A 115,343-nucleotide genomic window follows, 5' to 3' on the forward strand; every position below is an offset into this window, starting at 1 on the left:
CGTCCAGCTCAGGCGGGCGGCATTGCTGAACCAGGCCGGGTTGGAGTTGCAGATGATGTCCACTTCGCTGCGCTCCACCGCCGGCTCCACGCGGTTGCGCGACAGCAGATGGAAGCTGGCGCCGGCGCCCAGCGCTGTCGCCAGCGCCCGCCCCAGGTCGTAGCTGAGGCTGGGTGCCAGCTGGTGACGGGCATCCAGCACCACGATGGGCGGCGCATCCGACTCGGCCACACCAACGCGCAGCTCCTCCGCCTGGGAAATGCCGGCGCTCAGAACCGCGACAAGCGACAGCGTGATCATTAGCTTCGGCATATGCGGCTCCCGGTACCTTTTATACTGTATTGTTCTAAGAAATGCGCTTATCCTGCTGTTTCGCAATGATAAGATGAAACACTTTTTGTCTACGTAGTTTTACCTATAAAAGCCGCTTTTGCCATGTCCACACTCGCCAACCACCCCGTTTTCGACCTGCTCTCGCGCCGCATCCTGATTCTGGATGGCGGTATGGGCACCATGATTCAGCGTCACAAGCTGGAAGAAGCCGACTACCGGGGCGAGCGTTTCAAGGACTGGCCGCGCGACGTGAAAGGCAACAACGACCTGCTGGTGCTGACCCAGCCGCAAGTCATTGCCGGCATCCACCAGGCCTATCTCGATGCCGGTGCCGACATCATCGAGACCAACAGCTTCAACGCCACCGCCATCGCCATGGCCGACTACGGCATGGAAGCGCTGGTATGGGAGCTGAACCACGCTGCCGCCAGGCTGGTGAAAGAGTTGTGCGTGGCCGCCACTGCGGCCAACCCGGACAAGCCGCGCTTCTGCGCCGGCGTACTCGGCCCCACCAGCCGTACCTGCAGCATCAGCCCGGACGTGAACGACCCGGGCTACCGCAATGTGACCTTCGACGAGCTGGTGGACACCTATAGCGAAGCCATCGACGGCCTGGTGCAGGGCGGCGCCGACTTCCTGCTGGTGGAAACCATCTTCGATACGCTGAACGCCAAGGCGGCAGTGTTCGCCATCCACAAGTATTTCGACGAACGCCCGGATGTGCCGCGGCTGCCGACCATGATCTCCGGCACCATCACCGACCAGTCCGGCCGCACCCTGACCGGCCAGACCACCGAGGCGTTCTACAACTCGCTGTCGCACGCCGACGCCATGAGCTTCGGCCTGAACTGTGCGCTGGGCCCGGACCTGCTGCGCCCCTACGTGGAAGAAATGTCGCGCATTGCGTCCACCTTCGTCTCGGTGCACGCCAACGCCGGCCTGCCCAACCCGCTGGCGCCCACCGGCTACGACCTGACGCCGGAAGTCATGGCGCCGCAGGTGCGCGAGTGGGCCGAAGCCGGGCTGGTGAACATCATCGGCGGCTGCTGCGGCACCACGCCGGAACACATCGCCGCCATCTACCAGGCGGTGAAGGACCTGCCGCCGCGCCCGCTGCCGCAGATCGAGCCCAAGTGCCGGCTGTCCGGCCTGGAGCCGTTCAATATCGGCGACCACGACCTGTTCGTGAACGTGGGCGAGCGCACCAACGTGACCGGCTCCAAGGCGTTTGCCAAGCTGATCCTCAACGGCGACTACGCCACCGCGCTGGACGTGGCGCGCCAGCAGGTGGAAAACGGCGCGCAGGTGATCGACATCAATATGGACGAGGGCATGCTGGACGCCCACGCCGCCATGGTGCGCTTCCTCAACCTGATCGCCGCCGAGCCGGACATCAGCCGCGTGCCCATCATGATCGACTCCTCCAAGTGGGACGTGATCGAGGCCGGCCTGAAGTGCATCCAGGGCAAGGGCATCGTCAACTCCATCTCGCTGAAGGAAGGCCGCGACAAGTTCGTGGAGCAGGCGCGCCTGGTGCGCCGCTACGGCGCGGCGGTGATCGTGATGGCCTTCGACGAGGCCGGCCAGGCCGACACCTTCGCCCGCAAGATCGAAATCTGCGAAAAGAGCTACCGCATCCTGGTGGACGAGGTGGGCTTCCCGCCGGAAGACATCATCTTCGACCCGAATATCTTCGCGGTGGCCACCGGTATCGAGGAACACGCCCGCTACGGCCTGGACTTCATCGAAGCCACCGGCTGGATCAGGAACAAGCTGCCGCACGCCAAGATTTCCGGCGGCGTGTCCAACGTGTCGTTCTCCTTCCGCGGCAACAACAAGGTGCGCGAGGCGATTCACGCCGTATTCCTGTACCACGCCATCAAGCGCGGCATGACCATGGGCATCGTCAACGCCGGCGCGCTGGAGGTGTACGACGAAGTCGACGCCGAGCTGCGCGAGCGTATCGAGGACGTGGTGCTGATGCGGCCAACCTCCGACGGCTCCGATGCCACCGAGAACCTGATCGCGCTGGCGGAAAAGTTCAAGGGCGACGCCGTGGCCGGCAAGCAGGGCGAGGACCTGTCCTGGCGCGAGCTGCCGGTGGCCAAGCGGCTGGAACACGCGCTGGTGAAGGGCATCACCACCTTCATCGAGCAGGATACCGAGGAAGTGCGCGCGGGTAGCGAGCGCCCGATCCACGTGATCGAAGGCCCGCTGATGGACGGCATGAACGTGGTGGGCGACCTGTTCGGCGAGGGCAAGATGTTCCTGCCGCAGGTGGTGAAATCCGCGCGCGTGATGAAGGCGGCGGTGGCCTACCTGGAGCCCTACATCGAGGAGGAGAAAATCCGCCTCGGCCTGCAGGACGCGCCGGCCAAGGGCACCATCATCATGGCCACGGTGAAGGGCGATGTGCACGACATCGGCAAGAACATCGTCGGCGTGGTGCTGCGCTGCAACAACTACAAGGTGATCGACCTGGGCGTGATGGTGCCGTGCCAGAAGATTCTGGATGCCGCCATCGAGCACAAGGCCGACATCATCGGCCTGTCCGGCCTGATCACCCCCAGCCTGGAAGAAATGAGCCACGTGGCCAAGGAAATGCAGCGCCAGGGCTTCGACATCCCGCTGCTGATCGGCGGCGCCACCACCAGCCGCGTGCACACCGCGGTGAAGATCGCGCCGCACTATCAGGGCCCGGTGATCTACGTGCCGGACGCCAGCCGCGCGGTGGGGGTGTGCTCCAACCTGCTGTCCGACACCCTGCGCGACCCGTTCGTGCAGGAGGTGGCCGACGACTACGCCAAGGCGCGCGCCATCTTCGAAGGCCGCGGCGACGCCAAGCTGCTGCCGCTGGCCGAAGCGCGCGAACAGCGCCACCGCATCGACTGGGCCGGCTACACCCCGCCCAAGCCGGCGTGGCTGGGCGTGCGCCGCTTCGAGCAATACCCGCTGGCCGAGATCGCCCGCTGCATCGACTGGACGCCGTTCTTCCAGAGCTGGGAGCTGGCCGGCCGCTTCCCGGCGATCCTGGACGACGCGATCGTCGGCGAATCGGCGCGCAGCCTGTTTGCCGACGCGCAGGCCATGCTGCGGCAGATCATCGACGAACAATGGCTGAGCGCCAATGCGGTGATCGGCCTGTTCCCGGCGCGCAGCGTGGATTGCGACGATATCGAGATCCTGGACCCGGAAACCCGCGCACCGCTGATGACCTGGGTGGGCCTGCGCCAGCAGCTGGTGAAAACCGACAAGGATGGCAACAAGAACCCGGACTGGGCGCTGGCCGACTTCGTTGCCCCGGCTGACAGCGGCGTGGAAGACTACATCGGCGCCTTCGCGGTTACCGGCGGCCTGGGCATCGACCCGCACGTGGCGCGCTTCGAAGCCGCCAACGACGACTACTCGGCGATTCTGCTCAAGGCGCTGGCCGACCGTTTTGCCGAGGCCTTCGCCGAGCTGATGCACCAGCGCGTGCGCACCGAGTTCTGGGGCTACGCCGCCGGCGAGACGCTGGACAACGAGGCGCTGATCGACGAGCAGTACGTGGGCATCCGCCCGGCGCCGGGCTACCCGGCCTGCCCGGACCACACCGTGAAGCGCGAGCTGTTCGAACTGCTCGACGCCCCGGCCATCGGCATGACGCTGACCGAAGGCTATGCGATGCTGCCCACCGCGGCGGTATCCGGCTTCTACTTCAGCCATCCGGACAGCCGTTACTTCGGCGTGGGCAAGGTAAGCCGCGACCAGGTGGAAAGCTACGCCCGGCGCCGCGGCGTGAGCATGGCCCAGGCCGAGCGCGACCTGGCGCCCAACCTGGGCTACAACGCCTGATCGCAGCTTGCGGCCAACGTTGGCCGCATAGCAACAGCAAGGGCGGGCCAACGGCCCGCCCTTGTGCTTTACCCCCAGCCACTTTGTAAGGCGGAATCCCGGGGCTACCGGGCGTTCTGCCGCCCAACCCCTCTTATCCGTACCAAGGTTGGCCGCATGGTGGCGGAACGCCCGCAGTGCGGGCTTCCGCCCTACCTTTCACACCAGCAAGCCGTAGCCCGGATAAGCGCAGCGCATCCGGGACGCATCGTGTCACATCAACAGGCAACTACGGTCGCGCCCGGCATCCTTGGACAGGTACAGCGCCTTGTCCGCCATCTGCAGCATGGTCTGGCTGTCGGCGGTGGATGGCTGCAGCGCCGATACGCCGATGCTGACGGTAAGGCCGATATCGCGCCCCTCCTCGCTGCCAATTTTCAGCGCACGCACCGACTCGCACAGGCGGCCCGCCAGGATGCAGGCACCCTCGGCATCGGTTTCCGGCAGCACGATGGCAAACTCTTCGCCACCGATGCGGCTGAGGATATCGTGCTGGCGCATCAACCCCTGCAGGTGGCTGGCCACCGTGCTCAGCACCCGGTCGCCGGCGAGGTGGCCGTGGCTGTCGTTGATACGCTTGAAGTGGTCAATGTCGAGGATCATCACCGCCAGGCTCTTGCCATAGCGGCGCGCGCGGCCGAATTCGCGCTCCAGGCACTGCATGAAGTGGCGGCGGTTGCTCACCCCGGTGAGCATGTCGGTGAGCGCCTGGCGCTCCAGTTCCTTCTTCAGCAGCTGCAGCTCGGTGATGTCGGTGGAAAAGCCGATCAGCGCCTTGGGCTGCCCCTGCAGCACGATGGGCACCTTCACCGACCAGTAATACGATGACTGGCCGTTCTCGTTGGCAAACTCTTCCCCACTGGCGATCTTGCCGCCGGTTTCGAATACCTTGCAGTCCATTGCCCACCACTGATCGGCGATTTTCCTGCAGGCCACCTCGCTGTCCAGCTTGCCGACGATATCCTGCGGTGGCCGGCCCAGCAGCCGCGCGGTGCGCTCGTTGACGTACAGGAAGCGGCGGTCTTCCGATTTCATGTAGATGTAGGAATCGACATTGTTCAGCACCGTGTCCAGCAACTGGCGCTGCTCGCGCAACTCGCCCTCCAGCCGCTTGCGCTCGGTGATGTCGGTGGAGATGCCGCACATGCCGATGATGTCGCCTTGCTCGTCGCGCACCGGCGCCTTCACCGTCCAGTAGATGCGGGTTTCGCCGCTGGCCTTGATGATGTTCAGCTCTTCGCTGGCCAGGGTTTCGCCGTGCTCCAGCACGCGGCGGTCATTCAGCCGCAGCTGGTCGGAAACCGCCAGATCGAAGAAATGGCTGTCGTCCTTGCCCACCACGTCCGCCAGCTGCCCGCCGAACAGCTCGCACACCATATTGTTGGCGTAGGTGTAATTGCCGGCGGTGTCCTTGGTGTAGATATGGGCGCCGACATTGTTCAATACCTCGCGCAGGCTCAGCACCTCGCGCAGTAAGTCCTGAACGCTGCTGTTGTGGTTTTGCATGCTGCTCTCCCATCCGGCGGCCGGCGGCGTTCTGGCACTGCAGGCCGCGCAATAATCTGATTCTGGCAGATTGTGTGCCGCTCTCCAGCCCGCATGCTGCCGGCCAGCGGCCGAGCAGGTGCAGCGCTATCAAAACGTCTAACCGGTATTAGCCGGGTCTTGATAATCGGCACCAGACATGCGCCCTGGCAGCCGGCCTGCGGGTTTTGCGCCGCGCCGCGGCCTGCGGCAGAATGCCGGTGGCAATATTCGGCAGCGAAGCCGGAGCACACAGGGGGGAGCACACATGGGCAAGAACCGGCTGGAAGCATTCAGCGATGGCGTGCTGGCCATCATCATCACCATCATGGTGCTGGAGTTGCGGGTACCGCATGGCAGCGACCTGTCCGCGCTTAGCCCGCTGCTGCCCAGCTTCTGGAGCTATGTGCTGAGCTTCGTCTACGTGGGCATCTACTGGAACAACCACCACCACCTGCTGCACGCCACCCGCCAGGTATCCGGCGGCGTGCTGTGGGCCAATCTGCACCTGCTGTTCTGGCTGTCGCTGTTCCCGTTCGCCACCGGCTGGATGGGCGAGAACCACTTTGCGCCGCTGCCCACCGCCGCCTACGGCGTGGTGCTGCTGATGGCGGCCGTGGCCTGGTACATCCTGCAGTTCAGCATCATGTGCACCGACGGCAAGGCCTCGCCGCTGAAGCGGGCGCTGGGCAGCGACTGGAAGGGCAAGCTGTCGCCGCTGTGCTACCTGGCCGGCATCCTTGTCTCCTTCCGGCAGCAGTGGCTGGCACAGGCCATCTACACCCTGGTGGCCATGCTGTGGCTGGTGCCGGATCGCCGCATCGAGCGGGCAATCGACCAGCACTGATCCCCTGCCGGAAAACTGGCAATTTCACCGTTTTCCCGCCAGCCGCCTGAAATTCCCGGCGGCGCACCCGCCTGTTTATCCAGCAAATTCAATGACTTGAGCAAACTTCACAAGGTGGCACGCCGGCTGCTATGGCTACGGCATTCGCCGGCACCGCCGGCCCGACCATGCCACCACAGGAGTTAGCCATGCACAGCGCCATCGGAACCGATCTGCCCGCAGATTTCTGCCAGGATATGGACAATGCCTACACACTGCCGGCCAGTTACTACACCTCCGAGGCGGTGTTCCAGCACGAGAAGGAGCACATCTTCACCCGCGCCTGGCTGTGCCTGTGCCACGCCAGCGAGCTGGCCGAGAGCAATGCCTACGTCACCCGCAAGATCGTGGGCGAGAACCTGGTGGCGGTGCGCGGCCGCGACGGCGTGCTGCGCGCCTTCTACAACGTCTGCCCGCACCGCGGCCACGAGCTGTTCAAGGACAGCGGCGTGGCCCGCAACGTGGTGAGCTGCCCCTACCACGCCTGGACTTTCAAACTGGACGGCGAGCTGGCGGTGGCGCGCAACTGCGAGCACGTGGCCAACTTCGACAAGGCTGACTACAACCTGGTGCCGATCCGCGTGGCCGAGTACGCCGGCTTCGTGTTCGTAAACATGGACATGGACGCACCGCCGGTGGAAACCGCGCTGGCCGGCCTGGATGCGCACCTGAAAACGGTATGCCCGAATGTGGCCGAGCTGCAGGTGGCCTCGCGCACCATCACCGACACCCCGGCCAACTGGAAGGTGATCGTCGACAACTACATGGAGTGCTACCACTGCGCACCGGCGCACCCGGGCTTTTCCAGCTCGGTGGATTCCGAGCGCTACACCCATACCTTCCACGGCAACTGGACGCTGCAGCACGGCTACAGCAAATCGTCCGAGCAGGGCTATTCCTTCGATGCAGAGGTGAACAACCAGGCGTTCAGCGGCTACTGGGTATGGCCGTGCGTGATGTTCAACGTAGTGCCGGGCGACGACACCATGACGGTGATCTACGAATACCCGGTATCCGCCGGGCTGACGGTGCAGTACTACGAGGTGCTGATGAAGAGCAAGGAAGTCAGCCCGGAGCAGCGCAACTTCATCACCTGGGCCACGCAGACCTTCCGCCCGGAAGACCTCGCACTGGTGGAAAGCGTGCAGCGCGGCCTGCAATCGCGCGGCTACCGCGGCCAGGGCCGCATCATGGTGGATGCAACACGCAGCGGCATCAGCGAGCACGGCATCGCCTACTTCCACAACAAGGTGGCCGGCTACTACCCGCGCAGCGGGGAGGAGCAATGAACAGCCATATCGCCTGGCTGGCCGGCACGGTAAGCGACATCACCCCGCTGGCCCGCGACATCAAGCGCTTCACCCTGCGGCTGGAGGCCGGCAGCTACCCGGAGTTCGCCTCCGGCAGCCACCTGCTGCTGCGGGTGGGCAGCGCGGCGGACAGCCCGGTGAACGCCTACTCGCTGCTGGATGCCGGCGGCGGCAGCGCGGAAATCCACATCGCGGTGAAGCGCGAGGCGGATTCGCGCGGCGGCTCGGCCTGGCTGCATGAGCTGGCGCCAGGCAGCGCCATCCACTTCAGTACCCCGGCCAACCTGTTTGCACTACAACCGGCGGCGCGGCGCCACGTGTTCATTGCCGGCGGCATCGGCATCACGCCGTTCATCTCGCACCTGGCGGCACAGCGGGCCGCCGGCGGCGACTGCCAGCTGCACTACGCCTACCGCCAGCCGGACGAGGCCGCCTTTGTCGATGGCCTGGCCGGCCTGCCGCAGGTGACGCTGTACGACGGCAGCCGCGGGCAGCGGCTGGACGTGGCGGCGGTACTGGCCACGCTGGGGCCGGACGATCATGTCTACGCCTGCGGACCGCAACGGCTGCTGGATGCGGTACAGGCCGCCGGGCAGGCCTTGCAGGCGGCCGGGCGGCTGCACATCGAGCAGTTCGCGCCGCCGGCAGCACCGGCCGGCGGCGGGGCTTTCAGCGTGCGGCTGGTACGCAGCGGCTGCGATATCCAGGTGGCGGCGGACGAATCCATCCTCGATGCCATCCAGCGCCAGAGCCAGGTGCGGGTGGAAAGCCTGTGCCGCGAAGGCTACTGCGGCACCTGCGAGACGCGGCTGCTGTCCGGCAGCGCCGAGCACCACGACCAGTACCTGAGCGATGGCGAGAAACAGGCGCAGGACCGCATCATGCTGTGCGTATCGCGCGCCGCCTGCACGCGGCTGGAGCTGGATCTGTAGCCCCCGCCCACCCCACAACGCCATGCGGCCAACCTTTCGCCCGAAAGGTTGGCCGCATGCATTTCATGCATCGTAGCTTGGGTTGAGCACCAGCGAAGCCCAACGTTTACCGCGAGCTTTTGGTGTGTTGTCTGGTTTTGTATCCGCTGCGCGGATGATGATTGAAGTCGCCGGTTCCGCCCGGCGCACGGGATACCTTCTTTTGCTTCGCCAAAAGAAGGTATCCGAAGAAAAGGCGACCCGGGGCTGCTCGAAACCCCGTGCAAAAAGGCACGCCCCAGGCGCCGCCGAACTCGCCGCGCGCTAACGTCGCGCGGCTCAGACAAAGCGGCGGCTTAAAACCTGGGGCGCACCATTTTGCCCGGCTCGCGCCAACGGGATTGGGGCACGTCGGTTCGGCGCTACCTGTCCGTAGGGTGGACAAAGTGCAGCGTACCCACCCTATGAGAAACAGCAGTAGAGTGAGCTGACCGCTGGCCATACCCGCGCAGAACCAACCACTCATCCCACAACGCCATGCGGCCAACCTTTCACCCGAAGGGTTGGCCGCATATGCTCCGGCAGCTGGCTGTCTGCCGGCCCTAGCCGCCCACCACCTGCTGGGTGAGGCGGATGCCGTATTTCTTCATCTTGTACTGCAGCGTGGCGCGCGGCAGGCCGCACTGGCGCGCCGCCTCCGACAGGTTGGGGTAGCGCTTCAGGTAGTACAGCAGCAGGCTGCGCTCGTAGGCGGCCAGTTGCTCGTCCAGTGTGCCGCCACCCTCGGCCGGCGTCGCCGGCAGCGGTGCTTCCGCAGCCGGTGGCGGCAGCCGCGCGGCTGCCTTTTCGTCGCTGGCCTGCTCGTCGTCCTCCAGCAGCACGAAATCCAGTTCCTCGCCGTTTTCGCAGAAGATCAGGCTGCGCAGGATGATGTTCTCCAGCATGCGCACATTGCCCGGCCAGCTGTGGCGTTGCAGCCGGTCCAGCACTGCGTTGCTGATGCGCTTCACCCGGTTGCCGGTGAGCTTGCCGTTTCGCTCCAGGAAGGCCTGCGCCAGCAGCGGGATGTCACGCTTGCGCTCGCGCAGCGGCGGAATGGTGAGGTAGCCCACGTTCAGCCGGTACAGCAGGTCCGGGCGGATGCGCTGTCGCTCCAGCATCTGCTGCGGCGATTCGTTGGTGGCGGCGATGATGCGCACGTCCACCTGGCATTCCTTGCTGGAGCCGACGCGGCGGAAGGTCTGCTCCTGCAGCGCGCGCAGCAGTTTGCCCTGCACCGCCAGCGGCATGGAGTTGAGTTCGTCCAGGAACAGCGTGCCGCCGTGGGCGCTTTCCAGCAGGCCGGCGCGGTCCTCGGCACCGGTGAAGGCGCCCTTCACGGTGCCGAACAGCGCGCTTTCGAACAGCTGCTCCGGCATGGCCGCACAGTTCAGCACCAGGTAGGGCTTGCCGGCGCGCTCGCTGTGGGTGTGTAGCAGGCGCGCGAACAGCTCCTTGCCGGTACCGGTTTCGCCGTAGATCAGCACTTGCACGTCGGTGTTGGCCAGCCGCTGCGCCTGCTGCACCAGCTTCTGCATCGCCGGCTCGCAGGTGATGATGCCGTCGTCGGTCTGTGCCTGCTGCGCCTGCAGCCGCTGCTGCAGATCGACGAACTGTTCGTGCAGGTGGTTGATCACCGACAGGTCGCGGGCAATCTCGATGGCGCCGATGATCTCGCCATGCCCGCCCTGCAGCGGCAGCGTGGTGTGTACCTGGTGCACCGGCTTGCCGCTGGCGTTGTAGTACAGCTGGTACTGGTTGTGGTAGCGCTTGCCCTGGTATGCCGCCTGCAGCAGCGTGCTGCTGTGCTGATTCATCTTCGGATAGACCTGCAGCAGCGGGTTGCCCAGCGCGTGGGCGGCCAGGTAGTCGTCCTGGCGGGCGCTTTCCTCGTTGTAATACACGTAGTTGCCGTCGTTATCGACAATGGCGACCGGCTGCGGCAGGGAGTCGAGGAACTCCGTGAAAATGCCCAGCGCCGCGGTGAGTTGCGCGTCCATGTGTGTCTCCTCCCGGTGCTCCCGTTTGTTGGGGCACCCTGTAGTCTTTGTATTTTTTCTATTGATACCATGCCCGCGACGGCGGCGTCCGCAAACTGTCCCTGCCGGCCGCCAGATATCTGGCAGTTACGCAACTATCTACGCATCCACTAAAAATCCGCCAAAGGCAAACTTGATCCAAGTCAATGTTTTTACTTGGATTTTCCCACGCTTCGCCGGTGGCACGCTTCCTGCTGAAACGCTCCCCATCATGACGCCGATACCACGCCCCGCGCGGTATCCAGAACAGGGAGAGACACCTTGCACCAGCCGTCCACCACCGTGCCCCCCGGGCAACCCATCATCGACATCCGCGAGCTGCACAAGCGCTTTGGCGACCATCACGTGCTCAAGGGGGTGTCCTTCACCGCCCACCAGGGCGAGGTGGTGTCGCTGATCGGCGCCAGCGGCTCCGGCAAGAGCACCCTGCTGCGCTGCATGAATCTGCTGGAGGTGCCGGACAGCGGCCAGGTGCTGATCTCCGGCGAGGAGGTGGCGCTGACGCAGAACCGTCGTGGCCAGACGGTGATCGCCAACCCACCGCAGGTGGAGCGCATCCGCACCCGGCTGGGCATGGTGTTCCAGAACTTCAACCTGTGGCCGCACATGACGGTGCTGGAAAACCTGATCGAGGTACCCACCCGCGTGCTGGGCCAGCCGCGCAAGGAAGCCATCGAGCTGGCGGAATCGCTGCTGGCCAAGGTGGGCATTGCCGACAAGCGCCACAGCTACCCGGCCTTCCTGTCCGGCGGCCAGCAGCAGCGCGTGGCGATTGCCCGCGCACTGGCCACCCGCCCGGCGGTGATGCTGTTCGACGAGCCGACCTCGGCACTGGACCCGGAGCTGGTGGGTGAGGTGCTGAAGGTGATCCGCGACCTGGCGCAGGACGGCTGCACCATGGTGCTGGTCACCCACGAAATGGCCTTCGCCCGCGACGTGTCCAGCAAGGTGATGTTCCTGCACCAGGGGCGCATCGAGGAGTCCGGCAGCGCGAGCCAGGTGTTCGGCAACCCCAGCAGCGAACGCTGCCGCCAGTTCGTCAACGCACAAACCTGCCGCGCCTGAGCTTGCGGCCAACATTGAACCAACTTCAGCGGCACTGCCGCACCCACCCAGGCTGTCCTGCATCACCCACCCATCAGGAGAACGAATGATGAAAACCAGACTGCTGTCCCTGTGCTGTGCCATGTCCTTCGGTTTGCTCGCCGCCGGCGCCATGGCCGCCGCGCCGCTGAAGATCGGTGTGGCCGCCGAGCCCTACCCGCCGTTTTCCATCAAGAACAGCAACGGCCAGTGGTCCGGCTTCGAGGTGGAGCTTGTCAACCGCCTGTGCCAGGAGATGAAAACCCAGTGCCAGATCACCGAAGTGGCCTGGGACGGCATCATCCCCTCGCTGCAGGGCAAGAAGATCGACGTGATCTTCAACTCCATGTCGATTACCCCGGAGCGGCAGAAGGTGATCGCCTTCAGCAAACCCTACTACTACACCGACGCCATGTTCGTGGGCGCCAAGGGCAGCAAGCTGGACCTGAGCCCGGCCGGCCTGCACGGCAAGACCATAGGCGTGCAGTCGTCCACCACCAATGCCAACTTCGTGCAGAAGCGCTACGCCCAGGGCGTCAACATCAAGTACTACAACACCCAGGACGAGCTGAACGCCGACATGGCCGCCGGCCGCATCGACGTGATGCTGCTGGATGCACTGGCCGCCGACCTGTACCTGAGCAGCAAGGACGGCGCCAACCTGGAATCCAAGGGCCTGGCACCGCGTGACCCGGTGTTCGGCCCCGGCATCGGCGCCGGCCTACGCAAGCAGGACGTGGCGCTGAAGCAGCAGTTCGATGCCGCCATCGGCAAGCTGCTGAAGAACGGCAGCTACGACGCCATCCAGAAGAAGTATTTCAAGATCAGCGTGGCCCCGAAGTAAGCCGGCACGGGCCTGCGCCGGCAACGGCCGGGCCCGTCACGACGCACACCGCCCGAATACCCACCGCAAGGGAATGACGTCATGAGCTGGTTGCAACACGTTTTTGACACCGTGGTACTCGACTGGGGGCCGGCGATGCTGGATGGCGCGCTGGTTACCCTGCAGATTTCCGCCGGCGCCTTTTCCGTCGGCCTGGTCATCGGCCTCATGGTGGCCATGACCAAACTGGCCGGCCCGCGCCCGCTGGTGCTGCTGGCCAACCTGTACACCAGCATCTGCCGCGCCGTACCGGAGCTGCTGCTGATCCTGCTGCTGTATTACGCCGGCGGCGACCTGATCAACTTCGTCCTGGCGCAGTTCGGCCAGGGCCCGGCGCCGATCAACGGCTTCATCGCCGCCGTGGTGGTGCTGGGCATCGTGCAGGGCGCCTACGCCGGCGAGATCATCCGCGGCGCCATCCAGTCGATCCCGCCCGGCCACATCGAGGCGGCACGCGCCTTCGGCTGCCGCCGCGGCATGGTACTGCAGCGCATCATCCTGCCGGAGATGCTGCCCTACGCACTGGGCGGGCTGTCCAACCTGTGGCTCATCCTGATCAAGGACAGCGCGCTGATCAGCGTGGTGGGCTACAGCGAGCTGCTGTTCACCACCAAGCAGGCCGCCGGCTCCACCCGCGAATACCTGCTGTTCTACATCTCGGTATCGGTGGTCTACCTGCTGATCACCCTGCTCTCCAACCTGCTGTTCAGCCGCTTCGATCGCCGCATCGGCCGCTGGATGCCCGCCCACTGACCGGGAGCGCGACATGGATTTTTCCTGGCTTACCCAATACAGCCCGCAGCTGTGGCTGGCACTGCTTACCACCGTGGAGCTGCTGCTGATCTCCGGCGTGCTGGGCTTTCTGCTGGCGGTGCTGGTGGCCTTTGGCCGGCTGTCGAAGCAGCCTTTCATCGCCTGGCTCAGCCTGTCCTACACCAACCTGATCCGCGGCACGCCGCTCCTGGTGCAGATCTACGTGATGTATTACGGCCTGGGCAGCCTGTTCCAGAACAGCCCGCTGCTGCGCGACAGCTGGCTATGGCCCTACCTGCGAGAAGGCTTCTGGTACGTGGCGCTGGCGCTCACCCTCAGCGTGGGCGGCTACCTGGGCGAGGTGATCAAGGGCGGCCTGCGCGGCGTGCCCAAGGGCGAGCTGGAAGCCGCCCGCGCGCTGGGCATGCCGCGCAGCCTGCTGATCCGCCGCATCTGGCTGCCGCGCACGCTGTACATGCTGCTGCCCACCCTGGCAGGGGAGTCGGTGATGCTGCTCAAGTCCACCGCGCTGGCCTCCACCGTGGCGGTAATGGACGCGCTGGGCCTGGCCAACCTGATCCGCAACCAGACCTTTCTCACCTACGAACCGCTGCTGTTGATGGCCGGCCTGTACCTGCTGCTGGCGCTGATCATCGAGCAGTCGTTCAAGCGGCTGGAATCCCGGCTGCCGTTCCGCAACACGCTGTAAGAACCCGTTTACGAGGATCACCCGCATGCACTACTCCAGTCTGGTAGACCGCCTGGCCGGCAAACGCACCGATGCCTGGCAGATTCACTACGCCGCCCTGCAGGCACAGGCCCAGGGCCAGGAAGTGTTCGTTCTCAGCGTGGGCGACCCCGATTTCGCCACCCCGGAACACATCACCGAACGCGCGGTGAGCGCGCTGCGCGGCGGCGACACCCACTACAGCGAGGTGAACGGCCGCCTGGGGCTGCGCCGCGCCATCGCCGCCATGCACAGCGAGGAAACCGGCCAGCCGGTGGATGCCGACCAGGTGATCGTGGTCGGCGGCGCGCAGAACGGCCTGTTCGCCGTGGCGCAGTGCCTGTGCCAGGCCGGTGACGAAGTGCTGGTGCCGGAGCCGATGTACCTCACCTACGAAGCCAGCATCCGCGCCAGCGGCGCCACCCTGGTGCCGGTGCCGGTGAGCGTGGAGGAAGGCTTCCACATTCGCCCGGAGGCGTTTGCCGCCGCCATCACCCCGCGCACCCGCGCCATCTTCATCGCCACCCCCAACAACCCCAGCGGCGCGGTGATGACGCGCGAGGAGCTGGATGCCATCGCCGCGCTGGCCAAGGCCCACGACCTGTGGGTGGTGTCGGACGAAGTGTACGCCAGCCTTACCTTCGAGCGTCCGCACATCAGCATGGTGAGCCTGCCGGGCATGGCCGAGCGCACCGTCACCATCGGCAGCCTGTCCAAATCGCACGCCATGGCCGGCTGGCGCACCGGCTGGGTGGTGGCGCCGCGCGAGCTGATCATCCACCTGGAGCGGCTGGCGCTGTGCATGCTGTACGGCCTGCCCGGCTTCGTGCAGGAGGCCGCCCAGCTGGCGGTGGAACAGCGCGGCCCGGTGATCGCCGCCATGCGCGACACCTACCGCCGCCGCCGCGACGTGTGCCACCAGCTGCTGTCGAAAGTGCCCGGCCTGCGCTGCCGCCTGCCGGAAGCCGGCATGTTCATGCTGCTGGACGTGCGCGGCACCGGCCTCAGCGCCCATGACTTCGCCTGGCAGCTGTTCCGCGAAACCGGCGTGTCGGTGCTGGATGCCAGCGCCTTCGGCGACACCGCCGCCGGCTTCGTGCGCCTGGGCTTCGTGCTGGACGAGGCGCGGCTGGCGGAAGCCTGCCGCCGCATCGCCCGCTTTGTGACCCAGCTGCAGGCGCAGCCAGCATGAGAGCCTGCACACGATCTGCTGCGCGTCGGCGATACGGCGTGAATTCGACTCAGGGATGCGCATTGACTCCATGTCAATTCCGCTTCCTCAGCCGGTTTCGCCTTGTCTCGCTCTAGCTCGCTAGATCGTGAGCACGCTCTACGACTCAAGAAAGGAGCGCAATATGAAAACCCTGGGCGTCTACCTGACCGAACTGTTGGCCGCATACGGTGTGGATACCGTGTTCGGCATCCCCGGCGTGCATACCGTGGAGCTGTACCGCGGCCTCGCCGACAGCCCCATCCGCCATATCACCGCCCGCCACGAGCAGAGCCTGGGCTTCATGGCCGACGGCTACGCCCGCGTCAGCGGCAAGCCCGGCGTGTGCCTGGTGATCTCCGGCCCCGGCCTCACCAACACCCTCACCGCCATGGGCCAGGCCTATTCCGACTCGGTGCCGATGCTGGTGATCTCCGGCGTCAACGCGCTGGGCAAGCTGGGCTCCGGCAACGGCTACCTGCACGAGCTGCCGGACCAGCAGGCGCTGGCCAGCCAGGTGTGCGCCTTCAGCCACAGCCTGACCCGCGCCGAGGAGCTGCCGCAGGTGCTGGCGCGCGCCTTCGCGGTGTTCGACGGCGCCCGGCCGCGCCCGGTGCATATCGAGATTCCGCTGGACCTGATGTCGGCGCCGGCCGACCACCTGCCGCTGCCGCTGCGCCCGCCGCGGCTGAGCCGTGGCGCCGCGCCGGCCGGCGAGCTGGCACTGGCCGCCAAACAGCTGCGCGAAGCCAGCCGGCCGCTGCTGCTGGTGGGCGGCGGCGCCACCGCCGCTGCCGCCGACATCGCCCGGCTGGCCGAGCTGCTGGATGCGCCCACCCTGATGACCATCAACGCGCGCGGCGTGCTGCCCGCCGGCCACCCGCTGGCGCTGTCCTGCACGCCGTCGCTGCCGGCGGCGCGCGCGCTGATCGACAGCAGCGACGTGGTGCTGGCCATCGGCACCGAGATCGGCCCCACCGACTACGACATGTACGCCGACGGCGGCTTCACGCTGCCCGGGCGGCTGATCCGCATCGATATCGACCCGCAGCAGCTGTTCCGCAACCGCGCCGCCGACCTGCCGCTGCTGGGTGACGCCGCCGCCAGCGTGGCCGCGCTCTGCCTGCTGCTGAACGGGCCGTGCGCCAGCCGCCAGGGCGCCGAACGCGCGGCGCGGGCTCGTGCAGGATTTGCCGAGCAGCTGGACGCGCAAAGCCGCGACGACCTGGCGCTGCTGCACCAGGTGCGCGACGCGCTGCCGCAGGCGCGCTGGGTGGGCGACTCCACCCGCCTGGTGTACGCCGGCAACCTCGGCTTCGATGCGCTGGCGCCGCGCCACTGGTTCAACGCCTCGGTGGGCTTCGGCGCGCTGGGTTACGGCCTGCCGGCGGCGATAGGCGCCGCACTGGCCGCCGCGCCGCAACCGGTGATCTGCCTCGCCGGCGACGGCGGCTTCCAGTTCACCCTGGCCGAGCTGGGCACCGCGGTGGAAAGCGACACCCCGCTGATCGTGCTGCTGCTCAACAACCGCTGCTACGGCGAAATCCGCGCCGCGATGCAGGCGGTGGCGGTAACGCCGCTGGGCGTGGACCTGCACAGCCCGGACTTCGTGGCACTGGCCCGCGCCTATGGCTGGCACGCCGAGCGTGTCATCGGCAACGGCGCCATCGTGGCGGCGGTGCAGGCCGCCGCCGGCCGCCGCCAGCCTACCCTGATCGAAATTCCGGCTCCGGCGCCGGGGCAGTAAGCCGCCTTCACTGACCGGACGCTGACCAACAAGGAACCGAGATGGACAAGAACTTTGCATACTGGCAAGCCCGCGCCGCCGCGCTGCCCGTCGAACTGCGCGCCTTCATCGACGGCGCCTACAGCTGGGCCGCCGACGGCGAAACCCTGCCCTGCATCAGCCCGGCCGATGGCCGCCTGCTGGGCGAATTCGCCCGCTGCGGCAGTGCCGACGTGGATCGTGCGGTAGCCGCCGCCCGCCGCAGCTTCGAGGCCGGCAGCTGGTCGCGACTGGCGCCGCGCGAGCGCAAGGCGGTGCTGCTGCGCTGGGCTGCCCTGCTGCGCGAGCACAGCGAGGAACTGGCGCTGCTGGAAACGCTGGACGTGGGCAAGCCCATCGGCGACACCACCGCCATCGACCTGCCCAGCACCCTCTATTGCCTGGAATGGTACGCCGAGGCCATCGACAAACAGCATGGCGAGGTGATTCCGGGCGACGGCAGCTTTCTCGGCACCGTCACCCGCGAGCCGATAGGCGTGGTCGGCGCCATCGTGCCGTGGAACTACCCGCTGCTGATGGCGATGTGGAAACTGGCGCCGGCGCTGGCCACCGGCAACAGCGTGCTGCTCAAGCCGTCGGAGCGCTCGCCGCTGACCGCGCTGCGCATCGCCGCGCTGGCGCGCGAGGCCGGGCTGCCGGACGGCGTGCTGAACGTGCTGCCGGGCGACGGCAAGGTGGGCGATCTGCTGGCGCGCCACGCCGACGTGGACTGCATCGCCTTCACCGGCTCCGGCGCGGTTGGCCGCAAGATCCTGCACGCCGCCGCCGACAGCAATATGAAGCGGGTGTGGACCGAGCTGGGCGGCAAGTCGCCCAATATCGTGTTCGACGACGTGGCGGATATCGAACAGGCCGCCAGCAGCGCGGCGTTTGCCATCTTCTACAACCTGGGCCAGGTGTGCAGCGCCGGCTCGCGCGTGCTGGTTCAGCGCAGCATCCTGCCCGCCTTCCGCGCGGCGCTGCTGGCGGTAGCCACCGATTGCGTGCCCGGCCACCCGCTGGACCCGGCCACCCGCTTTGGCGCGCTGGTGGACCGCGTTCACTGCGACAACGTGGCGCGCTATGTCGAGCTGGGCCGCAGCGAAGCCACGCTGCTCACCGGCGGCCAGCGCCTGGCGCAGGACGGCGGCTGCTACCTGCAACCCACGGTGTTCGAGTGCGCCAGCGGCGACGAGCGCATCGCGCGCGAGGAGATTTTCGGCCCGGTGCTGGTGATCGTGCCCTTCGACGACGAGGAGGATGCCATCCGCCTGGCCAATGACAGCGACTACGGCCTGGCCGCCGCGCTGTGGAGCCGCGACATCGGCCGCGTGCACGCGGTAGGCAGCCGCCTGCGCGCCGGCACGGTATGGGTGAACTGCTACGACGAGCTGGCGGACATGAACTTCCCCTTCGGCGGCTACAAGCAATCCGGCAACGGCCGCGACAACTCGCTGCACGCGCTGGACAAGTACACCGAGCTCAAATCCACCATCATGCGTCTGCGTTGATGCTTTTTCGGGGTGCGGCCGGGGGGCGGCCGCACCTTTTTTTACCCTGCCCACTCCTCCACGCTGCTTGCCACGCCACAACCGGCCGCAGCATCGCTTGATCTGGCGCAACTGTGCCTGCCGGATGCCTGACGCGCTGTCGATTACTAGTACATCTCATTTACAATAGCGGTCATGGTTAACCAGCTGCTACGTCTTTGCCTGCTGCTCACCGGGCTGACGAGCCTGGCCGCCAGTGCCTTTGCCGCCCCGCTGCCGCTGGTGGTGGCGCTGGGTGAGCACAAACCTCCCTACATCCTGCAGGACAAGCACGCCGGTATCGAATACGAGCTGGTCACCACCGCCTTGCGCAATGCCGGCTACGAGCCGCAGGTGGTGTTCATGCCCAACCAGCGCGCGCAGCAGGCGCTGACCGAAGGGCGGGTGGACGCCGCCATCTCGCGCAACGGCCCCTTCGTGTCGGTGCCCTATATCGCCTACCACAATATGGCGCTGACGCTGTGCGAGCGCCGGCTGCGGCTGGGCAGCATCAACGACCTGACCCGCTACCGGGTGGCGGCCTTTCACAATGCGCAGCGCTTTCTCGGCCCCGAGTACGCCGCCATGACGCGCGACAGCCACGATTACACCGAGGTATCGCCGCAGCCCATTCTCGGCAACCTGCTGTACACCGGCCGCAGCGATGTGGTGATCTCCGACCTGTTCGTGTTTCTCGGCCTGACGCCGCAGCTGTCGCTGCCGGCCGGCGCCATCCGCCCGGTGTGCAGCCACGCGCTGTTCCCGCCCACGCTGTACTCGCTGTCGTTCCGCAGCCCGGAAGCCTGGCAGCGCTTCAACCAGGCCATCCGCCAGCTGGCGCGCAGCGGCTTCTACGCCAAACTGGCACGCAGCTACCAGCTGCAGGACAAGCAGGGCCACGCGTTGTTCAGCCCGGACACCGTGGTGCGCACCCCACCCGGCGGCCAGCGCTGGGTGGCACCCATCAGCGCGTCGCAACCCCGCTAGCAGCCCGCTGTCTTGTCGGCCTTGCGGCCAACCTTACAGCCCGCAACCGTGGCGGATCACCCGCGCCAGGGTGGCGAAGTGGCGGGCGATGTCAGCCTCGTCCACGTGGGCATAGCCCAGCAGCAGGCCGGGCTGCGGCTGCGGGCCGCGGTAGTACTGGCTTAGCGGCCGGGTGAGGATGCCGGCCGCCATCGCCGCCTCGCACAGCGCCTGGTCGTTGCTGCCCTGCGGCAGCCCCAGCACCAGGTGCAGGCCGGCGGCGCCGTCATGCACCGGCAACCGCTCGCCGAAATGCTGGCGAATGGCGGTGAGCAGCGCCTGGCGCCGCCGCGCGTACAGCTGACGCATGCGGCGGATGTGGGCGACGAAGTGGCCCTCTGCAATGAAATCCGCCAGCACCGCCTGCGTCAGGTACTGGCCGCCGCGATACAGCTCGGACAAACCGGTCTGGAAGCTTTCCACCAGCGCCTCCGGCACCACCATGTAGGCCAGCCGCAGCCCCGGGTAGATCACCTTGGAAAAGGTGGCGAGATAAATCACCCGCCCGTGCGCATCCAGCCCCTGCAGCGAGGGCAGCGGCGGGCGGCCGTAGCGGAATTCGCTGTCGTAGTCGTCCTCCACGATCCAGCAGTTGTGGCGCCGCGCATAGGCCAGCAGCCGGCGCCGCCGCGCCAGGCTCATCACCGCGCCCAGCGGGTACTGGTGCGAGGGCGATACGTAGATCAGCCGCGGCACGCCCTGGCGCATGCCCTCGTCCAGCTTCAGCCCCTGTTCGTCCACCGCCACCGGCAGCGTGTTCAGCCCGGCGCTGCGCCATACGCTGTGCACGCCCCAGTAGCCGGGGTCTTCCACCCAGGCCGCATCGCCGCTGTCGGCCAGCAGCAGCGACACCAGCTGCATGGCGGCGTGGGTGCCGTTGGTGACGATGATCTGCTCCGGCGCGCAACGCACGCCGCGCGAGCTGCGCAGGTAGTCGGCCAGCTGCTGGCGCAGCGCCGGCAGCCCCGGCCCCACCGCGTAGGTGAGCAGGTCCGGCTGCGGCTTGCGCCACTGGCGGTTCTGCAGCCGCATCCAGATGCGCGCTGGAAAGGTGCGCACCTCCGGCACGCCGGGCATGAAGGCGCCCCACTGCCGCTCGGCGGCGCCGGCCTGCGCCACCAGCGCCTGGCCGCGCCCGGAAATGGCCGCCAGCGCCGGCGGCGCTGCGGCAGGCTGTGCGGTGTCGTGGCCTACCAGCCGGTCCGGGCGGGTATCCAGCACGAAAGTGCCCTGGCCGACGCCGGCGCTGACATAGCCCTCTGCGGCCAACCTTTCGTAGACGTGGATCACCGTATTGCGCGCCACGCCCAGCTCGCTGGCCAGCTGGCGCGACGACGGCAGCCGCAGCCCCGGCGGCAGCTGCTCCTGCAGCATGGCGTCGCGCAGCAGGCGGTACAGCTGCTGGTTGTTGGCCTCGTGGCTGGCGGGGTCGAACTGCTGCTGCAACAGGTCGGCCAGCAGCGGCGAACTACCGCTGCTGGCGGCGGGTGGCAAGGTGGACACGGGCCATTGGCTCCATCAGAAAAACACGATTGGGTCTAATTATATCGCCAATGGCCCCTTACACTGCCGGCCTGCATTCCCCCCAATGCAAACATGACAATAAAAAAACAAGGGCCGTACCCGCGGCCTTCCCTGGATCAATAGAGAGTAATAGTTGATGAGTGCACCCTCCTCCGGCTTGAGTCACGGGCTCAAGCAACGTCACGTCACCATGTTGTCGATTGCCGGCGTCATCGGCGCCGGCCTGTTCGTGGGCTCCGGCCACGCCATCGCCGAAGCCGGCCCCGCCGTACTGCTGGCCTACGGCATTGCCGGCCTGCTGGTAGTGCTGGTCATGCGCATGCTGGGCGAAATGGCCGTGGCCTCGCCCGATACCGGCTCGTTCTCCACCTATGCCGACCGCGCCATCGGCCACTGGGCCGGCTACATGATCGGCTGGCTGTACTGGTGGTTCTGGGTGCTGGTGATTCCGCTGGAAGCCAACGCCGCCGCCACCATCCTGCACACCTGGTTCAGCGGCGTGCCGATGTGGCTGTTCGCACTGGGCATCACCATGCTGCTGACCATCACCAACCTGTTCAGCGTGAAGAACTACGGCGAGTTCGAGTTCTGGTTCGCACTGGTGAAAGTGATCGCCATCGTTGCCTTCCTGGCCATTGCCGGCGCCGCCATCTGCGGCCTGATTCCGGGCAGCCAGGTCAGCGGTGTGGCCAATCTGTTCAGCCACGGCGGCTTCATGCCCAACGGCTTCCAGGCAGTGCTGGGCGCCATGCTCACCACCATGTTCACCTTCCTCGGCACCGAGATCGTCACCATTGCCGCGGCGGAATCCGACAACCCGCAGCAGCAGATCACCAAGGCCACCAACTCGGTGGTATGGCGTATCTGTCTGTTCTACCTGGGCTCCATCTTCGTGGTAACCGCGCTGGTGGCGTGGAACGACCCGGCACTGGCAGCGCAAGGCTCCTACCAGCGCACGCTGCAGCTGATCGGCATCCCCAATGCCAAGGCGATTGTTGACGTGGTGGTGCTGATTTCGGTGGCCAGCTGCCTGAACTCGGCGCTGTATACCGCCTCGCGCATGCTGTACTCGCTGGCCACCCGCCGCGATGCACTGCAGCAGTTCGGCAGCGTGGCCCCCAACGGCACGCCGCAGAAGGCTGTGCTGGGCTCCATGGTGGTGGGCTTCCTCACCGTGATCGCCAACTACCTGATGCCGAAGGAAGTGTTCGACATCCTGCTGGCCACCTCCGGCACCATCGCGCTGCTGGTCTACCTGGTGATTGCCATCTCCCAGCTGCGCATGCGCCAGCGCATGATCGCCGCCGGCGAAGCCCCGGCATTCAAGATGTGGCTGTTCCCGTGGCTGACCTGGGCAGTGATCCTGTTCATCTGCGCCGTGGTGGTGCTGATGGCGATTCGCCCGGACCATCGCATCGAAGTGATCGGCACCGGCGTGCTGACCGCGCTGCTGCTGGCGGTGGGCTGGGTACGCGCCCGCATGTTCGGCACCCCGTGGGCGCGCAGCAGCACGCTGCGCCCGGCCACCAGCCGCGCCTGATTTTTGTTTGACCCTGCTGTGTCCCAGCACTCGCCCGTCGCCTGCGCGACGGGCATTTTTTTGCCTGTAGCCGTGCCCCGGATTCGCCTACGGCTTATCCGGGCTACAACTGGTCGCTTTGCAGGGTAGGGTTGGCCGCAGCAACAAGTTCACAAGGATGCGGCCAACGTTGTGAGGCACCCAAACTGCCCCACGGGGAGCGCCGGCAAAAACGGTATCCGCAAGGTTTTAAGCGGCCGCTTTGTCTGAGCCGCGCGACGTTAGCGCGCGGCGAGTTCGGCCGCGCCTTGCGGGTGCCGTTTTTGACGGGGTTTCGCGGACCACCATTGATTTTTTGAATCATCCGGCGAGCGGGGGTGGAGGGGGAGGCGGCACGCCCCCCTCCCCGTACGCCGGGCGGAACCGGCGACTTCAATCAACATCCGCGCAGCGGATTCCACCCCCGACAACACCAACAAGGCGCCGCGGTAAACGTTGGGCTTCGCTTCGCTCAACCGCAACCTACGTGCCGAAAGCCCGGTAACGCCGGGCGTTCCGCCGACGATGCCCAACGTTGGCCGCATGCGGCGGAACGCCCCGCTGGGGCTTCCGCCCTACGCATCGGTACCGTCACATGAAAAAAGCCGCCCACCCGAAGGTGAGCGGCTTTGCCTTGTACGCAGCAAGCCGGCTTAGCGTGCCGCCAGCCGCTGCAGGATGTTGGAGAACTCCTCCATGAAGGCATCGAAGCGCCCGGCCAGACGGTCCACATCGGCGGCAAAGCGGTTGTAGGCCACTACCGCCGGAATCGCCGCGAACAGGCCGATGGCGGTGGCGATCAGCGCCTCGGCAATACCCGGCGCCACGGTGGCCAGCGTGGCCTGGCCGGCATTACCCAGCCCGATGAAGGCATGCATGATGCCCCACACCGTGCCGAACAGGCCGATATACGGGCTCACCGAGCCCACGGTGGCGAGGAAAGCGTTGTGGTGGTCCAGCGCATCCAGCTCGCGCTGTGCGGCGGCGCGCATGGCGCGGCGGGCGCCGTCCAGCTGGTCGGAGGCATCCATGCCGTTCTGGCGGCGCAGCTTGAGGAATTCGGCAAAGCCGGCCTGGAACAGCTTCTCGCTGCCGGAGGCGTCGGTATTCACCCGCGAAGTCTCGTACAGGCTGGTGAGGTCCACGCCGCTCCAGAATTTCTGCTCGAAATCCTGGGTGGCGCGGCGGGTGCGGCTCAGCACCACCAGCTTGTTGAAGATGATGCCCCAGGACAACAGCGACAGCAGCACCAGACCCGCCATCACCAGCTGCACCGGCAGGCTGGCGTGGACGATCAGGCTGAACATGGAAATTTCCTGCACATTGGCTCCTTGCGATCAGCGCAGCACGCGGCCGCTGTCCAGATCGATGATGGTGGAAGGTTTGCGGCGCTTGCCGATGCGGCCATCCAGCGTCAGCACCTGCTCGCCGAACTCCTGGCGGCAGGCACGGGCGCTGCGCAGCGATTTCTGCCCGGCGCGGTTGGCCGAGGTGGACACCAGCGGCGAGCCCAGCGCCAGGCACAGCGCGGCAGCCGGGCCGTGCGCGGTGATGCGCACCGCGATCTTGTCGTGCCGGCCGCGCAGCAGCTGCGGCACCCGGCGCGAGGCCGGCAGCAAAAAGGTGTACGGGCCGGGCCAGTAGCGGTTCACCACCGCCAGCTGTGCCGGCGTCAGTGGGCGGATCAGCGGGCGCAGCTGTTCAAGGTTGGCCGCAATCACGATCAGCCCCTTGTGGTTGGGGCGGGCCTTGATGGCGAGGATGCGGCGGATGGCGCGCACATTGAACGGGTCACAGCCCAGGCCGAAGCAGGACTCGGTGGCATAGGCCAGGACACCGCCGTGGCGGAAGCGGGCGCGGGCGGCATGCAGCGCGCCGGCGCGGGGCAGTTGCGGCAACAGTGTTCTCACGTGGGTGGCAATAGGGCAAGCAAGCTGGACAGACCATGCGGCCACGGGCCGGGTTCCGCTCAGTCGCGCAGATAATGGGCGTTGATTTTAGCGACAGTGCCGTCTTTCTGCATCTTGTGCAGCGTGTCGTTGAGTTGGCCCACCAGCTGGTCGCTCAGGCCAAGGTTGCAGGCCAGGTACATGAAGGTGGTGTTGAAGGTGAGCACCGGGCGGATATTGCCGGCCTTCTCGCGCGCCGCCAGCTGCGCGCCGATGTACTTGCCGGTGGCCCAGTAGTCGATGCGCCCGGCCTGCAGCTTGCGCACGTTCTGCTCGTCGCTGTTGGCCAGGTCCACGTCGAAATTGCGGGCGATCAGGTACTGCGCCACCGCGTCGCCGGCATAGCCGCCCAGGCGGTAGCGGCGCGCATCCTCCAGGGTATTGGGCACCCGTGGATTGTCGCTGCGCGCGTACAGCACCCACGGGTTTTCCGCTACCGGGCCTATCCACTTGAACAGGCTTTCGCGCGGGTCGGTGCGGGTGGTGGAGTAGACGCAGGTGCCCGGCTCCAGCACCGCGCGGTTGAAGGCGCGCAGCCAGGGCAGCAGTTCGATGCTGTAGCGGATGCCGTTGCGCTGCATCAGCTCGCGCACGATATCGGTGGCGGAGCCGCTGATCTGGCTGTTGGCCGCCAGCATATTGAACGGCGGGTAGTCCTCGGTGAGCAGCCTGAGCGTGACCGGATCGGCCGCCCAGGCCGTGGCGGCAAGCAACAACAGGCCGAATGCTAGAAGGCGCATGACCATTCCCCCGCTGGCAATACGCTTTCAGTCTAGACAGCAAACACCGCTGGCCAAAAACAGAAACGGCGCCCGTAGGCGCCGTTGTCTGCCATGCGGCCAACGTTTACTTCTGGCGGCCGATGGCGCGGTTGCCGATGTCGCGGCGCAGCTGCTTGCCGGCAAACTGGATCTGGTCGGCCACGGCGTAGGCTTTCTGCTGGGCAATCCTCACGCTGTCACCCAGGCCCACCACGCACAGCACGCGGCCGCCGCTGGTCACCAGCTGGCCGCCGGCATCGAAGCTGGAGCCGGCATGGAAGGTCATGGTGTCTTCGCTGTCGGCCGGAATCTGGCTGATCAGGTCGCCCTTGCGCGGCGCGTCCGGGTAGCCTTCGGCTGCCAGTACCACGCCCAGCGCCACGCGGCGGTCCCAGTCGGCTTCCACCGTATCCAGCTTGCCGTTGACGCCGGCTTCCAGCAGCACGGTGAAGTCGGACTTCAGGCGCGCCATGATGGGCTGGGTTTCCGGGTCGCCGAAGCGGCAGTTGAACTCGATGGTGAACGGGTTGCCGCTGGCGTCGATCATCAGCCCGGCGTACAGGAAGCCGGTGTACGGCTGGCCGTCGGCCTTCATGCCGCGCACGGTGGGCAGAATGATCTCGCGCATCACGCGGGCATGCACTTCCGGGGTAACCACCGGAGCCGGGCTGTAGGCGCCCATGCCGCCGGTGTTGGGGCCCTGGTCGCCATCCTTCAGCCGCTTGTGGTCCTGGCTGGTAGCCATGGCCAGCACGTGCTCGCCATCCACCATCACGATGAAGCTGGCTTCCTCGCCCTGCAGGAAGTCTTCGATCACCACGCGTGCGCCGGCATCGCCCATCTTGTTGCCCACCAGCATGTCGTCGATGGCGGCATGCGCTTCGTCCAGCGTCATCGCCACCACCACGCCCTTGCCGGCGGCCAGGCCGTCGGCCTTGATCACGATGGGCGCGCCCTTGCGGCCAACGTAGTCATGCGCGGCGGCGGCATCGCTGAAGGTTTCGTAGCCGGCGGTGGGGATGCCGTGGCGCTTCATGAACGCCTTGGCGAAATCCTTGGAGCTTTCCAGCTGCGCGCAGAACTGCGTCGGGCCGAAGATCTTCAGCCCGGCAGCGCGGAAGGCATCCACCACGCCGGCGGCCAGCGGCGCCTCGGGGCCGACCACGGTCAGCTCCACCTTCTCGGCGCGGGCGAATTCCACCAGCTCGGCAATGGCGGTGATGGGCACATTGGTCAGGTAGGCATCCAGCTCGGTGCCGGCGTTGCCCGGCGCCACGAATACCTTGGACACGCGCGGGGACTGCGCAATGCGCCAGGACAGCGCGTGCTCGCGGCCGCCGGAACCGATGACAAGTACTTTCATGGCTTCTCTCTGTAGGGCGGAAGCCCCGCCAGGGGCGTTCCGCCTGCAAAAACAAAACGAATCAGGGCGCCTGCTCGCGCAGCGCCCCGTAGCCTTAGTGGCGGAAGTGGCGTACGCCGGTCAGCACCATGGCGATGCCGTGCTCGTCGGCGGCGGCAAATACTTCGTCGTCACGCATGGAGCCACCCGGCTGGATGATGGCCTTGATGCCCTGCTCGGCGATCACGTCGATGCCGTCGCGGAACGGGAAGAAGGCATCGGAGGAAGCGACGGCACCCTGCAGGGTCAGGCCGGCATCCTGCGCCTTGCGGGCGGCAATGCGGGTGGAGTCCACGCGGCTCATCTGGCCGGCGCCGATACCGGCGGTCTGGCCATTCTTGCAGAATACGATGGCGTTGGACTTCACGTACTTGGCCACGCGCCAGGCGAACAGCAGGTCGGCCATTTCCTGTTCGGTCGGGGCACGCTTGGTCACTACGCGCAGCTCGTCCAGGCCTACGTTGCGGATGTCCGGGGTCTGCACCAGTACGCCGCCGCCCACGCGCTTCAGTTCGTAGCGGTTGGCGCCGGCTTCCAGCGGAATCTCCAGCACGCGCACGTTCTTCTTGGCCGCGATCAGCGCCTTGGCTTCATCGGTGAACGCCGGTGCCAGCAGCACTTCCAGGAACTGGCCGGTTACCGCTTCCACGGTTTCGGCATCCACCGGGCGGTTGAAGGCGATGATGCCGCCGAAGGCGCTGGTGGTGTCGGTGGCGAACGCCAGCTTGTAGGCGGTCAGGGTGTCGGCGGCAATGGCCACGCCGCACGGGTTGGCATGCTTCACGATCACGCAGGCCGGGGCGTCGAAGGTTTTCACCGCTTCCCACGCCGCATCGGCGTCGGCGATGTTGTTGTAGGACAATTCCTTGCCCTGCAGCTGGCGGTAGTTGGCGATGGAGCCGGCAGCCGGGTCCAGGTCGCGGTAGAAGGCGGCCGCCTGGTGCGGGTTCTCGCCGTAGCGCATGTCCTGCACCTTGATGAACTGGGCGTTCAGGCGGTTCGGGAAGGCGAAGCGTTCCGGCACGCCGCTGTCCACGCCTTCGGCCAGGCTGGTCAGGTAGTTGGAGATGGCGCCATCGTAGGCGGCAGTGTGGGTGAAGGCTTTCTTCGACAGGTTCAGGCGGGTGAGCTTGGACAGCTTGCCGGCATTGGCCTGCATCTCGTCAACCAGCGCCACGTAGTCTTCGGCATCGGTCACGATGGCCACGTGCTGCCAGTTCTTGGCGGCGGAGCGCACCATGGTCGGGCCGCCGATGTCGATGTTCTCGATGGCGTCTTCCAGCGTGCAGTCGGACTTGGCGATGGTGGCTTCGAACGGGTAGAGGTTCACGCATACCAGGTCGATGTTGCCGATGCCGTGCTCCTGCATGGTGGCCACGTGCTCCGGCAGGTCGCGACGGCCGAGGATGCCGCCGTGCACTTTCGGGTGCAGGGTCTTCACGCGGCCGTCCAGCATTTCCGGAAAGCCGGTGTAGTCCGATACGTCGATCACCGGCACGCCGGCATCGCGCAGCAGCTTGGAAGTGCCGCCGGTGGAAAGGATTTCAACGCCAAAGCCGGCCAGTGCCTGGGCAAATGCCAGCACGCCGGTTTTGTCAGAAACGCTGATCAGCGCACGTTCGATCTTGGTCATGGTTTACCACTTTCAAAGTTAACGTAGCCGCAAGCAGGCTTGCGGCCAACTTAAATGCTGTCTGCCGGCGGCGCGCCCGCGCCACCAGCCTGGTGATCCCGTCCCCCGCCCCTGCTTTGCAGGGGAGTTCGCTAGTCAAAAGAAAAGCCACCCGGGTACACGGGTGGCTAGGGTTCAGATCAGGTCGTAGGCCTTCATCTTCTTGCGCAGTGTGTTGCGATTGAGGCCCAGTAGTTCGGCCGCGCGCGTCTGGTTGCCCTGGGTGTGGACCAGCACCACTTCCAGCAGCGGTTTTTCCACACAGGCCAGCACCATGTCGTAGATGGCCGCCGGCGTCTCCCCGTCCAGGTCGCGGAAGTACTGCTCCATCGCCAAGCGCACGCTCAAGGAAATATCGTCATTATTCTGCATGATGTTATCGACTATTCCGGGTTCTCAATCGGCTACCGCGTCGGTCTCGGCCACGCTGTCTGCCAGGTATTCCAGCCGCTCGGAATGCTCCGCCAGCCAGTTGAAATATTGCGCCACCGCCTGTTGCTGCTCGGCGGTACTTTCCAGCCGGTACATTGCCTGGCGGAAGTCGTTGCTGCCGCGCAGCCCCTTGGTGTACCAGGCGATGTGCTTGCGCGCGATGCGGCAGCCGCTGTATTCGCCGTAGAAGTCGTACAGCTCCGTCAGATGTGCACCCATCACCGCCGCAATGTCGGTGATGCGCGGCGGCGGCAGGGTCTCGCCGCTGTCCAGGTAGTGCTGGATCTCGCGGAAGATCCACGGCCGGCCCTGCGCGGCGCGGCCGATCATGATGGCGTCGGCGCCGGTGTAATCCAGTACGTATTTCGCTTTTTGCGGGCTGTCGATGTCGCCGTTGGCCACCACCGGAATGCTGATCGCCTGCTTTACCGCGGCAATGGTGTCGTACTCGGCGGCGCCGCGGTACATGTCCTCGCGGGTGCGGCCGTGCAGCGCCAGGGCGGCGATGCCGGCATCCTCGGCCATGCGCGCCACCTGCAGCGCGGTCTTCACGTCACTGCTCCAGCCGGTGCGGGTCTTCAGCGTTACCGGCACGTCCACCGCCTTCACCACCTGCTCCAGGATGCGGCCAACGTTGTCCAGGTCGCGCAGCAGCGCCGAGCCGGCAGCCACGTTGCACACCTTCTTCGCCGGGCAGCCCATGTTGATGTCGATGATCTGCGCACCGTGCTCCACGTTCAGCCGCGCGGCATCGGCCAGCATCTGCGGCTCTCCGCCAGCGATCTGCACCACGATGGGTTCCACTTCGCCTTCGTGATTCGCCCGCCGCAGCGTCTTGGGCGTGGTCCACAGCGCCTTGTTGGCGGTGATCATTTCCGACACCGCCATCCCGGCGCCCATCTTCTTGCACAGCATGCGGAACGGCCGGTCGGTCACGCCCGCCATGGGCGCCACGATCAGGCGGTTCTTGAGCTGGTAAGGGCCGATTTGCATGGCAAATGAAAGGGATGGCTACGGAAAAGGGTCGCCATTGTACTGCCTTTTATCGCGGTGGTAAAAAGCTTTTTGCCTATTTTTTAAGCTATGACAATAGCCAGCGGAAATGCTGCAAAGCGGTGCGCGGCAGCCTTGGCCGCCGCGTGAAGAAGAGGGTGGGAAGTCAGCCGGTAAGCCGGGTTCTGTCGTTGAACAGTCATTCCTCTAGTCCTGCCGTTACCGACAGGCTCAAGCAACCTACCCGGGTACAGCGCGGGCCACGCCAATGTACCCCTATTTGGTCTTGCTCCGGATGGGGTTTAGCCTGCCGTCCGCATCACTGCGTCCGCGGTGCGCTCTTACCGCGCCGGGGTTACCCCCGGCGGCTCCCGAAGGAGTCCACCTTTTCACCCTTGCCTGTGCCGTCCTTGCGGATTCTCATTCAGGGACAAGCCCTGCCTGAAAAGACCTTGCCACCCTTGCGGGTAACAAGTCCGGCCATCGGCGGTTCAGCTCTCTGTTCCACTTTCCGTCGCCTCGCGACGCCTGGCCGTTAGCCAGCATCCTGCCCTGTGGAGCCCGGACTTTCCTCCCCGTGCAAGCACGCGGCGACTGTCTGGCCAACTTCCCGGCGCGGATTGTACCCGATGCGCTGTCATAAAGCTCGCCACCCTGACAATTATCAAGCCGTGAACTAACGTGGTTTTTATAATCAGCAGACCCACCCGCCCATATAAATAACAATATCCATGCACCGCATCCAGAACCGGCTGCTGCGCCTGCAGCTGCTCGGCATGCTGGGCACCGTCGTCACCGTGGTGACCCTGCTGGCCGGCTATTTCTTCTACCAGCACTGGCAGGACTTCCAGCTCAGCCGTGCGGCCAACCAGCGCCAGAGCGAACTGCGCGGCCAGGCTTTCCTGCGCGCCTGGGGCGAACATGCGCGCATGCAGCTGGAAGCGCTGCACAGCCAGTCCAGCGACACCCTGCAGCAGCGCATCCGCGAACAGGTGGACACCGCCGCCACGCTGGCCAATGCGCTGTACCAGCGGCAGAAGAGCACCCGCCTGCCGGAGCACATCCAGCGCGACATCATCGAGTCGCTGCGCCCGCTGCGCTACTTCGAAGGCCGCGGCTACTTTTTCGTGGACGGCATGGACGGCCGCTGCCTGCTGCTGCCCACCAGCCCGGAGCGCGAAGGCAACTCGCTGCTGAGCAACCGCGACGACCAGGGCACCTACATCATGCAGGCGCTGATCAAGGCCGCCGCCTCGCCGCCGGGCAGCGGTTTCGTGCACTACCGCTGGGCCCGCCCCGGCGAGCGCTCGATGTCCGACAAGATCGCCTACGTGCGCTACTTTGCGCCCTACCACTGGCTGATCGGCGGTGGCGAATACCTGCGAGATAGCGAAGAAGACATGCAGCAGCAGGGCCTGGCCATGCTGCGCAAGCAACAGGTGGCGCAGCACAGCGGCATTGCCGTCTACGACACACAGGGCCGCACCCTGCTGAGTTTCGACAACCGGCACAACCGCCAGGAAGGCGGCGGCGTGCTGCAGGCGCTGGCGCTGAGCAACCCGCCGGGCAGCGTGTTCAGCTTCGAACAGCAGGAAGGCGAACAGCGCGCCACCTACACCGCCTACGTCACCACCATGCCGCAATGGCACTGGCGCGTGGTCGCCGTCGCCCGGCACGATACGCTGACCAGCGGCAACGACGACGACAACCGCCTGCTGGAAACCACCCGCAACCGGGTACTGGCTACCAGCGGCATCCTGGCCGGCACCCTGCTGCTGGCGCTGCTGTTCTCCTGGCACTACGCGCGCTGGATGCACCAGCTGGTGGACCGCTTCCGCCTGCAGCTCAGCGAAAAGGAACGCCTGCTGGAGGCCAATGCCCGCGACCTGGAGCTTACCCGCCACATGAGCGACAGCGCCGCCGACATCATTGCGCTGCGCGACAGCAACGGCCGCGTGGTCTACCTCAACCAGCGCGCCCGCGAATGCTTCGCCGGCGAACACAGCCCGGAACTACAGCAGCTGTTTGCCGGCCCGCTGGACGAAGACACCCCGCAGGAGCTGGGTATCACCACCCTGCAGGGCCCGCAGGTGCTGGAAGTGCAACGCACCCGCGTCTGCTTCGGCGGCGAGCAGTTCGACTGCATCACCGCCCGCGACGTCAGCGCCCGCGTGGCGCAGCAGCACGAGCTGCGGCTGGCGGCCAAGGTGTTCGAGGCCAGCACCGAGGCCATCCTGATTACCGACGCCCGCAGCCGCATCCTGGCGGTGAACCGTGCCTTCAGCACCATTACCGGCTACACCGAGGCCGAGGCGCTGGGCCACAGCCCGGCGCTGCTGGCCTCCGGCCGCCACGACGCGCAGTTCTACGAGGCAATGTGGAGCCACCTGCGCGCCCGCGGCCAGTGGGCCGGCGAAATCTGGAACCGCCGCAAGAGCGGCGAGGTATACCCGGAATGGCTCACCATCAGCGCGCTGCGCGACGAGAGCGGCGCGCTCACCCACTACGTGGCGCTGTTCTCCGACATCAGCGAGCGCAAGGAAGCCGAAGCGCGGGTGCAGCACCTGGCGGAATACGACTATCTGACCGACCTGCCCAACCGCCTGCTGCTCACCGACCGGCTGCAGCAGGCGCTGCGCCTGGCCCACCGCGGCGACGGCAAGGTGGCGGTGCTGTTCATGGACCTGGACCGCTTCAAGAACATCAACGACTCGCTGGGCCACGCCACCGGCGACGCGCTGCTGCAGGCAGTGGCGCGGCGCACCCATGGCGAGCTGCGCGACATGGATACCGTTGGCCGCACCGGCGGCGACGAGTTCGTCATCATCCTGCCGGAGCTCAGCGACAGCGCCCAGGCCGCCAGCGTGGCCGAGCGCATCCTGGAAGCGCTGCAGGCGCCGTTCTCGCTGGACGGCCACCAGCTGGTGGTCAGCGCCAGCATCGGCATCGCCATCAGCCCGGACGACGGCAGCAATGCCGCGCTGCTGCTGAAGAACGCCGACATGGCGATGTACGAGGCCAAGGCCGCCGGGCGCAACAACTTCCACTTCTTCAACCGCCACATGACGCGGCAGGCCAACGAGAGGCTGCAGCTGGAAGGCCGCCTGCGCGCCGCGCTGGCCGGCGGCGAATTCCACCTCGCCATGCAGCCCAAGGTGCACATGGCCAACCGCCGGCTCACCGGCTTCGAGGCGCTGCTGCGCTGGACCGACAGCGCCGGCCAGAGCATTCCGCCCACCCGCTTCATCCCGGTGGCGGAAGACTCCGGCCTGATCGTGGAAATCGGCCTGTGGGTGCTGCGCGAATCCTGCCGCGTGGCCGCCGCCTGGCCGCGTGGCGCCACCCCGTTCACCGTGGCGGTGAACGCCTCGCCGCGCCAGCTCGCCCAGCCGGGCTTTGCCGGCGAAGTGGCGCGCGCGCTGGCCGACAGCGGCCTGCCGGCGGCGCAGCTGGAAATCGAAGTGACCGAAAACGCGCTGCTGCAGAAAACCGGCGTGGTACAGCAGACCCTGGCGCAGCTGAAAGCGCTGGGCGTGCGCCTGGCGGTGGACGACTTCGGCACCGGCTACTCCAGCCTGGCCTACCTGAAGAACTTCGCCCCCGACACGGTGAAGATAGACCGCTGCTTCGTCACCAATCTGGAGGCGCGGCACGACAATGCCGCCATCGTGCTCGCCATCATCACCCTGGCGAAAAGCCTGGGCATGGAAGCGCTGGCGGAAGGGGTGGAAACCGAAGCCGAATTCACCGCCCTCGCCACGCTGGGCTGCGACACGGTGCAGGGCTACCTGACCGGCAAACCGCTGCCGCTGGACGAGGCGGCGGCACTGGTGGCGGCAGAGGTGGAACGCGCCGAGTAGGGCGGATGCCCGGTGGCACCGGGCGATCCGCCATCAGCTTGGCCGCAAGATGGCGCAATACGGCGGAACGCCCCTGCGGGGCTTCCGCCCTACGGAACACGTGCCGAATCAAAGCGTAAAAGCATGCGGCCAACGTTGTGAAGCGCCAGACTGCCCCACGGGGAGCGCCGGCAAAAACGGTATCCGCAAGGTTTTAAGCGGCCGCTTTGTCTGAGCCGCGCGACGTTAGCGCGCGGCGAGTTCGGCCGCGCCTTGCGGGTGCCGTTTTTGGCGGGGTTTCGCGGACCACCCTATCGAACCATCCGGCGACTTCAAACATCATCCGCGCAGCGGATTCCACACCCGACAACACCACCAAACCAACCCGGTAAACGTTGGGCTTCGCTACGCTCAACCCAAGCTACCCCCGGTGGCGGCGGAGGTGAGTCACCCCATGTAGGGCGGGTTGGCCGCAGGCCATACCCGCGAAAGGTTGGCGGCTTGCGCGGGTATGAACCGATGGTTCAACCCGCCCTACCGCTGGCGGCGCCACACGCAGGGCGGAAGCCCGGGGTTGCCAGGCTTGCCACCGTTCAACGTTGGCCGCATCGCGGCGAAACGCCCTGCCCAGGCAGCTTCAATCGAAACGGAAGGTGTAACGCAATTCGCTGGACGCCTCGCGGCCGGCGCGGGCGATCACCGACAGCTTCTGCGACAGCTGGTAGCTGAACTTTACCGCCTGCTCGGCGCTCTTCAGCCCGTACTCGTAGCCCACGTACAGCTCGCGGGTGATCTGCTTGCCCAGCGTCACCACCTGCTCGGCCGGGTTCACCGTGCCGCTGCTGCTGGTGCTGGCGGCACGCGACTGCACACCCACATCGTCGAACAGGCCGATGCGGTCGTTGAGCATGCCGGCCAGGAAGCCGCCGGCGGAAGCGCCGCCCATATCGTTGCTGCCCTCGCCCGGCGTGGCGGCGCGGCCCAGCACCATGTAGGACAGCTTGTCCTGCTCCGACATCGCCTCGTTGGCCACCAGTTTCACCGACGGCAGCAGCACCGAGCCACCGATCTCCACCCCGGCGCCGACGCTGGAATTGCGCCGCGTGGCCACGATGTCCAGCGACGGGTTGTCCAGCGGGCCGTTGAAGGTGATCACGCCCTTGCTGATGTCCAGGTCCTGGCCGTAGGCCTTGAAGCGGCCCTTGTCCACCCGCACCTGGCCGCGCGCCTGCAGCTCGGCCCCCGGCGCGGCCAGCAGCCGCACGTTGCCGCCAAGCTCGGCGTTGAGGCCGTTGCCGCTGAAGTGGAAATCGTTGCCCAGGCGGATGTTCAGATCCACCCCCAGCGGCAGGCGGGTATCGCTGTCCGCCTCCACCGTGCGGCCAACCACCACCACGTCGGACGACAGTTTGGGGCCGCCCAGCCTGGGCAGCTCCATGCGCGCCTGATCCACACCCAGGTCGCCGCGCAGGAACACCTTGCCCTGCTCCAGCGTCACCCGGCTGTCGCCGGATACCGTCAGCCGCCGCCCCGGGCGCTCGATCAGCACGAAGCGCGTCAGGCGCAGATTGATGGCCGCGCCCGGCTGGTCGCCATCCAGCGACAACTGGCCGCTGGCCTGCAAGCCGCCCTGCTGGCCAAAGCTGAGTTTTTCCACCTGCAGCGTCCGCTGCTGCAGCCGCGCCAGCAGCTCGCCCTGCTCCAGGCGGATGCCGTTCTTGCGCTCGATGAAGCGCAGCTTGTGGCCGTTGATTTCGCCGGCGTACAGCGGCGCCGTCAGCGGGCCGGACAGCCGCACGTCGGCATCCAGCGCGCCATCCAGATCAAAACCGCTGCCCAGCCACGGCTGGAACGGCGCCAGCGACGGCAGCGCCAGCTGCACCCGCGCCGCCACCTGTGCCGCATCCAGCCCCGCGCCCGGCGGCAGCTGCAGCGTGCCGTCACCGCTGATGCGGCCGTAGCGGCTTTCCAGCAGCAGGCGCAGCGGCGCGGCCGGCCCCAGGCCCAGCTGCAGCTCGGCGCGGCTCAGGCCCAGGCTCTGCGGGCCGCCCTTCTGCTGCGGCAGCTGCACATCGCCGCGTTCGCGGCGCAGGCTGAGCCGGCCTTGCGGCCAACCTTGCTGCCCGGCCAGCGACCAATCGCCCGCCAGCACCAGATCCTGCTGCACCGGCAGCTTCAGCCACGGCGACAGCGCCGCCAGCGCCAGGCTGTTCACCCGGCCGCTGCTGCGCCAGCCCTTGCCCTGCTGCCAGCCGGTGTCGTCCAGCTGCCACTGCGTGCCCAGCGCCTGCCAGCGGCTGGCGCCCAGCCGCACCTCATCGGCAGCCAGTTGCAGCGCCACCGGCGCTTCCAGCCGCAGGTTGACGCCGCCGGCCGCACGCAGCGCGGCCAGTTGCCCCTGCCAGCGCAGGCCCTGCGGCAGCAGGCCGCCGTTCAGCGCCAGGTTCACGCTCTGCGGCTTGTCCTGCAGCAGGCCATGCGCCTCCAGCTGCAGCTGGTGCGCGGCGCGGTTGCCGCTGGCGTTCAGTTGCAGCGTGTCCAGCTGCTGGCCGCCGGCGCGCACCTCGCGCCCGGCCAGTTGCAGGCGGAACGGGCTGTCCTGCTGCAGGCCGGTGCTGCCCTCGCCCTGCAGGCTGCCCACCGCCACACCGCCCGGCAGCCGCAGTGCGCGTGCTGCCAGTTTGGCGGCAATGTCCGGCCGCGCCGGGGTGCCGGCCAGCTGCACATTGGCGTCCAGTTCACCGCCGAAAGCCGGCCCCAGCAGCGACAGCTGCGGCGCCGTCAGGTTGAACAGCAGCTTGTCACCGCTCTGGCCCCAGCCGCCGCTGGCCTGCAGCCGGTTGCGGCCCAGGCTCAGGTCGGCCTGCAACTGTTTCACCCGCTGCGGCTGCCACTGCAGCGCCAGCTGCCCGCCCAGCGCGGCGCCACTGAGCTGGCTGCCGGCCAGTTTCAGCGCCACGTCGCCGTGCGGGGTGGTGGCCAGGCTGGCATGGGTGTCCAGCGTGCCGTTGATGTTGCCGGCCGGCCAGCGCGGGTCCACCCGCGACGGGTCGAAGCCCTGCAGCCGGCCGCTGAAGCTCAGCTGGCGGCTGTCGAACAGCCAGCCCATTTCGCCCTGCAGCCGGCCCAGGCCGGTGCGCAGCGTCATTTCCGGCACCTCCAGCCGGCGCGGCGCATCGGCCAGGCGCAGGCGGGCATCCAGCCCCAGCTGCTGGTTGCTGAGCTTCACCACCAGCTGCGGCAGCCGCGCCTTGCCGGCAGCCTGCACTTCGCCGTTGATGCGATGCGAGGGCAAGGCGGCGTGCAGCTGGTGGCTGTCGATATTGCGCAGTTCGGCATCCAGCGCCAGCGCATTGCTGGCGGCGCTGCCGCTGAGGGTGATGCTGCCGCCGGCCAGCTCGGCCTGCAGCCCCGGCAGGGTGAGGCGGTCGCCATCGATACGGAAATCGCCCCACAGCAGCGACAGCGGCAGCCGCTGTGCCGATACCGGCCCCGGCTCGCTGTTCACCAGCGAGATGCCGCCGCGCACCGAGTCGGCATCCAGCGGCTCCATGCCGATGGCCAGCGCCAGCCGCGCCTGCGGCAGGGTGGGCAGCAGCGCATGCGGGTTCACCCCGCCCACGCGCGCATCCAGCCGGCGCAGGCGCTGCAGCGGCGCGGCGGCGAACGGCCGCCATTCGCTGTTCAGCTTGATCAGCATGCCCTGGGCGCTGATCTCGCCGTCCAGCCGCGGCTGCAGCAGCGAGCCGGCCAGATTGACGTTGCCCTGCGAGGCCACGCCTTCCAGCACGCCGCGGTAATGCAGCTCGCCGGCCAGGCGGAACGGCAGGGTGTCCAGCAGGGTGAAGCCGACGGTGGCGCCGCCCCACGGCGTATCCAGTTGCTGCAGGGTGAAGTAATGGCGGCCACCCTCATAGCGGTAGTTGGCGCGCAGCGCCGACAGCAGCGGCTGCCCCGGCTGGCTGATGCTGCCCACCGTCAGCGCGTCCAGCCGCACGTCCAGCGGCAGCGCCAGCGAGCGCGGCGCCTGCGGCGGTGCTGGCGCCTTGCTGCTGGCCTTGCCGGCATAGTGGATATTGCCCAGCGCCAGCTGGCGGATGTACAGCTGGCCGCGCCACAGCGCGGACGGTTGCCAGTCCAGCTGCAGGCTGCTGAGCTGCAGCTGCTGGCCATCGCGCTGCCAGCTCACGTCGCGCAGGGTGAAGCCGCGCCACAGCGTGCCTTCGCTGCGGCCAACCTTGAGGCTGTCGTGGCTGAGCTTGCCCGCCCACTGCCACAGGGTGGCGAAGCCGGCGGGCGTGGCGGTCAGCCAGCCCAGCAGGCCGGCGATGCCGACCAGCAGCAGCAGCGGCGGCAGCGCAAAGCGCGACCAGGGCCAGAAGGACCGGCGGCGGCGAGCCGGCGGTGCGGCGGCGGTATCGGGGGCGGAGGTGTGTTCGGGTTCGTTCATCTGCTGCATCAGAACGCCAGCCCCAGGTTGAGGTTCCAGCGCCAGCGCTTGTCGCGGTTACCGTGCGCCAGGTCGAAGGCCAGCGGCGCCAGCGGGCTGAGCCAGCGCGCGCCCACGCCGTAGGCGGTGGCGAGGTTGAGCGACTGCCAGGAGCTGGCGGCGTCACCGGCATCGACGAACACCGCGGCGCGCCAGTTCTGCGTTACCGGGTACTGGTACTCGATGCTGCTGGTGGCCAGCACGCGGCCGCCTTCGATGGTGCCGTCGCTGTTCTTCACCCCCAGGCTTTCGAACTGGTAGCCGCGCACGCTGCCGGCGCCGCCGGCCTTGAACAGCCGCGAGGTCGGTACCTGGCTGCCGTCGGCGGCGAACACCTGGCCGCCTTCCACCCGGGTAACCAGGGTGCCGTGCAGCCAGTCCGGCGACCAGTAGTTGGCCAGCCGCACGTAGCCGCGCTGGAAGCGGGTGTCCGAGCCCAGCTCGCCCACGGTGGAGGCCACCTGCGCCTCGATCAGGTAGCCGCTGCTGGGGCGCAGCAGGTTGTCGATGGCGCGCTGCGTCCAGCCGTAGGAGGCGATCAGCGCCTTGCTGTCACGGCTGAGTACGCCGTGGTCGCGCTCCTGCTCCAGTACGTATTCCAGCCCCAGCCGCGATTCGATATTGCCTACCTGGCGGATGCGGAACACGCCCAGCGAGCGGCTGTCGGTCTGGGTGCCCAGCACGTCTTCATGGCTGACATGCAGGTTGACGGCGTGCGAGTAGCCGCCGGTTTCGCGCGGCAGCGCCAGGCCCAGATCCAGCTTCTGGCGGTCGTGCTTCCAGTCGTACACCACCGAGCCGGTATAACCGCGGCGGAACAAGTTGTAGTGCTCGTAACCCAGGCGCACGCCGGGGCCGTCACCGGTGCTGTAGTTGAGGCCCAGCTCCAGCTTCTGCCGCTTCACTTCGCTGACAGTCACGCCGATGGGCACGCGGTCGCCCTGCAGCTGCTCCCACAGCGGCGCCACCACCACGCCGCTGTAGTGGCTGTCTTTTTCCAGGCTGCTCTGGTAGTCGAGGATGTCCTGCTGGCGGTAGTCGCCGCCTTCGCGGAAGTTGGCCTGCCCGCGAATGACGCTTTCCGGGTAGCGCTCGTTGCCGCTGATCTGCAGCGGGCCGTAGCGGACCAGCGGGCCGCTGTCGATGCTGACGGTGAGCGTGGCGCTGCGCGTGGCCGGGTCGATCTCGGCACGCGAGGCGGTGATGCTGGCGCGCGGGAAACGCTCCAGCAGCAGCGGGCGCAGCGCCGCCTTCTTGCTGTCGTCCCAGTCGGCCTGGCGGAATATCGCGCCGTGCGGCAAGGTCCAGCCGGCCTGCGCCGCCTCGATGAAATGGCGGAAGTCATCCACCTGCGTCACCGCGCCGCTGAACTGCAGGTTCACCTGCCCCACCGTCACCGGCAGGCCGGGGTTCACCCGCACGTGCACCAGCTGGCCGTCGCGCTGCACGCTGACCTCGGCGGAAAAGTAGCCCTCGGTTTCCAGCAGCGCCTTCGCCTCCGCCGGCGTGCTCTCCAGCATGGCCTCCAGGTCGCGCTCCTGCAGGCTGTCGTCGCTGCGCAGCTGCAGCAGGTCCAGGTTCTCCTCCAGCAGCGGCTGCAGCGCCTGGGGCGCGTCTATCTCCACCCGGTAATCCAGCGCCAGGGCGGCAAGCGGCAGGCAGAGCAGAAGTAGCAACAGGTAACGCATCAACAGGGCATCCGGCTTGAATCGCGGTTTGCATGAACCGCTCTATGCATGAACGCGCTATGGTAGTTCAGATGCCCAAGCAGCGTCAGCCATCCGGCGTTGGCCGCCGCACAGCCGTAACAGGCTTTTATAAGAAACCGGCCTGCCCGCCCGCCTAACGCCACCGCCCGGCGATCACCAGCGCAATGCCGCCCACTATCGCCACCGCCGCCAGCAGCGTGCGCAGATGCAGCGCCTCGCCCAGGAACAGCCAGCCGGCCAGTGCCGCCAGCAGCGGCACGCTCAGCTGCACCGTGGCGGCCGTTGCCGCCGCCAGGTCACGCAGCGCGGTATACCAGATGGCGTAACCGATGCCGGAAGCCAGCGCGCCGGAGGCCAGCGCGTAGACCACGCCGGCCCACGGCAGCGCGGCATGCGGCGGAAACAGCAGGCACAGCGCGGCCGCCAGCGGTACCGCGCGGGCGAAGTTGCCCGCCGTCACCTGCGTGGCGTCGCCGGCACGGCGCCCCAGCAGCGAGTAGCCGCCCCAGGCCACGCCGGCCAGCAGCATCAGTGTCATGTTCGCCAGCGGCGGCGCCGCCACGCCCGGCAGCAGCAACACCAGCAGGCCGGCCAGCGCACAGACAAAACCCAGCCACTGCCGTGCGGCCAACCTTTCGCCCTGCCACAGCCCGTAGCCGATCATGCTGGCCTGCACCGCGCCGAACAGGCACAGCGCGCCGGTGGCGGTAGTCAGCCCCAGGTAGGCAAACGAGAACGCCGCCGCGTACACGAACAGCGCCGCCGCGCCGGCCCAGCTGCCGGCACGCGGCCAGATGCCGTCGCGCCCGCGCACCAGCAGCACCAGCACCAGTGCGCCGCTGGCCAGCCGCAGCAGGGTGAAGCTGCCGGCATCGATGCCGGTGGTGGCCAGCGCCAGCCGGCACAGCAGCGAGTTGCCGGCAAACGCCAGCATGGCCAGCCAGGTCAGCAGCAGGGTGGCGGAGCGGGAGGAAACGGGCATGGGCAGACTCCAGGGCGGCACGGGCATGCGCCTACCATAGCCCATAATCCGCCGGCATAGCGGCCGGCGGGGTACCTGCCGGCTGCGACTTTGGTCGCAGTGGCGCAGGCTGTTACTGCTTATAACAGGATAACTACCTGCCTTGTACCGGTATTGGCACTGCGCTACGGTGTGCACACCCAACCCGGAGCACTCCATCATGCAAGCCCATCAGCACGCCACCACCCGCCAGTTCGACCCGCAGGCGCAAGCCTATCTCGGCAGCGCGGTACACGCCGCCGGCCCCGACCTGGCCGCCGCCCGCGACCTGCTTGCGGCCAACCTGCCCGGCAGCGCCCGCGCACTGGACGTAGGCTGCGGCGCCGGCCACCTGGCCTTCACCCTGGCGCCGCTGCTGGCCGGCATCACCGCGCTGGACCCGGCGCCGTCCATGCTGGACACCGTGGCCAGCGCCGCCGCCGAGCGCGGCCTGGCCAATATCGCCACCTGCGCCGGCCACGCCGGGGCGCTGCCGTTTGCCGATGGCAGCTTCGATCTGGTGGCCAGCCGCTACAGCGCGCACCACTGGCTGGACCTGGCTGCCGGCGTGGCCGACATGCGCCGCGTCACCGCCCCCGGCGGCTATGTGCTGATCATCGACGTGGAAGCCCCGCAGGACGCGCTGGCCGACACCCACCTGCAATGCTGGGAGCTGCTGCGCGACAGCTCGCACCTGCGCGACCGCAGCGATGCCGAATGGCGCGCGCTGCTGGCGGATGCCGGCATCGAGCTGCTGGCCCACCAGCGCTGGCCGCTGCGGCTGGAATTCGACAGCTGGGTAAAACGCATGCGCACCCCGGCGGAGAAAGTGGCGATGCTGCGCCAGCTGCAGCAGGAAGCGCCGCAGGAAGTGGCCGCCGCGCTGCAGCTGGAGGCGGACGGCAGCTTTACCGCGCAAACCGGGCTGTGGTGGGGCCGGGTGCTGTAAACACCAGGCTTGAAACACCCACCGGAAAGTCGCCTGCGGGCCGGCAGGGGACGCAGGCGGCAAGGCATGCCGCAGCCCGCTGGCGCAAAGTAGTGGCAGGCGCCTGGCAGCAGATTCAACCAATTGCCATGCAGACCGATTAAGATGAAACAGTAACTGCGGCGGACAGTGCTACCGGCACCCGGCCCGCAGTCACGGGCCATGCCGCGGTCAAGCACTGCGGCCATTGCCGCGCCGGCACCCCGGCTGCGGCCAACCTGCCACGCCGCACCAGCCATGACCACACGCTGCCTGTTCCTGCTGCTGCTGTGCTGCCTTGCCCTGTGCACCAGGGCCTGGGCCGGCGGCGTGCAGCTGGCCGCAGACACGCCCAGCTACCAGCTGAACACCGTTGCCGACGTGCTGGAAGACCCCGGCGGCCAGCTCACGCTGGCCGACGTGCGCGGCAAGCAGGCCGGCGCCTTCCGCCCGCCCGACGGCGGGCTGTCCAGCTTCGGCTTCACCCACTCGGCGTACTGGTTCCGCTTCGAGCTGAACAACCCCACGGCGCAGCCGCGCGACATGCTGCTGGTACTGCGCACCCCCTGGCTGGACAGCATCGAGCTGTACCAGCCGGACGAACACGGCGGCTACTTCCGCCAGCTACAGGGCGACACCCTGCCGTTCGCCGCCCGCCCGCACCCGCATCCGCAGTTCCTGATGGACATGCGCATTGCGCCGGGGCGGCACAGCTACTACCTGCGCATCGCCAGCCTGCAGGCGTTCATGAACCCGTTCGAGCTGTGGCAGCCGGCGGCGTTTCACGACAGCGACCGGCTGTGGGCCGGCTACTTCGGCATGTTCTACGGCGTGCTGCTGGTGATGATGCTGTACAACGGCTTTATCTGGCTGTCCACGCGTGACCGCAACTACGGCTACTACTGCCTGTACCTGGTCATCTTCTTCCTGATGAACTTCTCCTACAGCGGCTTCGCCTACCAGTACCTGTGGCCGGATTCGCCACGCTGGCTCACCGCCACCTACTCCAGCTGGATCTTCCTGTACCAGGCAGTGGCCATCGTGTTCGCCTGCCACTTTCTGGAGGCGCGCCAGCGCCTGCCGCGCCTGCACCGCATACTGCGGGCCTACCTTGTTACCGTGCTGCTGGTCTGGGGCGGCTCGCTGGCCAACGACAACCGCGTGCTGCACAACGCTCTGGCGGTGTACTTCATCTTCGTGCTGACGCCGCTGATCCTGCTTTCCGGCCTGGCCGCCTGGCGCCACGGCTACAAGGCGGCGCGCTTCTTCACCCTGGCGGCCACCGCCACACTGATTGGTGCCTTTGTCACCGCGCTCACCGTCAGCGGCGCCCTGCCCTACTCGTTTGCCAGTTTCCACGCCGCCGAATTCGGCATCACCGCCGACGTGGTACTGCTGGCGCTGGCGCTGGCCGACCGCATCAACATCCTGCGCGAGCAGAAAGAAGCGGCGGAAAAAAACGTGATCCACGAGAAGCTGCAGTCCCACGCCAGGCTGGAACAGGCCAAGCTGGCGCTGGAATACACCGTGCAGCAGCGCACCGCCGAGCTGGCGCGCGCCCGCGACGAGGCCGAGCGCCTGGCGCGCATCGACGTGCTGACCGGCGTCTCCAACCGCCGCTACTTCGAGGAAATCGCCAGCCACGAATTCGCCCGCGCCCGCCGCTACCAGCAGCCGCTGGCACTGATCCTGTTCGACATCGACCTGTTCAAGCAGATCAACGACAGCTACGGCCACGCCGTGGGCGATGCAGTGTTGCGCGACGTGGCCGATACCAGCAGCCAGGTGGTACGCGACGTGGACTTCGTGGCGCGCATCGGCGGCGAGGAATTCGCCGTCCTGCTGCCCGGCGTGGCGGCCACGCAAGCTATTGCCAGCGCCGAACGGCTGCGCGGCGAAATCGCCGCCCGGCAACTGGACAGCAACGGCCAGCCGGTACGCTTTACCGCCAGCTTTGGCGTGGCGCAGCTGGAAGACGGCGACAACAGCTACCAGACCCTCCTGCAGCGCGCCGACCAGATGATGTACCAATCCAAGCGCGCCGGCCGCAACCAGGTCTCGCCGCTGCTGTAGCGGCTTGCTGGCACAGCGCTGCGGCCAACTTTGCGCTAAGGTAGCGCCCTGCCGTGGCCGCCACGGCCACGCCACCCACCACCCCTCCGGATCTGCATGCGCATCACACGCTCCCTGCTGCTGGCCTGCTGCCTGAGCGGCGCCCTGCACGCCGCGCCGCTCACCATCATGGTGGAAGACGCCGCCGCGCCGTGGTCCAACCCGGACGGCAGCGGCTACGCCAACAGCATCGTGCGCGAGGCCTTCAACGCCGCCGGCGTGCCCATCAAACTCATCGTGGTGCCCTACGCCCGCTGCAAGGCCAGCGTGCTGGCCGGCGAAGCAGCGGCCTGCTTCAACATGTCATGGGAGCCGGCAATGCAGGGGCGGGTGACATTTGCCAGCCAGCCCATCTTCGTCACCGAATCGCGGGTGTACGCCGTCAGCAATACCACGCTGGCCAGCGCCGGTAACCTCGCCAGCCTGCCCGCCGGCAGCAGCGTCGGCCTGGTCTACGGCTACGAATACCCCGACAAGCTCAACAGCATCAAAGCGCGCGTCAGCATCGACTACTCCAACAGCGAAAGCATCATGCTGAAAAAGCTGCTGGCCGGCCGCATCCAGTACGCGGTACTGAACATCGACGCCAGGAAGACCGAAGCACTGGTCATGCACAACGCCGGCATCGACCGCCAGCAAGTGCGCTACCTGTTCACCGCCGGCAAGCTGCGCTCCTACATCGGCTTCAGCACCCGCCACCCGCAAGGCGAACACGCACTGCAGAAATTCAACCAGGGCATGCGCCGTATCCACGACCGCATCGACAGCATCATCCAGGCCAACTGAACCGGCAGCGTTCGGCGTGCCTCGAAGCACCCCTTTTTCCAGCCGGACAAGTCGCGACGAGGCCAGGTGCGCATGGCGAGAACGAAACCAGCTGCGCTGCATATGATTGATATGCAAGGAAAAACTCTTGTGAGCAACGCAGTATCGCAACGAAAGCGGAGGTTCCGCGCGGCCCGTTAAGCTGTCGTTAATCCCTGCTACCTATAGTGCCGACAGCCCCCTCACTCACGGAACCGACACCATGACGACCGCTCGCACCACCAAACTCGGCCTGGCCCTGCTGCTGATGGCCTGCTTCGCCACCGCCCCGGCCCAGGCAGGCGAAATCAAGAACGTGATGAAAGACATGAAGACCACCGTGAAGGCCGCACTGGCCAGCAACAATATGGCGGACTTCAACAAACACTTCACCCAGCTGCAGAACGACGTGGCCAAGGCCAGCAAACTGCCGCTGAAAAAAGACCAACCCACCTACGACAAGGGCCTGAAGGAACTGCAACAGCAGCTGGACGTGGTAAGCCAGGCGGTAAAAGCCAACAACCTGGCCGCCGCCAAGGACGCACTGCAGAAAACCGACCCGATCAAGAAGCACTACCACAAGCAGCTGGACATCTAAGCCATGCGGCCAACGTTGGCCGCAAGCTGTGTTGCCCGGCAGATGAAATGGAAACAGCCCCCGCGGATGCGGGGGCTGTTTTTTTGAGCTGCGTGGCGCACGCGCCAATCCACGACCTAGCTCATATCATCAGCGCTGAACTACCCGCCTGGTTTGCCTGCTTGCCCCGCACTTGAGCACGGCCAACTTTTATAGATATCCATGTTGCATTCATAAAAACCATGCCATAAGCTGCCAAAAAACATATCGAAATAAGCGAATGGCAACTCTGGATTCCGGTGCCGACCTCGGCCCCAGCGGCCGAATTCGGCAGCTGCGCCAGTATTTGGCTGGCCTCACTCAGCAACACGTGTTGGCGGTGCTGCAGGACTTCTCATTAGAAGAGGCTGCGCAGTATGGCTACAGCGATTCCGCTGACTACGACCTGATTCATAACAGCCAGCGCTATCCGCCCAAGGCGGTACTAGGGTTGGCCGCAGGCCAGCTACTCGGCCAAGCCCTACCGGCCAGCAGCTTTACCGGCGGCCTGTCATCCCCCTGCTTCCATATTCTGGAAAACCTCGGCTTTACCATTGCCCCCAAGCCCGCCCTGCGGCGCTACCAACAATACGATCGCTACGCCATCTCGCAGCTGTTTGAGCCTGGCTGCACATTTAGCCCCGGTGCAGGACGTTGGGGCATACCCGGCATCGTCGAGACCCCCAAAGACAGCGGCCACTTTGTATTTTTAGTAACGCTTGGCAAACCCGTAGAAGGCAACCCCTACCAAGACGCCCTCACCACCGACGGCTACCTAATATGGGAATCACAAACCCGCCATAGCTTTAAATCCAAGGCCATTCAGCAGCTGTTGGTACACAACGAACAACAACACAATGTGCACCTGTTTTTGCGGCCAACTAGTAACAGCGATTACTTCTACATGGGCCTGTTGGCCTACCACAGCCACGACCCGCAAAAAACAAACCCCGTGCATTTTGTCTGGCGAATCCTGAATTGGGACCTGAGCCCTGAAACGCTGCAAACCATGCTGCTACCAGTGCTTCCTGCACTGAACCCCACCTACAGCGCCCCCAAGACACCGGCCGCCACACAGACCCTACAGCGCGTCGCGCCCCCGCAAGCAACGACAAGCAGCCATAAGCGCACTGGCAAAAAACCAGCTAGCGGCAATGTAGATTGGGCAGCCCGCGACGAGCGCAACCGCGACTTAGGGCTGCAAGGTGAAAAGCTGGTGCTGCAGTATGAAATCGACAGCCTGCGCCAATGCTGTCGTCATGATCTTGCGGAACAGGTGCAGCACATTGCGCTAAGTAATTCGGCCGCAGGTTACGACATTGCATCGTTTTACCCTGATGGTCGGCCGAAACTAATTGAAGTAAAAACTACGCAAGGCCCGTCAAATACACCATTTTATATTTCGGCTAATGAGGTTTTGGTCTCACAAATACTGGCTGATGCCTACGTCATTTATCGCGTTTTTGACTTCAAGGCAGGTGTAGTCAACGTGAGTTTTTTTGAGATGACGGGGAGTGCAGAGCAAAACTGCAAATTAGAGGCGGTAAGTTTTAAAGCTCAACCAGTAATGTTATGACTCGACCGGGATATTGCACTTCTGTAGAGACACAGCTAGATAAGCAATGTTGGCGACAACTGATCGGCCTTAGCTGCCGTTGGTTCCTAGGGTATCACTGTCTGCAAACATAGATCACCGGTCATAAAGCAAGTAGGAATCCGTTGCCATCTTTGAGAGCCGAATCGTTCCAGATGGTAATTATTTTTCGTATCCTGAAGACATTCAAAACGCATAAAGAGCATTGCCATGGAACAACAAACACTCCTCTACGATGAGCGATTCCTTGAGAACCATGCGGGTGCCATCATCACTGATCCCGCCACTGCCATTGTTGAGCTTGTTGCTAACAGCTGGGACGCTTATGCAACCGAGGTTCGCATAACCTGGCCGGATCCCAAGGAAGGGCAGCCGTTCAGAATTTGGGACAATGGGCATGGGATGACACGGGATGAGTTTCAAAATATTTGGCGAACCATTGACTACAACCGAGTGAAGAACCAAGGGCGGAGTACCGAGCCGCCAAGCGATGTTCAGGGGCTATCCCGCACTGTATTTGGGAAGAATGGCAAGGGCCGTTTCGCGAGCTTTTGCTTTGCAAGTGAATACATCATCACTTCCAAGAAGAATGGGCAGGAATTTGTTTGTAAGGTTCGCACGACCTCAACTGCCCCTCTCGTTCTTGAAGAACTTTCCTTCAAGGCTGAAGGTGTAGAGGGGCATGGAACAGAAATCGTAGGGACTGGCGTCATTCCACGAAGAGTGTTCAGTGAGGAACAAGCTAGAGAGTTGATCGGTAGTCGCTTCCTTGCGAATCCATCCTTCAAAGTTTTAGTTAGTGGTCGCCAAATCACCTTCAACGATATTCCGTCTCTTTTATCTACTGAAGAAGTAGAAGTCAATGATTACGGAACCGTTCGTATTCTTCATATCGATGCCAAGAAGGCTGATAAAACCACAAAGCAGCACGGCATAGCATGGTGGGTCCAAAACCGTGCGGTGGGCGAGTGCAAGTGGAGCGGTAGCGACTACGAGAAAATTCTTGATGGAAGAACTTCAGAGGCAAAGCGATTTACATTCATTGTTCAAGCAGATTACCTCAACCAGCTAGATGCCGTTCTTGAAAATTGGAAGGGCTTTAAGGAAGATCACCCTGTATGGCTCCAAACCCGCGAGATTGTTCAGGATCGCATTCGCCAGATCATCTTCGATAGCAGCAAGACAGAGCGGGAAAGCCGGCGAAGTGCAGTTATTGGAAAGGTTGGCAACTCGATCAACACCCTTTCCCCCGTAAGCAAGGACAGAGTTAAAAGCTTCATTAATGAGGTCATTGATACTTGCCCAAACTTCGGTGAGAACGAAATCGTACAGCTGTCTATTATTCTCGCCAAGCTCGAGCAATCCAAGTCTCGTTATGGACTACTTGACCTGCTACACAAGTGCGAACCCCATGATTATGATAATCTGCATGCCATTCTAAATGAATGGACAATTGGAATGGCAAAGCTAGTCTTGGACGAAATACAGAATCGTTTGAAGATTATAAATGAATTCCGAATCAAGATTCAGATTGCTGGCATAGATGAAGTAAAGGAACTTCAACCATTATTCTCCAAGGGATTGTGGATGTTTGGGGACAAATTTGAATCAATTCACTTTACCTCCAACAAGGGAATGACTACTGTCATCCGTGAACTCTTTGATGGTAAAGATGATAAGGCTTCACTGAATCGTCCGGATTTTGTTATTCGACTTGATGGCAGTGTAGGATTCTATTCTTTGCCATCTTATTGCGACGAGTTTCAAGAAGAAGGCGTCCAACATCTTGTTATTGTCGATCTCAAAACAACAAAACTTTCACTTGGGTCAAAAGAGAAAGAGCAAATTTGGAAGTATGTCAAAGAATTACGAAAGAAGGGCTACATCCAGCCCGAAACGAGAATTGATGGTTTTGTTTTAGGAGATCAAATTGAACCCGGCGAAGGGGGCACTCGAACCGAGGACAATAAAAAGGTAACAATTCAACCACTTCTATATAGTGTGCTTTTGAACAGAGCCGAGCAACGATTATTGAAGCTCTTTGAGAAGGTTAAAGAAGCCCCATTCTTACTTGAGCAGCAAGAAGAGTTGAAAAAATTTATTGAGCCTGCGGAAGTGATACAGAAAGACATACTAACTGAACAAAGTGTTGCCTAATTATTTCTAAAAACGTAGCTAAGCGAGGACTATCCTCAAGGGCTGACGATCTGCCCGCAGGCAGTGGTTCGGCCAATACAGTCAGTCTTGTTGCAGATGAACATGGCTGATTTCAGCCTAGATGCAACCGAGGAAGCGTCTAGGGTGCTAGCGGCGATTCGTCTTGAATTGAAGTGAGCACGTCAACAGGATTGCAATGTGAGGCTTGCCGGCCAGTATGGTAAAGGATCATCAACGTTTTGATGCTCAACAGGGAAATTTTCATCAATACTGCAATTGCACGAAAATTAGCTTAGATATCACCTTCATAAAAATATAATTTATATTCAATTTATCTATAGGTAAGATCAGATGGAATTCCTAGTGCAGCGCTACAACGCGCCAGCCCCGTCAGTTGATACATATCCTCACTGCCTCCTCAAACAAGATAACTGGGATGACTACTCTTCCAAGACGTTGTTCCGATTGACATATATTGCATCGCCATCAGAGAAATTACCGCTTGGCAGCATTAAGATAATGTCGAATCGAGTAGAGGATTACGACCCTCAGGGCTTCGTGCTTCTTCCTGATTCCTTCAAGTCCCTTGACGAAAATTTCGCGTCACTTGGACAAGAGCTGGGCTTCTATGAGGATCTCGCCAAAGACACTCACCTGATGGAGCAAATTCTCACTAGTCTTAATGACCTCGTCTACAACCAAGGAATTGTTGAAGACTTTGAAAATTTGGCTGTTTTTAAAAATTCACTTATTCGGTTCAGTGAAGCAGAGCAGGCATTCCGTCAAGGTAATCGATTGTTAATAGGACAGGTTTCTGGCGAAAATAGCTACGATTTCTCCTTTGAGTGCAAAGTTGGGTCTGCATCTCAAAATCATAAAGCAAAGTTTATATTCGACGGTACTGACGTTATTCCCGGGCGGATCGTGGCAATCATTGGAGGTAACGGTACTGGCAAGACTCAGTTCTTGGCGAAAATGGCACTCGCTCTAAGTGGTGAAAGTGAATCCGGCAGGTTTCAACCTAACCGCCCGTCCTTTTCAAAAATTATTGCAGTTTCTTATAGTGCCTTCGATAAATTTGAACGCCCTAACAAGAAAAGAACCTTCAGTTATATATATTGCGGCCTTAAAGACAATCAAGGCTTTCTTACAGCTAAAAAACTAGAATCGCGTTACGAAAATTCGGCTGCAAAGCTTACCCTGCTGCGCAGGGAAAGGCTTTGGTTCGATGTTCTTAAGAATCTAATTGATGAGAATCACTTACTTCAAATATCTGAAGATTTATTTGATAAAAAGATTTTTTCTAGGGTGGCTCACAATTCTGACGGACTTCTAAGTTCAGGGCAAAGCATCATTATGTACATAGTCACGGAAATTCTAGCGAATATCCGGAGCCAATCGCTCATCCTTTTTGATGAGCCAGAGATGCATTTGCATCCAAGTGCGATAGCAAAGTTGATTATAATCATAAATACCATACTTCAGCACTTTGACTCTTATGCATTACTTGCGACGCACTCTCCCCTTATCCTGCAAGAAGTCCCCAGCAAATATGTAAAAGTCTTTGATAGAGTCGGCTCAATTCCTATTGTGCGAGATCTTGACATGGAATGTTTTGGAGAAAACATTACAGTTATCACCAAACATGTTTTCGAGACTGTCGCAACAGAGCCAAATTACAAAAAAGTATTGAGGCAATTGTCTTCGAAATATACAGCCAGTGAAGTGAACGAAATATTCAAAGGCGAATTGAGTCTCAATGCTTCAATTTTCCTGCAGGCACTTTACGACGGCGAATAAAATGAAAAATCTTAATCCGCTGGATGCCCCATTCAATCACTACTTCAATAGAATTGTAGATGGAAAAAACAATACGGTTAAAGGAAAACAAAACGCTGCAAAGAAAACTCTTGAATCGCTAAAAAATATCATCGCTCAACATTACACGCTATACACAGATAAATTTAAAAGCGACACATTGTTTACGTTACCAACGTCGACCTACGGTGGGCAGCAGAAGGAACACCTTCTCCAAGCATATACAGGAGGCGGTGAAGCGTTAGATGGACTCAAAGCGTTCATAAAAGCGGCACAACCGACCCGACTCCAAGGCACTTGTCAATATTGTGGAATTTCCATTCCTAAAACTATGGATCACTATGTGCCGAAAGAGGATTTTCCAGAATTTGCAGTAATGGCTCTCAACCTTGTTCCGTGCTGTGGAGAATGTAATGGCCATAAATTGGCCTACTGGAAAGACTCTAATACAAGAGGAATAATAAATTTTTATCGCGACCCAATCCCTAACGTGAGATTCCTCTTTGTAACATTGGTTTGGTCCGGAAATTTTGCCATTCCGACATTCTTTATAGAAAATAGCGGCAATATTGATGGCACTCTTTTTTCTATAATTGAAAAACACTTCAGTCGGCTTCACCTTCTTAGTCGATACAAAGATCAATCAAATGATTTTATTACGGACACGATAGACTCAGTTGTGTCTAATGCAGACAACCCTGACCCCCAGACCATTTCGAATAATCTGCATGGGCATGTGTCAAAAATAGAAAGCCGACTGGGCGTAAATTCATGGAAAGCCGTACTTCTACAAGCGTTGGCTTCTGAGGCTCGTTTCATCACCTTGCTATCGACCAAAATAGCTCGCAAAGTTGATGTCAATAAAGATGGAGACGAAGACGATTAACACGTCGATCACCTTAAAATCGTCCGCCCTTCCATATCAAACTCAATGAAAGAGCAGCCACTTTACTTTGCAAAATTTATGAAGGCCTGCTTTTCGATGTAAAAGCAGGCCTTGTTTATTAGGTGCTTAAGTGACTGCTTAGGCCGACAAACAGACTTGTGACCTCCATGACACAAACCTTATCGGTTAGCTACAAATGAAAAATGGCCTCCAAACTTGGAGGCCATTTGCTAAACTAACTGCAGAGCGGAGAATCCCAAAAATCTAGAAAAGTGGGAAAAAACTAGATATTCGTGGGATCCTACATACATACACTGTAGATGAACGCATAACCTGGGAAATCCCATCATTTCAAATCAATGAGTTACAACGCACCAGGATGCATAAGACAAGAAAATTCGAAGCATAAGCTGGGAATTTACGCTCGTTGCCCAGCAAAAAAACTCGGCTCATCCAGTCGAAAACTAAGCCTTCCCATCAGTATGAGTGAGCACCATCGACGGAAAATGCTCTCAGAAACCGGCTGCTAAATATAGCTGTTTTCAGGTCATCACCCAAGGACCGATAAGCCAATGGATTGAGCGCCACCATCTCCTGACAGCGGGCAACTGTACAGTTTTTGTCAGAAATCGCAGCGAATGCAGCCTGCCGGTTGGCGCCTGGGCTCACATGACAAGCATGTAAACATGTTTGAATGGCAAATAACATAGAACTAGGAGTACGGCTTACGGGTAAAACATCGATTGAGCCACAGTAAGGGGGCCCAGAAAGATGCCAGCCTCTGCTGTCTGATTCTTGCTTGATTGCCCAGTACAGCCCAGAGGTTTTGTCTGAAAAGTGTTCTATTCGAAGCGGTTTTGTCTGAATTGTGTAGGATTCTGACTGTGACGCAGGGAAAGACGCCAAGGTAGATGTCCAGCTCCAGACAAGGAAAAAGACAGCGAGAAAGGGGACTCCAGGGGTCAGGTGCTGCTGGCTCGTGGCGACCAGATAGTCACTTTGACTTCCTGACTTTACTGGCCCGCTGACGTGGGGAAGCAGTCCTTGTCAACATAAGCGGATTGATGCTCGCAATGGGAGCAATCGTCTCGAACCACGATTCCCGCCCCAATACCCGGACAACCTGGATAAGTGTTCGTAGCGACGAACCACCGCCAGCCTCCAGATTCCGCAAAGTACGAACGCTGATACCCGCGCGCTCGGCAAGTGATTTCTGGTCGAGGTTACGATGTATCCGCAGTGTCTTCAACCGCTCCCCCAGAGCTACTTCCATTTCGTCCACCGTTTGATGCCGGGGTTCGTTGCTCGTCGCCATACATTGCCTCCAGAAACCATCTGCAACAACCGGCAATATTATTCCTCTTATCTTCAAAAATCACTAATAAGAGGCTATTTTTTGCTGGTTATTGCGATGAGTGGTGAACGTAGCCCATGGCAATGCTCCTGGCACACCGACCTCTTTCACACGGCGTTCCGGGATTCGCATTTCATGCCCTCGACGGTGCCTATACTCTGATGCAAGACCTGCATGCTACTCGCCGAGCACAATGCCGCCGGATAGAAGGGCCGCCCCATCCAGGATGGGCTTCGGTGATGCTGCGATTGCCGCCGGCGCGGACGAGGTGCTCACCACCAGCGCGCCGGGGAAACCGATGCTGGGGGGAAGTTCTGAGACATCCGGCGCGCAGGCGAAGACAGAAGCGCGGAACGAAAGTCTGTCGGGCGAGGCCGGCTCCATACCGTAGTACGTGGGTGGCGGTTGAGTGAAGGCTATCCCAGGCAGGACATGCCCTAGGGAGGGCTGGGCTCAGCCTCACCACCCGTAGGTAGGCTGTGAAAGTGTGCATACGCCTTTTCGGCTGAGCCTTTTAACCATGAGCTGAAACTATTGCACCGTGCGGATGTAGAAACACCACTTGCACCGTTACAAAGTAACTCTGTACAGCTCAGTTACCGCAAGCAGCAACGCTGTATCCCATAGCCCGGTACCCCGCCTGTCGCTTATCCCACATATGTACAAGCGCAGCATGCCCGGCATCGACAAAGTCGATAATGCGCACATCTGTTTTGGTTGCGTGTTCCCGATGTAGGCGACCGGCATACTGCTGCAGCGTTCCTTTCCAAGAGACAGGCATTGCTAACACCAGCGTATCAAGTGGTGGGTGAAAGCTCGGTATAGCAGTACGCTCTGGCCACGAGTCCTGGCACGCGCAATGACGCTTGCAGCGGAAGGTCTGTACGGGAAATTTGTAGTGCGGGTTTTGCTCAACATCAGGCGGTCAATAGAACGACAAACCGCGCAGCATATCAGAGTGTTTTCATGAAAAATAGAGGCGTTTTTGCCGACGTTACAAGCAATAAAACAGAAAATGGTTGATTGTGCAGGGGCTTTGGGGGAGAAGTTTTTTTCGCGTTACGCGCATGTAACGTTGGCGTTACAAGGTGTCGTGATGGCGTCGCACGGAGTGGTAAACCCATGCCGCAGCGCTCAAGACAATGTGTGTTAAAACGGGAAATCGTGTGACAGACTGGAGAGCCTGCAAGACGAACTCGGCCAGATTTGTCGTGATAACGACCAGTGGAATATTCAGCGACTAGGCCCAACCGCCACGCTTGGCTGTTGATGACACCTGGCAGCTCAGGACATGCGGCGCTCGCATCTAGCCAGACAAATGCGCAAACAGCCCCCTCCGGTTTGGACAGGATTTCGCAAGACTGCAGCCTACTGCAGACAACCCGCCCCATGGCCAGCCCCCGCATCGAACCCTCTCATAAATAGGGCTCGACCGCTTTGGCGGCTCACATCAACAAAAACAGGTTCACTTTCAAAACTGCAGGTCAGCATTGCACTGACGTCTATCAACCGAAGGCGATGGGATGGGGGTTTTCAAGCTGGGTACGCGACATCTTTAGGTGCCCTATGACCTGTTTACGGTTTGAGCATTGGATAAGTGCGGGACAAGCCTGTCGCTTTGCCCGTAATAAGCACTCCAATGCGGCAGCCCCCTCTCTGCAATTTCGTAGCGCGCTACAAACTTGCATTGCCAACAGCTCATTGATACCATGGGGTATCGAAACCGAACGCTTCCCAAAACACCATGACACGAACCGACACCCCCGTAACAAGGGCTTACTGGCGACTGGCTGACCTTGCGCGTCTTGACGACGCCCATGACGCCCAACTGTTCGCACTGACCTGGCTAGCTGCCGGGCGCATGGTTGCCCTGCAACAAGCCGGTGACGACTCTGCGGTTCGTGAACTGGTCGAGCCACATGCTTGGGAAAAATTGTTAGAAGCAGGATTCCCTGCGGAGGCACATAACCTCATCCGTGCGCACTGGTCTTCGGCGGTCGAGCATGATGTCAGTCGACGCACAGCGGCGGCGGACATCGTATCCGGCCTGGAAATGGAACTTGGGGTGCAGCGGTGGGATGTGCTGCCCTGTCTTTCAGAACCTTCAGGTCGGAAAAGCGAGACAGAAGGCACATTGATACCCGAATTGTCTTCTTTGCTGATGGACATGGTCGAGGCACCACCAGACAGTGAGGTCTGGATTCCATTCGACTTCAAAGGACAGCTAACCATCGAAGCACTTCGCCGAGGTTGGCGTGTTCTTGCAACGTCTCCCTTCGCATCCTGGCCGCTCATCCGACAACTCCTTTTGACAATTGAAACAGGTGAACCACAGCCGCCGTCCGTTCGGATTGAGAGTGGCAGTAATGCAATGGCTTATTCAGAGCGGCGTGCGGACTATGGCCTTGTTGTGCCCCCATTTGGCGTGCCAGTAAAAAATGGCCGTGTGTTGGGTTGGGACATTACGAGGACTCGCCCCTATGAACGGTTCACACGAAGCGAGTCCTGGACCTTGTTTGAATTCGTGAATCGTATTAATAAGCGAGTAGTTTTTGTAACACTACAGGGAGTGTTGTTCTCTCTAGGCCAAGAACAGCGCTTGCGTGAATACCTGCTAGGCAATCCATCTCACGCGCTCCAAACTGTTGTCGCATTGCCACCGGGAACACTCGGCGCCACAGCCCTTTCCGGTGCCATCCTCACGTTTAATACGGTTGGGCCAACCAATACCGTTTTCATGGCGAACCTTGTCAGCGGTCGCCGTTCCCTTCAGGAGGCGGGTGACATTTTGTCAGCTGCTCGGGAGGTGGTGCTTGAACAGCACACGTCGGATAAGTCCAGATGGGTCGGGCGCGAGGAAATTGCAGAAAACGAATATAGCTTTGCGCCCTCCCGCTATTTGCGGCAAGTGGCTGACTTGGGCGATGAGGTAGTCACGCTTGGGGACCTCTACGAAGCGGTGAGGCCGCCCGCAACCTCCAAAGAAGTCAGCTCGCTTGAGGTTGCAGAAGTCGGCTTGCCGGACCTGAATAATTGGCAGCCTATCAATCACTCCATCGAAAAGACCACCTACCTGAAATCAGGACCAAAAGCTTCGACTCTGGTTCAGCCAGGGGATGTTGTGATTGCCATCAAAGGCTCAGTCGGGCGGGTTGCGCTGATGGGTGGGTCGGCACAGCACAGACCCACCGTCGTGTCACAGAGTTGCCTCGCATTGCGCCTGAACCCCAAGCAACCAAATAAACACCTGCCTGCTGAGGTTCTTGTCATGTACCTCAGGTCGCCCCACGGCCAAGCACAACTAGCCAGCCTTCAGGTGGGCGCGGGGGTGCCACACATTAGCCCTAACACGCTACTTGGTGCAGTCTCGATACCGATGCCATCGATGGAGCGTACCCGGGAAATCCTGCAGGACTATGAGCGACTCTGCAAGCTGGAGCAGCAGGTAGCCTCTCTGGAGAGAGAAATGGCAGACATCCCACGGCGACGCTGGCCGGGTAATGCATGTTAGGCAAACTATGACATTCAGTCATCACAACCATCGTGATGACTCCATGGAGTTAAAGGCGTGAAGAAAAACAATACCTTACGGCGGGAATGTGCGGGACAGGTAGACATTTGTGCACTCAATGAGTACCATATGTTTAACAACACCCGCCACGCCTCTCCACGATGCGCACCAGGCGGGTTTCTCATTTCTGGGGGCGGAAATGGCCTTTCTTAAACCGCCCCTCAGCGTCGATGCGCAAATCGACCTGCTGCAAAAGCGCGGCATGGCGTTTCCTGACCGCGACCGCGCCAAGCACTACCTCACCCATATCAATTACTACCGCTTGCGGGCCTATTGGTTGCCATTCGAGACCGAACCCACCAACGGGGACGACCACGTCTTTGCCCCCGGCGCCAACTTTGACACAGTTTTGGCGACCTATGTGTTCGACCGCGAGCTGCGCTTGTTGCTACTGGACGCCATTGAGCGGGTCGAAATCTCGCTGCGCACAACGTTTGCCCAGCATCTGGCTGACCGCTATGGCGCCTTTGCGCATGACGAAGCCGCCCTATTCAGCGACCAAGGGGTCTGGGGCATCAGTCAGGGCGAACTGCTTAAGGAATACCAGCGCAGTCGTGAAACCTTCGCCAAGCACTATCGCGACCATTACCCAGAGCTCAATACACCGCCCATCTGGGTCTCCTGCGAGTTGATGACGTTGGGCCATCTGTCACGCTGGCTCAAAAACCTGAAGCTAGCCGAAGACCGCCAGCGGATTGCCAACCAGTATGGGTTGGACGAACGCGTCCTGGTCTCGTTTGCCCACCATCTCACCGTGGTTCGCAACCATTGTGCCCATCACGGCCGGGTGTGGAACCGACGCTTCGCATTGCGCTTCACGCCTCCCCAAAAGAAGCCGAAAGACATCGCGGCCACGTTTAACCCCAACGAAACTCAACTGCTTTACAACACCCTGACCATGCTGGCTTACCTGCTCGACCTGATGAGCCCGAACCATACCTGGCGCCGACAAATCCATGCCCTAATTGCGGCACATCCGGAGATTGATACGGCGCTAATGGGTTTTCCAGCGGATTGGCGGCAGCGTAGTTTGTGGAAGATTGCAGCGTGAGCATACCAACGTACAGGGCATATAATACGAACCCGACGCACGGAGCCTCAAAACGCCAACGAGAAACATCATGGCCAATCAACTTACCCTCGAAGCCCTTGAATCGTGGCTTTGGGAGTCCGCCAACATTCTGCGCGGCTCCATCGACTCGTCCGACTTCATAGGGAGGGCTGGGCTCAGCCTCACCACCCGTAGGTTTGCTACAGAGTGTGCATACGTTTTTATGGCTGAGCCAAATGGACCAGCCTAGGGGTTTCAGATGCCAGTGGCGAATACTCAGTGACGGAAATGCTTCTGCGATTTCCTGTATTCAGAAGCACTCGCTAAGCGTTAGTCCATTCAATAGCGCGAATTACTTCTAAATCCCACCTTCGGGGTATCGTAGCTGCCGCGAGCGTCTTGCAACAGCAGTGGCATGCGGGACCACCCAATAACCAGACAACAAGCAATTTGGCAAAGCCTCGCAAGGGCACCCTGCTTACAATAATTAGTTCCCAAGCTTCAGCAGTCAATGACGGCACACCAGCAGAACTGACACGCCGTCTTCACCCGCAAGGGTGGCCACACTATACAAACAGGTCGTGACCTGCTCTGGCACCGATGACCGCCAGCCGTCCGAGGTCAGCCATCCTAATCAACCCCCCACGAAAAGCTCCATCCGGAAGCGGTTTCGCCCCAACCTGCTCAATACCCGGCAACAGTTTCGACAGTGCCGAAGATTTTGTCCCCATGCCACGAGCCAAGTCAGCCAGCGGCACATAGGTCTGCCTGAACGACAGCAACTGATGCGGCATGACGACCCGACACGACTTACCCCGCAACTGAATCGCCTCGGACTCCAGTAGCCCTTCTTCTATCCAGTGTGAAATGCTTTCCCATTTCCAGCCGGTGAGCTTGGCAAGCTGCTGTATCGACATGCCAGCCTCCAGGAGCGGGGTGCCGAAATACTCGGTCACGTCTTCACGCCGAAATACGCAGTCCCCCAACCGACATCCGACCTCGATAGCCTTGACCCGACCATCCGCGATAGCTTGCATCACAGCTTGAATAGCTCGTTTGTCACCCATGCGCCGGCTAGTCAGTTCCGCCCACGTGAGCGTTTCTCCCTTGCTAGCCGCAGCAGAGTCGGCCGCTTCTCGAATACGAGTGAGCAGTGCTGAGAAGGAGTCAGATGCCACCGGACCACCCTTTAGCAGGTCATGGCGCCAATTCACGTCAGCCGAAATCACACCAGCCGCCACTATGTGCTCCAGCACCGCAGGAGTAACACCAGCGACTTCACAAGCGGCGTCGAGACTTATCCACTCATTGCGACGTTGCTGGATGCGGTCCACCTCAGCACGAGGCAGCTCATACACTTGGCCACGCGTGCCAAACCGACGTGTGCGATGGATGCACTCTCCATCCTGAATCGCCTTGTGCAGCCTGGAGGCACTGACCCCAATGACTTTTGCCGCTTCTGCCGAACGCAGATACTCAGTCACGTCTTCTGCCATGTTCTTGGCGGAGTCGAGGCCAAGAATGCCATCGAATTTTTCTGCGGCGACCTCGATGATGACCTGCAAAAAGACCTCGAGGGCAGTGCCCTGGCAAGCTTTGCGCAGTCCGATATACCAAGGGCCCAGCAATGTATTGAGGGTCCGTGCCTCTGGCGTCCCAACCTCTATGCGACGCTCCACATGTACCTGAAACCCCGCAGGCCAATTGGCTAGTAACCCCTCCAGTGGCGCCAAAAATGTAGCAGCCTCTGTCACCGTTCTCGGATAAGCAAGACTGCGATGTAACGGTGCCCGCGTCGGGTCCGCCGACAAACACAGCGTCGCGACAACCTGCCCCAATGTGCTGATGTCTACGCGTTTCAGCCGGGGCTCGATATGGCTGGCATGCTTGCCGTGGCTAGCGATGAGCGCCGACAGCCAAAGCTGCGCCGGGGTTGCCTCTTCGCGGGGCAATCTTTGCAAGTCCTGCCCACAGCTACAACGGTCAACATGGTCACGATGCTGCGTCAGACTCTCCCCGCAGTCATTGCAACAGTCAACGAGCTTGATACGGTGCTTCGGGCAGGCCGTGACATAAGCATGCTCCCAGCTTTGCCGCAGATAACCGTCCTCCTCCAGACATACTGGGCAGACAGCGTCAGTGTGGACTCGGTACAAACGCCCCCAGCTACGACTCTCCTCTTCTTTTTGGCTGGCACGTAGCGCCCATTCAAATTCGAGGCCGAGCTGACTGGCAACTAAATCAGCATGCCCAAACAATGCATGGCGGCTACGTTGCACCCCAGCAATCCCAGCCAGCTCCTGCCAACCGGACAGCACGTTATCGGTCACTAACCTCCGGTAATAGCCAAGCCCGGACTCATCCACATGCGGTGCATACGTCACAATCAAACTCATTGCGCAGCCCTCGACAGTTTTTCGAGAAGCGGTACCGGCAAGTCGTTATCGTTCATGACCGTCACAAAGGCTTGATGCAGTGCCGCTGGCGCCACGCCAGCTTCTATGGCAGAAGGGTCCGCAAATGCTGGAAAGTTAGGAGAACCTGCCACTTCAATCGCGCTAACTGCCGCCTGGCAATCCGTGAACGTTAACGAGCACGGTTGGACTGACGACTGCTGGCTGGCAAGCTCTTGCATGAACCGACTCAGCACCCCAATGAGCCCACCACTCAGCAAATAGCACTGATACGTCAGCGCCTGTCCAGGCAATTCAATTGGATAACCAGACTCGCGAAACAAATTGGCGTATGTCGCCACGCAGCTGTGAAACGCCTGCATGTTTGCCGGGATGCGAGAGTCGTAAGGTAACAGTCGTCGAGAGGCGGAAGCGCGCGTCCGCAATTGCTCATTACACTCAAACAGTCGTTCAAGCCGCGGTACGCCAAATAACAGCAGCGTCAGGTTGAGACGGTCGGCCAAGGTTTTGAACCAGTCTGCCGCGACGCGCGGCGGTACGCGTGCGCCAACGTCTACCAGATGGCTTGCCTCCTCAAACATGAGGACGCGCGTGCCTGCTAACTGCAGTTGGTGCTTCATCCGTTCTTCCAGCTCCCGCGGTTTCGCGGATTTGCCACTATGCGGTACAGGCAGGCCAAGCGCGGTTAATACACTCACTGACAATCCGGAGTGTGAAATGCCGGGTGGCAACGGGACCTGTAATACCGGTACGTGCCGCCGGCCATCCACCTTGGTTTCTGGATAAAGGCGACAGAGTGCATTGATGAGCATTGACTTGCCTACACGTGACGGCCCAATGACGCGCTCGATACGACTGGCTGCACCATCGAGCGCATCTTCGATGCGCTCCTGTAATGGTTTGTGTTGCGCGAGGAACAGCGGATGGGGAAGTTCACACTCTTCGATTGCAATACGTAGTTGCTTGCCAGGGGTCATGACAGTTTCCCCCCACTTTCTTTACTCAGTACCGGCAGCAGCATCACGTCATCGGATAACAGGCTCGCCGCGGCCACTTCGACACGCGGAGACGTAGTTGCTCGAGTAGACCGTGCAGGTACTGGTGGCGGTAACGGACTGGGCAGCCTGGCTGCACGAGAGGTCGCTTTCGCTTCTTTATCCTTGCGGGCCGTATCGCGATTGCGGTCATACTTACTTTGTTTCTTGCGCTTGGGCGCAAGAGAGTCAGCGACAACTTTGTCATGCATGTCGCGGTCGAAATTTTCGGCTTGCGATGCCGGTTTAAAACTGGACTTCATCTTCTTGAACTTCTCTTTTGCTTCTTTAAATGACCAAGCCGGTGTCTCCGGTCGCAGGTGCTCATACGACAAAATAATCAGAGGCAGCTCGTCCCCTTCGTAGACATAGATATGTCGAAAATCATCTGGATTAAATAAGACCTTCAATAGCTGATGCTCACCGTACTTTTCGACTAGTGCCGGAATGTCGTCACCTTTGTAATTGTGTCCAAGAATCGTGATGCCGGTTTTGCGGCTCAGGCGACATTCGGTATGTTCGTACAGCGCGGAGAGCCATTCAGTCCGTGAGGGCGGTAGCGGTATCGCACAGCATTCGTCTTCAAAGTACTGCCAACGTGCTGCCGGGGTTTCTCCACGAATCGAGCTGGTCAGTAAAACATCCCAACGCAGGCGCTGAAGCGGGGAATGAATCCATTTCTCGTAGTACCACCGCACTATCCAACGCTCGAGCTCCTCAATAGTGATTAAGGAGTCGCCCAATGCGATGGGGTCGCGCTGGCCATCCTTGCCGTTAAACCGGGTGCAACCTGCCAAGCCTTCCAAGGCTTCTTTGAGTGAACGGTTCAGTCGTTCAATGAAAGGCTTTTCCTGACCCGCCCGGGCACGACAATGCAGGACATCTACACCGAGTTTTTCAAGGTTTTTAATACGACTGCCTTTGTTTTCTGCACCGTTATCAAACACCAGTAGGCCGGGGGTACCGCACACGTTCTTGTCGTGGTCGATTTTCATTTGCTGAAACAACGCCGCTTTCCGTGGCGACATGTACATTTCCACGCAAGCAAGTGTGTCGGCATCAACAGGAGCACCGACAACCAGTTGCCAGCCGAGTGGGTAACCGGTGCAGCAATCAATGGCATGGACCAGATATACCTGGCTGGTCACTCCGCTTGCCGTCTCCACAACAAATGGCAAATGCAGAGCATCCTGCTCAACCCGCTCGAATGGCATTTCAATACGAAGGCGCTTCCTCGCAGTCGACTTGCCGGCAATAGCATCGCTCGGCAGCATGCGGTCGTGTTCTGGGTCCGAGGTGACAAACCGCGTAATGGTGTTTTTGACAAACTTGCTGCTTATTGGATGGCAGCTCATCAGAGGACAACCCTCCGCCACTTGGCGATTAACCGCGTCAGTCAGCCGCTTAAGAGACCAGCGTGCGTGCGATTGCAGGTAATGCTGCATGGCCAGCGTGCAAATGATGCTGATGACTTCCTTCGGATAGCGGGAAGAACGGTTGCCCTTATTTTTGTCCCCACGCAATGCAGGAAGACCTGCCAGCGCTTTTTCCCGGTAGCGATAAATTGTCGACTGCGTTGGGAAAGACGGAGACTCAGGCGTAGCTAGGAGGCGGTAATCCTCTTCTGCTTCGCGATAGGCCTGTAGAAAGCTACATTCCCGGCGCCGCTGGATGTCCTGGATGCTGCGCATGGTGGAGCGGATAAAACCATTGCGCGCAATAAGTGCCTCATCACCGGCCTGAGCAGCGTGGCTAAATCGCGGCCGGCCAGAGCGAGTGATGGTTAATGAGCCGTTGTGTATGCCCGACGTCACATTCGCGACTTCAATGTAGCGTTCAACACGATACTCGGCATCGAACACCTTGATACAGCCACCACGCGGCTTCGGGTCCAGCACTTCCAGATACGCCTCGCGATTCAGCGGTGGCGCAATCTTGTCGTGCAGCATTAGTGTGCGCGTCATTTTTCCAGCACCTCTAACAAGCACAGGTGGCTCAGGTCGCCATAGGCCAGCCTCAGTTCGAAAGTCCCTCGCATACGATGGTGAGCCAGGTCGCCACTCAGCACCCCCGAAACGAGCAGCACCGGAATCAGCCCAGGATGTAGCTGCAGGTCTTTGCACAACGCGGCCATGGTGACCGGCCCATCTTCGCAGCGACTCTCCACGCGCTCGACAAGGTCGTCATCCAGACAGCTCTTGGCTTTTTGTGCAGCCTGCTTCAGCTGCCAGGCATTCATACGAATCGGATGATTGGGGTCCGCAGGAATTACGACCGTACGCAAGGGATAGTTATTGGCGGCCAGGATGGAACGTGCTCGAGCGAGCTTGTCCCAGTACGCATCGAATCCCTCAAAGCCTTCCGTCTTCACTTCGACAGCACAGTGCAGCCCACCATGCCAATCAATACTGAAATCGGGGGTGTACACCCGCTCACCTGGCACGTCGCGATGGCGCAACCTGGCTTCACTTTTGGCTTCTTTGCTAAACAGGACTCGCTGGTCAATCAGGTCGACACTGAATGGCTGCGGATGAAACGCTTTGACGCGCGGGTCGATGGCGAGCAGATGCGATACCAACCGTTCGGGGTTGTATTCAACGTTGATGTGACCTGATGCCTTCTCACTGAAGGTGCTCAGCTTAGGTTTGCCAAATGTCGATGCGACATGGCGAATACCCGAATCGGCCTCGTTCAAACGACCGCGACGGCCGTATGAGGGCGCCGCACGGCTCATCGCACACCTCCAGCACTGTGTGCATGGCAGACAGAGGTAGTCGGGAGAAGCCCGTATTGAGGGACAAGCACGTCGGATGAAAACCTCGACGTTTCAGTGCGGTTTTTACGTAGCATTTGGGGCTCAAAATGACTTGTTGCTACGCAGCTTAATGCAGTGTTTTTGCGAAAAATAGCCCCTATTTTGGCGACATTACAAGCACAATCGCGAAAACTACTTGAGCTGTAAGGAAGTTTTTTGATGAAATTTTTTTTCGCATGACAAGCTTGTAGTTGAAACATAACAAGCTTTGTCATGTAAACATGACAAGCTGTCATTTTTACATGACAAGCACCAAAATTTATCTTTATAAAACAAAAAGATAGAGACAGACAAAAGTGGAGAGGAATAGGCAGAAAAGCAGGGGATGGTAGGTAAAATTCGACAAAATACTTGAGCGGCATTAAATATTGACACAATAAAATGCCATACGGCTCACACCGCAAATGACGCCTACTGACAATTACTTTCATACAAAAGCAAGTGCTAGCCACACGTCCCGATATGCATCGAAATACATTCGACATCACCATCTCGCTGACAGCCTGGCACATGGTCAGCTCCCGTGTCGTACCCTCTCATAAATAGCGAGTCCGACCGCGGTAGCGGCTCACATCAAAACAGTCAGGTTCAGGCGCAAAACGTCAGGTCAGCGTTGCACTGACATCTACCAACCCTAGGTCACGGGAAGGAGGTTTTCAAGCCGGGAAAATGCATCCAACCACCCTGTAGCTAAGCATTTGAAACAGCAACCAAGTAGTTAACTGTCTAACTATGCGCTTCGGCAATGGCGGAAGAATTTCGGTACCAGCAAGCAGCTAACCGCTTGGCACGCATCGTGGCCAACTCACCTCATGAACAGCGTGTTTCTCCGCTCCTGTAGCCTCCTTTTTGGTGACTAGTATCGTCCGAATTTGGTGCGATGAAGCATGCTGGGCAAGTCAGCATGCCGTGAACAATCAACCAATTCGCTCAACAAAGCCATGCCCAGCCGTTATCATGTTTGCATGATTAGCAGGGGCGATTGCCCGTGCTTGGCCGCAGTGAAATTCAAGGAATTATCTCGTTATGCTTACAGGCGAAATCCGTTCCCAAGTTAACGCCATCTGGGACGCCTGCTGGTCGGGTGGCATCTCCAACCCGATGGAAGTGCTGGAACAAATTACCTACTTGCTGTTCATCCGCCGACTGGACGATGCACACACGCGGGAAGAGTCCATGGCTGCGCTGCTCCGCAAGCCCATGGCCACCCGTATTTTCCCGGAGGGTAATGACCCCAAAGGGCGTCCGTACGACGACCTGCGTTGGTCACGATTCAAGAATTTTTCCGCCGCCGAAATGCATACGGTCGTTGGCGAGCATGTTTTCCCCTTCCTCCGCAGCCTTGGTGGTGATGGTTCCACCTATGCGCAACACATGAAGGACGCGCGTTACACCATCCCGACTGCCGGCCTGCTGTCCAGGATTGTGGACATGCTCGACCACGTACCGATGGAAGACCGGGACACCAAGGGTGACCTGTACGAATACATGCTGGGTAAGATTGCCGCAGCCGGACAGAACGGCCAATTCCGTACTCCGCGCCATATCATCAAGCTGATGGTGGCACTAACCCGCCCCACCCCCAAAGACATCATCTGCGACCCAGCCAGCGGCACCTGCGGCTTCCTGGTAGCGGCAGGCGAATACCTGCGCGAGCAATACCCTGACTTGCTCAACGACTTTGAGACCCGTACACACTTCCACCACGGCATGTTCCACGGCTACGACTTCGACAACACCATGTTGCGCATTGGCTCCATGAACATGGCGTTGCACGGTGTTGATAACCCGGATATCCGTTACAAGGATTCGCTTGCACAAGACCACGCCGGTGACGAAGAGAAGTACAGCCTCATCCTCGCCAACCCGCCGTTTGCCGGTAGCCTCGACTACGAGAACACCGCCAAAGACCTGCTCAGCATCGTCAAAACCAAGAAGACCGAGCTGCTGTTCCTGGCACTATTCCTGCGCCTTCTCAAGCCTGGCGGCCGGGCTGCTGTCATCGTGCCCGATGGCGTGCTGTTCGGCTCCAGTAAGGCACACAAGGCGCTGCGGCAGATGCTGGTGGAAGAACAGAAGCTGGACGGGGTGATTTCGCTGCCAGCCGGTGCGTTCAAGCCCTATGCCGGCGTCTCTACCGCCATCTTGCTGTTCACCAAAACCAACTCGGGCGGCACCGACCATGTATGGTTCTACGACATGCAGGCCGATGGCTGGAGCCTCGACGACAAGCGTCAGCCGCTGCTGGACGAGGACAAGCTCGGCCCTAACCCGGCCCAGCCACTGACCGAGGCCGAACACGCCAAGAACAACCTGCCCGATGCACTGGCCCGCTGGTCCCAACGCGACGGCAGTGAACGCAGCAACCCACGCACCGCGCAGAGCTTCTGCGTACCCAAGGCCGACATTGCGGCGCAGGGTTACGACCTCAGCATCAACCGCTACAAGGAGGTGGTGCATGAAGCGGTGGAGCACGACCACCCGTTGGACATCCTCGCCAAACTAAAGAGGCTCGAAGTCGAGATTCAGATTGATATGGCTGAGTTGGAAGGGATGCTGAGTAAATGAGCGACTGGCAAAGCCTGACGCTAGGCGATATTTTTGAAATTTCGTCGAGTAAGCGCGTATTGCAAAGTGACTGGCAATCTTCTGGTGTCCCTTTCTATCGGGCGCGCGAGATTGTTCGGCTTGCAAGGGACGGAGAGATTGATAACGAGCTTTTCATCTCCGAAGAGCTTTTCGCTGAGTTTCAGGAGAAATATGGAGTTCCAGAGGCTGGCGACTTAATGGTTTCAGCAGTTGGAACGCTTGGCGCATGCTATGTGGTAGGTCCGAATGACCGCTTCTACTACAAGGATGCCAGCGTACTCAGATTCAAAGCCAAGCGCGAAATCTGCTCGCGTTTCTTTCAGCATGCTTTCCGAACGGCCGAGTTGTTAGACCAAGTACATGCTGGCTCTGGGTCCACTGTAGGCACTTACACGATTGAGCGTGCTAACTCAACGCGAGTTCGTGTCCCCCCCCTCCCCGAACAACGCCGCATCGCCGCCATCCTCGACAAAGCCGACGCCCTGCGCACCAAGCGCCGCGAGGCCTTGGCCCAACTCGACCGTCTTGCGCAGTCGATTTTTGTGGAGATGTTTGGGGACCCGGTGACGAACCCGCACAAGTTGGAGAAGAAGTCTCTAGGTAACCTGCTAAAGGTAAAGAGTGGTGACTTTCTTCCGGCATCGGAAATGGCAAGTGATGGGTCATATCCAGTTTTCGGAGGGAACGGTATAAACGGCTACCACGATGAGTACATGTTTGATAGCCGCCAAATCGTAATTGGTAGAGTTGGTGTTTATTGCGGGTGCGTGCACATAACACCTGCCAATAGCTGGGTAACTGACAATGCGCTTTATGTGAGCGAGCACGATGCAAGAGTTAGCTTCGATTTTCTTGCGTACTCGTTGCAGTCGGCGAACCTGAATCAGTATGCAAGCCAGTCGGCGCAGCCGCTTATCTCCGGTACGCGCATATATCCAGTTGAGATACTTGTGCCGCCCAAACAGCAGCAGGCGGAGTTCATCGCTCGACTGGATGCCTCTAAGAAGGTAGAGCAGCGATTTGCGGAATCGTCGAACGAGCTTGATGCACTCTTTGCATCACTCCAACACCGCGCCTTCCGGGGAGAGCTCTGACCATGCAACAGCAAAACATCCCCATCGGCACCTTGGTGGACATGTACAAGCGCGGCGAACTGCGCCTGCCGGAAATCCAACGCCATTACGTATGGCGAGCCACGCGGGTGCGTGACCTGCTGGATTCGCTGTATCGCGGCTACCCCAGCGGTTCCATCCTGATGTGGGAGACCGACGAGCCAGTGCCAACGCGGGACTTTGCGATTGCACAGGACTCCACCGCCTTTGCTGGTCGCAAATTGTTACTGGATGGGCAGCAACGTCTGACTTCATTGACCGCTGTGCTGAGCGGCACTTCGGTTCAGGTGCGTGGGCGAAAACGGCCCATCGACATCTTGTTCAACCTCGACCACCCGGATGGTCCGCCGACCGACATCGTGGAAGTGGAAAGTGATGAGGATGCGCCTACCTCCAGTGATGATGAGTTGAACGACGAGGCCGAAGATAGCGAGGATGGCAACGAGCAGGGCCTGCAGGAAAAATTGAACCGGCGCACCTTTGTGGTGGCCGCCAAGAACTTGGCCTCGCAACCTCAGTGGGTGTCGGTGAGCGCCGTGTTTGCCACCGCCAATGATGCGGAGATTCTGAAGAAGGCCGGCATCACCTCCTTCGACGACCCGCGCTTCCAGAAGTATTCCGACCGACTGAAGAAGCTGCGTGCCATCAAGGACTACCAGTACGTAGTGCACGTGCTGGAACGCAGCATGAGCTACGAGGAAGTGACCGAAATCTTCGTACGGGTGAATTCACTCGGCGCCAAGCTGAAGTCTTCCGACCTCGCCTTGGCGCAGATGTCGTCACGCTGGCCAAATCTGCTGAAAGAGTTGGAAGCGTTTCAGGAGGAGTGCGAGCAAAGCTGGTTCACGATTGAGCTAGGTCAGCTGGTACGCGCCATTGTGGTATTCGCCACCCAGCAGTGTTTATTCCGCACCGTGGCCTCGACCCATATCGACAAACTCAAGGAAGGCTGGCTCCAGGCTCAGGAAGGGCTGCGCTTTGCCATCAACTTCTTGCGCAGCAATGCAGGCATCGAGGACGAGTCTCTACTGTCCTCACCCATGTTCATCCATGTGCTGGCGGCGGTTAGCCGCATCAAAGACAACAAACTGACTGCCGACGAGCAGCATGCGCTGCTGCATTGGCTGCTGGTAGCTAATGCACGTGGCCGCTACTCGCGCGGCTCAACCGAGACCCTGCTGAATGAGGACTTGGCCATTCTGTATCGGGGCGAGGGTATTGTCGGGCTGATGGAGCCGGTGAAGCGCCAGTTCGGCCGGCTGCATGTAGAACCTAACGACCTGGCGGGGCGCGGGGTGAATAGTCCGCTGTTCTCGCTAGCTTACCTTGCTCTGAAAGCTGCCGGTGCCAAGGACTGGTATAGCGGATTGGGGCTGTCGCTGACCCATCAGGGCAAGCTGCACTTCATCCAGTGGCACCACGTTATTCCCAAGTCGCTGCTCAAGGAGCGCAGCTACGAAACCGGCGAAATCAATGAAATCGCCAACATGGCCTTCATTACCGGCCAGACTAATCGCCGCATCAGCAATAAGGAAGCGACGCAGTATCTGGTAGACATAGTGGCCAAGCAGGGCAAGGAAGCACTGGAAAGCCAGTGCGTACCGACTGACCCGGCGCTATGGTCTACCGAGGCTTATAGGGACTTCCTAACAATGCGCAGGGCTGCGTTGACAGAGCGAATGAATGCATTCATTCGGGAGAAGGCAAAGCTATGACCGACCTGACTACCGAAAAGCATCGGCGGCAGAACATCCTGAACAACCGCTATGCCCTGCAAGCTGCCGAACAACACTTGGGGCTTGGAGGGGTGACGTTTGAGGGCGAGACGGTATTCACCAAGCAGCAAGTGGCCATGCTGTTCGACATCAGTGATGCCACGGTTGAACGCTACATTGCTACGCACGGGGATGAGCTACGCGCAAATGGCTACACCTTGCTAAGGGGGTCAAAGCTCAATGAATTCAAGAACTTAATTGATGGTACCCTCATCAATGAGGGTACCAAAACCAGCATCCTTGGCGTGTTCAGCTTCCGCGCTGTTTTGAACCTTGCCATGTTGCTGACCGAGAGCGAACGCGCAAAGCTGGTTCGAACCCGGGTACTAGACATCGTGATGGACGTGCTGGCCAAAAAAACCGGAGGGCAGACCAAGTTCATCAACCAACGTGACGACCGTTACTTGACCGCAGCTTTTCAGGAAGCCAACTACCGAAAGCAGTTCACCGACGCGTTAGACGCATACGTAGAGGGCAATCAATGGAAGTATGGAAGGTTCACCAACCTGATTTACCAAAGCATTTTCCAAGAAAATGCATCTGAATATCGCAAGATTCTAAAGCTAGCCGAACAGGAAAGCATTCGGGAAACGATGTATTCCGAGGTGCTGACCGTCATCGCCAGTTACGAAGCTGGGATTGCACATGAGCTTCAGCAGGAGTCTCAAAAGCTTGCCCGTAAACTCACGCAAAAGGAAACAGAAACACTGTTTGGCAGGTTCGAGAGCCATCCACTGTTCAAACCTCTGATTCTGGATGCCAGAACCAAGATGGCAAGCAGAGACCTTGGCTTTCGGGATGCGTTGCACCACAAGCTCGAAGCATACATCCAGTCCGTTCCTGAGGCAGACTTCGAGCGATTCCTTGGTGAAACCAGCCGGTCGTTAGAAGAAAGACTGAGCGACCCGGAGACGCTAGCTGTTTTCAAGCGGCTCAAGGATAGATGAGCATGGACGAGCATCAAGGGCTGAAGTTTTTCTACTTTGATGCCGGTCATGCAGAGCAAGTGCATGACTGGATTATCGAAAATTCAGGTGGGTTGCCCGGCACCAAAAGCCGGCACCATCTGGAAAGCCCACTGGCACATATCCAGAACGATGATTACTACCCTGAAATGGCGGATAAGCTAGCGTTTCTGATTTACGCCATCAACAAGAACCATGCTTTTCATGATGGTAATAAACGCTCTTCGATTGCGCTGGGTGCGTACTTTCTGGAACTGAATGGGTACGACTATGTGGTGCGCCGCTTTGTGCTCGAAATGGAAAACATTGCAGTATATGTGGCAGCAAACGCCATTGACAGGCAGTTGCTTCGACGAATCGTTGAATCTCTGATGTACGAAGAGGACTACTCCGAGGCCCTGAAGCTGGATTTGATTACAGCGATTTCCTCATATGTAGGGGAAGAGTAAAACGCGCTTTCAATCGGAAGAAGACGACCGTACATTCTGTACGACCAATCTGTCATCTAGGCAAAGGCCGTAAGATGACCTCACGATAACCTGCGGAAGGAGATTGGAATGCGTCGTCCGGAATCAGTAAAAGCACTGGAAACGCTAGGGCGAACCCGGCTGTCGCCTTCTTTTTTCATGCGCGAGTTCTTGTACAGCGAGATAGCAAATCTGCATGGGTTGTCTAATATCCCGGACGACCCCGACTTGGCAATTGAAGTTGGCCGCAAGCTTTGCGAAGAGCTGCTAGAACCACTGAATGCGACCTTTGGCCGGGTCGCCATACGGTCTTCTTACCGCTCCTGTCTGGTCAACCAGTTTGGTAATGAAAACAAACTGGGCTGCGCACGTAATGAGGCCAACTATGCAGGTCATATCTGGGACAAGCGGGATGCAGAAGGTCTTACCGGTGCGATGGCCTGCATCGTGTTGCCCTGGTTCACCGACCGATATCAGCAGGGCACAGACTGGCGCGCACTAGCCTATTGGATTCATGACCACCTGCCTTACAGCTCGCTGGAATTCTTCCCTAGCGATGGTCTCTGCGCATTCAACATCGGCTGGCACGAAAAGCCGAAGAAAATCATTCACAACTATATCCCACCCGCTTGCAAGTTGATAAACGGCGATGCATCACCTAGCGACCAGGCCATGCTGTATGCCGACTTCCCCCTGCTACGACAAAAATAAGCTGAACCTAGCTGGGTAGCTCGCAACCTATGCCAATCTCAATGGCATTTATTGTGGTGTAGCAATAGAATTATCAGCATAACCGCAGTCGGGAGTACAAATGAGCAACTTCAGCTTCCTGCAGGCCGAGTGGGCCTTCTTACACGAGGCAGCTTCTAAGGCCGAGCAAGCGGTGCATAACGACCCACGTACCGCCTGTTTCTACGCTCGTCGTAGCCTGGAACTTGGCGTTGCCTGGCTGTTCGCCCACGACAAAGCCTTCAAGGTGCCTTATCAGGACAACCTGAGTGCCTTCATCTTTGAACCGAGCTTCCGCAAGCAAGTTGGTGAAGCACTGTTTGCCAAAGCCAAGCTCATCAAAGACCTGGGCAACATGGCCGTGCATAGCAACAAGAAGGTACTGGAATCTGATGCGCTGTCTGCCACGCGCGAGTTGTTTCACTTCTGCTTCTGGCTAGCACGCAACTACGGACGTACAACACGTCCGGCCCCAGGCCTAGGCTTCACACCTGAACTATTACCCAAAGCAGCAAGCGCTCCGGCATTAACCCAGAGCCAGCTTCAGAAGCTGTCTGACGAGCTCTCGGAACAGAATGAAGCGCTATCCATCCTACGCAGCGAGAAAGCGGAACTCGATGCAGAGCTACAGCAACTTCGTGCTGAGCTAGCCAAGGCCAAACAAGCTAATGCGGCAGAGCCAGACAATCACGACTACTCCGAAGCTGAAACACGCAAAGCCTACATCGACCTGCTCTTACGTGAGGCCGGCTGGAACCTCGACCCGGAAACAAACTTCGAAATAGAAGTTATCGGGATGCCCAATAACGAAGGTAAGGGCTACGTCGATTACGTATTCTGGGGCAATGACGGCAAGCCGTTGATGTTGGTCGAAGCCAAACGCACCACCAAAGACCCGAATGTCGGTCAGCAACAGGCCTTGTTGTATGCCGAATGTCTGGAGCAGATGTTTGGCCAGCGCCCCATCATTTTCTACTCCAATGGTTACGAACATTGGATATGGGACGACGAGTCTTACTCACCACGCAAGGTGCAGGGCTTCTACAAAAGAGATGAGCTGGAACTCTTGATTCAGCGCCGCAGCAGTCGCAAGAAGCTGTCTGAAGCTATCATCAATCCCAACATCATCGAGCGTTATTACCAGACCCGCGCCGTGCGCCGCGTCGGTGAAACCTTTGAGGAGCACAAACAGCGTAAATCGCTGCTGGTGATGGCGACAGGCTCCGGCAAGACACGTACAGTGATTGCGTTGACGGATGTACTAATGCGCAGCAATTGGGTCAAACGGGTTCTGTTCCTAGCAGACCGTGTTGCTCTAGTAAATCAGGCGGTCAATGCTTTCAAAACGCATCTACCTGATGCAGCGCCCGTCAATCTGGTGACAGAAAAGAATACGGATGGCCGGGTTTTTGTTTCGACCTATCCCACGATGATGGGGCTTATCGATGAGACCCTGAATGGCCAGCGTCGTTTCGGTGTTGGCCACTTTGACCTCATCGTCATTGATGAGGCTCACCGTTCGGTCTACCAGAAGTACCGAGCCATCTTCGACTACTTTGACAGCATGCTGGTGGGGCTTACCGCCACACCCAAGGATGAAATCGACAAGAATACCTATGGGTTGTTTGACCTCGAAACCGGAGTGCCAACAGATGCCTACACACTGGAGCAGGCCATTGAGGACAAAAACCTTGTCAAGCCTGTACCCATCTCGGTACCACTAAAGTTCCAGCGAGAGGGTATCAAATACAACAACCTTAGTGATGAAGAAAAGGAACAGTGGGACTCGCTGGAATGGAATGATGAAGGCACGGTGCCTGCTGAAGTAGACCCGGCGGAACTGAACCAGTGGTTGTTCAACATCGACACCGTAGATAAGGTGCTCGAATTGCTAATGACAAATGGCCAGAAGGTGGCCGGCGGCGACCGCCTAGGCAAGACCATTATCTTTGCCAAAAACAACGACCACGCCAACTTCATCGTCGAGCGCTTTAATGTCAATTACCCGCAATACAGAGGCCATTTTGCGCGAGTGGTGACCTACAAGACTGAGTACGCACAAAGCCTCATCGATGACTTTTCGAAGAAAGACAAGATGCCGCACATTGCCGTATCCGTCGATATGTTGGATACGGGGATTGATGTACCAGAAGTAGTCAATCTAGTCTTCTTCAAAGCCGTACGCTCAAAAACAAAGTTTTGGCAGATGGTCGGCCGGGGTACCCGGCTATGCGAAGACTTGTTCGGCCCAGGTAAAGAAAAGAAAGATTTTTACATCTTCGACTTCTGCGGCAATTTGGAATTCTTCGGCCAAAATCCTGATTTCACCGAAGGCTCTACAACCGAATCGCTCTCTGCCCGGCTGTTCAAGGCTCGACTACAGGTCATCCTTGAACTCGACAAGAAACTCAAGCTAGCCCAGAGCCCAGCAGAAGACGAGCAACCGCAAGATGCCGGCTCTTATACCGAGGAACAGCTGCGTAAAGATGTCGCCGAGATGCTGCACGAGAAAGTCCAAACCATGAATGTGGACAACTTCGTCGTACGACCGCAGCGTCGTTATGTGGAAAAATTTGCTGATGCCAAGGCGTGGACCAAGCTTGGTCCCGATGAAGTTGAAGAACTGAACACCAAATTGGCAAACCTGCCATCCACCGTCAGCGATGACGATGAAGAAGCCAAGCGTTTCGACATGCTGGTATTACGTACCCAGTTGGCCATATTGCTGGCCGAACCGGAGTTCGCATCGCTACGTGAACGCATCCAACGCATCGCCATCGAGCTGGAGGGGCAGATGGCTATTCCAGCCATCAAAGTCGAAGCTCAACTGATTCAAGCCTTAGTTAGCGATGAATGGTGGGAAGGTGTGACCGTTCCCATGTTGGAAAATGTTCGCCGGCGGTTGCGAGCCCTAATCAAGCTCATCCCGAAAGGCCAAAAGAAGGTCGTGTACACCGACTTTCAGGATGAGCTAGGCGATACCGCCATTATCGAGTTGCCGCAGATAACTGCCGGTCTGAACATGAGTAAGTTCAAGGACAAAGCACGCTCTTTCCTGAAATCACATGAATCGCACCTATCGCTGCAGCGTCTTCGTCGCAACCAACCAATGACGGAAACCGATTTGGATGAGTTGGAAAAAATGCTGCTGGACGCCGGGGGCACACCAGCGCTAATTACCAAAGCCAAAGAGCAGTCGCATGGTCTTGGGCTGTTTGTACGTTCCTTAGTCGGACTTGACCATGAGGCTGCTATGAATGCTTTCAGTGACTTCATCAGCGGTACAACAGCCACCCCGAATCAAATTGAGTTCATCAACCTAGTGGTTCAGGAGCTGACGCAGGCAGGAGTAATGGAGCCGGAGCGCCTGTTCCAGTCACCATTCACAGACATGAATGCCCAGGGCCCGATGGGTATTTTTCAACCCTCCAAGGTAACGCAGCTTGTTGCAGTGCTGGATGCAATTAAGGAACGGGCTATCGCCTAATGCACTACCCGCTGTAATTGGGAAAGTCCACTGTGCCGATTTTCAACAATATGGCAGTACAAAGTCATGTAACAAGCGAAAGATTAGTCCGCAATATTATTTATATAACCAAGTTACATTTTTCAAGGCAAGAAAATGAAAAGCACTGACGTATTCAAAAAAATTGAGGACTCTATTGATTCATTAACAATTGATGAGTCGGAAAAAAAATCCCTTCTAGAAGGTGTTCTCCGGTTAAAAAAGCAAAAAATCAATCTGATGATTACAGGGGCTACTGGCTGTGGAAAGAGTTCAACAATCAACGCAATGTTTAAGTCTAGTGTTGCAAAGGTTGGAACTGGCGTAGACCCAGAGACGATGGACATTCAAAAATATGAACTCGACAATCTTGTGCTATGGGATAGTCCAGGGCTTGGAGATGGGAAAGATAAAGACATCGTCCACGCAAAAGGAATTATCAAAAAATTAAACGAACTAGATAATGACGGCAACCCTATAATTGATTTGGTCCTTGTGATATTAGAGGGTGGAAGTAGAGACCTAGGCACATCTTATGAACTTATTAACCAAGTGATAATTCCAAACCTTGGTGAAAATGCAAAAGACAGAATTCTTATTGCAATCAATCAGGCGGATGTTGCGATGAAGGGTAGGTACTGGGACCATCAAAACAACAAGCCCATGCCAGAATTAGTTAAATTCTTGGACGAAAAAGTCCAGTCAGTAAAGAGAAGGATTAAAGAAGCTACAGACGTAGATGTAGAGCCCATATATTACTCAGCGGGATATAAAGACAAAGACCTTGAGCAAAAGCCTTGGAATCTTTCAAAATTATTATTTTTCATTGTAAAAAATACGAAAGCAGAAAAAAGACTTTCGTATATCGAAAATATTTCTACAGACAAAGAGATGTGGGAAAATGACGATGAACTGATGGATTACAAAAAGGAGACTCAAAGAAGTTTTCAGGAAGTTGCGACCCATATTACCAAAAATACGCTGGCTGGAGCCGCAGCAGGGGCCGCAATCGGGTCTGTCGTACCTGTTATAGGAACTGCAATTGGTTCAGCCGTTGGGGCCGCAATCGGATTTATTGGTGGTCTTTTCGGATGGTAAATATGTACCAATTTTACAGGCATGAAGAGCTAGACAAAAAATCATCAGAACTTGGAATAATATTCGACGTCATGGTGACAGGAGTAACAGGCGCCGGAAAGTCAACTACGTTAAATACAATATTTCAAAAAGAAGTCGCAAAAGTTGGAAAAGGAGTTGACCCTGAAACAATGAGTCTTGACAGCTACAAATTAAACAACTCTTTTAGATTATGGGATACCCCCGGCCTTGGGGATGGAAAGGAAAACGACAAGAATCATTGCAAATCGCTGATAAACCTTCTCTACAAAAATTATGGCGAAAATCATGGTTTCATTGACCTTGTTTTAGTAATAGTTGATGGCTCTAGCAGGGACATGGGCACAACCTATAAACTATTAAATGAGATTATTGTGCCAAATTTTCAAAAAGAAAGAATAATGATAGCGATTAATCAAGCCGACATCGCTATGAAAGGCCGTTACTGGAATCAAATAGAGAGAAAACCAGAACGCGAGTTGATAGATTTCCTTGAAAGCAAATCAACCTCAGTGCAAGAAAGAGTTCTGGAAGCCACCGGAATTAAGATAAATAGACCGATTTATTACTCTGCAGAGCACAATTACAACATAGAAAAACTCTTAGACCTGCTTATTAGCAATATGCCAAAAAACAAACGAACGTTGATTTCCTAAAAACATAACATGGGCTCAACCTTGCCCCCCTCCGGTCATGGAGCTCTCCAACGCAATGATTTAGCGAGCCGGTCAGCTCTGCGCTCCTTAACGGCTACTTCACAAAGCCCGCCACTTCCGTCTCGGGTCGTAAGCAGCCCAGACCTATCCAGAAGCATCATCATCGGTCTGTATTGGCTCATAACTCATAGCAATGAAAAACAAAAGACCCATAAGTTTCTCAACTTATGGGTCTCGTTTTCTCAGCTTATGCGGCTATCTACATACACGATCACACATCAATATTCCGCGCAATCAGCGCGTTCTTCTCGATGAAGTCGCGACGCGGTTCCACGTTGTCGCCCATCAGGGTGGTGAATACGTCGTCGGCGGCCATGGCGTCTTCGATCTTCACTTTCAGCAGGCGGCGCACGGTCGGGTCCATGGTGGTTTCCCACAGCTGGCCGGGGTTCATCTCGCCCAGGCCTTTGTAGCGCTGGATGGAGAGGCCCTTGCGTGCTTCGCCCAGCAGCCAGTCCAGAGCATCGGCAAATTCACTTACCGGCTTCACGGTTTCGCCGCGTTTTACCGTGGCGCCGTCGCGCAGCAGGCCCTGCAGCATGTCACCGGTTTTCACCAGCACTTCGTAATCGGCGGTATCCAGGAAGTCCTGGTCCAGTACGGTTACCTGTACGTTGCCGTGCAGTTTGCGGGTGATTTTGATCAGCCATTCGTCGTTCTTTTCGTCGCGCAGCACGTTCAGCTTGATCAGCTCTTCCGGCAGTACGGCGGCCAGGGCGGTGCTGGCGGCGTTGGCCTGGGCTTCGCTTTCCAGGGCGATGCGGCCAACCTTCAGCAGGGCGTGCAGCACCAGCGGGTCCACCACGCGGCTTTCGCGGTCGATGGCGGCGCGGGCCTGCAGGTACTGGCGGGCGATTTCGGCCAGGGTGTCACCGGAAAGTGCGGCTTCGCCTTCTGCCGGCACCAGTTCGGACTTGTCCAGCGCCAGTTGCAGCAGGTACTGGTTCAGCTCGAAGTCGTCCTTCAGGTAGCGTTCCTGCTTGCCGTGCTTGGCCTTGTACAGCGGCGGCTGGGCGATGTAGATGTGGCCGCGCTCCACCAGCTCCGGGGTCTGGCGGTAGAAGAAGGTGAGCAGCAGGGTACGGATGTGCGCGCCGTCCACGTCGGCATCGGTCATGATGATGATGCGGTGGTAGCGCAGTTTGTCCGGGTTGTATTCGTCCTTGCCGATGCCGCAGCCCAGCGCGGTGATCAGGGTGGCCACTTCCTGGCTTTGCAGCATCTTGTCGAAGCGGGCGCGTTCCACGTTGAGGATCTTGCCCTTCAGCGGCAGGATGGCCTGGAACTTGCGGTCGCGGCCCTGTTTGGCGGAGCCGCCGGCGGAGTCACCCTCGACCAGGTAGAGTTCGGACATGGCCGGGTCTTTTTCCTGGCAGTCCGCCAGTTTGCCGGGCAGGCCCAGGCCGTCCATCACGCCTTTGCGGCGGGTGATTTCGCGGGCCTTGCGCGCGGCTTCGCGGGCGCGGGCGGCCTCCACGATCTTGCCGGTGATGATCTTGGCTTCGTTCGGGTTTTCCAGCAGGAAGTTCTTCAGCGCCTCGTTCACTACTTCGTTCACTACCGGGCCGATTTCGCTGGAGACCAGTTTGTCCTTGGTCTGGCTGCTGAATTTCGGGTCCGGCAGTTTTACCGACAGCACGCAGGTAAGGCCTTCGCGCATGTCGTCGCCGGTGGTGTCCACCTTGGCCTTTTTGGCGACTTCGCTTTCCTCGATGTAGGCATTGAGGGTACGGGTCATCACCTGGCGCAGCGCGGTGAGGTGGCTGCCGCCGTCACGCTGCGGGATGTTGTTGGTGAAGCACTGTACGTTCTCCTGGTAGGAGTCGTTCCACTGCATCGCCACTTCCACGGTCATGCCGTCTTTTTCGCCGATGCCGTAGAACACCTTGCCGTGCAGCGGGTTCTTGTTGCGGTTCATGTAGCCCACGAAACCTGCCACGCCGCCGGAGAAGGCGAAGTTTTCTTCCTTGCCGTTGCGCTCGTCGATCAGGGTGATGGCCACGCCGTCGTTGAGGAAGGACAGTTCGCGGATGCGCTTGGCCAGGATGTCGAAGTGGAATTCCACTTTGCCGAAGGTGGCTTCGCTGGCGTGGAAGGTCACCTGGGTACCGCGGTGGTTGGTGTGGCCGGTCATGGTGAGCGGCGCCACGGCTTCACCGTGGTTGAATTCCATTTCGTGCACCTGGCCGTTGCGCCAGATCTTGAGCTTGAGCCAGTCGGACAGCGCGTTTACCACCGATACGCCCACGCCGTGCAGGCCGCCGGAGATCTTGTAGCTGTTGCTGTCGAACTTACCGCCGGCGTGCAGGATGGTCATGATGACTTCTGCGGCGGAGCGGCCTTCTTCCGGGTGGATGTCGGTAGGGATGCCTCGGCCGTTATCTTCCACCGAGATGGATTCGTCCGGATGGATGGTGACTTTGATGGTGTCGGCGTGGCCGGCCAGTGCTTCGTCAATGGCGTTGTCCAGCACTTCGAACACCATGTGGTGCAAGCCGGTGCCGTCCTGGGTATCGCCAATGTACATGCCGGGGCGCTTGCGTACTGCGTCCAGACCCTTGAGGACCTTGATGCTGTCTGCGCCGTATTCCTGTTCGCTCATAAAACCACTCTTGTCTTGATTCGTCCGGGGCATGCTGCCCTACCGTGTGGCCAGGGTTGGCCGCACGGCGCGCCGGCAGGCGCGCCGTGCGCGCATCGTCAGATGCGCATCGGCATTACGATGTACTTGAAGTTGCTGTTTTCCGGGATGGTCACCAGCGCGGAGCGGGTGCCGTCGCCAAAGGCCAGCTGCAGGGTGTCGGTCGGCAGGTTGGTCAGCACGTCCAGCAGGTAGTTGATGTTGAAGCCGATCTCCAGCTCGCCGCCCTGGAAGGCGATTTCCAGCTCTTCTTCGGCTTCTTCCTGCTCGCTGTTGGTACACAGGATGGACATGGCGCCCGGCTTGAGCACCAGGCGCACGCCACGGAATTTCTCGTTGGCCAGAATGGCGGCACGCTGCAGCGCCTGCAGGAAGGTAACGCGCTCGATCAGGAAGATCTTTTCGTTATCCAGCGGGATCACGCGGTTGTAGTCGGGGAACTTGCCGTCCACCACCTTGCTGATGATCACGGTGCTGCCAAAGCTGAAGCGCACCTGGTTGCTCAGCAACTCGATGTTGATCTCTTCGTCGCTGTCCTGCAGCAGCTTGTACAGCTCCAGGATGGTCTTACGCGGCAGGATCACTTCGCTCTTGGCGAGGGTGGCTTCGATGTCGGCGCAGGCAAAGGCCAGGCGGTGGCCGTCGGTAGCCACCAGGCGCACCTGGTTGCCCTCGGTCTGCAGCAGGAGGCCGTTCAGGTAGTAGCGGATGTCCTGCACTGCCATGGCGTACTGTACCTGGGCGATCAGGCGCTTCAGGTCGCGCTGGCTCAGCTTGAAGCTGGCTTCAGCGGCGCTGCCCACGGTCAGCAGCGGGAAGTCGTCCGCCGGCAGGGTCTGCAGGTTGAAGCGGCTCTTGCCGGCTTTCAGCGTCAGGCGGCCGGCGTCCTGCTGTTCCAGGGTAACGGTGGCGTTGCCCGGAATGGCGCGCAGGATGTCCTGCAGCTTCTTGGCCGAGGTGGTGAGGCGGAACGGCTCGCCGGCCATATCGTCCGGGCTCGCGGTGGTGATCTGGATTTCCAGGTCGGTGGCGAGGAAGCTCACCGCATCGGCCTTTTTCTCGATCAGCACGTTGGACAGGATCGGCAGGGTATGGCGGCGCTCGACAATGCCGGTTACAGCCAGCAGGGGTTTGAGCAGCGCGTCGCGTTCGGCTTGCAGAATCAGCATGTGCAGACTCCCGGGGTTACGGTTCGTTTATCAGTATCAGTTACGCAGCATGGCCAGCAGCGTATCGTAATCGTGCGCTATGTCAGCGTCACTACCGCGCATCTCGGCAATGGTCTTGCAGGCGTGCAGTACGGTAGTGTGGTCGCGGCCGCCAAAGGCGTCGCCGATATTGGGCAGGCTCAGCGAAGTCAGCTCCTTGGCCAGCGCCATCGCCACCTGGCGCGGGCGGGCGATGTCGCGGCTGCGCTTCTTGCTGTGCATGTCCGACAGCTTGATCTTGTAGTACTCAGCTACGGTCTTCTGGATCGCCTCGATGGTGACCTGGCGGTTGCCGGCGGCCAGGATGTCCTTCAGCGCTTCCTTTACCAGCTCCATGGTGATGGGCTGGCTGGTAAAGCGGGCATAGGCCACCACGCGCTTGAGCGCGCCTTCCAGCTCGCGCACGTTGGAGCGCACGTTCTGGGCGATGAAGAACGCCACATTGTGATCCAGCTTGGTGTTGTCGGCCTCGGCCTTCTTCATCAGGATCGCCACGCGCATTTCCAGCTCCGGCGGCTGGATTTCCACGGTCAGGCCCCAGCTGAAGCGCGAGATCAGGCGCTCTTCCATGCCTTCTATCTGCTTGGGGTAGCTGTCGCAGGTCATGATCACCTGCTTGCCGCCCTCGATCAGCGCGTTGAAGGCGTAGAAGAATTCTTCCTGGGTGCGGTTCTTGCCGGCAAAAAACTGAATATCGTCGATCAGCAGCAGGTCCAGCGAGTGGTAGTAGCGCTTGAACTCGTCGAAGGCCTTGTGCTGGTAGGCGCGCATGATGTCGGCCACGTAGCGCTCGGCATGGATGTAGCGGATGCGCGCCTGCGGGTTCTTGGCATAGACATGGTTGCCGATCGCCTGGATCAAGTGCGTCTTACCCAGGCCCACGCCACCATATACAAACAGCGGGTTGTAGGCGGCATCGCCCGGGTTCTCGGCAATCTGCAGCGCGGCGGCGCGCGCCAGCTGGTTGCCCTTACCGGTAACCAGGGTGTCGAAGGTGAACGCCGGGTTCAGGCGAGTGCTCTCGTGACCGCCGCCAATGGCCTTCAATGCGGTCTGCTTGGCCGAGGCGGCCACTGCCGGTGCGCCCTGCTTGTCGCTACCGGCTTCCGCGGTGGCAATTGCCGCCGCCACGTTGGCCGCAGCTGCGGGCGCAGCGCCGCCGGCACGGGCGGTGGCCTTGGGCGGTGCCAGCGGCGCCGGGGCGGCACCGGCCGGCGCGCCGATGCGCAGCTCCACCGGCAGCTCGCCCAGCAGTTCGATGGTCAGCGCCTCGATACGCGCCAGGAAGCGGTCCTTGATGAACTGCAGAATGAAGCGGTTGGGCGCGTACAGCACCACGGCCTCCTCGGCTACTTCTGCAGCCAGAGGACGGATCCAGGTGTTGAATTGCTGCGAGGAGAGTTCTTCCTCAAGCCGCGTCAGGCACGCAGGCCAGAATTGGTCCGGTTCGGTCATCGATGAGTCATTAAAAACGAAATCCCGCCGCAGACGGTATACAGGATGCGGCGGGAAGGGTTGGCGGCCATGGGCCGGCAACGTTATTCGGGGTACTGCCGGGGGAGCCGGTGCGGCTAGCCGGGCGCCGGGCCACGGGTACCTACTCGGCAGCAGTGCGGAATCTGCAAGCCGTGATTCTAAGGGTTTTGGCCCGAGTTATCCACAGCGCTGCGCTATTTTTACGCACCAGCTGGCCGGGCAGCCAGCAGAAGCTTGGCATAAATCAAACAGCCGTTTCCACCACCCGCACCACAGCCACCCGGGCTCAAGCGACGCCAAGGTTGACAAAAGGCAGTTTTATCTGTGTAATCACGCGTTTATTTCCGTTTCGAAACAGGAAAATCATCATGAAACGTACTTACCAGCCGTCCAATACCCGTCGCAAACGCACCCACGGTTTCCTCGTTCGTTCCAAGACCCGCGGTGGTCGCGCCGTTCTGGCCGCCCGTCGTGCCAAGGGTCGTAAGCGTCTGGCTGTATAACGCTTGGATCACACATTTCGCCGTGCGCACCGGCTTTTGAAAACGGATGAGTTCTCATCCGTTTTTCATTTGCGCAACGCACGCAGCAATACGCTGTTCCAGGTGTATGCCCGGCCCAACGGCCTGGATCACCCGCGCCTGGGCCTGGTGGTCGGCAAAAAGACCGCCAAGCGCGCCAACCGCCGCAATTACATCAAGCGCACGGTACGCGAATGGTTCCGCCTGCACCGCCATGAACTCCCTGCCCTGGATTTCGTGGTGCGCTCCCGCCAGGCCTACCACCGCGACGATTATCGAGATGCGATGGCAGCGTTGGCCGCACTGTTTGCTAAACTAGCGCGATGTCGCAACTCCTGATCCTGCTGGTGCGGTTTTACCAGCTGGCCATCAGCCCGTGGCTGGCGCCACGGTGCCGCTTCCAGCCCACCTGCTCCAGCTATGCCATAGAGGCGCTGAAAAAGCACGGTGCGCTCAAGGGCGGCCTGCTTGCAACACGACGGATTTGCCGATGCCACCCCTGGGGCGGCAGCGGTTATGACCCGGTTCCCTGACCTTTCCGGTAAGAAAGATGGACTCCAAACGCCTGATCGTCTTCATTGCGCTGTCCTTCGGCATCCTGCTGCTGTGGCAGGAATACTTTGCACCGAAGCCCACCGCCAAACCCGCCGTACAACAGCAGGCCAGCGCCGCCGCCGGTAATGCCGACGTACCCGCCGCTGCGGCCAACACTGCCGTGGCGGAAAGCGCCAAACTGGCCCGCGGCCAGCGCGTGGTGGTGGACACCGACGTGCTGCACGCCGAGATCGACACCAACGGTGGCGACCTGCGCAGCCTGCAGCTGAAAAAACACAATGCAGTGGAAGACGCCAGCAAGCCGTTCGAGCTGTTCACCGACAAGGGTGAGCATCTGTACATTGCGCAGACTGGCCTGATTGCCGCCAGCAACCCGGCGCTGCCCACCCACAAGACCGCCTTCACCGCCGAGAAGACCAGCTACACCCTGCAAGGCGACAAGGTGGAAGTGAAGCTGACCGCGCCGGACGCGGCTGGCGTGAAGGTAAGCAAGGTGTACACCTTCACCAAGGGTAGCTACCTGATCAACGTGCGTTACGACGTGACCAACGGCGGCAGCACCCCGCTGGCGCTTACCGCCTACTACCGCATGCTGCGTGACGGCAAGGCACCGGCAGGCGAAGGCCGCTTTGCCCACACCTTCACCGGCCCGGCTGTCTACACCGCCGAAAACGCGTTCCAGAAAGTGGACTTCGCCGACCTGGACAAGGGCAAGGCCGAGTACACCAAGAACGCCACCAATGCCTGGGTGGGCATGATCCAGCACTACTTCATGAGCGCCTGGGTGCTGAAGCCGTATGAAGGCCAGGCTGTGTGCGCCAACGCGCAGGCATGTACCTTCCAGCTGGAGCCGAAGAACGGCGCCTACTCCGCCGCCGTCATGGTGAGCGAAGCGCCGATCGCCGCCGGCAAGGCTGCCTCCTTCAGCGTGCCGCTGTACGCCGGCCCGGAGGAGTACAGCATCATCACCAAGGTGGCTGACGGCATGGCCTACTCCAAGGACTTCGGCAAGGTGCACATCTTCGCCTCGCCGCTGTTCTGGCTGCTGACCAAGCTGCATGCACTGGTGCAGAACTGGGGCTGGGCGATCGTGTTCCTGACCCTGCTGGTAAAAGCCGCGTTCTACCCGCTGACTGCCGCTTCCTACCGCTCCATGGCCAAGATGAAGGCCCTGGCGCCGCGTCTGGAAACGCTGAAGCAGCAACACGGCGACGACCGCATGAAGTTCCAGCAGGCGGTCATGGAGATGTACAAGACCGAGAAAGTGAACCCGCTGGGCGGCTGCCTGCCGATGCTGATCCAGATCCCGGTGTTCATCGGCCTGTACTGGGCGCTGCTGGCCTCGGTGGAGCTGCGTCAGGCTTCCTGGACCTACATCGTCGATCTGGCCCGCCCGGACCCGTACTACATCCTGCCGGTACTGATGGCAGTGAGCATGTTCGCGCAGACCTTCCTCAACCCGCCGCCGGCCGACCCGATGCAGGCGAAGATGATGAAGATCATGCCGCTGGCCTTCTCCGCCATGTTCTTCTTCTTCCCGGCCGGCCTGGTGCTGTACTGGGTAGTGAACAACCTGCTGTCCATCACCCAGCAGTGGTACGTGAACAAGAAGATCGAACACGCCCGCAAGGCGGCACTGCAGTCCTGATCTGCGGCCAACCACCTTGCAGCAATACAGAGCCCGGCCACATGGCCGGGCTTTTTGATATACCTAAGCAAGACCATGTGGTCAGCACATCGCCGTGCGCTGACCACATGGCCCTGAACCGGAAACCAGCATGAATCTCGCCTACACCCCCAGCACCATCTGCGCCGTTGCCACCGCCCCCGGGCGAGGCGGCGTGGGCGTGGTGCGCATCTCCGGCCAGCAGCTGCTGCCGTTTGCGCAGGCTATCAGCGGCGGCAAGACCCCCAAGCCGCGCTACGCCACCTACAGCGACTTTTACGCCGCCGATGGCAGCGCCATCGACAACGGCCTGCTGCTGTACTTCCCCGGCCCGAACAGCTTTACCGGCGAGGACGTCATCGAGCTGCAGGGCCACGGCGGACCGGTGGTGCTGAAAATGCTGGTGAGTCGCTGCCTGCAGCTGGGCGCGCGGCTGGCCGAGCCGGGCGAATTCACCAAGCGGGCCTTCCTTAACGACAAGCTGGACCTGGCACAGGCGGAAAGCGTAGCCGACCTGATCGACGCCGCCAGCGAAAGCGCCGCCAGAAGCGCGCTGAAATCGCTGAAGGGCGCCTTCTCGCACGAGATCCACGTGCTGGTGGACGAGCTGATCAACCTGCGCATGCTGGTGGAAGCCACGCTGGACTTCCCCGAGGAAGACATCGACTTCCTGCAGAAGGCCGACGCGGTGGGCCGGCTGCGGAATCTGCGCGGCCAGCTGCAGACGGTACAACGCACCGCCCGCCAGGGCGCGCTGCTGCGCGAAGGCATGCACGTAGTGCTGGTGGGCCAGCCCAACGTCGGCAAATCCAGCCTGATGAACGCGCTGGCCGGCGACGACATCGCCATCGTCACCGACATCGCCGGCACCACCCGCGACACCGTGCGCGAGGAGATCGTGATCGACGGCGTGCCGGTGCACATCATCGATACCGCCGGCCTGCGCGACACCGACGATGTGGTGGAACGCATCGGCATCGAGCGCACCTGGCAGGCGGTGGAACGCGCCGACCTGGCGCTGGTGCTGGTGGACAGCCGCGAAGGCATCGTCGCCGACACGCAGGCCATCCTCGACAAGCTGCCGGCCAGCCTGCCGCGCGTGCATGTGTTCAACAAGGTGGACCTGGCCGGTGGCGAGGTTGGCCGCAGCGAGGAAGACGGCCACCCGGTAGTGCGCCTGTCCGCCCGCACCCACGCCGGTGTGGACGACCTGCGCGCGCTGCTGCTGGAGATGATCGGCTACCAGGGCGAGGACGAAGGCGTGTTCCTGGCGCGCGAGCGCCACCTGGACGCCATCGCCCGCGCCGCCGACCACCTGGCGCTGGCCGAGCAGGACTGGCAGCTGGTGGAAATCTTCGCCGAGGAGCTGCGCATGGCGCAGAACGCGCTGTCGGAAATCACCGGCCGCTTCACCCCCGACGACCTGCTGGGCGTGATCTTCTCGCGCTTCTGCATAGGCAAGTAAGCCATGAGCATCCTGGTTACCGGCGGTGCCGGCTTCATCGGCGGCAACTTCGTGCTGGACTGGCTGGCGCACAGCGACGAGCCGGTAATCAACCTGGACAAGCTGACCTACGCCGGCAACCTGCTTACCCTGCAGCCGCTGGCCGGCGACGCGCGCCACCACTTCGTGCACGGCGACATCGCCGATGGCGAGCTACTGCGCCGGCTGTTGCAGCAGCACCGCCCGCGCGCGGTGCTGAATTTTGCCGCCGAAAGCCACGTGGATCGCAGCATCCACGGCCCGGACGACTTCATCGCCACCAATATCGTGGGCAGCTACCGGCTGCTGGAAACGGTGCGCGACTACTGGCAGCAGCTGCCGCCCGCCGAGCAGGCGGCGTTCCGCCTGCTGCAGGTGTCCACCGACGAGGTATACGGCTCGCTCACACCCGACGCGCCGGCCTTCAGCGAACAGCACCGCTACCAGCCCAGCAGCCCCTACGCCGCCAGCAAAGCGGCGGCGGACCAGCTGACGCACGCCTGGCACCACACCTACGGCCTGCCGGTGCTCACCAGCCACTGCAGCAACAACTACGGCCCCTACCAGTTCCCGGAAAAACTCATCCCGCTGGTGCTTCACAATGCGCTGGCCGACCGGCCGCTGCCGCTGTACGGCGATGGCCAGCAGGTACGCGACTGGCTGTACGTGGCCGACCACTGCGCCGCGCTGCGCTGCGTGCTGGCGCATGGCCGGCCGGGCGAGCACTACAACGTGGGGGGCAATTGCCAGCTGAGCAATCTGGAAGTAGTGCACACCCTGTGCGCGCTGCTGGACGAGCTGCGCCCCGGCGCCGCGCCCTACGCCCGGCTGATCCGCTTCGTGGCCGACCGCCCCGGCCACGACCGCCGCTACGCGATAGATGCCGGCAAGCTGCAGCGCGAGCTGGGCTGGCAGCCGGCGGAAAGCTTCGCCAGCGGCATCCGCAAGACGGTACAGTGGTACCTCGCCAACGCCGACTGGGTGCAGAGCGTCACCAGCGGCAGCTACCTGGACTGGACGCGCCGCCAGTACGGCGCCCACTGATGCGCTCCCCTGCTGTGCGGCCAACCTTGCAAAGGTCATCACCATGAGCCAGCCACGCAAAGGCATCATCCTCGCCGGCGGCTCCGGCACCCGGCTGTATCCGGCCACCCTGGCGGTGAGCAAGCAGCTGCTGCCGATCTACGACAAGCCGCTGATCTACTACCCGCTGTGCACGCTGCTACAGGCCGGCATCCGCGACATCCTGATCATCTCCACCCCGCAGGACACGCCGCGCTTTGCCCAGCTACTGGGCGACGGCAGCCAGTGGGGCATCAGCCTGCAATACGCCGTGCAGCCCAGCCCGGACGGCATCGCCCAGGCGCTGCTGCTGGGCGAAGCCTTCCTGGCCGGCGCACCGGCGGCGCTGATCCTGGGCGACAACATCTTCTACGGCGACCACCTGCCGGCGGTGCTGCAGGCCGCCAGCCAGCGCCAGGACGGCGCCACCGTGTTCGCCTACCACGTGCACGACCCGGAGCGTTACGGCGTGGTGAGCTTCGACGCCGCCGGCAAGGCGCTGTCGATTGCGGAAAAACCGGCGCAGCCGGCCTCGCGCTACGCGGTAACCGGGCTGTACTTCTACGACAGCCAGGCAGTGGACATCGCCCGCGGCATCGCGCCATCGGCGCGCGGCGAGCTGGAAATCACCGACGTGAACAACGCCTACCTGCAACAGGGCCGGCTGGCGGTGGAAACCCTGGGCCGCGGCTACGCCTGGCTGGATACCGGCACTCACGACGCCATGCTGGAAGCCAGCCAGTTCATCGCCACCCTGGAAAAACGCCAGGGCCTAAAAGTGGCCTGCCCGGAGGAAATCGCCTACCGCGCCGGCTGGATAGACGCCGCACAGGTCGCCACGTTGGCCGCACCGCTGCAGCACAACGACTACGGCCGCTACCTGCTGGGCCTGCTGCAACACCGGGTGTTCTGAACATGCGCGTCATCGATACCGCCATCGCCGGCGTCAAACTGATCGAACCGGTAGTGCACGGCGACGCGCGCGGCTTCTTCTTTGAAAGCTTCAACCAGCGGCAATTCGACGCCGCCATCGGCCGCCAGGTGCAGTTCGTGCAGGACAACCACAGCCGCTCGGCGCGCGGCGTGCTGCGCGGCCTGCACTACCAGCTGCAGCAGCCGCAGGGCAAGCTGGTGCGCGTGCTGCAGGGGGCGATCTTCGACGTGGCGGTGGACCTGCGCCGCAGCTCACCCAGCTTCGGCCAGTGGATCGGGTACGAGCTGTCCGCCGACAACCGGCTGCAACTGTGGCTGCCGGAAGGCTTCGCCCACGGCTTCGTGGTGCTGGGCGAGCACGCCGAGGTGCTGTACAAGACCAGCGACTACTACGCGCCGCAGCATGAACGCTGCATCCGCTGGGACGACCCGGATCTGGCAATCAAGTGGCCACTGGATGCGCCGCCAGTGCTGTCCGCCCGCGATGCGCAGGGAACCGCGCTGCGCGCTGCCGAGCTGTTTGCCTGAGTGGTTTACCGGATAAGGTTGGCCGCATAGCGGCTGGATGCGTAGCCCGGATAAGCCAACGGCGCATCCGGGCTTGTTGCCGGCAGCAATGGCACCCCGCAACGCTTGAAAGCGCCGCGTCCCGAACCCATCTCCCAGCCATTGCCATCGGGAGCCTGCCATGAACGCCACCACCGCCCTGCACCTGGTCTGTCCACACTGCGCCACCACCAACCGCGTACCGGCCAGCCGCCTCGCCGACGCCCCCAACTGCGGCCAGTGCCGCCAGCCGCTACTCACCGGCAAACCGCTGGAGCTGAACGTGGACAATGCCGAGCAGCACATCTCTCGCAACGACATCCCGGTAGTGGTGGATTTCTGGGCACCGTGGTGTGGCCCCTGCCAGATGATGACCCCGGCCTTCGCCCAGGCCGCCGCCGCCATGCCTGCGGTGCGCTTTGCCAAGATCAACACCCAGACCGAAACCACCCTCGGCCAGCGCTTCAACATTCGCAGCATCCCCACGCTGATCCTGTTTGTGGGCGGGCGCGAAATCCAGCGCCAAGCCGGCGCCATGGACACCGTCAGCATCCAGCGCTGGATCGCCGCCGGCATGCAGAAGGCGGGGCGGTAAATGCAAAAACGTTGGCCGCAGCACCGGGCAGGTGTGCGGCCAACGTCTCAAAACACTGTAAAGTCTAACCAAGACAAACACTGCACGACCTGAAAATCAATCTCACTGACCTCAGCGACACATTTACGGCTTATCTAGGCTAGATATATATCTTAAAACGACTTTACTTAAACAAGACATTATTTATATCACTAGCCATATTCTTTCCAGCCCGATGATCACTGCTAGTTTTAGGAATCGAAAAAGTATAGCGACCATCTCCTTGAAAAACAGCTTTATAGTGCTTTCCATCCTCAGATATTTCAAATCCCATCTTGGTCAGAGCACCTCGTATTTTACCATCCATATCACGATAGGTCCTCAATAGAGATTTCACCTCCCCTTCAAGTCGTTGTCTTGTATCTGAGGGAGGGTTTGCCTTGAGAATATCTAACAAGACATGTTGGCGACGGCTTCCTTCGCGGGCAGTTCGACTAGCATCGGCCACTACATCAATCACTATATCTCGGATCTCTTGCTCATATAAGTCCTGCTCCTCACCTTGCTGAATGAGCCCTCCTTCAGAAGACTGTTCCAATCCCGATAACCTACGTACTTCCGCTGTGAGTCGTGCAATTTCATCTTCGGCATCAACAACACGAGTCTGCTTAGCCGTGATCTCGGCGTCAAAAGCATCCATATATGCCTGTAGCTCGGTAGAACCTGCTGCCTTGAGGCTATCGAACCGCTGTTTTGCAACAGTTTCCTTTAAATAGGCCCAAGTGCAGTTAGTTCGCTGCCGACGATTAGAAAGTGCAACACGAATATCCTTCGCAATTTTAAGCTCCAACGCACGAGAGTTTCCCAGTGAATCATCATGAAAGTACGCTCGCCGTGCCTCGGAATTAGGCCAGTAAACACCAACTGCTCCACCATATACATTCCGAAATTTAGTTAGCGCTTTGAGCTTGTATGAGAAAACTCTACTTGGCTCAACAACCACGTGCGCCATACCAGAAACATATTTTGCTAAATCTATGGGATTAACAAGATAGTTATCCTCAAAGTCAGCACTGACATAAATTATTGGGAGTGTGTTCCTAGCTGTGCCAAGAATCAGTGCAGCAGCGACAGTTTCTTCGCCAGAAGATAGCAGAAATGGCTGGTCAGTAATTGGGATGTCTCCATCTGTCCCACCCCCAAGCTCTGTAAGCGCCTGCCGAATAAAGTATGGCTTTTTAGGAGGTGGCAGCCTGGCAGCCGTATTCAATGCCTCACAAAATACCTGCAAGCTCAAAAGATGCCGCTCAGGCGTCTTGAGAGTAGCGATTGATGTTGTCCATGCTAGGCCAGCATCAGTCCTTTCATATCTTAGCCCTCCGATTTCGGTATCCCCAGATCGAGCATGGGCTAGCTCGACTCGCTCGTTACCGACTGAGAGCGAACGCTCGCCATTCTCAGGCAGCTCTTGGACTTGAGCCGCTTGGATCTCGGTATGCGGACTCCCTACCAACCACTTACATGCAAGATGCATAACATCAACAACTGAGTTTTTCGGATCAATTGGAAACTCTGTAGAGAAATTGGCCATATTTTGGTGTCAGTATGGGGAACCAAGAAAGCAGGTCTTTCATTAGACATGCAAAAATTCACATAAGATGCACCTGAAATAATATCGATAAACATAAAAAAAGGGCAAGCCGTAAGGCTTGCCCTTGTCGTCTGCGCTGCGGCCAACGTTGGCCGCAGGCCAGCTGATTACTTCTTGCGCTGCGGCGGCAGGTCGGTGCAGCTGCCGTGCGCCACTTCGGCGGCCATGCCGATGCTTTCGCCCAGGGTGGGGTGAGCATGGATGGTCTTGCCGATGTCGGTGGCGTCGCAGCCCATTTCCACCGCCAGGCAGATTTCGCCCAGCATGTCGCCAGCGTGGGTGCCGACGATGGCGCCGCCGATCACCTGATGCGTCTCGGCATCGAAGATCAGCTTGGTGAAGCCTTCGTCACGGCCGTTGGCGATGGCGCGGCCGGAGGCGGCCCACGGGAACACCGATTTCTCGATCTTGATGCCGTCGCGCTTGGCCTGTTCCTCGGTTACGCCTACCCAGGCTACTTCCGGGTCGGTGTAGGCCACGCCCGGAATCACGCGGGCGTCGAAGTAGGATTTGCCGCCGGCGCAGTTTTCCGCCGCCACGTGCGCCTCGTGTACCGCCTTGTGGGCCAGCATCGGCTGGCCGACGATGTCGCCGATGGCGTAGATGTGCGGCACGTTGGTGCGCTGCTGCTTGTCCACTTCGATGAAGCCGCGGTCGGTCACCGCCACACCGGCGTTTTCGGCGCTGATCAGCTTGCCGTTCGGCGCGCGGCCAGCGGCTACCAGTACCAGGTCGTAGCGCTGCGGCTCGGCCGGGGCCTTGGCACCTTCGAAGGTGACGTAGATGCCGTCTTCACGGGCATCCACTGCCACGGTCTTGGTGCTGGTCATGATGTTGTCGAAGCGGTGGGCGTTCATCTTTTCCCACACCTTCACCAGGTCGCGGTCGGCGCCCTGCATCAGCCCGTCCAGCATCTCCACCACGTCCAGGCGCGCGCCCAGGGTGGAGTACACGGTGCCCATTTCCAGGCCGATGATGCCGCCGCCGATGATCAGCATTTTCTTCGGCACGGCCTTCAGTTCCAGCGCGCCGGTGGAATCGACGATGCGCGGGTCCTGCGGGATGAACGGCAGGTTCACCACGCGGCTGCCAGCAGCGATGATGGCGTTGCTGAACTTGATCACCTGCTTGGCGCCGGTCTTGGCTTGTCCCGCGCCTTCGGTGGTTTCCACCTGCAGGTGATGCGGGTCGAGGAAGCTGCCCACGCCACGTACCACTTGCACCTTGCGTGCCTTGGCCATGCCGGCCAGGCCACCGGTGAGCTTGCCGATCACCTTTTCCTTGTAGCCGCGCAGCATGTCGATATCGATTTCCGGCTCGGCGTACTTGATACCGTTGGCCGCAAGGTGTTTCACCTCGTCGATTACCGCAGCGTTGTGCAGCAGCGCCTTGGACGGGATGCAGCCCACGTTCAGGCACACGCCGCCCAGGGTGGCGTAGCGCTCTACCAGCACCACTTTCAGGCCCAGGTCGGCTGCGCGGAAGGCGGCGGAGTAGCCGCCGGGGCCGGCGCCCAGCACCAGCACGTCGCATTCGATGTCGGCGCCGCCGCTGTGGCTGGCGGCCTGCGGCGCGGCTACCGGGGCAGCTTGCGGTGCTGCTGCGGCCGGGGCTGCTGCTGCGGGTGCCGGCGCGGCTGCGCCGGCAGCTTCGATGACCACGATCACGTCGCCTTCGGACACCTTGCCACCTACGGCGGTGCGTACTTCCTTCACCACGCCGGCGGCTTCCGCCGGTACTTCCATGGTGGCCTTGTCGGTTTCCAGGGTGATGAGGCTGGCTTCCTTCTCCACCACGTCGCCCGGCTTCACGAACACTTCGATCACGTCCACGTTGCTGTGGCCGCCGATGTCCGGCACTTTCAGTTCAATCAGATTGCTCATGGTTTTCCATCCGCAATGTAGGGCGGGTTGGCCGCAGGCCATACCCGCCACAAATCTGCGCGCGGGTATCGCCTGGCGGCGAACCCGCCCTACCGTTGAATTACAGGATCAGGCGACGCACGTCGGACAGCAGCTTGCCCAGGTACACGGTGAAGCGGGCGGCAGCGGCACCGTCGATCACGCGGTGGTCGAAGGACAGGCTCAGCGGGCACATCAGGCGCGGTGCGAATTCCTTACCGTTCCATACCGGCTTGATCTGGCTCTTGCACACGCCGAGGATGGCCACTTCCGGCGCATTCACGATCGGAGTGAAGCTGGTACCGCCAATGCCGCCCAGGCTGGAGATGGTGAAGGTGGCGCCCTGCATGTCGGTAGGCTTGAGCTTGCCGTCACGCGCCAGCGCGGACAGCTCGGTCAGTTCCTGGGCGATCTGCTTGATGCCCTTCTGATCCACGTTCTTGATCACCGGTACCACCAGGCCGTTCGGCGTGTCGGCGGCAAAGCCGATGTGGTAGTACTGCTTGAGCACCAGGTTGTCGCCGTCCAGCGAGCTGTTGAACGCCGGGAAGGCTTTCAGCGCCTCGGCGGCGGCCTTGATGATGAAGGCCAGCGGGCTGATCTTGAGGCCGGATTTCTCCCATTCCTTGCCTACCAGCTTGCGGAAGTCTTCCAGCTCGGTGATGTCGCACTCGTCATTGAAGGTGACGTGCGGGATCATCACCCAGTTGCGGCTGAGGTTGGCACCGGAAATCTTCTGGATGCGCGACAGCGGCTTGGTTTCGATCGGGCCGAATTTGGCGAAGTCCACCTTCGGCCACGGCAGCAGGTCCAGACCCACGCCGGAACCGGCCGGGGCGGCCGCCGGGGCCAGCGCCGCCGGGTTCTGCATCACGGCCTTCACGAAGCCCTTCACGTCGCCCTCGACGATACGGCCCTTGCGGCCGGAGCCTTTCACCTTGGACAGGTCCACGCCCAGTTCGCGCGCCAGCTTGCGTGCCGACGGGCCGGCATGGGCCGTGGCAAAGCCGGCTTCGTTGAAGGCGGCGGCCACGGCAGCTGCTACCGGGGCAACGGCCGGCGCGGCAGCAGGAGCCGGAGCAGCAGCAACCGGGGCAGGTGCGGCAGCTACCGGAGCGGGAGCAGCGGCCGGGGCAGCAGCGGCGCCAGCGCCTTCCACCACCACGATCAGCTCGCCTTCGCTGATCTTGTCGCCCACTTTTACTTTTACTTCCACCACGCGACCGGCGGCGGTAGCCGGCACTTCCATGGTGGCCTTGTCGGTTTCCAGGGTGATCAGGCTGTCGTCCAGCTTGATCTCGTCACCCACTTTCACCGCTACCTCGATCACGTCCACACCGCTGTGGCCGCCGATGTCCGGCACGCGGATTTCGCTGCGGCCAACGTTGGCCGCAGCCGCCGGGGCAGCCGGAGCCGGGGCACTGGCTACCGCAGCCGGCGCGGCGGCAGGCGCAGCTGCCGGAGCAGGCGCCGCAGCAGCCGGGGCCGGTGCCGCAGCGCTGGCACCCACTTCGATGATGGCGATCACGTCGCCTTCGGAAATCTTGCCACCCAGTACCGCACGCACTTCTTTCACCACGCCGGCGGCTTCCGCCGGTACTTCCATGGTGGCCTTGTCGGTTTCCAGGGTGATCAGGGAGTCATCCACCGCCACGCTCTGGCCGGGCTGGATGAACACTTCGATGATGTCTACGTTGCTGTGACCGCCGATGTCGGGCACTTTCAGTTCGATCAGATTGCTCATGGCTTTCTATCCGCTGTAGGGCGGGTTGGCCGCACGGCCATACCCGCCTCGAATCTGCGCGCGGGTATGGCCTGATGGCCAACCCGCCCTACGTTGCCGCTTATACTTTCCAGCTCGGCAGCTTGTTCAGGTCGATGCCGTACTTGGCGATGGCTTCGGCTACCTTGGCAGCCTCTACCTTGCCTTCGCGAGCCAGGGCGGACAGCGCCGACACGGCCACGTAGTAACGGTTCACTTCGAAGAACTCGCGCAGCTTGGCGCGGCTGTCGGAGCGGCCAAAGCCGTCGGTGCCCAGCACCACGTAACGGCCTGGCACGTATTCGCGGATCTGGTCAGCGTAGTTGCGGATGTAGTCGGTAGCGGCAACCACCGGGCCGCTACGGCCAGCCAGCTGCTGCTCGACGAAGGACTGGCGCTGCGCGCCCACCGGGTTCAGCAGGTTGTGGCGGGCGGCTTCCATGCCGTCGCGACGCAGCTGGTTGAAGGAGGTCACGCTCCAGATGTCGGAAGCGATGCCGAAGTCGTTGCGCAGCAGGTCGGCGGCGGCAATCACTTCGCGCAGGATGGTGCCGGAGCCCATCAGCTGCACTTTCACCGCGGCGTCGCCGCCATCCTTCAGCAGGTACATACCCTTGAGAATGCCCTCTTCGGCGCCTTGCGGCATGGCCGGGTGGGTGTAGTTCTCGTTCATCAGGGTGATGTAGTAGAACACGTCTTCCTGCTCGACATACATGCGGCGCAGGCCGTCCTGCAGGATCACCGCCAGCTCGTAGGCGTAGGTCGGGTCGTAGCTGATGCAGTTCGGGATCAGGCCGGCCTGGATGTGGCTGTGGCCGTCTTCGTGCTGCAGGCCTTCACCGTTCAGGGTGGTGCGGCCGGCGGTGCCGCCCAGCATGAAGCCGCGGGCGCGCATGTCGCCGGCTGCCCAGGCCAGATCGCCCACGCGCTGGAAACCGAACATCGAGTAGTAGATGTAGAACGGAATCATCGGGATGCCATGGTTGGCATAGCTGGTGGCCGCGGCGATCCACGACGACATTGCGCCCGGCTCGTTGATGCCTTCCTGCAGCATCTGGCCATCCTTGGATTCCTTGTAGAACATCAGCTGGTCGGCATCCTGCGGTACGTAGTTCTGACCCTGGGTGGACCAGATGCCGTACTGGCGGAACATGCCTTCCATACCGAAGGTGCGGGATTCGTCCGGCACGATCGGCACGATCTGCTTACCGATGTTCTTGTCCTTCAGCAGGATGCCCAGCTGACGCACGAAGGCCATGGTGGTGGAGAACTCGCGCTCGCCGGAATCGGAGAACTGGCTGTCGAACACATGCAGGCCCGGCACCGCCAGCGGCGCCTTCACCGGCTTGCGTGCCGGCAGGTAGCCACCCAGGGCAGCGCGGCGTTCGCGCATGTATTTCATTTCCGGGCTGTCTTCCGCCGGCTTGTAGTACGGTACTTTTTCCAGGTCCTCGTCGGATACCGGAATGGCGAAGCGGTCGCGGAACTTGCGCAGGTTTTCCAGCGCCATCTTCTTGGCCTGGTGTGCCACGTTCTGCGCCTCGCCGGAGGAGCCCATGCCGTAACCCTTGATGGTCTTGGCCAGGATCACGGTCGGACGGCCGTTGGCGTTGTGGGTAGCCTGGTAGTAGGCGGCGTACACCTTGTGCGGGTCATGGCCGCCACGGTTCAGTGCCCAGATCTCCTCGTCGGACATATTGGCCACCATCTCGCGCAGCTCCGGGTACTTGCCGAAGAAGTGCTCGCGCACGTAGGCGCCGTCCTTGGACTTGAAGGTCTGGTAGTCGCCGTCCACGCACTCGTCCATGCGCTTCTTCAGCAGGCCCTTGGTATCCATGGCCAAGAGCGGGTCCCAGCGGCTGCCCCATACCACTTTCAGCACGTTCCAGCCGGAGCCGCGGAAGTCGCCTTCCAGTTCCTGGATGATCTTGCCGTTGCCGCGTACCGGGCCGTCCAGACGCTGCAGGTTGCAGTTGATCACGAACACCAGGTTGTCGAGGCCTTCACGCGCGGCCATGGAGATGGCGCCCAGGGATTCCGGCTCGTCCATCTCGCCGTCGCCGCAGAAGCACCACACCTTGCGGCCCGGGGTCTTGGCCAGGCCACGGCTTTCCAGGTACTTCAGGAAGCGGGCCTGGTAGATGGCCATCAGCGGGCCCAGGCCCATGGATACGGTGGGGAACTGCCAGAAGTCCGGCATCAGCCACGGGTGCGGGTAGGAGGACAGGCCGCCGCCGTCCACTTCCTGGCGGAAGCTGTCCATCTGTTGTTCGCTGATGCGGCCTTCCAGGAAGGCGCGGGAGTACACGCCCGGCGCAATGTGGCCCTGGAAGTACACCAGATCGCCTTCCTGCTCGTCGTTGTGGGCACGCCAGAAGTGGTTGAAGCCTACGTCGTACAGGGTGGCGGAGGACTGGAACGACGCGATGTGGCCGCCCAGTTCCAGGTCTTTCTTGCCGGCGCGCAGCACCATGGCCATGGCGTTCCAGCGGTTGATCGAGCGGATGCGATGCTCCAGCTCGTGGTTGCCCGGAGACTTCTGCTCCTTGCCCACCGGGATGGTGTTCTGATAGGCGGTGGTGGCTTCGAACGGCAGGTGGGCACCGCGACGGCGGGTGCGCTCTACCATTTTCTCCAGCAGGTAATGGGCGCGCTCGGCACCGTCATTGTCCAGTACCGACTCGACTGCCTCGGTCCATTCCTGCGTTTCAATCGGATCGATATCGTCAGGGTAGATTGCTGCCATCTCACATCCTCACTGTTATTTTCCGAACCGCCCCGATAGGGAGGGTCAGGCTGACATACGTCGAAGCCCCGGTGGAGGCTCCCTTAACTGCACGCGATTATAATCGAACAAAACCGCAAAAAATTTTTGCGAAAACGAAAACATTCTTACACGCGGCAAAGTGTATAGCCTGCCAGTTTCGAGACGGAATAGCCAATTAGGGTTTTCGCTCGAAAACAGCTTTAAATTCATGGATATTGCGGCGCAGCATGTTGTTTTTTTGCGATACGCCAAGGCCGGCCGGCATGCGGGGATGCCAGCCGTATCAGACAGCAAGAAGCACACTACCGGGGCTTGCATCGTAGTGACGGCACTACGCGGCCAGGCTCAACGCTTGTCGTCGCCCTGCCCCGGTTTCAGCTTAGTGCCAATTTCGCGCAGCCGCGCCTCGATGGAAGAGCGCAGATAGAAATCGTCGCCCGGCGCCTGGGTGGCCAGCTGGTATTGAACACGCGCGGATTCGAACTTTTGTTCGAAAAAGAACGCATTACCGAGTGCAGCGTGGTAGCGCAGCGAGTCGGCCTCGCCATAGCTGCGCGCCGCCAGCCGCCACAGCTGCGGGCTGTCCTGGTAACGCGCCAGCGCCGCGTCGATGGCCTGGCGCGCCTCGGCCTGGCGGTTGCTCTGCAGCAGGGCGTCGATCAGCTCCAGCCGCAGCGCGCGACGCGACGGGAACACCGCCAGCGCCTGCTGCAGGGTCTGCACTTCCTGCGCCGGCTGGCCGGCGGCACGCTGCAGCTCGGCCTCCAGCAGCAGTAGCGACGGGTGCGCCGGCAGCGCCGCCTTTACCTGTGGCCACAGCGCCTGCGCCTCCTTCAGGTTGCCGTGCGCCAGCTGCGCGCGCAGCAGGCCATACAGCATGGCGCCGCGGTTGAGATAGCGGCGGCTGGTGAGTGCAGTGCTGTAGAACGGCAGCACTTCGTCAGCGCTCAGGGTGGCCACGCGCAGCTTTTCGCGCATCAGCAGGTAGTCCAGGCTGTCCAGCCGCATCTTCAGCGGGTAGCTCTGTGCCCGCGCCTGGCTTTCGCTCAGGCGCTCCACCGTCAGCGGGTGGGTGCGCAGGAAGCCGAAGGCGTTGTTGTCGTTATGGCGCTGCGACTGCTGCAGGCGCTCGAAAAACAGCGGCATGTTGCGCGGGTCGAAACCGGCGCCGGCCAGGTACTGCATGCCCATGCGGTCCGCCTCGCGCTCGAAGTCGCGGCTATAGGACAGCTGCTGGCTGACGCCCAGCCCGACGCCGGCGTTGAGCGCGCCCACCGCCATATCGCTGTTGCCGCTGCGCGAGCCGGCCACGATGCCGGCCAGGATCGCCGCCCACAGCCACAGCTGGTTCTGGCTGCTGCTCTGGTACATGCGCGCCAGGTGGCGCTGGGTGACGTGGGCGGTTTCGTGCGCCAGCACCGACGCCAGCTCGCCCTCGCTCTGCGTGGCCGTCACCAGGCCGCTGTGCACGCCGATCACCCCGCCCGGCAGGGCAAAGGCGTTGATGCTGGCATCGCGCACCACGAAATAGCTGATCGGTAGCGGCGTAGGCTGTGCCGCGGCCACCAGCGAGCCGCCCAGGTCGTTGAGGTAGTCGTTGATCTCGGCATCGTCGATCACGTCGCCATCGTCCTGCAGCGAGCGCTGGATGTCGCGGCCGATGCGGCTTTCCTCGGCCAGCGGCACGGCGGATTCCGCCACCGTACCGAGGTTGGGCAGGTTGTCGCTGGCCAGCGGGGCGCTGGCCGGCCAGGCCACCAGCACGGCGGCAAGCAGGGACGTGAGTCGGGTATGAGCGTTCATGGCGGCTATGATAGCCAGTTAGCGGCGAAGTCCGCTGCGCTAGTTTGTGTGGATTTGTGTTGACCCAGGTTCTGCCGGCACAGACGGCTAGATATGGAATTCCGGCGGCGGCAGCAGCGCCTGCCAGGCAGCGAAGGTGGACAGGTACACCCGGCCGCTGAAGCGGCTGGCGAGACCTGCCTTGCCGAACACATCCCACACCGGCCCCTTTACCTCGGCCAGCTGCACGCGCACGCCGCGCTCGGCCAGGGTGTCGTCCAGCCGCTCCAGCATGGCGAGGCCGGTGATGTCCACGCGGTTCACCGCGCTCATCACCAGCAGCAGGGTATGCACCTGCCCGGCTGCGGCCAACCTTGCCAGCAGTGCATCGCGCACGTGGCGTGCATTGCCGAAATACAGGCTTTCGTCGATGCGCAGGATCAGTACACCCGGCAGGGTCTGGCACTGCTGGTAGCGCTGCACATTGCGAAAGTGGCTGCCACCGGGCAGCAGGCCCAGTTCGGCCATATGCGGGCGGCTGCTCTTCATCAGCCACGCCGCCAGCGAGATCACCACCCCGGCCACGATGCCGCTGTCCACCCCCAGCCACAACACCAGCAGGAAGGTGACGGCGAAGGCAATGGCATCGCTGCGCTCCGCCCGCCAGGCATGCAGCAGCGGCTGCAGCCGCACCTGCGGCGCCACCGCGGCAACGATGGTGGCGGCCAGCATGGTCAGCGGCAACGCCGACAACATGCCGCTGCCCCAGGCCAGCAGCGCGGCAATCAGCGCCGCGGTGATCAGCGATGCCAGCTGGCTGTTGGCACCGGCCTCGGCGTTCACCACCGAACGGGTCAGCCCGCCGGTCACCGGAAAGCCGCCGCACAGGCCGGCACCGATATTGCAGACGCCCAGCGCCAGCAGTTCGCGATCCGGGTCCACCGTCTCGCGGCGCGGAATCGCCAGCAGCTGCGCCACCGACAGGCTCTGCACGTAATTGACCAGCGCGATGAAGAACGCCGGCATCACCAGCGGCAGCAGCCCGCAGGAGGGCAGCGCCGGCCAGGCCAGCGCCGGCAGCCCGGCCGGGATGCGGCCAACCTGCGGCAGCTGCCCCTGCCAGCCCGGCAGGCCGACCAGCAGCATGCTGCCCAGCAGTGCCAGCAGCGGCAGACCGCGCACCAGCAATGCCTGCGGCAGGCCCCGCAGCCCCAGGCGATGCAGCAAGCGGCTCAGCCTGCTACGTCCCCACCACAGCAACAGCACGCCAGGGATGCCGATCAGCAGCGCCGGCCATGAGTAGTGGCCGGCATGTGCCCACAGGCTGGACAGAATGGCGGGCAGGCTGGCGCCGGGAGCGCGAAAACCGGCCAGCGGCCCCAGCTGGCTCAGCACGATCAGCAATGCCGACGCGGCGGTGAAGCCGGCCAGCACCGGTTCGGACAGCACGTCGGCCAGAAAACCCAGCCGCAGCAGGCCGAACAGCAACAGCAGCACGCCGGACAACAGCGCCAGCCAGATGGCGGCCAGCAGGTAATCGGTGGAGGCTGCCGCCAGGCCAAGCTTGCCCAGCGAGGCGGCCACCAGCAGCGAAGTCACCGCCATCGGCCCCACCGACTGCGCATGGCTGCGGCCCAGCAGCGCATACAAGGGCAGCGGCAGCAGGCTGGCATACAGGCCCAGCTGCGGCGGCAGCCCGGCCACCAGCGCGTAGGCCAGCCCCTGCGGCAGCAAAAGCAGTGCCACCAGCAGCCCGGCGCTGATGTCGCCGACCAGCCATTGCCGCTGGTAATGCTGCAACCAGGGCGGCAGCCAGCGCGTCATGTGCTGTGCGCGGTATCGGCAGCCACGGCAGTGCTTACCGTGCCGCAGTACAGCCCGTACAGCGTGTCCAGAATGGCGAGCGCCTGCTCGCTGGCCACGCTGTAGTAGATCCACTTGCCGTCGCGGCGGGTGCTCACCAGCGACTCGTTGCGCAGCACCCCCAGCTGCTGTGACAACGTGGGCTGGCGGATACTGGTGAGCCGCTCCAGCTCGGACACGGTTTTTTCGCCATCCACCAACTGGCACAGCAGCAGCAGCCGGTCCTCGTTGGCCAGGCTTTTCAGCAAGGCTGCCGCGCGGGATGCGTTGTCATGCAGTACAGTCAAATCCATGGATATCCCCAATCTGTCTCCCACTGCCGCGCTGTCAGCGCAGCCACCGGAACATTATATTTTAATATATAGTAAATAATATCAACACTTGTCTGTCAGCAGGAGCGGCAATGCACGCAAGCATCCAAGCCTTCTTCGACCCGGTAACCGGCACCTACAGCTACGTGGTGTTCGATCACCCGGGTGGCCACGCCGCCATCATCGACCCGGTGCTGGACTACGACCCCAAGGCTGGCCGCACTGCCACCGACAATGCCCAGCAGCTGGTGGACTTCATTACCGCCCGCGAGTTGCAGCTGGCGTGGATACTGGAAACCCATGCCCATGCCGACCACCTGACCGCCGCCGCCTGGCTGAAGCAGCGCCTGGGCGGGCGCACCGGCATAGGCCGCCATATCGATGCGGTGCAGCGGGTATTCAAGCCGATATTCCAGATGGAAGAAGACTTCGCCACCGATGGGCGGCAATTTGACCAGCTTTTTGCCGATGGCGACAGCCTGCAGCTGGGGGAACTGACGCTGCGCGTGCTGGCGCTGCCGGGCCATACCCCGGCCGACGTGGGCTACCAGGTGGGCGATGACGTGTTCATCGGCGACACCCTGTTCCAGCCGGACGTGGGCAGCGCCCGCTGCGACTTCCCCGGCGGCGATGCGCGCACCTTGTTCCATTCGGTGCAGCGCCTGCTGTCGCTCCCGGACAACACCCGGCTGTGGCTGTGCCACGACTACCCGCCCGACAGCCGCGCGCCCAGCGCCTGCAGCACGGTGGCCGAGCAGAAAGCGGCCAACGTCCACGTGCGCAGCGGCGTGAGCGAGGCGGACTTCGTTGCCCTGCGCCAGGCGCGCGACGCCACGCTGGGGGCGCCGGTGCTGCTGATTCCGTCGATACAGGTGAATATCCGCGCCGGCAACCTGCCGCCGCCGGCGGCCAACGGCCACGCCTACCTGAAGATTCCGCTGGACCTGCTGTAGACTGCAGTCATGATCCACACCCGGGCGGAACCGGCCGCCCACCGGCATGGCGCCTGCTCCCCTGCCTGCCGCGCCCTCGCAACTGGTGCACGAGCGCGGCCTTCCTGCCTTTGGCATGTATCGCGGCATCGTGCCGGCGCTGTCCTGGCACGCGCTGGCCATGCCACCTTTGCGCCGCCTGACGCGCCGCCTGCACCACAAGCGCTGGCAATACGCCGCCTTCGCCCATGCCGATTTCTTCATCGGCGTGGCGGTGGTGGACGTGGGCTGGGCCGGCAGCGCCTTCGCCTACCTGTTCGACCGCCGCCAGGGCCGACTGCTGGCCGACTTCGACGCCACCGGCGCGCCGCTGCTGCACACCCGCCTGGAAAACCGCACCTTCGGCGACGCCACCTTCCGCCGCGGCAGCGACTGTATCGCCTTCCGCCACGCCGGCAGCCGGCTGGAACTCACCATCAACACCACGCCGCTGCGCCTGGCCGCCCACATCACCCTGCCGGCCGCCGACAGCGTGCTGGCCGCCATCGCCCCGGCCAACTGGCAGGCGCATGCCACCCACAAGAGCGGGGCGCTGGCCTGCAGCGGCTTTGCCGAATGCAATGGCGAGCGCCTGGCGCTGGACGGCTGCCAGGTCAGCCTGGACGCCTCCAACGGCCTTCTGGCGCGCGACACCAGCTGGCGCTGGGCCAGCGCCCACGCCGGGCCGCTGGGCTTCAACCTGCAGGCCGGCTATATGGGCGATGCGGAAAACGCCATCTGGCTGGAGGGCGTGCCGTGGCGCGTGGGCGCCGCGCAATTCGAATTCGATGCGGCCAACCCCCTGGCGCCGTGGCGCATCCACACCGACGACGGCGCAGTAGCGCTGACCTTCACCCCGGAGGGCGCGCGCAGCGGCGACAAGAACCTGCTGATCGCCAGCAGCCGCTACATCCAGCCGGTGGGCCGCTTCGATGGCTGGCTGCGCCACCCGCACAGCGGCGTGCTGTACCCGGTGGAAGCGCTGGCCGGTGTTACCGAAGACCACCATTCGCGCTGGTAGCGCACCAGGCTGCTGACAAAGTGCTTCGTTTACACACCACCGGACCCGGCACGGCCGGGCCGATCCAGCCAAGTGCTTGCATCGGCAGCCTTCCTGTCTACAAAACAAAGTCCTTCCGCATGGCGAAGAACTTTGTCGGTACGCTCTCGCGCTGGTAGCGCGCCACCCACCGCGGCACAACGTTGGCCGCAAGGAGCCCGCCTTGAAACATGCCGCCGTGCACGGCCACCTGCTGGGCGAACGCGCCGTGGTGCTGAACTCGCCGCCACCGGCCACCCTCGCCTGCCAGCGCCGCATCTGGTGGCTGGCCGACACCCTGCGCACGCAAGGCGACTTCATCGATATCGTTCCCGGCATGAACAACCTCACCGTGATCCTCGACCCGGCGCGCCACGACGGCGCGGCGGTGCTCGACCAGCTGATGGCGCTGTGGCAGCAGGCCAGCAGCGCCGTACTGCCGCAGCGGCGGGTGAATATCCCGGTGCACTACGGCGGCGAGCACGGCCCGGACCTGGCAGCGGTGGCGGCGCACTGCGGGCTGTCGGAGCAAGAAGTCATCGCCCGCCACAGCGCCGCGCGCTACACCGTGTTCTTTCTCGGCTTCCAGCCCGGCTTCGCCTACCTGGGCGGGCTGCCGCCGGCGCTGGCCACCCCGCGCCGCGCCGAACCACGGCTGGCGGTGCCGGCCGGCAGCGTCGGCATCGGCGGCGAGCAGACCGGCATCTACCCGGCCACCAGCCCCGGCGGCTGGCAGCTGATCGGCCGCACCACACTGGCGCTGTTCGACCCGCAGCGCGAGCCGCCCAGCCTGCTGCTGCCGGGCGACCGCGTGCGCTTCGTGGCACAGGAGCCCGGCCATGCTTGAGATTCTCCGCCCCGGCGTGCAGACCACGGTGCAGGATCTGGGCCGCCACGGCCTGCGCCACCTGGGCATTGCCCAGAACGGCGCGCTGGATACGTCGGCACTGCTGCTGGGCAACCGCCTGCTGGGCAATGCGGCCAACCTTGCCGCACTGGAAATCGCCCTGGGCCCGGTGGCCATCCGCTTCGGCCGCGACGGCTGGTTCGCGCTGACCGGCGCCGACTTTGCCGCCACACTGGACGACGAGCCGGCCTGGTGCGGCTGGCGCCTGCCCTGCCGCGCCGGGCAGATACTGCGCCTGGCCGGCGGCCACCACGGCATGCGCGCCTACCTGTGCGTGGATGGCGGCATCGACGTGCCGCTGGTACTGGGCGCACGCGCCACCGACCTCAAGGCGGCATACGGCGGCCACCACGGCCGCGCCCTGCAGGCCGGCGACCGGCTGCCGCAGGGTGCCGCCAGGTCGCTGCCGCGGCGGCTGGGGGTGTACCAGCGGCCATGGCAGCCGCTGCTGCGCGCCATTCCCGGCCCGGAATACCATGAATTCGACGCCGCCAGCCGGCACGCCTTCTGGCAACACCCGTGGACGGTAAGCCCGCACAGCAACCGCATGGGCTACCGGCTGCAGGGCACGGCGCTGCAGCGCAACCACGGCGGCGAGCTGCTGTCTCACGCGGTACTGCCCGGCGTGGTGCAGGTGCCGCCGAACGGCCAGCCCATCGTACTGCTGGCCGATGCGCAGACCACCGGCGGCTACCCGCGCATCGCCAGCGTGATCGATGCCGACCTGTGGTTGCTGGCGCAGGCGCGCCCCGGCAGCCGGCTGCACTTCGTGGAGTGCGACCTGGCCACCGCCCGCGCCGCGCGGGAACACTGGCTGCGCGACTGGCGCCGCTTCGAACTGGCCGCCTGGGGCAGCGGCCAACTTCCCTCCCTGTGAACTGGAACCTGGCAATGCACATAGACCTGAATGCCGATGTCGGCGAAGGCTGCGGCGACGATGCCGCCATCCTGGCCTGCGTCAGCTCGGCCAATATCGCCTGCGGCTGGCACGCCGGCGATGCCGCCACCATGCGCGCCGCAGTGCGCGCCGCGCTGGCGCATGGCGTGGCCATCGGCGCCCACCCCAGCTTTCCCGACCGCGAAAACTTCGGCCGCAGCGCCATGCAGCGCACGCCGGTGCAGGTGCATGCCGATGTCGGCGCACAGTTGGCCGCACTGGCCGCCATCGTGCGCGAGGAAGGCGGCCAGCTGGTGCACGTCAAACCGCATGGCGCGCTGTACAACCAGGCGGCGCGTGACGCGGTGCTGGCCGATGCCATTGCCGCCGCGGTGCGCGACTTCGACCCGGCGCTGAAGCTGATGGGGCTGGCCGGCAGCGAGTCGATCCGCGCCGCCGCACGCCATGGTCTGGCCGCCATCGAGGAAGTCTTCGCCGACCGCGGCTACCTGGCCGACGGCAGCCTGGCGCCGCGCGGCAGCCCCGGCGCGGTCATCGAGGATGCCGACACCGCGCTGGCACAGACGCTGCAGCTGATTGAGCACGGCAGTGTGCGCAGCCTGGACGGGCAACACATCGCACTGCGCGCCGACAGCGTGTGCCTGCACGGCGACGGCGCCCACGCGCTGGCCTTCGCCCGCCTGCTGCGCCAGCAGCTGCAGGCGCGCGGCATTGTTATCCGCCCGGCCTGAACCTTGAACCGGAGCACTGCCATGAACCCCACCCTGCGCCCCGCCCGGCCCGCCGATGCCCAGGCCCTGGCCACCCTGTCCACCCAGCTGGGTTACCCGGTGGCACCGGCAACGTTGGCCGCACGGCTGGACACGCTGCTGGCGGCGCCGGAACAGCATGTTGTCCAGGTGGTCGAAGTGGAGGGACGGGTGTGCGGCTGGATACACGGCTTTGTGCGGCCGCTGCTGGAATCCGCCACCTGCGTGGAGGTAGGCGGCCTGGTGGTGGCCGAAGACTGCCGTGGCCAGGGGCTGGGCGCGCAGCTGCTGGCCGCCTGCGAAGCCTGGGCCGCCGCGCGCGGCATTGCCGAGGTCAACGTGCGCTGCGCCGAGCATCGCAGCGACGCCCATCGCTTCTACCGGCGCGAGGGCTACAGTCATATCAAGAACCAGCTGACTTTTCGCAAAACGGTAGCGAAAACCCCATGAACCGCGTGGTGGGTGCCGGCCGTGGTCGTGGTAGCATGGCGCCCGACAAAATCCAGAGTAAACACACCAATCCCCTGACCGCCTGCCCCGCCGCCCGCGGACAGGTCATTGCTACAGGAGAACATCATGGGCCTGCTTAGCTCCCTGCTGGACCACAACCGCGCCTTCGTCGAAGCGCGCGAGTACGAACAATTCGAGACCGACAAATTCCCGGACAAGAACCTGGCAGTGCTGGCCTGCATGGACGCACGCCTGGTGGAACTGCTGCCCAAGGCCATGGGCCTGAAGAACGGCGACGCCAAGCTGATCAAGAACGCCGGCGCCCTGGTTACCCACCAGTGGGGTTCGGTGATGCGCAGCCTGCTGGTTGCCGTCTACGAGTTGCGCGCCGAGGAAATCTGCGTGGTGGCACACCACGACTGCGGCATGCGCGCCATCGACCCGAACCGCATCCTGGCCAGTGCCCAGGAACGCGGCGTGTCCGCCGACACCATCGCCACCCTGCGCGGTGCCGGCATCGACCTGGACGGCTGGCTGAAAGGCTTCGACAACGTGCACGACAGCGTGCGCCATACCGTGGCCACCATCCGCAGCCACCCGCTGATGCCGAAAGACATCCCGGTGCACGGCCTGGTGATCCATCCGGCCACCGGCAAGCTGGACCTGATCATCGACGGCTACCTGCCGCAGGTCTGATGCCCACCGGCAAGCAACAGCCAGCCACAGCGGCAGCACCTGCGCACAGCGGGGCTGCCGCTGTGGCCATGCGCCGCGTCGGCATGTTCGGCGGCACTTTCGACCCCATTCACGCCGCCCACCTGCGCATGGCGGAAGCGTTCTTCAGCCAGTGCCGGCTGGACGCGCTGCGGCTGATCCCCGCCGGCAACCCCTACCATCGCGACAGCGGCCCGCAGGCCAGCGCCGTGGAGCGCCTGGCCATGGTGCAGCTGGCCATTGCCGGCCATGCCGGCTGGCAGGCCGACGACCGCGAAGTACGGCGCGCACGCCCGGCCTACACCGTGGAAACACTGGAAGAACTGCACGCCGAGCTGGGGCCGGAGTGCCAGCTGTGGCTGCTGATCGGCGGCGACTCGCTGCACAATCTGCCCGCCTGGCAGCGCTGGCAGGACATCCTGCGCCTGGCCAATATCGTGGTGGCGGTACGCCCCGGTTTCGATGCGGCCAACCTCCCTGCCGCACTGCAGCCCTACTGGCAGCAAGTGCCTGATTTTTCAAACAGCGCGCCTTCCGGTACAATCCGCGCCCTGACCTTGCCCCCCGTTCCCCTTTCCGCCACCGAACTGCGCCACAAACTGGCCGGTGGCGAGGACTGCAGCGGGCTGATTCCCGCCGGTGTACTGCAATACATCCACCGGCATCAGCTATACCGGAGTACGGCAAGGTAAGGGGCGCCATCAATTTATTCACGATCTAGCGAGCTAGAGCGAGACAAGGCGGAAACGGCTGAGGGAGCGGAATTGACATCGCGTCAATGAGCATCCCGAAGACGGTTTCAACGCCGTATCGCCGACGCGCAGCAGATCGTGCACAGATTCTGATGCGTCCCGCCGCCGGGCGCTCTGTGCCCGAGCTGCCAACTGCCGCTGTCCGCGGCACCCCGATCTTTTACGGAACCTCTGGCCGCCGCGACCGCTGCCCCGCCGCCATGTCCCGCAACGTACTGCAAGGAAACTCATGGAAGTTCAAGACATCGCCAAACTGGCCGTCGAAGCCCTGGAAGACGTAAAGGGCAAGGATATCGTCGAGCTCGACACCACCAATCTGACCTCACTGTTCGCCCGCATGATCGTGTGCACTGGTGACTCCAACCGCCAGGTGAAGGCACTGGCCAACAACGTGGCCGTGACCCTGAAGGAAGCCGGCGTGGAGCTGGTTGGCTCCGAAGGCCACGAAAGCGGCGAATGGGTGCTGGTGGATGCCGGCGACGTGGTAGTGCACGTGATGCTGCCGGCCGTGCGCGACTACTACGACCTCGAAGCGCTGTGGGGCGGCCAGAAGCCGTCCTTCAACCCGGTGGGCCGTCCGTGGAACGCTGCCGTTTAAGCTAGCCGCACGACCCGAAGTTGGCCGCACCGTCGCAAGGCGCTGCGGCCAACCTCTTTTTGGAAAGCCGACATGAAAATCACGCTACTGGCGGTGGGCAGCAAGATGCCGCGCTGGGTGGACGACGCCTTCGGCGACTACGCCAAGCGCTTCGGCCGCGACATCAGCTTCGAACTGAAAGAGATCAAGCCGGAAAAACGTGGTGGCGGCGTGACCGCCGAGAAAGGCATTGCCGCCGAGCACGAGCGCATCGTGGCGGCCATTCCGCCGCGCAGCAAGCTGGTCATTCTGGATGAACGCGGCAAGAACTGGACCTCGATGCAGCTGGCGGCCGCCATGAAAGACTGGATGGCCGGCGGCGACGACATCACCATCGTCATCGGCGGCGCCGACGGGCTGTCCGCCGAGCTGAAACAGCGCGCCGACATCATGTTGCAGCTGTCGGCGATGACCCTGCCGCACGGCATGGTGCGCGTGCTGCTGGCCGAGCAGCTGTACCGCGCCTACTCCATCCTCAACAACCACCCCTACCACCGCGAGTGAGCCGTGCCGGCGTTGCCGGTGCACGACAGGCGGCAGTTTTTTCTGCCGCGGCCACCGGCGGCTGTCACAGCCTGTTTAACCCTGCGCGCCCCGCCACTGCTGACATTGGCCGATGGAAAGCCGCTGTTTTGGCCATGACGCCGGCTTTATTTGTAAGTATCTGTTACTGGAAATTGTGCTCAAAGCTTATTAATATGCAGACGTCAGCCCGTGCGGCATCAGCTCTTTAAAAGCCACCCATCATGCGCAAGTATCCACTTCTGGCCAGCCTGCTGGCACTACTGCTACTGCCGGCAGCCCACGCCGAAAACAGCCAGCAGTCACCCGCCGCCAGCTACGATCTGCTCAGCGACGCCGTCGCCCCCGGGTTGGGCGCCACCCTGAGTTACGATATACCGCCGCCAGTGGTGGAAGCACAGCCGGCAGCCAGCAACACGGATATTCCACAGGTCAACGCACCGGCATACAACCGGCAGATGGCCGCCGCCTTCAGCAAGCTGGTGGCACGCATCGCGCATGAGCAGCACCTCGACCCGCAGCTGCTGCACTCCATCATCACCGTCGAATCCGGCTACAACCCCGGCGCCGTGTCGCCCAAGGGCGCCATCGGCCTGATGCAACTGATGCCGGGCACTGCCAGCCGCTTCGGCGCCAGCAACCCGCAGGACCCGGTACAGAACATCCGCGCCGGCGCCCGCTACGTGCGCTTCCTGCTTGCCCTGTTCAACAGCGACATGTCGCTGGTACTGGCGGCCTACAATGCCGGCGAAGGCGCCGTGAGCAAGTACCGCAACACCATCCCGCCGTACGAGGAAACCCGCGAATACGTGGCCAAGGTGCTGGCTTCCTACCAGAAACGCACCGGCCAGAGCCTGCTGCCGGCGCAGTACCAGCGCGTGAAGCTGGTGCTGTCCAGCGATACCCCGCTGTAAGCGCCCAGCAAACGACAAAGCCCGGCACACTGCCGGGCTTTTTTATTACTGTAGGGCGGAAGCCCGGCAAAGCCGGGCGTTCCGCCATGCAAGGTTGGCCGCATGCGGCGGAACGCCCCGCCGGGGCTTCCGCCCTACACCTGACACTGCCCCGCACGTAAAAAAGCCCGGAACATTGTTCCGGGCCTTCTCCCTGCCGATCGGCACTACCTTGCGGCCAACCTGGCGGCCAGCCGGCGCAGGCTGTGCCAGGGCTCGCCGGGCTCCACGCCCTTGATCTGGCGATCGATGCGCGCGCACTCGGCCAGCGCCGCCATCAGCTGCTTGCCGCCGATGCGCTTGAGCGCCGGCTCGGCCAGGCGTTGCTTGTCGCCCCACAGCCGCAGCTCGTTGGCCATGTCGCGCACGGTGCGGCCTTCCTGCAGGCCACGGCCGAGGCGGATCAGCATGCGCACGTCCTCGGTGAACGACCACAACACCAGCACCGGCGCCTCGCCTTCCGCTTCCAGCCCGTCCAGCATGCGCGTGGCGCGGGCGGTATCGCCGGCCAGCCAGCTTTCCGACAGATGGAACACGTCGAAGCGCGCCACATTGGCCACCGCCTCGCGCAGTTGCTCCAGCGTCAGCTCGCCCTGCGGGTACAGCAGCGCCAGCTTGTCGATTTCCTGCTTGGCCGCCAGCAGGTTGCCTTCCACCCGGTCGGCGAAGAACACCGCGGCATCGTGGCCCAGGGTCTGGCCCTGCAGCTTGAGGCGGCGGGCGATCCACGCCGGCAGCTCGCTGCGGCCCACCGGCCGCGCTTCCACCAGCACCGCGCTTTTCTCCAGCGCGGTGAACCACTTGCTCTTCTGCTGCGTCTTGTCGAGCTTGGGCAGCTGGATCAGCGTGACAGTATCGTCCGGCGGATTGGCCGCCAGCTGCTGCAGCGCCTCGCCGCCCTCGGTGCCGGGTTTGCCACCGGGGATGCGGATCTCCAGCAGCTTGAGCGAGGCGAACAGCGATACGCTGCTCATGGCATCGCGCAGCTGCGACCAGTCGAAATTGCCGCCTTCCACCGTCAGCACTTCGCGCTCCAGGTAGCCGGCGGCGCGCGCGGCGGCGCGGATGCTGTCGGCAGCCTCCAGCGCCAGCAGCGCCTCCTCGCCGTACACCAGGTACAGCGGGGCCGGCGCACTACGCGCCAGCTGCTCTTTCAGCGCCTCAGGGCTGTTTGCCGGCATCGGCCTTGCTTCCCGGCGCAGGCAGGTAGCCCAGGCGGCGCACCAGCTGGCTGGCGGCTTCCTTGCGCATGTCTTCGCGCAGCAGTGATTCTTCGCGTTCCTTGCCCAGCGTTACCGAGTCGCTGTAGCTCATGGTGCGGCGCAGGGTGACGGTGAGCGGCAGCGGCGCATCGTCCTGCAGGCGCTGGATGGTGGCAGTCACGGTGTAGATCAGCAGGTATTCGTTGACGTTACCGGCCAGGCTGACACCCAGCACATCCTTGCGATCTTCCTCGCTGACGATGTTCAGCACCGCGTCGGGCGTGCCTTGCAGGTTCTCGAACTGGATGCGGCCGTCACGGCGCAGCGCGGTTTCCAGCGACGATTGCAGGCTGCCGGTCTTGGCAACCCGCAGGGTGGTGAAGCTCAACGGCGCAGTCTGCGTCAGCGGGGTACCCAGGCCACGCAGCTGGAAGCCGCAGGCGGACAGGGTGCCGATGCAGGCCAGCAGGGCGATATTGCGCAGCAGTCGTTTCATTGCAGCTCTTCCATGTGACAGCGGCGCGGGTCTGACCGCGCCGCCGGAGCGTCCGCGCGGCCAATGCCGCGCGGCGGTTTAGACTACGATATTGACCAGTCGGCCCGGCACCACAATCACCTTCTTCGCCGGCTTGCCTTCCATGAACTTGGCCACGTTGTCGTGCGCCAGCGCGGCGGCCTCGATGGCGTCCTTGGCAGCGTCGGCAGCCACGGTGATGCTGCCGCGCAGCTTGCCGTTCACCTGGATCATCAGCTCGATCTCGCTCTTCACCAGCGCGGCCTCGTCCACCTGCGGCCACGGCGCGTCCAGCAGTTCGCTGCCCGGCTGCAGCTCGTTCCAGATGGCGTCGGTCACGTGCGGCACGATGGGCGACAGCAGCACGGTGGCGGCTTCCAGCACTTCCTGCGCCACGCTGCGGCCAACGTCACCGGCGGTATCGGCCTTGTCGAAGGTGTTGAGCAGCTCCATCACCGCGGCGATGGCGGTGTTGAACTGCTGACGGCGGCCGTAATCGTCGGCCACTTTCTGGATGGTGCTGTGCAGCTTGAAGCGCAGCTCTTTCTGGCTGGCGTTCAGCTCTCCGCCGGCGTACGGCGCGGCAACGCCGGCTGCCACGTGCTCGCGAGCGGTTTTCCACAGCCGCTTCAGGAAGCGGTGCGCGCCTTCCACGCCGGCATCGGACCATTCCAGCGACTGGTCCGGCGGGGCGGCGAACATCATGAACAGGCGCGCGGTGTCGGCGCCGTATTTCTCGATGAACTCCTGCGGGTCCACGCCGTTGTTCTTGGACTTGGACATCTTCTCGATGCCGCCGATCTGCACCGGCTGGCCGTCCACGCGGTGGGTGGCGGCAATGATCTTGCCCTTGCCGTCGCGCTCCAGCACCACGTCTTGCGGGGCGATCCAGTCCTTGGCGCCGTTGGGCAGGTCGCGGTGGAAGGTTTCGCACACCACCATGCCCTGGGTCAGCAGGCTCTTGAACGGCTCGTCGCTGTCCACCAGGCCTTCGTCACGCATCAGCTTGTGGAAGAAGCGGGCGTACAGCAGGTGCAGGATGGCGTGTTCGATGCCGCCCACGTACTGGTCCACCTGCAGCCAGTAGTTGGCCGCATCCTTGTTCAGCATCGCGGTGTCGCACTTGGGGCTGGCGTAGCGCGCGTAGTACCAGCTGGACTCCACGAAGGTGTCCATGGTGTCGGTTTCGCGCTTGGCCGCGCCGCCGCACTTGGGGCAGCTGGTTTCGTAGAATTCCGGCATCTTGGCCAGCGGGCTGCCGGCGCCATCCGGAATCACATTCTCCGGCAGCACCACCGGCAGGTCTTTTTCCGGCACCGGCACGTCGCCGCAGCACGGGCAGTGGATGATGGGGATCGGGCAGCCCCAGTAGCGCTGGCGGCTGATACCCCAGTCACGCAGGCGGTACTGGGTTTTCTTGGCGCCGGAGGCCTTGGCTTCCAGGTCGGCAACGATGGCGTCGAAGGCGGCGTCAAAACCCAGGCCGTCGTACTTGCCGCTGCCTACGGTGAGCAGCCCTTCCTTGGCGCCGTACCATTCCTGCCAGTTGGCCGCATCGAAGCCGTCTTCGCCGTCGGCCTTGCGGTACACCTGCTTGATGGCCAGCTGGTATTTGTTGGCAAACTCGAAATCGCGCTCGTCGTGCGCCGGCACCGCCATTACCGCGCCTTCGCCGTAGCCCCACAGCACGTAGTTGGCTACCCATACCGGCAGCTTGGCGCCTGTCAGCGGGTGGATCACGAACAGGCCGGTATCCATGCCGCGCTTTTCCTGGGTGGCGATGTCGGCTTCGGACACGCCGCCCTTCTTGCATTCGGCCACGAAGGCGGCCAGTTCGGCATTGCCCGCCGCGGCCTGGGTGGCCAGCGGGTGCTCGGCGGCTACCGCCACGTAGGTGGCGCCCATCAGGGTGTCCGGACGGGTGGTGTATACCTTCAGCTGGCCGTCGTGGCCGATGCTGGCCTGGTCATAGGCGAAGGTCACCTCGGCGCCGAAGCTCTTGCCGATCCAGTTGCGCTGCATGGTCTTGACCTGTTCCGGCCAGCCGTCCAGCTTGTCCAGGTCGTTCAGCAGCTCGTCGGCGTAGCGGGTGATGGCGAAGTAGTACATCGGGATTTCGCGCTTTTCCACCAGCGCGCCGGAGCGCCAGCCGCGGCCATCCACCACCTGCTCGTTGGCCAGCACGGTCTGGTCCACCGGGTCCCAGTTCACCACGCCGTTTTTCTTGTAGATCACGCCCTTCTCGAACAGGCGGGTGAACAGCCACTGCTCCCAGCGGTAGTAGTCCGGCTTGCAGGTGGCCAGCTCGCGCTCCCAGTCCAGGGCAAAGCCCAGGCTGTCCAGCTGCTTCTTCATGTACTCGATGTTGGCGTAGGTCCAGGCAGCCGGTGCGCCGCCATTCTTCATCGCCGCGTTCTCGGCCGGCAGGCCGAAGGCGTCCCAGCCCATCGGTTGCAGCACATTGAAGCCCTGGTGACGCTTGAAGCGCGCCAGCACGTCGGTAATGGTGTAGTTGCGCACGTGACCCATGTGCAGCTTGCCGGACGGGTACGGGAACATGGACAGCGCGTAGTACTTGGGACGCGAAGTGTCTTCCACGGCCTTGAAGGCGGCGGTCTGCTGCCATTTCTGTTGCGCGGCGGCTTCGATTTCGCGCGGGCTGTAATGTTCTTGCATGATGTTCTTTGTCTGAGAAAGGCGAAAAATGGCGAGCAAAATCAATCGCGCCATTATATACGGCGCATGGCGGCCACGGCGAGGCGGCATGCTGCCAGGCTGCCCAAAAAAACAGCAAGGGTTGGCCGCATGCGGCCAGACCCTGGCGCATTGGCAAAGCCCTTTCGCATCGCGAAATGGCTTTGCCGTGTAACCAGGAAGGCTGCCGCTGCAATGGTCTGGCAGGAGCGACCCGGCTTTGCCAGCAGCCTGGCTTGGCCGCATGCGGCCA

Annotated in this window: 85 protein-coding genes and 1 other RNA gene (1 of these 86 running past the window's edge); 53 read left to right on the forward strand and 33 right to left on the reverse strand. The window is 62.0% G+C overall.

The annotated features are described in order from the left end of the window. A protein-coding gene (locus tag PSELUDRAFT_RS04735) for an ABC transporter substrate-binding protein (RefSeq protein ID WP_088965751.1) crosses the window boundary here: on the reverse strand, positions 1–312 show its start. 444 nt of this gene lie to the left of the window's left edge; 312 of the gene's 756 nt are visible here — the first part of the coding sequence; its start codon is at positions 310–312; the stop codon falls past the left edge of the window. 123 nt (positions 313–435) lie between these two features. Between PSELUDRAFT_RS04735 and metH the strand changes: the two genes are divergently transcribed. Beyond that, complete coding sequence (gene metH / locus PSELUDRAFT_RS04740) at positions 436–4,167, forward strand: methionine synthase (protein WP_088965752.1); 3,732 nt, start codon at positions 436–438, stop codon at positions 4,165–4,167. Between the two features lie 252 nt (positions 4,168–4,419). Here the strand turns inward: metH and PSELUDRAFT_RS04745 are convergent, their stop codons facing one another. Continuing rightward, positions 4,420–5,712, reverse strand: coding sequence for a diguanylate cyclase (locus PSELUDRAFT_RS04745; protein ID WP_088965753.1), 1,293 nt, complete (start codon positions 5,710–5,712; stop codon positions 4,420–4,422). A gap of 286 nt (positions 5,713–5,998) precedes the next feature. On the opposite strand from PSELUDRAFT_RS04745, the gene PSELUDRAFT_RS04750 reads away from it, so the two are divergent. The 3 genes from PSELUDRAFT_RS04750 (at position 5,999) to PSELUDRAFT_RS04760 (ending at position 8,858) form a co-directional block, all read left to right on the forward strand. Then, positions 5,999–6,577 carry a TMEM175 family protein gene (locus PSELUDRAFT_RS04750; protein ID WP_088965754.1) on the forward strand — a complete coding sequence of 193 codons (579 nt, stop codon included), beginning with the start codon at positions 5,999–6,001 and terminating at the stop codon, positions 6,575–6,577. A gap of 188 nt (positions 6,578–6,765) precedes the next feature. Next, positions 6,766–7,905 carry an aromatic ring-hydroxylating dioxygenase subunit alpha gene (locus PSELUDRAFT_RS04755; RefSeq protein ID WP_088965755.1) on the forward strand — a complete coding sequence of 380 codons (1,140 nt, stop codon included), beginning with the start codon at positions 6,766–6,768 and terminating at the stop codon, positions 7,903–7,905. Continuing rightward, positions 7,902–8,858 carry a PDR/VanB family oxidoreductase gene (locus PSELUDRAFT_RS04760; protein ID WP_088965756.1) on the forward strand — a complete coding sequence of 319 codons (957 nt, stop codon included), beginning with the start codon at positions 7,902–7,904 and terminating at the stop codon, positions 8,856–8,858. The genes PSELUDRAFT_RS04755 and PSELUDRAFT_RS04760 overlap by 4 nt, the downstream gene beginning before the upstream one ends. 581 nt (positions 8,859–9,439) lie before the next feature. Here the strand turns inward: PSELUDRAFT_RS04760 and PSELUDRAFT_RS04765 are convergent. Beyond that, positions 9,440–10,876, reverse strand: coding sequence for a sigma-54-dependent Fis family transcriptional regulator (locus PSELUDRAFT_RS04765; protein WP_088965757.1), 1,437 nt, complete (start codon positions 10,874–10,876; stop codon positions 9,440–9,442). 321 nt (positions 10,877–11,197) lie between these two features. Between PSELUDRAFT_RS04765 and PSELUDRAFT_RS04770 the strand changes: the two genes are divergently transcribed. From PSELUDRAFT_RS04770 to PSELUDRAFT_RS04805, 8 genes are all read left to right on the forward strand, one after another. After that, positions 11,198–11,980 carry an ATP-binding cassette domain-containing protein gene (locus PSELUDRAFT_RS04770; RefSeq protein WP_231895360.1) on the forward strand — a complete coding sequence of 261 codons (783 nt, stop codon included), beginning with the start codon at positions 11,198–11,200 and terminating at the stop codon, positions 11,978–11,980. A gap of 85 nt (positions 11,981–12,065) precedes the next feature. Next, complete coding sequence (locus tag PSELUDRAFT_RS04775) at positions 12,066–12,842, forward strand: transporter substrate-binding domain-containing protein (protein WP_197693933.1); 777 nt, start codon at positions 12,066–12,068, stop codon at positions 12,840–12,842. An 81-nt stretch (positions 12,843–12,923) separates the two neighbouring features. Beyond that, on the forward strand, positions 12,924–13,634 hold the full coding sequence (locus PSELUDRAFT_RS04780; protein ID WP_088965759.1) for an ABC transporter permease: 711 nt from the start codon (positions 12,924–12,926) through the stop codon (positions 13,632–13,634). A 13-nt stretch (positions 13,635–13,647) separates the two neighbouring features. After that, positions 13,648–14,343 carry an ABC transporter permease gene (locus PSELUDRAFT_RS04785; RefSeq protein ID WP_088965760.1) on the forward strand — a complete coding sequence of 232 codons (696 nt, stop codon included), beginning with the start codon at positions 13,648–13,650 and terminating at the stop codon, positions 14,341–14,343. 25 nt (positions 14,344–14,368) lie between these two features. Further along, positions 14,369–15,553 carry a pyridoxal phosphate-dependent aminotransferase gene (locus PSELUDRAFT_RS04790; protein ID WP_088965761.1) on the forward strand — a complete coding sequence of 395 codons (1,185 nt, stop codon included), beginning with the start codon at positions 14,369–14,371 and terminating at the stop codon, positions 15,551–15,553. 163 nt (positions 15,554–15,716) lie between these two features. Continuing rightward, positions 15,717–17,318, forward strand: coding sequence for a 5-guanidino-2-oxopentanoate decarboxylase (locus PSELUDRAFT_RS04795; protein ID WP_088965762.1), 1,602 nt, complete (start codon positions 15,717–15,719; stop codon positions 17,316–17,318). A 41-nt stretch (positions 17,319–17,359) separates the two neighbouring features. Next, entirely contained in the window at positions 17,360–18,847 is a 1,488-nt protein-coding gene (locus PSELUDRAFT_RS04800; RefSeq protein ID WP_088965763.1) for an aldehyde dehydrogenase, read from the forward strand. Between the two features lie 174 nt (positions 18,848–19,021). Next, positions 19,022–19,852, forward strand: a complete 831-nt coding sequence (locus tag PSELUDRAFT_RS04805; protein ID WP_088965764.1) for an ABC transporter substrate-binding protein — start codon at positions 19,022–19,024, stop codon at positions 19,850–19,852. Positions 19,853–19,885: 33 nt separating this feature from the next. Here PSELUDRAFT_RS04805 and PSELUDRAFT_RS04810 read toward each other — a convergent pair whose 3' ends face one another. Beyond that, entirely contained in the window at positions 19,886–21,394 is a 1,509-nt protein-coding gene (locus PSELUDRAFT_RS04810; protein ID WP_088965765.1) for a PLP-dependent aminotransferase family protein, read from the reverse strand. 157 nt (positions 21,395–21,551) lie between these two features. Between PSELUDRAFT_RS04810 and gabP the strand changes: the two genes are divergently transcribed. Next, positions 21,552–22,955 carry a GABA permease gene (gabP, locus tag PSELUDRAFT_RS04815; protein ID WP_088965766.1) on the forward strand — a complete coding sequence of 468 codons (1,404 nt, stop codon included), beginning with the start codon at positions 21,552–21,554 and terminating at the stop codon, positions 22,953–22,955. Positions 22,956–23,626: 671 nt separating this feature from the next. Here gabP and tolQ read toward each other — a convergent pair. The 8 genes from tolQ to rnpB all read right to left on the reverse strand — a co-directional run bounded on the left by tolQ (position 23,627) and on the right by rnpB (position 30,792). After that, positions 23,627–24,286: a protein TolQ gene (tolQ, locus tag PSELUDRAFT_RS04820; RefSeq protein WP_369800107.1), complete on the reverse strand. Its 660-nt coding sequence runs from the start codon at positions 24,284–24,286 to the stop codon at positions 23,627–23,629. A gap of 24 nt (positions 24,287–24,310) precedes the next feature. Beyond that, positions 24,311–24,871: an L-threonylcarbamoyladenylate synthase gene (locus PSELUDRAFT_RS04825; protein WP_179947569.1), complete on the reverse strand. Its 561-nt coding sequence runs from the start codon at positions 24,869–24,871 to the stop codon at positions 24,311–24,313. Positions 24,872–24,942: 71 nt separating this feature from the next. Further along, complete coding sequence (locus PSELUDRAFT_RS04830) at positions 24,943–25,662, reverse strand: ABC transporter substrate-binding protein (protein WP_197693934.1); 720 nt, start codon at positions 25,660–25,662, stop codon at positions 24,943–24,945. Between the two features lie 106 nt (positions 25,663–25,768). Then, entirely contained in the window at positions 25,769–27,046 is a 1,278-nt protein-coding gene (gene purD / locus PSELUDRAFT_RS04835) for a phosphoribosylamine--glycine ligase (protein WP_088965769.1), read from the reverse strand. 94 nt (positions 27,047–27,140) lie between these two features. Further along, a complete protein-coding gene (gene purH, locus PSELUDRAFT_RS04840) occupies positions 27,141–28,718 on the reverse strand; it encodes a bifunctional phosphoribosylaminoimidazolecarboxamide formyltransferase/IMP cyclohydrolase (protein ID WP_088965770.1) in 1,578 nt (525 codons plus the stop codon). A 174-nt stretch (positions 28,719–28,892) separates the two neighbouring features. Beyond that, a complete protein-coding gene (locus PSELUDRAFT_RS04845; RefSeq protein WP_088965771.1) occupies positions 28,893–29,129 on the reverse strand; it encodes a helix-turn-helix domain-containing protein in 237 nt (78 codons plus the stop codon). 24 nt (positions 29,130–29,153) lie between these two features. Then, positions 29,154–30,182 carry a tRNA dihydrouridine synthase DusB gene (gene dusB, locus PSELUDRAFT_RS04850; RefSeq protein ID WP_088965772.1) on the reverse strand — a complete coding sequence of 343 codons (1,029 nt, stop codon included), beginning with the start codon at positions 30,180–30,182 and terminating at the stop codon, positions 29,154–29,156. A 158-nt stretch (positions 30,183–30,340) separates the two neighbouring features. Then, an RNA gene (gene rnpB, locus PSELUDRAFT_RS04855) (RNase P RNA component class A) lies at positions 30,341–30,792 on the reverse strand. 121 nt (positions 30,793–30,913) lie between these two features. Here rnpB and PSELUDRAFT_RS04860 point away from each other — a divergent pair. After that, positions 30,914–34,042: an EAL domain-containing protein gene (locus PSELUDRAFT_RS04860; RefSeq protein ID WP_088965773.1), complete on the forward strand. Its 3,129-nt coding sequence runs from the start codon at positions 30,914–30,916 to the stop codon at positions 34,040–34,042. Positions 34,043–34,658: 616 nt separating this feature from the next. Here PSELUDRAFT_RS04860 and PSELUDRAFT_RS04865 read toward each other — a convergent pair. From PSELUDRAFT_RS04865 to PSELUDRAFT_RS04875, 3 genes are all read right to left on the reverse strand, one after another. Beyond that, positions 34,659–38,471: a translocation/assembly module TamB domain-containing protein gene (locus PSELUDRAFT_RS04865; RefSeq protein ID WP_157725018.1), complete on the reverse strand. Its 3,813-nt coding sequence runs from the start codon at positions 38,469–38,471 to the stop codon at positions 34,659–34,661. An 8-nt stretch (positions 38,472–38,479) separates the two neighbouring features. Next, the gene (locus PSELUDRAFT_RS04870) at positions 38,480–40,198 is read right to left on the reverse strand and encodes an autotransporter assembly complex family protein (protein ID WP_088965775.1); all 1,719 of its coding nucleotides are present in this window, start codon (positions 40,196–40,198) and stop codon (positions 38,480–38,482) included. 154 nt (positions 40,199–40,352) lie between these two features. Further along, on the reverse strand, positions 40,353–41,201 hold the full coding sequence (locus PSELUDRAFT_RS04875; RefSeq protein WP_164497419.1) for a DMT family transporter: 849 nt from the start codon (positions 41,199–41,201) through the stop codon (positions 40,353–40,355). A 199-nt stretch (positions 41,202–41,400) separates the two neighbouring features. Here PSELUDRAFT_RS04875 and PSELUDRAFT_RS04880 point away from each other — a divergent pair, with 199 nt between their 5' ends. The 8 genes from PSELUDRAFT_RS04880 (at position 41,401) to PSELUDRAFT_RS19220 (ending at position 52,173) form a co-directional block, all read left to right on the forward strand. Continuing rightward, the gene (locus PSELUDRAFT_RS04880) at positions 41,401–42,168 is read left to right on the forward strand and encodes a class I SAM-dependent methyltransferase (protein WP_088965777.1); all 768 of its coding nucleotides are present in this window, start codon (positions 41,401–41,403) and stop codon (positions 42,166–42,168) included. Positions 42,169–42,444: 276 nt separating this feature from the next. Then, a complete protein-coding gene (locus PSELUDRAFT_RS04885; protein WP_088965778.1) occupies positions 42,445–44,259 on the forward strand; it encodes a diguanylate cyclase in 1,815 nt (604 codons plus the stop codon). Positions 44,260–44,355: 96 nt separating this feature from the next. Further along, positions 44,356–45,084, forward strand: a complete 729-nt coding sequence (locus PSELUDRAFT_RS04890; RefSeq protein WP_088965779.1) for an ABC transporter substrate-binding protein — start codon at positions 44,356–44,358, stop codon at positions 45,082–45,084. A gap of 241 nt (positions 45,085–45,325) precedes the next feature. Beyond that, a complete protein-coding gene (locus PSELUDRAFT_RS04895; protein WP_088965780.1) occupies positions 45,326–45,700 on the forward strand; it encodes a cytochrome b562 in 375 nt (124 codons plus the stop codon). A 259-nt stretch (positions 45,701–45,959) separates the two neighbouring features. After that, a complete protein-coding gene (locus PSELUDRAFT_RS04900) occupies positions 45,960–47,294 on the forward strand; it encodes a DUF3427 domain-containing protein (protein ID WP_088965781.1) in 1,335 nt (444 codons plus the stop codon). Between the two features lie 228 nt (positions 47,295–47,522). After that, entirely contained in the window at positions 47,523–49,469 is a 1,947-nt protein-coding gene (locus tag PSELUDRAFT_RS04905; protein WP_088965782.1) for an ATP-binding protein, read from the forward strand. A gap of 351 nt (positions 49,470–49,820) precedes the next feature. Beyond that, the gene (locus tag PSELUDRAFT_RS04910; protein WP_088965783.1) at positions 49,821–51,269 is read left to right on the forward strand and encodes an AAA family ATPase; all 1,449 of its coding nucleotides are present in this window, start codon (positions 49,821–49,823) and stop codon (positions 51,267–51,269) included. Between the two features lies 1 nt (position 51,270). Continuing rightward, positions 51,271–52,173 carry an HNH endonuclease gene (locus tag PSELUDRAFT_RS19220; protein ID WP_157725019.1) on the forward strand — a complete coding sequence of 301 codons (903 nt, stop codon included), beginning with the start codon at positions 51,271–51,273 and terminating at the stop codon, positions 52,171–52,173. A 994-nt stretch (positions 52,174–53,167) separates the two neighbouring features. Here the strand turns inward: PSELUDRAFT_RS19220 and PSELUDRAFT_RS20070 are convergent. Continuing rightward, entirely contained in the window at positions 53,168–53,488 is a 321-nt protein-coding gene (locus tag PSELUDRAFT_RS20070; protein ID WP_197693935.1) for a helix-turn-helix transcriptional regulator, read from the reverse strand. 1,783 nt (positions 53,489–55,271) lie between these two features. On the opposite strand from PSELUDRAFT_RS20070, the gene PSELUDRAFT_RS19225 reads away from it, so the two are divergent. Both PSELUDRAFT_RS19225 and PSELUDRAFT_RS04930 read left to right on the forward strand, forming a co-directional pair. After that, positions 55,272–57,038: a type I restriction-modification system subunit M/S gene (locus PSELUDRAFT_RS19225; RefSeq protein WP_157725020.1), complete on the forward strand. Its 1,767-nt coding sequence runs from the start codon at positions 55,272–55,274 to the stop codon at positions 57,036–57,038. 199 nt (positions 57,039–57,237) lie between these two features. Continuing rightward, positions 57,238–58,149: an Abi family protein gene (locus PSELUDRAFT_RS04930; protein ID WP_088965785.1), complete on the forward strand. Its 912-nt coding sequence runs from the start codon at positions 57,238–57,240 to the stop codon at positions 58,147–58,149. 566 nt (positions 58,150–58,715) lie between these two features. On the opposite strand, the gene PSELUDRAFT_RS04940 is transcribed toward PSELUDRAFT_RS04930, so the two are convergent. From PSELUDRAFT_RS04940 to PSELUDRAFT_RS04955, 4 genes are read right to left on the reverse strand one after another with little or no spacing between them, the layout of a single operon-like run. Further along, positions 58,716–60,545, reverse strand: coding sequence for a TniQ family protein (locus PSELUDRAFT_RS04940; RefSeq protein ID WP_088965787.1), 1,830 nt, complete (start codon positions 60,543–60,545; stop codon positions 58,716–58,718). Then, entirely contained in the window at positions 60,542–61,540 is a 999-nt protein-coding gene (locus tag PSELUDRAFT_RS04945) for a TniB family NTP-binding protein (protein ID WP_088965788.1), read from the reverse strand. Before PSELUDRAFT_RS04945 ends, PSELUDRAFT_RS04940 begins: the two co-directional genes overlap by 4 nt. Continuing rightward, positions 61,537–63,561, reverse strand: a complete 2,025-nt coding sequence (locus PSELUDRAFT_RS04950; RefSeq protein WP_088965789.1) for an integrase — start codon at positions 63,559–63,561, stop codon at positions 61,537–61,539. The genes PSELUDRAFT_RS04945 and PSELUDRAFT_RS04950 overlap by 4 nt, the downstream gene beginning before the upstream one ends. After that, a complete protein-coding gene (locus PSELUDRAFT_RS04955; RefSeq protein ID WP_088965790.1) occupies positions 63,558–64,331 on the reverse strand; it encodes a hypothetical protein in 774 nt (257 codons plus the stop codon). Before PSELUDRAFT_RS04955 ends, PSELUDRAFT_RS04950 begins: the two co-directional genes overlap by 4 nt. 1,107 nt (positions 64,332–65,438) lie before the next feature. Between PSELUDRAFT_RS04955 and PSELUDRAFT_RS04960 the strand changes: the two genes are divergently transcribed. The 9 genes from PSELUDRAFT_RS04960 (at position 65,439) to PSELUDRAFT_RS05000 (ending at position 77,326) form a co-directional block, all read left to right on the forward strand. After that, positions 65,439–66,980, forward strand: a complete 1,542-nt coding sequence (locus PSELUDRAFT_RS04960) for a class I SAM-dependent DNA methyltransferase (RefSeq protein WP_088965791.1) — start codon at positions 65,439–65,441, stop codon at positions 66,978–66,980. Next, positions 66,977–68,095 (forward strand): restriction endonuclease subunit S, encoded by a 1,119-nt coding sequence (locus PSELUDRAFT_RS04965; RefSeq protein WP_088965792.1) that lies wholly within the window; start codon positions 66,977–66,979, stop codon positions 68,093–68,095. Before PSELUDRAFT_RS04960 ends, PSELUDRAFT_RS04965 begins: the two co-directional genes overlap by 4 nt. A gap of 2 nt (positions 68,096–68,097) precedes the next feature. Then, positions 68,098–69,828 carry a DUF262 domain-containing protein gene (locus PSELUDRAFT_RS04970; RefSeq protein ID WP_088965793.1) on the forward strand — a complete coding sequence of 577 codons (1,731 nt, stop codon included), beginning with the start codon at positions 68,098–68,100 and terminating at the stop codon, positions 69,826–69,828. Further along, positions 69,825–70,835, forward strand: a complete 1,011-nt coding sequence (locus PSELUDRAFT_RS04975) for a DNA-binding protein (protein ID WP_088965794.1) — start codon at positions 69,825–69,827, stop codon at positions 70,833–70,835. Before PSELUDRAFT_RS04970 ends, PSELUDRAFT_RS04975 begins: the two co-directional genes overlap by 4 nt. 2 nt (positions 70,836–70,837) lie before the next feature. Beyond that, positions 70,838–71,302: a type II toxin-antitoxin system death-on-curing family toxin gene (locus tag PSELUDRAFT_RS04980; protein WP_088968389.1), complete on the forward strand. Its 465-nt coding sequence runs from the start codon at positions 70,838–70,840 to the stop codon at positions 71,300–71,302. A gap of 108 nt (positions 71,303–71,410) precedes the next feature. After that, entirely contained in the window at positions 71,411–72,031 is a 621-nt protein-coding gene (locus tag PSELUDRAFT_RS04985; RefSeq protein WP_088965795.1) for a hypothetical protein, read from the forward strand. Positions 72,032–72,131: 100 nt separating this feature from the next. Next, positions 72,132–75,536, forward strand: coding sequence for a DEAD/DEAH box helicase family protein (locus tag PSELUDRAFT_RS04990; protein WP_088965796.1), 3,405 nt, complete (start codon positions 72,132–72,134; stop codon positions 75,534–75,536). Between the two features lie 135 nt (positions 75,537–75,671). Further along, entirely contained in the window at positions 75,672–76,652 is a 981-nt protein-coding gene (locus tag PSELUDRAFT_RS04995; protein WP_088965797.1) for a GTPase family protein, read from the forward strand. 2 nt (positions 76,653–76,654) lie between these two features. Further along, positions 76,655–77,326 carry a GTPase family protein gene (locus PSELUDRAFT_RS05000; protein ID WP_088965798.1) on the forward strand — a complete coding sequence of 224 codons (672 nt, stop codon included), beginning with the start codon at positions 76,655–76,657 and terminating at the stop codon, positions 77,324–77,326. A gap of 271 nt (positions 77,327–77,597) precedes the next feature. Here the strand turns inward: PSELUDRAFT_RS05000 and gyrB are convergent, their stop codons facing one another. The 3 genes from gyrB to dnaA form a co-directional block, all read right to left on the reverse strand. Further along, positions 77,598–79,988, reverse strand: a complete 2,391-nt coding sequence (gyrB, locus tag PSELUDRAFT_RS05005) for a DNA topoisomerase (ATP-hydrolyzing) subunit B (RefSeq protein WP_088965799.1) — start codon at positions 79,986–79,988, stop codon at positions 77,598–77,600. Between the two features lie 98 nt (positions 79,989–80,086). Next, positions 80,087–81,196 (reverse strand): DNA polymerase III subunit beta, encoded by a 1,110-nt coding sequence (dnaN, locus tag PSELUDRAFT_RS05010; protein WP_088965800.1) that lies wholly within the window; start codon positions 81,194–81,196, stop codon positions 80,087–80,089. A 36-nt stretch (positions 81,197–81,232) separates the two neighbouring features. Beyond that, positions 81,233–82,690 (reverse strand): chromosomal replication initiator protein DnaA, encoded by a 1,458-nt coding sequence (gene dnaA, locus PSELUDRAFT_RS05015; RefSeq protein ID WP_088965801.1) that lies wholly within the window; start codon positions 82,688–82,690, stop codon positions 81,233–81,235. A gap of 389 nt (positions 82,691–83,079) precedes the next feature. Here dnaA and rpmH point away from each other — a divergent pair, with 389 nt between their 5' ends. The 9 genes from rpmH (at position 83,080) to trxC (ending at position 90,072) form a co-directional block, all read left to right on the forward strand. Beyond that, positions 83,080–83,214 carry a 50S ribosomal protein L34 gene (gene rpmH / locus PSELUDRAFT_RS05020; protein WP_088965802.1) on the forward strand — a complete coding sequence of 45 codons (135 nt, stop codon included), beginning with the start codon at positions 83,080–83,082 and terminating at the stop codon, positions 83,212–83,214. A 3-nt stretch (positions 83,215–83,217) separates the two neighbouring features. Continuing rightward, positions 83,218–83,571, forward strand: coding sequence for a ribonuclease P protein component (gene rnpA / locus PSELUDRAFT_RS05025; protein ID WP_088965803.1), 354 nt, complete (start codon positions 83,218–83,220; stop codon positions 83,569–83,571). Continuing rightward, complete coding sequence (gene yidD, locus PSELUDRAFT_RS05030; protein WP_088965804.1) at positions 83,556–83,765, forward strand: membrane protein insertion efficiency factor YidD; 210 nt, start codon at positions 83,556–83,558, stop codon at positions 83,763–83,765. The genes rnpA and yidD overlap by 16 nt, the downstream gene beginning before the upstream one ends. A 17-nt stretch (positions 83,766–83,782) precedes the next feature. Next, positions 83,783–85,435: a membrane protein insertase YidC gene (gene yidC, locus PSELUDRAFT_RS05035; RefSeq protein ID WP_088965805.1), complete on the forward strand. Its 1,653-nt coding sequence runs from the start codon at positions 83,783–83,785 to the stop codon at positions 85,433–85,435. A 130-nt stretch (positions 85,436–85,565) separates the two neighbouring features. Continuing rightward, on the forward strand, positions 85,566–86,918 hold the full coding sequence (gene mnmE / locus PSELUDRAFT_RS05040; protein WP_088965806.1) for a tRNA uridine-5-carboxymethylaminomethyl(34) synthesis GTPase MnmE: 1,353 nt from the start codon (positions 85,566–85,568) through the stop codon (positions 86,916–86,918). A gap of 3 nt (positions 86,919–86,921) precedes the next feature. Further along, positions 86,922–87,980, forward strand: coding sequence for a dTDP-glucose 4,6-dehydratase (rfbB, locus tag PSELUDRAFT_RS05045; RefSeq protein WP_088965807.1), 1,059 nt, complete (start codon positions 86,922–86,924; stop codon positions 87,978–87,980). 43 nt (positions 87,981–88,023) lie between these two features. After that, the gene (rfbA, locus tag PSELUDRAFT_RS05050; RefSeq protein ID WP_088965808.1) at positions 88,024–88,911 is read left to right on the forward strand and encodes a glucose-1-phosphate thymidylyltransferase RfbA; all 888 of its coding nucleotides are present in this window, start codon (positions 88,024–88,026) and stop codon (positions 88,909–88,911) included. A gap of 2 nt (positions 88,912–88,913) precedes the next feature. Next, positions 88,914–89,459, forward strand: coding sequence for a dTDP-4-dehydrorhamnose 3,5-epimerase (gene rfbC, locus PSELUDRAFT_RS05055; protein WP_088965809.1), 546 nt, complete (start codon positions 88,914–88,916; stop codon positions 89,457–89,459). Positions 89,460–89,619: 160 nt separating this feature from the next. Continuing rightward, on the forward strand, positions 89,620–90,072 hold the full coding sequence (gene trxC / locus PSELUDRAFT_RS05060) for a thioredoxin TrxC (protein ID WP_088965810.1): 453 nt from the start codon (positions 89,620–89,622) through the stop codon (positions 90,070–90,072). 163 nt (positions 90,073–90,235) lie between these two features. Here the strand turns inward: trxC and PSELUDRAFT_RS19235 are convergent, their stop codons facing one another. The 7 genes from PSELUDRAFT_RS19235 to PSELUDRAFT_RS05090 form a co-directional block, all read right to left on the reverse strand. After that, positions 90,236–91,642, reverse strand: coding sequence for a hypothetical protein (locus PSELUDRAFT_RS19235; RefSeq protein ID WP_157725021.1), 1,407 nt, complete (start codon positions 91,640–91,642; stop codon positions 90,236–90,238). A 167-nt stretch (positions 91,643–91,809) separates the two neighbouring features. Then, on the reverse strand, positions 91,810–93,585 hold the full coding sequence (gene lpdA, locus PSELUDRAFT_RS05065; RefSeq protein ID WP_088965811.1) for a dihydrolipoyl dehydrogenase: 1,776 nt from the start codon (positions 93,583–93,585) through the stop codon (positions 91,810–91,812). Positions 93,586–93,685: 100 nt separating this feature from the next. After that, positions 93,686–95,347 (reverse strand): dihydrolipoyllysine-residue acetyltransferase, encoded by a 1,662-nt coding sequence (gene aceF / locus PSELUDRAFT_RS05070; protein ID WP_088965812.1) that lies wholly within the window; start codon positions 95,345–95,347, stop codon positions 93,686–93,688. 100 nt (positions 95,348–95,447) lie between these two features. After that, positions 95,448–98,111: a pyruvate dehydrogenase (acetyl-transferring), homodimeric type gene (gene aceE / locus PSELUDRAFT_RS05075; protein WP_088965813.1), complete on the reverse strand. Its 2,664-nt coding sequence runs from the start codon at positions 98,109–98,111 to the stop codon at positions 95,448–95,450. Positions 98,112–98,477: 366 nt separating this feature from the next. Continuing rightward, a complete protein-coding gene (locus PSELUDRAFT_RS05080; RefSeq protein ID WP_088965814.1) occupies positions 98,478–99,935 on the reverse strand; it encodes a M48 family metalloprotease in 1,458 nt (485 codons plus the stop codon). An 87-nt stretch (positions 99,936–100,022) separates the two neighbouring features. Then, complete coding sequence (locus tag PSELUDRAFT_RS05085) at positions 100,023–101,738, reverse strand: SulP family inorganic anion transporter (RefSeq protein WP_088965815.1); 1,716 nt, start codon at positions 101,736–101,738, stop codon at positions 100,023–100,025. Next, complete coding sequence (locus PSELUDRAFT_RS05090) at positions 101,735–102,070, reverse strand: helix-turn-helix transcriptional regulator (protein ID WP_088965816.1); 336 nt, start codon at positions 102,068–102,070, stop codon at positions 101,735–101,737. Before PSELUDRAFT_RS05090 ends, PSELUDRAFT_RS05085 begins: the two co-directional genes overlap by 4 nt. Before the next feature lie 110 nt (positions 102,071–102,180). On the opposite strand from PSELUDRAFT_RS05090, the gene PSELUDRAFT_RS05095 reads away from it, so the two are divergent. From PSELUDRAFT_RS05095 to PSELUDRAFT_RS05145, 11 genes are all read left to right on the forward strand, one after another. Further along, entirely contained in the window at positions 102,181–103,041 is an 861-nt protein-coding gene (locus tag PSELUDRAFT_RS05095) for an MBL fold metallo-hydrolase (RefSeq protein ID WP_088965817.1), read from the forward strand. Between the two features lie 46 nt (positions 103,042–103,087). Then, positions 103,088–104,080, forward strand: coding sequence for a DUF2804 domain-containing protein (locus tag PSELUDRAFT_RS05100; protein WP_088965818.1), 993 nt, complete (start codon positions 103,088–103,090; stop codon positions 104,078–104,080). A 202-nt stretch (positions 104,081–104,282) separates the two neighbouring features. Beyond that, positions 104,283–104,945 (forward strand): 5-oxoprolinase subunit PxpB, encoded by a 663-nt coding sequence (gene pxpB / locus PSELUDRAFT_RS05105; protein ID WP_231895308.1) that lies wholly within the window; start codon positions 104,283–104,285, stop codon positions 104,943–104,945. Next, positions 104,938–105,882: a biotin-dependent carboxyltransferase family protein gene (locus tag PSELUDRAFT_RS05110; protein WP_088965819.1), complete on the forward strand. Its 945-nt coding sequence runs from the start codon at positions 104,938–104,940 to the stop codon at positions 105,880–105,882. The genes pxpB and PSELUDRAFT_RS05110 overlap by 8 nt, the downstream gene beginning before the upstream one ends. A gap of 14 nt (positions 105,883–105,896) precedes the next feature. Further along, positions 105,897–106,634: a 5-oxoprolinase subunit PxpA gene (pxpA, locus tag PSELUDRAFT_RS05115; protein ID WP_088965820.1), complete on the forward strand. Its 738-nt coding sequence runs from the start codon at positions 105,897–105,899 to the stop codon at positions 106,632–106,634. Between the two features lie 21 nt (positions 106,635–106,655). Next, positions 106,656–107,102 (forward strand): GNAT family N-acetyltransferase, encoded by a 447-nt coding sequence (locus PSELUDRAFT_RS05120; RefSeq protein ID WP_088965821.1) that lies wholly within the window; start codon positions 106,656–106,658, stop codon positions 107,100–107,102. 126 nt (positions 107,103–107,228) lie between these two features. Further along, positions 107,229–107,798 (forward strand): carbonic anhydrase, encoded by a 570-nt coding sequence (locus PSELUDRAFT_RS05125; RefSeq protein ID WP_088965822.1) that lies wholly within the window; start codon positions 107,229–107,231, stop codon positions 107,796–107,798. 68 nt (positions 107,799–107,866) lie between these two features. Then, a complete protein-coding gene (nadD, locus tag PSELUDRAFT_RS05130; RefSeq protein ID WP_088965823.1) occupies positions 107,867–108,508 on the forward strand; it encodes a nicotinate-nucleotide adenylyltransferase in 642 nt (213 codons plus the stop codon). Between the two features lie 289 nt (positions 108,509–108,797). Then, entirely contained in the window at positions 108,798–109,166 is a 369-nt protein-coding gene (gene rsfS / locus PSELUDRAFT_RS05135; protein WP_088965824.1) for a ribosome silencing factor, read from the forward strand. Between the two features lie 72 nt (positions 109,167–109,238). Next, complete coding sequence (gene rlmH / locus PSELUDRAFT_RS05140; RefSeq protein WP_088965825.1) at positions 109,239–109,709, forward strand: 23S rRNA (pseudouridine(1915)-N(3))-methyltransferase RlmH; 471 nt, start codon at positions 109,239–109,241, stop codon at positions 109,707–109,709. 242 nt (positions 109,710–109,951) lie between these two features. Beyond that, positions 109,952–110,641, forward strand: coding sequence for a lytic transglycosylase domain-containing protein (locus PSELUDRAFT_RS05145; RefSeq protein WP_088965826.1), 690 nt, complete (start codon positions 109,952–109,954; stop codon positions 110,639–110,641). A gap of 206 nt (positions 110,642–110,847) precedes the next feature. Here the strand turns inward: PSELUDRAFT_RS05145 and holA are convergent, their stop codons facing one another. From holA to leuS, 3 genes are all read right to left on the reverse strand, one after another. Further along, a complete protein-coding gene (gene holA / locus PSELUDRAFT_RS05150; RefSeq protein WP_088965827.1) occupies positions 110,848–111,861 on the reverse strand; it encodes a DNA polymerase III subunit delta in 1,014 nt (337 codons plus the stop codon). Then, positions 111,842–112,378 carry an LPS assembly lipoprotein LptE gene (lptE, locus tag PSELUDRAFT_RS05155; RefSeq protein WP_088965828.1) on the reverse strand — a complete coding sequence of 179 codons (537 nt, stop codon included), beginning with the start codon at positions 112,376–112,378 and terminating at the stop codon, positions 111,842–111,844. Before lptE ends, holA begins: the two co-directional genes overlap by 20 nt. Before the next feature lie 78 nt (positions 112,379–112,456). After that, positions 112,457–115,072 (reverse strand): leucine--tRNA ligase, encoded by a 2,616-nt coding sequence (gene leuS, locus PSELUDRAFT_RS05160; RefSeq protein ID WP_088965829.1) that lies wholly within the window; start codon positions 115,070–115,072, stop codon positions 112,457–112,459. Positions 115,073–115,343: the final 271 nt, after the last annotated feature.

Origin of the sequence: Vogesella sp. LIG4 (assembly GCF_900090205.1) — a bacterium.
Taxonomy (GTDB): Bacteria; Pseudomonadota; Gammaproteobacteria; order Burkholderiales; family Chromobacteriaceae; genus Vogesella.

Bases quoted from the DNA above. Each gene is read 5' to 3' on its own strand.
- metH (WP_088965752.1), top strand. From the start codon at position 436: ATGTCCACACTCGCCAACCACCCCGTTTTCGACCTGCTCTCGCGCCGC.
- PSELUDRAFT_RS04745 (WP_088965753.1), bottom strand. From the start codon at position 5,712: ATGCAAAACCACAACAGCAGCGTTCAGGACTTACTGCGCGAGGTGCTG.
- PSELUDRAFT_RS04750 (WP_088965754.1), top strand. From the start codon at position 5,999: ATGGGCAAGAACCGGCTGGAAGCATTCAGCGATGGCGTGCTGGCCATC.
- PSELUDRAFT_RS04755 (WP_088965755.1), top strand. From the start codon at position 6,766: ATGCACAGCGCCATCGGAACCGATCTGCCCGCAGATTTCTGCCAGGAT.
- PSELUDRAFT_RS04760 (WP_088965756.1), top strand. From the start codon at position 7,902: ATGAACAGCCATATCGCCTGGCTGGCCGGCACGGTAAGCGACATCACC.
- PSELUDRAFT_RS04765 (WP_088965757.1), bottom strand. From the start codon at position 10,876: ATGGACGCGCAACTCACCGCGGCGCTGGGCATTTTCACGGAGTTCCTC.
- PSELUDRAFT_RS04775 (WP_197693933.1), top strand. From the start codon at position 12,066: ATGATGAAAACCAGACTGCTGTCCCTGTGCTGTGCCATGTCCTTCGGT.
- PSELUDRAFT_RS04780 (WP_088965759.1), top strand. From the start codon at position 12,924: ATGAGCTGGTTGCAACACGTTTTTGACACCGTGGTACTCGACTGGGGG.
- PSELUDRAFT_RS04785 (WP_088965760.1), top strand. From the start codon at position 13,648: ATGGATTTTTCCTGGCTTACCCAATACAGCCCGCAGCTGTGGCTGGCA.
- PSELUDRAFT_RS04790 (WP_088965761.1), top strand. From the start codon at position 14,369: ATGCACTACTCCAGTCTGGTAGACCGCCTGGCCGGCAAACGCACCGAT.
- PSELUDRAFT_RS04795 (WP_088965762.1), top strand. From the start codon at position 15,717: ATGAAAACCCTGGGCGTCTACCTGACCGAACTGTTGGCCGCATACGGT.
- PSELUDRAFT_RS04800 (WP_088965763.1), top strand. From the start codon at position 17,360: ATGGACAAGAACTTTGCATACTGGCAAGCCCGCGCCGCCGCGCTGCCC.
- PSELUDRAFT_RS04805 (WP_088965764.1), top strand. From the start codon at position 19,022: ATGGTTAACCAGCTGCTACGTCTTTGCCTGCTGCTCACCGGGCTGACG.
- gabP (WP_088965766.1), top strand. From the start codon at position 21,552: ATGAGTGCACCCTCCTCCGGCTTGAGTCACGGGCTCAAGCAACGTCAC.
- PSELUDRAFT_RS04830 (WP_197693934.1), bottom strand. From the start codon at position 25,662: ATGCGCCTTCTAGCATTCGGCCTGTTGTTGCTTGCCGCCACGGCCTGG.
- purD (WP_088965769.1), bottom strand. From the start codon at position 27,046: ATGAAAGTACTTGTCATCGGTTCCGGCGGCCGCGAGCACGCGCTGTCC.
- purH (WP_088965770.1), bottom strand. From the start codon at position 28,718: ATGACCAAGATCGAACGTGCGCTGATCAGCGTTTCTGACAAAACCGGC.
- PSELUDRAFT_RS04845 (WP_088965771.1), bottom strand. From the start codon at position 29,129: ATGCAGAATAATGACGATATTTCCTTGAGCGTGCGCTTGGCGATGGAG.
- dusB (WP_088965772.1), bottom strand. From the start codon at position 30,182: ATGCAAATCGGCCCTTACCAGCTCAAGAACCGCCTGATCGTGGCGCCC.
- PSELUDRAFT_RS04860 (WP_088965773.1), top strand. From the start codon at position 30,914: ATGCACCGCATCCAGAACCGGCTGCTGCGCCTGCAGCTGCTCGGCATG.
- PSELUDRAFT_RS04865 (WP_157725018.1), bottom strand. From the start codon at position 38,471: ATGAACGAACCCGAACACACCTCCGCCCCCGATACCGCCGCCGCACCG.
- PSELUDRAFT_RS04870 (WP_088965775.1), bottom strand. From the start codon at position 40,198: ATGCGTTACCTGTTGCTACTTCTGCTCTGCCTGCCGCTTGCCGCCCTG.
- PSELUDRAFT_RS04875 (WP_164497419.1), bottom strand. From the start codon at position 41,201: ATGCCCGTTTCCTCCCGCTCCGCCACCCTGCTGCTGACCTGGCTGGCC.
- PSELUDRAFT_RS04880 (WP_088965777.1), top strand. From the start codon at position 41,401: ATGCAAGCCCATCAGCACGCCACCACCCGCCAGTTCGACCCGCAGGCG.
- PSELUDRAFT_RS04885 (WP_088965778.1), top strand. From the start codon at position 42,445: ATGACCACACGCTGCCTGTTCCTGCTGCTGCTGTGCTGCCTTGCCCTG.
- PSELUDRAFT_RS04890 (WP_088965779.1), top strand. From the start codon at position 44,356: ATGCGCATCACACGCTCCCTGCTGCTGGCCTGCTGCCTGAGCGGCGCC.
- PSELUDRAFT_RS04895 (WP_088965780.1), top strand. From the start codon at position 45,326: ATGACGACCGCTCGCACCACCAAACTCGGCCTGGCCCTGCTGCTGATG.
- PSELUDRAFT_RS04900 (WP_088965781.1), top strand. From the start codon at position 45,960: ATGGCAACTCTGGATTCCGGTGCCGACCTCGGCCCCAGCGGCCGAATT.
- PSELUDRAFT_RS04905 (WP_088965782.1), top strand. From the start codon at position 47,523: ATGGAACAACAAACACTCCTCTACGATGAGCGATTCCTTGAGAACCAT.
- PSELUDRAFT_RS04910 (WP_088965783.1), top strand. From the start codon at position 49,821: ATGGAATTCCTAGTGCAGCGCTACAACGCGCCAGCCCCGTCAGTTGAT.
- PSELUDRAFT_RS19220 (WP_157725019.1), top strand. From the start codon at position 51,271: ATGAAAAATCTTAATCCGCTGGATGCCCCATTCAATCACTACTTCAAT.
- PSELUDRAFT_RS20070 (WP_197693935.1), bottom strand. From the start codon at position 53,488: ATGGCGACGAGCAACGAACCCCGGCATCAAACGGTGGACGAAATGGAA.
- PSELUDRAFT_RS19225 (WP_157725020.1), top strand. From the start codon at position 55,272: ATGACACGAACCGACACCCCCGTAACAAGGGCTTACTGGCGACTGGCT.
- PSELUDRAFT_RS04930 (WP_088965785.1), top strand. From the start codon at position 57,238: ATGGCCTTTCTTAAACCGCCCCTCAGCGTCGATGCGCAAATCGACCTG.
- PSELUDRAFT_RS04940 (WP_088965787.1), bottom strand. From the start codon at position 60,545: ATGAGTTTGATTGTGACGTATGCACCGCATGTGGATGAGTCCGGGCTT.
- PSELUDRAFT_RS04945 (WP_088965788.1), bottom strand. From the start codon at position 61,540: ATGACCCCTGGCAAGCAACTACGTATTGCAATCGAAGAGTGTGAACTT.
- PSELUDRAFT_RS04950 (WP_088965789.1), bottom strand. From the start codon at position 63,561: ATGACGCGCACACTAATGCTGCACGACAAGATTGCGCCACCGCTGAAT.
- PSELUDRAFT_RS04955 (WP_088965790.1), bottom strand. From the start codon at position 64,331: ATGAGCCGTGCGGCGCCCTCATACGGCCGTCGCGGTCGTTTGAACGAG.
- PSELUDRAFT_RS04960 (WP_088965791.1), top strand. From the start codon at position 65,439: ATGCTTACAGGCGAAATCCGTTCCCAAGTTAACGCCATCTGGGACGCC.
- PSELUDRAFT_RS04965 (WP_088965792.1), top strand. From the start codon at position 66,977: ATGAGCGACTGGCAAAGCCTGACGCTAGGCGATATTTTTGAAATTTCG.
- PSELUDRAFT_RS04970 (WP_088965793.1), top strand. From the start codon at position 68,098: ATGCAACAGCAAAACATCCCCATCGGCACCTTGGTGGACATGTACAAG.
- PSELUDRAFT_RS04975 (WP_088965794.1), top strand. From the start codon at position 69,825: ATGACCGACCTGACTACCGAAAAGCATCGGCGGCAGAACATCCTGAAC.
- PSELUDRAFT_RS04980 (WP_088968389.1), top strand. From the start codon at position 70,838: ATGGACGAGCATCAAGGGCTGAAGTTTTTCTACTTTGATGCCGGTCAT.
- PSELUDRAFT_RS04985 (WP_088965795.1), top strand. From the start codon at position 71,411: ATGCGTCGTCCGGAATCAGTAAAAGCACTGGAAACGCTAGGGCGAACC.
- PSELUDRAFT_RS04990 (WP_088965796.1), top strand. From the start codon at position 72,132: ATGAGCAACTTCAGCTTCCTGCAGGCCGAGTGGGCCTTCTTACACGAG.
- PSELUDRAFT_RS04995 (WP_088965797.1), top strand. From the start codon at position 75,672: ATGAAAAGCACTGACGTATTCAAAAAAATTGAGGACTCTATTGATTCA.
- PSELUDRAFT_RS05000 (WP_088965798.1), top strand. From the start codon at position 76,655: ATGTACCAATTTTACAGGCATGAAGAGCTAGACAAAAAATCATCAGAA.
- gyrB (WP_088965799.1), bottom strand. From the start codon at position 79,988: ATGAGCGAACAGGAATACGGCGCAGACAGCATCAAGGTCCTCAAGGGT.
- dnaN (WP_088965800.1), bottom strand. From the start codon at position 81,196: ATGCTGATTCTGCAAGCCGAACGCGACGCGCTGCTCAAACCCCTGCTG.
- dnaA (WP_088965801.1), bottom strand. From the start codon at position 82,690: ATGACCGAACCGGACCAATTCTGGCCTGCGTGCCTGACGCGGCTTGAG.
- rpmH (WP_088965802.1), top strand. From the start codon at position 83,080: ATGAAACGTACTTACCAGCCGTCCAATACCCGTCGCAAACGCACCCAC.
- yidD (WP_088965804.1), top strand. From the start codon at position 83,556: ATGTCGCAACTCCTGATCCTGCTGGTGCGGTTTTACCAGCTGGCCATC.
- yidC (WP_088965805.1), top strand. From the start codon at position 83,783: ATGGACTCCAAACGCCTGATCGTCTTCATTGCGCTGTCCTTCGGCATC.
- mnmE (WP_088965806.1), top strand. From the start codon at position 85,566: ATGAATCTCGCCTACACCCCCAGCACCATCTGCGCCGTTGCCACCGCC.
- rfbB (WP_088965807.1), top strand. From the start codon at position 86,922: ATGAGCATCCTGGTTACCGGCGGTGCCGGCTTCATCGGCGGCAACTTC.
- rfbA (WP_088965808.1), top strand. From the start codon at position 88,024: ATGAGCCAGCCACGCAAAGGCATCATCCTCGCCGGCGGCTCCGGCACC.
- rfbC (WP_088965809.1), top strand. From the start codon at position 88,914: ATGCGCGTCATCGATACCGCCATCGCCGGCGTCAAACTGATCGAACCG.
- trxC (WP_088965810.1), top strand. From the start codon at position 89,620: ATGAACGCCACCACCGCCCTGCACCTGGTCTGTCCACACTGCGCCACC.
- PSELUDRAFT_RS19235 (WP_157725021.1), bottom strand. From the start codon at position 91,642: ATGGCCAATTTCTCTACAGAGTTTCCAATTGATCCGAAAAACTCAGTT.
- lpdA (WP_088965811.1), bottom strand. From the start codon at position 93,585: ATGAGCAATCTGATTGAACTGAAAGTGCCGGACATCGGCGGCCACAGC.
- aceF (WP_088965812.1), bottom strand. From the start codon at position 95,347: ATGAGCAATCTGATCGAACTGAAAGTGCCCGACATCGGCGGTCACAGC.
- aceE (WP_088965813.1), bottom strand. From the start codon at position 98,111: ATGGCAGCAATCTACCCTGACGATATCGATCCGATTGAAACGCAGGAA.
- PSELUDRAFT_RS05080 (WP_088965814.1), bottom strand. From the start codon at position 99,935: ATGAACGCTCATACCCGACTCACGTCCCTGCTTGCCGCCGTGCTGGTG.
- PSELUDRAFT_RS05085 (WP_088965815.1), bottom strand. From the start codon at position 101,738: ATGACGCGCTGGCTGCCGCCCTGGTTGCAGCATTACCAGCGGCAATGG.
- PSELUDRAFT_RS05090 (WP_088965816.1), bottom strand. From the start codon at position 102,070: ATGGATTTGACTGTACTGCATGACAACGCATCCCGCGCGGCAGCCTTG.
- PSELUDRAFT_RS05095 (WP_088965817.1), top strand. From the start codon at position 102,181: ATGCACGCAAGCATCCAAGCCTTCTTCGACCCGGTAACCGGCACCTAC.
- PSELUDRAFT_RS05100 (WP_088965818.1), top strand. From the start codon at position 103,088: ATGGCGCCTGCTCCCCTGCCTGCCGCGCCCTCGCAACTGGTGCACGAG.
- PSELUDRAFT_RS05110 (WP_088965819.1), top strand. From the start codon at position 104,938: ATGCTTGAGATTCTCCGCCCCGGCGTGCAGACCACGGTGCAGGATCTG.
- pxpA (WP_088965820.1), top strand. From the start codon at position 105,897: ATGCACATAGACCTGAATGCCGATGTCGGCGAAGGCTGCGGCGACGAT.
- PSELUDRAFT_RS05120 (WP_088965821.1), top strand. From the start codon at position 106,656: ATGAACCCCACCCTGCGCCCCGCCCGGCCCGCCGATGCCCAGGCCCTG.
- PSELUDRAFT_RS05125 (WP_088965822.1), top strand. From the start codon at position 107,229: ATGGGCCTGCTTAGCTCCCTGCTGGACCACAACCGCGCCTTCGTCGAA.
- nadD (WP_088965823.1), top strand. From the start codon at position 107,867: ATGCGCCGCGTCGGCATGTTCGGCGGCACTTTCGACCCCATTCACGCC.
- rsfS (WP_088965824.1), top strand. From the start codon at position 108,798: ATGGAAGTTCAAGACATCGCCAAACTGGCCGTCGAAGCCCTGGAAGAC.
- rlmH (WP_088965825.1), top strand. From the start codon at position 109,239: ATGAAAATCACGCTACTGGCGGTGGGCAGCAAGATGCCGCGCTGGGTG.
- PSELUDRAFT_RS05145 (WP_088965826.1), top strand. From the start codon at position 109,952: ATGCGCAAGTATCCACTTCTGGCCAGCCTGCTGGCACTACTGCTACTG.
- holA (WP_088965827.1), bottom strand. From the start codon at position 111,861: ATGCCGGCAAACAGCCCTGAGGCGCTGAAAGAGCAGCTGGCGCGTAGT.
- lptE (WP_088965828.1), bottom strand. From the start codon at position 112,378: ATGAAACGACTGCTGCGCAATATCGCCCTGCTGGCCTGCATCGGCACC.
- leuS (WP_088965829.1), bottom strand. From the start codon at position 115,072: ATGCAAGAACATTACAGCCCGCGCGAAATCGAAGCCGCCGCGCAACAG.